The following is a 113,574-nucleotide window of genomic DNA, read 5'->3' as shown; positions in this document are numbered from 1 at the left end:
TCAACTGCACCACGGTGACCGTGCTGTTGTCCGGACCGCCCTTGGTGAGGACGAAGAACTGGTCGAAGGCGAGCAGCGATCCGGTCACGCACAGCAGCAGCGACAGGGCGAGGGACGGCCGAAGCAGCGGCAGGGTGATGGAGCGGAAGATCTGGCCGCGGCTCGCTCCGTCCATGCGTGCGGCCTCGTACAGCTCGGGCGGGATGCGCTGGAGGCCCACGAGCAGGATGAGCATGTAGAAGCCGGCGAACTTCCAGACGACGAGGAACACCGTCGACAACAGGGCGGAGTTCGGGGTGCCGAGGAAGGACACCGGGTCGTCGACGAGGCCGAGTTTCTCCAGGGTGTGGCTGAAGGGGCCGGTGGTGGGGCTGTACATGCCCCAGAACAGCAGCGACGCGGAGGCGAGGCCCAGGGCGCCGGGCAGGAAGTACACCGTACGGAAGAAGCCGGTGCCGGGACGGGACTCCTGCACAAGCAGCGCGAGGAGGAGGGCCAGTCCGAGGAGGACGACCGTGACGATCCCTGTGTAGAGGAGCGTGAAGCGCACGGCGGGCCAGAACAGGGTGCTGTCGGTGACGTCGGTGTAGTTCTCGGGGGCGTTGCCGCCCCGGTCGCCGGAGAGCAACGGCCAGTCGTGCAACGACATCTGGCCGACGAGGAGCAGCGGCAGGACGAAGAGGACGGCGACGAACACGGCTGTGGGGGCGGCGTAGGCGAGGCCCTGGAGTGTGCGGGAGTGCCACAGCGGGCGGCGGGCGGGCCAGGGTTCCGTCCGGACCGGGGGTTCGACTGTCGCCCGGTCCGGTGTCTTGACCTGCATGTCCCTCCTGAGCCGTAGGCCGTGGGGCACGGTCAGTCGCCCAGTGAGGCGGTGACGGCCTCGTTGTCCTTCTCGACCTTCGCCGCGTCACCGAAGACGGCGTCGCGCATCAGGGTCAGCCAGGGCCCGTTGGGGTCGTTGAAGGTCTGGCCGAACTTGAGCGCGTAGGGGGTACGGCCGTCCGCAACCAGCTGGTTGATGGCGACCAGGCGCGGGTCGGCCTTGGAGTACTTGTTGGACGCGAGGTCGGTGCGCGCCACCACGTCCTTGTGGGCGGCGACCACGTCGACCTGCGCCTCATCACCCACGGACCAGGCCAGGAAGTTCCAGGCCTGGTCGGTCTTCCTGCTGGTGGCGGAGATACCGATGGCGTCGCCGCCGACGAAGGTGGACTTGCCGCCGTCGGGCCCGGGGATGGGGGCGACACCGAGGTCGAGGTCCTTGGGCATCAGGCCCAGGGTCGTCGACGGCATCGGCATCACGCCGACCTTGCCCTTGGGGAAGACGCCGGTCCAGGTCACGCCGGTCTCGTCGCGGGCGCCCGGTGCGACGATGTCGTCCTGGACCCAGCCGCGGTAGGTGTCGTAGACCTTCTTGGCGGTGTCGGAGGCGAGGGTGGCCTCGGTGCCGTCCTTGTTCAGTACGTCGTCGCCGGCGGCCCAGATGGACGGCCACCAGGTGAAGACGCCGCAGCCGCCGCAGTTGCCGCCGAAGAAGGTGCCGTTGACGCCGCCGCCCAACTTGTCGACGGCCCGGGCCTGTCGGTCCCATTCGGCGAGCGTGGTCGGCGGCTTGTCCGGGTCGAGCTTCGCCTTACGGTAGAGGTCCTTGTTGTAGAAGAGCACCGACAGGTCGAGGGTGTGCGGGACGACGTACTTCTTGCCGTCGTAGGTGCCCGCCTTGATGTGCGACTGCGCGAGGTCGTCGGCGAAGGGCAGGGCGTCGATGCGGCTGGTGAGGTCGGCGAACAGCCCGCTGGAGGTGTAGTTCGGGACGAACACCACGTCGGAGGCGAAGAGGTCGGGGAGGTCCTTGGAACCGGCGGCCGCGCCGACCTTGGCCTGGTAGTCGTCGGTGGGGACGACGGTCAGCTCGACCCTGTTCTTGTGGTGCGCGTTGTACGCCTTGACCAGGGCCTCGCTCTGCGGGCGGGTCGCCGCGCGGGTCCACATCGTCAGCGTGGCGCCGTCGTCGACGCCCTTGGCGTCCGCGGTGCCCCCTCCCTCGCCGGCCCCGTCGTCGTCCCCCGATCCGCAGGCCGTGGCCAGGCCGACGGTGGCGACCAGCGCGACCGCGGCGGTGACGAGTCGGCGGACGGGTCCCAGTGATCCGGTCGGGCTCCCCATGGCGATCCCCCTTCGTGACGAGCACCCGGAAGAAACAATCCGAAAAGGCTTTCGCAAAGCTAGGACCGAGCTGACGTCCCGTCAATCCCCTGTGCAGAACAAGGGGTTCAGGTGGGCTACCGAAACTTCTCGCGTACCGTTCAGGCACGCGATGCGAGACAGGAGACACGCATGACATCCGCCCCCGGCCCCTCTCGTGCGCACACCGCCACCCTCACCGACGTCGCCCGGCTGGCGGGCGTCTCCGTGGCGACCGCGTCCAAGGCCCTCAACGGCCGCAGCCAGGTGCGCGCCGAGACCCGGCAGCGGGTGATCGAGGCGGCCGAGCGGCTGTCGTTCCGGCCCAACCAGGTCGCCCGCGGTCTGCTCGCCGGACGGACGGGCACCGTCGGACTGCTCACCAGCGACCTGGAGGGCAGATTCAGCATCCCCATCCTCATGGGCGCCGAGGACGCCTTCGGCGCGGGCGAGGTCGCGGTGTTCCTGTGCGACGCCAGGGGGGACGCGATCCGCGAGCAGCATCATGTGCGGGCCCTGCTCGGGCGCCGGGTGGACGGCCTGATCGTGGTGGGCAGCCGGACCGATCCGCGCCCGTCCCTGGGCCGTGACCTGCCCGTTCCCGTCGTGTACGCCTATGCCCCCTCGGCCGATCCGGCGGATCTGTCGATCGTGCCGGACAACGTGGACGCGGGCCGGATCGCGGTGGAGCACCTGCTGGCCTGCGGCCGCACCCGGATCGCGCACATCACCGGCGACCCGGGGTATGTCGCGGCGCGGGACCGGGCGGACGGGGCCCGGGCGGCGCTCGCCGAGGAGGGGCTGGCCTTCGTCGGGGAACCGCGGTTCGCCGAGTGGACGGAGGGCTGGGGGCGGGCGGCCACCGCGATGCTGCTGGAGCGGCACCCCGACGTGGACGCGGTGCTGTGCGGCAGCGACCAGATCGCGCGCGGCGTCATCGAGATCCTGCGGGAGCGCGGGCACCGAGTGCCGGAGGACGTGGCGGTCATGGGCTTCGACAACTGGCAGGTCCTGACCTCCGCCTGCCGGCCACAGCTGACGAGTGTCGACATGAACCTGGAGCAGGTCGGGCGGGCGGCCGCGCAGGCGCTGTTCGGCGCGATCGCCGGCGCCCCGAGCACCGGGGTCGAGACGCTGCCCTGCCGAGTGGTGATCCGGGGCTCGACGGCCTCCCTGTCCTGAACCGGACCCTCGTTTCAACTCGACTGTCATACACCTCCCTTGACACTCCCTCAGCTCGCTTCTACGTTGCGAAAACCTTTTAGGTCGTTTCAGCCAAAGGTCGTTTCGGCAACCGGGAGCATCGATGCGAAGACGAACAGAGCCCGTCCTCCAGCGCTTCCTCGTGGTCCTGGCGCTCCTCCTGTGTTCCGTCTGCGTCGCGACGCCCGCCCGCGCCGCGCAGACCATCGGCTTCCCCACCTTCGGCGGACCCGCGATCCCGGCCCCGCCCGTCGCCCAGACCACGGGCGACATGATGCGGGCCATCTACGACGCGGAAAGCTCGGGCACCGACTTCTGGATGGACCGCCTGCTGGCCCGTACCGGCGACGATCCGTCCGGTCCCTGGCTGATGAGCCGTGGACGTGCGCTCTTCATGAAGGAGCACGATCCGGCCCGGCTCGGGTTCGCCGGCAAGGTCGCCTACTGGGAGAGCATCAGCGACAACAGCGCCTACACGGTCGCGATCACCCCGGGCACCTTCACCGAACAGGTCTCCCAGCGCCGCCAGACGCCCAGCAACTGGAAGAGCGTGCACACCAGCGGCTCGGTCACGGTCGAGCAGACCAAGTTCATCACCGACAACAACGTCGCCGTCACGAACCTGTCGATCCGGAACAACGGCAGCGGCTCGACCACCCTGCAACTGCGGGCGACTTCGCCGTACGCCACCACGGGCACCGGCAGCGAGCTGACCGGGCAGGTGGGCGCCTACAACAACCTCACCACCATCCGGCCCCGGCTCACCGGCGACGGCTTCAGCGTTTCGAGCGGCGGCCTCAACCGGTCGGTGACGGTCGCGGCGGGGGCCACGGTGACCGCCAAGCTGGTGATGGGCTTCGTCACCGACGAGATCCCCGAGTCGCTCAGCGAGTACAACGCCTACGCGGGCTACTCCAACGCGACCGCCTTCGCGACCCACGTCCGGGCGTACAACCTGTGGTGGGCCCAGAACGTGCCCTACATCGACGTACCCGAACCGGCGATCAAGAAGAACATCTACTACCGCTGGTGGCTGATGCGCTTCAACAACCTCGACGCCGACATCCCCGGGCAGACCTTCCAGTTCCCGACCTCCACCGAGGGCGTCCTCGGCTACAACAACGCGATCGCGCTGACCCAGCCGATGCACATCGACGACCTCAAGTACCTGCGCAATCCCGCCTATTCGTACGGCGACTGGCTCAGCGTCGGCCAGGTGTCGAAGGGCGGCCGGTTCCTCGACAACCCAGGCGATCCGGAGAACTGGTCCAACAGCTACACCCAGTACATCGCCGAGGCGGCCTGGAAGAGCTACCAGATCCACGGCGGCCAGCCGGCGATCGCCGCCCAGCTCGCGCACTACGCCGAGGGCGACGTGAAGGGCCAGCTCGCCTACTACGACCACGACAACAACAAGCTGATCGAGTACGACTGGGGCGCCCTGACCGGCAACGACGCCGACGCGGTCTCCTTCCACTGGAAGCCCGGCAACATGGACCGCGCCGAGTCCGCGTACCAGTACAGCGGCGCCCTCGCCGCCGCGCAGGCCTACGAGGCGACCGGCAACACCGCCAAGGCCACCGAGATGCGCACCCTGGCGACACAGATCAAGGACGCCATCGTCACCGTGCTGTGGAACCCCAACAGGCAGCTGTTCGAGCACCGGTTGAAGTCGACGAACGAGTGGGTGCCCTGGAAGGAGATCAACAACTACTACCCGTTCTCGGTCGGAGCCGTCCCCAACACGGCAACGTACAAGCAGGCGTTGCGCCTTTTCGACGACCCGGCACAGTACCCGGTCTTCCCCTTCTACACGGCCAACCAGGTCGACAAGCAGGCGGCCGCGGCAGCCGGGAACCCGGGCTCCAACAACTTCTCGACCATCAACTCCACGGTCCAGTTCCGCCTCTACTCCTCGGTGTTGCGCAACTACCCCAACTCCTGGATGAACGCGACGGACTACAAGAAGCTCCTCTACTGGAACACCTGGGCGCAGTACGTCGGCGGCAACACCCAGTGGCCGGACGCCAACGAGTTCTGGGCCGACTGGAACGGAAGCGGCATCGACTACCGCTCCTGGATCCACCACAACATCCTCGGCAGCAGCAACTGGACCGTCATCGAGGACGTGGCGGGCCTGCGGCCGCGCAGCGACGCCAAGGTCGAGCTCTCCCCCATCGACATCGGCTGGGACCACTTCACGGTCAACAACCTGCGTTACCGGGGCGCCGACCTGTCGGTCGTCTGGGACGATCCGGCCGACGGCGTGGTGCGCTACCCGGGCATCCCGGAGGGCTACTCGATCTACGTGAACGGCAGCCGGGTGGCCACGGTCGGCTCGCTGGTGCCCTTCACCTGGGACCCGGCCACCGGTGACGTCACCACGAGCGGCACCGTCACCCACCACACGGCCGTGCCCGGACTCAAGGCGCCGAACCAGGTCGTGCAGGACAGCCCGCGCATGGTCGACATGCTCGCCAAGGCGGGCGTCGACCTCACCGCCGACCTGACCAACCTCGCCGCCGGGGCCACGGTGTCCGCCTCCTCCACCGGTTCCGGCAGCAGCACGGCCGGCGCGGTCGACGGCTACCCCACCAACGAGCCGTTCTGGGGCGCCGGCGGGTCGGCCGCCCAGGACTGGTACGAGCTCAACTTCGGCACCGCCCGCACGCTCAACGAGGTGCGCCTGTACTTCAAGGACAGCCGCCCGGCGTCGACCACCTATCGAGCTCCGTCGGCGTACACCGTCCAGTACTACAACGGCAGTTCATGGGTGGACGCCCCAGGACAGACGAAGAGTCCGACAGCTCCGCGCGCCAACTACGACCTGGTGCGGTTCCCCGCGATCAGCGCCCAGCGCGTGCGCATCCTGGCCACCAACGCGTCCGGGGCCAGGACGGGCCTGACCGAGGTCAAGGTGTTCAACCGGGGCGGGGTCCAGCCACCGGCCAACCAGGCGACATCGGCGACGGCTTCGGCGTCGTACACCTCCTCCTGGGAGAGTGTCGCGGCGGTCAACGACGGCATCGATCCGCCCTCGTCCAACGACACCGTCAACCCGCGCTGGGGCACCTGGCCGCAGACGGGCCAGCAGTGGGCCGAACTGACCTGGCCGTCGGCGAAGACCCTGAACAAGGCCGACGTGTACTTCTTCGACGACGACCAGGGCATCGACATGCCCGCCTCCTGGAAGCTCCAGTACTGGAACGGCAGCGCCTACGTCGACGTGCCCGGGGCGAGCGGCTATCCCCTGGCCAAGAACCAGTACAACAGCGTCACTTTCACCGCCACCGACACCACCCGGCTACGAGTGCTGCTCACGAGCAACGGCAGCAACTCCGTCGGCCTCCTCGAAGCAAAGGTGTACGGCCCGTGACCAGAACCAGAATCCTCCTGGCCCTGCTCGTCCTGGCGACGGCTTTCCTCGTCGCACCACCCGCCTCCGCCGCCGTCACCTTCACGTCGACAGCCGTGAACCAGAGCGGAGGCAACTGCCTCGACCTGCCCGGCAGTTCGACGACGGCCGGTGCTCAACTCCGGACGTTCACCTGCTCATCGGGCGCCAACCAGAACACCGTCTACACACCCGTCTCCGGTACGAGCGACACCTACACGATCACCACCCAGTCCGGTCAGTGCGTCGACGTCTACGGTGCCTCCACGGCGGACAACGCGGCAATCATCCAGTGGCCGTGCCACGGCGGCACCAACCAGCAATGGCGACTCGTCCCCGTGACGGTCTCCGGCACCGACAGGACCTTCAACCTCGTGTCGGTCGGCTCGGGCAAGTGCGTGGCGCCGAGCGGCGGTTCGTCGGCGTCGAACACCACCCTGGTCCAACTGCCGTGCTCCACCAGCGGCGGCAGGGTGTGGCGGCTGCCCGCCTTCACCGGCGGCACCACCACACCGGGCACCTTCACCAACCCGCTCTCCCAGCACGGGCCCGACCCCTGGCTGACGTACTACGACGGCTCCTACTACCTCGCCACCACGACCTGGAACTCCACGGTCACCATGCGCAGGGCGAGCACACTGGCAGGGCTCGCCACCGCCTCCGACCAGGTGATCTTCAATCTGACCCGGCCCAACGGGGCGGGCACGATGTGGGCACCGGAGTTCCATCTGCTCGACGGTCCGAACGGCAAACGGTGGTACTTCTACTACACGGCCGGGCGGGAGCCGTACGACCTCGGCACCCAGCGGATCCATGTGCTGGAGAGCGCCGGACTGGACCCGATGGGGCCCTACACCTTCAAGGCCGACCTGCTCGACCCGACCCAGGACAACACCTGGGAGCTGGATCCGGGCATCCTCCAACTGGGCGGTCAGCTCTATCTGTTGGGGACCTTCTACAACGGTTCGCAACCCATGTTCATCCGGCCGCTCGCCAACCCGTGGACCGCGAGCGGTGCCCGCCGGGTGCTGTCCACCCCGACCTACAGCTGGGAGACCGTGGGCGGCGCGGTCAACGAGGGCGCCGAGGTGCTCCAGCGGAACGGCAGGACGTTCATCGTGTACTCGGCGAGCCACTGCTCCACGCCCGACTACAAGCTGGGCATGCTCACCTACAACGGCGGCGACCCGCTCAGCGCCTCCTCCTGGGTCAAGTCACCGAACCCGGTCTTTCAGCGGTCCAACGCCAACGGGGTGTACGGCCCCGGCCACAACGGCTTCTTCAAGTCGCCCGACGGGACCGAGGACTGGATCGTCTACCACGCCAACAATTCCGCGAGCGGTGGCTGCGACATGAACCGCACCACCAGGGCACAGAAGTTCACCTGGAACGCCGACGGCACCCCGAACTTCGGCACCCCGGTGGCTCTGGGCGTCCCGCTGACGTCACCGTCGGGCGAATAGGAGGGCCCGCGACCACACGGCCGACTCACGGGCCCGGCGTCGGCGCCGATCCACGACACGGCCGGCGCCGGGTCCGACCCCATGGCACGCGAAAAAGGGCCCCGCAGGCTCTCGCCTGCGAAGACCCTTCGCACCGTCGGGACGACAGGATTTGAACCTGCGACCCCTTGACCCCCAGTCAAGTGCGCTACCAAGCTGCGCCACGTCCCGGTGCCTGTCTGACCTGGGGTTTCCCCTGGCCGAACGTGCAAAGAAACCATACCGCACTCGGGTCGATGGTCGCGCACTCCTTTACCCGCCGGACGTCGGGGTCGATCGAGCTCGCACAGCTGGTGCGGGTGACGTGCGGGCCGTCAGCCGGAGTCCGGCCGCCCCAGTCCCGGGTACACGTCGAGCAGCTGGGGCGGGGCCGCCTGGCGCCACGAGTCGGCGAGGATGTCCCGCAGCTCCCCCTCGTCCTCGACCGCGGCGAGGCGGGCGCGCACCCAGGCGAACTGCGCCTCGTGGTCGGCGATCCAGAACTTCCCCGGCTCGGCGAGCACCAGCTCGTCCCGCTCCTCCTTCGGGCAGCGCACGGCGATGGAGGTCTCGTCCTCGGGCAGGGTGGCGAACATCTTCCCCGCGACCCGGAACGTGGGCATGTTCCAGGCGATCTTCTCCGTCGTGTCCGGCAGGGAGAGGGCGACACGGCGTACGTCTTCGGCGTCCGGCATGACAGGCACCGTATCCTTCCGTACCGACAATCACCTGGTGGGAGCGGCCGCACCCGACCGCTGGCAGTACAGCGTCGTCGGCCGCGGCACTCCGGCGGGAGCGGCAGCGCAGTCGGGGATGGCCCCGGCCCGGATCCAGCCGCCCGAGCCGTAGAGGCGTTCGGCGAGGCTGTCGATCCCGGTGTCGATCAGCAGGTCAGCAGACTCCTCGGTGCGGACCGTACGTTGAGCCTCGTTCAGGCTGGTGACGATCACGGCGGCCTACGCCCCCGCCGCCTCCCCCAACGCCTCCAGCACCGGCCGGATCAGCGGATGTCCCTCCGCTCCTCGCCGTACCGCCGCGAACACCCGCCGCGTGGGCGCCGGCCCGTCCACCGGGCGTACGACCACTCCCGCGAGGTCCATCCCCCGCAGCGCCGAACGCGGCACCAACGCCACTCCCGCTCCCGCCGACGCCAGTGCCACCACCGCGCGGAAGTCGTCCGAGGAGTGCTCCAGACGCGGCTGGAATCCGGCGTTCTCGCAGGCCAGGACCACGACGTCATGGCAGGGGTTGCCCGGGTAGGGGCCGATCCACGGGTCCTTGGCGAGCTCCGCCAGCGGTACCTCGCCCGCGTCGGCCAGCCGATGGCTCACCGGCACGACCGCGTCGAAGGGCTCGGCGTACAGCGGCACGTGCGCCAGGCGAGGGTCGTCGGCAGGCGGAGCGCCGCGGTATTCGACCGCGACCGCGACGTCGACCTGCCGGTCCAGGACCATCGGCAGACTGGCGTCGCCCTCGGCGTCCTGGACGCGGATCCGGATACCGGGTGCCGTCGAGGCCAGACGGGCCACCGCGGGCGCCACGACCAGGACGATTCCGGTCGCGAAGGAGGCGACGGTGACCGTGCCGGCGGCGCCCGAGCTGTACGCGGCGAGTTCGGCCTCCGCCCGCTCCAGCTGGGCGAGGACCGCGTTGGTGTGGCTCAGCAGGATCTCACCGGCCGGAGTCAGCCGTACGCCCTTGGCGCCGCGCTCGACGAGGCGGTGGCCCGTCTCCTGTTCCAGAGCCGTCAGCTGCTGCGAGACCGCCGAGGGTGTGAGGTAGAGCGCGGCGGCAGCCGCCGTCACCGTGCGGTGGTCGGCCACCGCACGCAGGATGTGGAGCCGCCGCGCTTCGATCATGGATCGATTATCGCAATATGTCCGAGACCGCCGTCGGCTCAGGCCGCCAGCTCGGCCCGGGCCGCCACGAAGGCGTCGACCGCGCGGTTCACGTCGTCCGTGGAGTGCGCGGCCGACAGCTGCACGCGGATTCGCGCCTGACCGTGCGGCACCACCGGATACGAGAAACCGATCACGTACACCCCGCGCTCAAGCAGCAGCTCCGCCAGCCGGCCCGCCTCGGAGGCATCTCCGATCATGACGGGCGCGATGGCGTGATCGCCGGGCAGGACGTCGAAGCCCTCCTCGGCCATACGGCGACGGAAAAGGCCGGTGTTCTCGCGCAACCGGATACGCAGATCGTCCGCGGACTCCAGGATGTCGAGCACCTTGAGGGAGGCCGCGGCGATCACCGGGGCGAGCGTGTTCGAGAAGAGGTACGGCCGTGAGCGCTGGCGCAGCAGCGCGACGATCTCGGCGCGGGCGGCGACGTAGCCCCCGGAGGCACCGCCGAGCGCCTTGCCGAGGGTGCCGGTGATGATGTCGACGCGGTCCATGACGTGGTGCAGCTCGGGGGTTCCGCGGCCGCCGGGTCCGACGAAGCCGACGGCGTGGGAGTCGTCGACCATGACCATGGCGTCGTAGCGGTCGGCCAGGTCGCAGATCTCGCCGAGGGGGGGCCACATAGCCGTCCATCGAGAAGACGCCGTCGGTGACGATCAGACGTCGCCGGGCGTCCGAGGCGTCCTTCAACTGCCGTTCCAGGTCGGCCAGATCACGGTTGGCGTACCGGAAGCGGCGAGCCTTGGACAGCCGGATGCCGTCGATGATCGACGCGTGGTTGAGCGCGTCGGAGATCACCGCGTCCTCGGGGCCGAGGAGGGTTTCGAAGACACCGCCGTTGGCGTCGAAGCAGGAGGAGTACAGGATCGTGTCCTCCTGGCCGAGGAAGGCGGCGAGTCGCGCCTCCAGCTCCTTGTGCACCTCCTGGGTGCCGCAGATGAAGCGGACCGAGGCCATGCCGTAGCCCCAGCGGTCCAGGGCCTCGTGTGCGGCGGCGATCACCTCGGGGTGGTCGGCGAGGCCGAGGTAGTTGTTGGCACAGAAGTTGAGCACCTCGCCGGGGCGGCCGCCCGCGGAGACGTGCACGGCCCTGGACTGCGGGGTGTCGATGACCCGCTCGGGCTTGTGCAGGCCGGCAGCGCGGATCTCGTCGAGGGTGGCACACAGGTCGTCGCGCACGGAGTCGAACATCATCAGTCCCTAGTGAGATTCAGTGGGTCCAGAGGAGATTCAGCGGGTCCAGTCGAGAATGACCTTGCCGCCGCGGCCACTGGCGGCATCCGCGAACGCCGCCTCGAAGTCGCGGTGGTCATAGCGTCCCGTGATCACGGGGGCGAGGTCGAGGCCGCCCTCCAGGAGGACCGACATGGCGTACCAGGTCTCGAACATCTCCCGGCCGTAGATGCCCTTGACGGTGATCATCGAGGTGACGATCCGGGCCCAGTCGACCGGGAACTCCTCGGCCGGCAGACCGAGCATCGCGATCCGGCCGCCGTGTGTCATGTTGGCGATCATGTCGCGCAGGGCCTCGGGCCGCCCGGACATCTCCAGGCCGATGTCGAAGCCCTCACGCAACGCCAACTGCCGCTGCCCGTCCGCGATCTGACTGTCCGACACGTTCAGCGCGAGACTCACACCGACCTTGCGGGCCAGCTCCAGGCGCTCCTCGCTGACATCGGTGATCACGACGTTGCGAGCACCCGCGTGCCGTGCGACGGCCGCCGCCATCAGGCCGATCGGCCCCGCGCCGGTGATCAGCACGTCCTCCCCGACCAGCGGGAAGGACAGCGCGGTGTGCACGGCGTTGCCGAACGGGTCGAAGATCGCGGCCACGTCGAGCTCCACGGGAACCCGGTGCACCCACACATTGACGGCGGGCAGGGCGACGTACTCCGCGAAGGCCCCGTCCCGGCCGACGCCCAGCCCGACCGTGGCCCGGCACAGGTGCCGTCGCCCAGCGAGACAGTTGCGGCACTTTCCGCAGACGAGATGCCCCTCGCCGCTCACCCGGTCGCCGATCCCGATCTCCGTGACATCGCGCCCGGTCTCGACGACCTCGCCGACGAACTCGTGTCCGAGGACGAGCGGGGCGCTGATCGTCCGCCGCGCCCAGCCGTCCCACGACCGGATGTGCAGATCGGTGCCGCAGATGCCGGTGCGCAGCACCCTGATCAGCACGTCACCGGGCCCGACGGACGGCTCCGGCACGTCCGTGAGCCACAGCCCGGGCTCCGCCTTCTCCTTGACCAGCGCCTTCACGCGACGGCTCCTGTGGGTGCGATCCCGCGCCCCGGGCATGCCTGAAGCAGCCCGCGGCCGGGTGAGGGGTGGAATCGCTCAGCAATCTGCCCTACGAAACCGTCCGGGTCCATCGAGGATTTCTTAAGCGCCGCCACAGCTTGGCTTCACACGGGCCGGGCGGCGAGGTGTCGGTACGTCCCGAGCGGGATGCGGTGAGGTGAGGTGGAAGTCGGCGAGGCACACTGTCCTCATCCGGGGGCACCGAGGCGCAGACCGGTCCTGGTGAACCTCTCTGCGGGCGACGCGCGGCCGGGCGGCGTCAGGCCGACCGGGCGTGCGGGTCGTCCTCGGGCAGCCAGGCGTCCGGGGCGTGGATCCCCAGGTCGCCCACCCCCTCGCGGAGGGCGTCGACGACCGCGAGCACACCGGCGCGGTCCTCGCTCTCACGGCGGACCAGGGACCAGGTCCAGTAGATCCTCGGCGCGACGACCTCGCGGCGGACCAGGTCAGGAGGGAGCGAAGCGGTCTGTCCTTTGGGGCAGTTGAGAACCGGCCGGCGGCTGCGGCGGACGTGGTCGAAGAAGGCGGGCCCGGTGACACCACCGTCGGAGATCGGCACGGCGCGGGATCCGGTGGCCCGCGCCGATTCCTCGGCGTACTCGTTCCAGGACGCCCAGGCGGTGACGTCGTCGTCGATCAGGACGTCGGTGTCGCGGGCCAGAACGTCACCGGTGTCGACGCCCTTGGCGACGGCGAAGAGCCGGTCCGCGCCGATGAGTTCGGCCCGCAGACCGAGCCGCTTCAGGTCCCCGGTCCGCACCCAGCACACGGCCAGGTCGAGACTCCCGTCGGCGACCCGGGCAGCCTGGGTGTGCGAGGGCGCGACCCAGGCGTCGACATGCACCTGCGCCACCGCCTCCGTTCGCGACGTCAGGTTCGGCGGCAGCCAGTTGACGTATCCGACGCGTACCGCCTGCGACCCCGACAGCCGGCCCGCCCGCAGTCGCAGGTCGTCGGCGCGCTCCAACAGGGCCCGGGTGTGCGGGAGCAGGGCGGCGCCGGCCGAGGTGAGGGAGACCGAACGCCGGTCCCGGTCGAACAGCCGCACACCCAGGTCGCGTTCGAGCGCCTTGATCTGCTGGGAGAGCGAGGGGCCCGCGATGAGCAGCCGCTCGGCGGCCCGGCCGAAGTTCAGCTCCTCGGCGACCGCGACGAAGTACCGCAACTGGCGCAGCTCCACGCCCGCCATGCTACGCGGGCTGCGAGCCTGCGCCTCTCAGCAGCGAGGCAACCGGTCGTGGCATCGGTGCTGGTGACGGGTCCAGGATGAGGGCATCAGCGGATGCGCTGTCCGAGTGGAGGACATCATGCGGGAGTTCCTGGTCGAGATCACCACCACCGTCCCCGAGGGCACCGGACAGGACGAGGTCGACCGCCGACGTGCCGCCGAATCCGTCCGGGCCGCGGAGCTGGCCGCCGAGGGGCACCTGGCCCGTCTGTGGCGTCCGGTCGGCGAGCTGCGCAGCATCGGCCTGTGGCGGGCCACGGACGAGGAGGAACTTCACGAGAAGGTGCTCGGCACCCTGCCACTGCGTCCCTGGATGACCCTCACGGTCACCCCGCTGGAGTCGCACCCCAACGATCCCGCCCGATGAGCATTGCCTCGCCGTGGGTCCACGTGGCCCGGACCGCCGCCGCGCTGGCCGCCGGCATGGGCGTCGGCCGCTTCGTCTACACCCCGATCCTGCCCCTGATGCAGACCCGCGCCGGGCTGTCCGCCGCGGCCGGGGCGGATCTGGCCACCGCCAACTACGCCGGCTACCTTCTCGGAGCGCTCGCGGGCATCCTCGTCCCGGCCCTGGTCCGCTCGCGCGCCGTGCTGCGCGGCTCGCTGATCGTGCTCACCGCGACCCTCGCGGCGATGCCCCTCACCCACAGCACGACGGTGTGGGCGGTTCTGCGGCTGGTGGCCGGCGTGGCCAGCGCCCTGGTCTTCGTCGTGGCGGCCGGCTCGCTCCTGCAGCATCTGCGAGCCCACCCGCCGCATCTGTCCGGTTGGGCCTTCGGCGGCGTGGGGGCCGGGATCGCGCTGTCCGGTCTGCTGGTCCTCGCTCCGGGCACGGCGTCCGACTGGCGAGCCGCGTGGTGGGCGTCGGCCGCACTGGCCGCGGTGCTCACAGCCGGCGCGTGGACGCTACGGCCCCAGGAGTCGGCCTCCGGTCCAGCCGCTGGGACCGGCCGGCGTACGCACCGCTGGTTCTGGACACTGCTGGTCGCCTACACCCTGGAGGGCGCCGGATACATCGTCGCCGGGACCTTCCTGGTGGCCGCGATCGGGCAGAACTCCCCCGGCCGGGTCGGCAGCGCCGCGTGGGTGCTCGTGGGCCTGGCCGCCGTACCGTCGACGGCGTTGTGGGCCCGTCTGGCGCGCCGCTGGTCACGTCCCGGTCTGCTGTCGGCCGCCCTGCTGGTCCAGGCGGTGGGCATCGCTCTGCCCGCCCTGGTCGGCGGCGTGGCGGCCGCACTGGTCTCCGCGGTGCTGTTCGGCGCCACCTTCCTCGGGATCTGCACCCTCGCCCTCGCCACCGGCACCCAGCTGGGCTTCCCGCGCTCCGTCGCGCTGCTGACCGCCGGGTACTCCGTCGGACAGATCCTCGGCCCGCCGGCCGTGGCCCCGCTGCTCCACGACGGCTACCGCGCGGCGCTGTTCCTGGCCACCCTCGTGGTGCTCGCCTCGGCCGCGGCCACCGTCGTCCTCCGGATCGGATTCCCCCGTCCCATGGTCGCGGCGGGCGGATCCCGGAGAGAATCGACCAAGGACGCCCGGCCCACGCACCTCGGTCCCGACGCCCTCGCCCCGCACTCGGCCGACTGACGTGGAGCCGCTCATGACCACCGCACGGGACCTCGCGATCGTCGCTCTGGACATGCCGCCCGAACGCTCCGTGGAACAGGGCGACCTGTCTCTCGCGCTCGCGGGGGCCGAGGTCATCGACCTCGTCGAGGCCGAGGCACTCGCCCTGGACGGCGACCGCATCGTGCCGGGCTCGAAGACGGCGACGGGAGACCGGCTCCTGGACGACGCCGCCGCCTCGCTGGTCCGGCGGGAGCCCTACGAGACGGTCGAGGACTGGCTGTGGCGCCGGGGCCGCGAGCTCTCCGCCGCCTACGTCGACGACCTGGAGAAGATCGGACTGGTCACCCGCGAGCGCGGCCGCCGGTTCCCGCTCAGGACGGGACGGACGGTACCGGTCGACTCACCCGCCCGCAGCGGCGCCGCGGAACGCCGGACTTCGGGCGAGCCCGTCCTCGCCGCCCTGGCCGCGGCCGCCGGCGTCGACGACAAGGGGCCGGAGTTCGGCGAAGGCCTCATCGGCGAGGCGATCACGACCGTCCTGGCCGCCGTCGGAGACGCGGTGATGGAACTGGAGGCGGTGCGCCAACGGCGGGCGATCGAGAGCGCCGCGTTCGACAACATCTGGCGGGGAGGCGTGTGACGGTCGGGTAGGCCGGGTGCGGCCTGCGACGCGCGAACACGGGCGCGGGACGGGTCGCACGGCCCCGGGTGTGGTGGGCGGCGCGGGTACGCAGACGTGGCGGGCGGCACGGGTCCCGGCCTCGCCGGCGGCACACCGACTCGGGCGTAGCCGAGGGCACTTGGGCGCAGGTGTGGTCGGCGGCACGCGGACGGAGGCGCGGCAGGCGGCGCATCGACGCGGGTGGGCCGTAGGGCGTGGCGGGCCGTAGGACGTACGGGACGCTCACAGCGGGAGCCCGTCGGCCTCCCCCCGCTCCAGTCGTGCCACGAGTTCCGCCGCCGACGACTTGATGGTCTCCAGACCGGGCCTCCCCCAGGTCCGCGGCTCCACGTCCGCCACGCACACCGTGCCGAGGACCATCCCGGTGGAGTCGATGAGCGGTGCGCCCAGATAGGAACGGATCCCGAACTCGTCGACGACCGGGTTGCCCGCGAACCGCGGGTAATCACGGACGTCCTCCAGAGCCAGCGCCTTGCGGCGAACGACCACATGGGGGCAGAACCCATGGTCGCGCTCCATATAGCGGCCCACTTCCGGCTTGGGCTTTTCGCTGTCCGCCGGGGGCCTCGCCGCGGGGACCCGCAGACCGGCGAAGAACTGGCGTTTCTCACCGATGAAGTTGACCATCGCGTACGGCGCGCTCGCGTGTTCGGCGAGCCGCTCGGCGAAGGCGTCGAGCGCGGGCTCCGGATGCTCCCCCAGGCCCAGCAGGCGGAGCCGTCGCGCCCGGTCCGGGGCCTCCTTGTCCTCCGGGGTGAGCAGCAGACGACCGGCCGGGCGCGGTGGGTCATAGCTCATGGGCGGATTCCGTCGTTGTGGGCGTCGGTCATATGCGGCTCCGTGGCGGTGTGTGCGGCGGTCACATGTGGGCGCCATGGCTCGGCGCGGGCGCCGGGCTGTGCGCGATGAGATGTCGTACGAGGGTGAGCAGGGTCTGCACGCCGGAACTCGAGATCCGGGCGTCACAGCGCACGACGGGGATCTCCGGCGACAGGTCGATCGCGGCGCGAACCTCCTCCGGGTCGTAGCGGTACCCCCCGTCGAACTCGTTGATCGCGACGATGAACCCGAGGCCGCGTTGCTCGAAGAAGTCCACCGCCGCGAAACAGTCCTCCAGTCTGCGGGTGTCGGCGAGGATGACCGCGCCGAGTGCGCCCTCGGAGAGCTCGTCCCACATGAACCAGAACCGCTCCTGTCCGGGCGTGCCGAACAGGTACAGGACGTGTTCCGGGTCGAGGGTGATGCGCCCGAAGTCCATGGCCACCGTCGTCTCGACCTTGTTCTCGATACCGTCGAGGCTGTCGGTCGCGGCGCTGACCGTGGTGAGCAGTTCCTCCGTGCTGAGGGGGGCGATCTCACTGACCGCTCCCACGAAGGTCGTCTTGCCGACTCCGAACCCGCCCGCCACAAGGATCTTGAGTGCGGTGGGGAACGGGTCAGAGTTGTCGTCGTAGTCCATCGAGCACTGCCTCCAGAAGAGCCCGGTCAGTCGGGTTGTGGGTGAACTCGGGGGGCTTGGTGGTCAGCGCCCCGCAATCCACCAGGTCGGACAGCAGCACCTTGGTGACCACCGCCGGCAGCTTCAGATGGGCGGCGAGCTCGGCGACCGATACGGGCGCGCGACACATGTCGAGTGCCTGCGCGTGCTCGGGGCCGAGGTAGCCGAGGGGGGTGGCACCGGTGGCCATCACGTGCGACAGCAGGTCGAGCGCGATGGTGGGCCGGGTGCGGCCGTTGCTGACCGTGAAGGGCCGCACCAGTCGCCCTGCCGCATCGTCGAGCCAGGGCCCGTCGCCGGCCGCCGCCACGCTCAAGGCCTCATCGCCGGGGATTCGACGGCGTGCTGCCGGGGCGCGGTCACCAGGTAGGGGCGGACGCTCTTGACGAGCATCGCCATCTCGTAGCCGAGCACTGCCGCGTCGGCCTCACGGCCGGCGAGCACGGCAAGGCAGGTGCCGGACCCCGCGGTGGTCACGAACAGCAGCGTCGAGTCGAGTTCGACGACGACCTGGCGTACGTCTCCGCCGTCGCCGAAGCGGACGCCCGCGCTGCGGCCGAGGGAGTAGAGGCCGGCGGCCAGGGCCGCCATGTGGTCGGCGCTGTCCGCATCGAGGCCGTGGACCGACTTCACGAGCCCGTCGCAGGACAGGAGGACCGCGCTGCTGGTGTGCGGGACGCGCTGCACGAGACCGCTCATCAGCCAGTCGAGATCGGATACATGGCCGGTCGGCGCTTCGCTCGCCATGGTGGATCGACTCCTTGAGGTACGAAGGTCTGCGGGAGCGCTGGGGGGTGGGGTGTACGCGGGGGTGGTCATCCGGCGGGTGCGCTCCCGTCGTGCCGGGGGGTGGTGTGGTCGAGATCGAGACCGTGCGCCTCGGATATGCGGGACCGCTCCATGGGGGTCGCTTCTATGGCGCCGGACTCGGTCGTGGGGGCGGACTCCGTGTGGCCCGCGTCGAGGTCGAAGTCGAAGGAGGCGGAGGGTTTCGGCGCCGGGGCGGGGCGGGACTCCAAGGGCCCGAATGACAGGGAGCCTGTGTCCGTACGGCCAGTGTCTGTATGACCGACATCCCCGCGGCCGGTGTGCGTACTGCCTGTACCCGCGGTCGCTCCTGTGGTGCCGCTGCCCATGAAGGCCGTATCCGTGTGCGTCGGACCGGGGGTCGCGGGGTCTGGGTGGGTGGACCCCATGTGCGCGGAGTCCGGGCGGGTCGGGTCCATGCGCGTTGGGTCCGTGTGGATGGGGTCCATGTGTCCGGACGCCATATGGGCCGAGCCCAGAGACGGGGAGTCCGAGGCCATGTACCCGGACGCCATGGGTGACGGGCCCGTGTGGTCGGCGTCTGTAAGGGGCGGCACCCTCCGTGGCGGCACCATGGGCATGGCCGGTTCGCCGGAGGTCGGGTCCAGGTGTTGCTGTGTCTCGGCGAGGCTGATGCCGCGTTGGAAGGCCGCCATCAACCCCGGGTCGTGGTCGGCCAGGTACTCGGTTTCCTGCCGGGGCGCAGGCCCCCCACGCAGCTGGGGCGCGATGTGCTCCTGGGCGCGGCGCCGGGGCAGTTGGGGCTTGCCCATGGTGCCGCGCACGGTCCCGGTGCGCGGGGTGGGCGGCGTGGTCCCGTGCTCCGTGACCAGCTGCCGGTCGTCGGGCCTGATCCCGGGCATGGCCTCGGCAGGATTGGGCCGCTCCGCACGGGCCCCGCGTACGGGCAGCGGCAAGGGACGTCCGGGACGCGCGCCACTGTCGTTCGGCGCGCCCCCGCCACCACTCGCCGCCCCCGAACCACCGTTCATGAAGGGCCCGCTGCCGCTCTGCAGAGGATCACTGCCGTCAGCCTCCCGCCCACCGCCATGCGACGCAGCCGACCCACCGTCCAGCTGGGCCCCGGTGCCGTTCGCCGACACACCGATGCCATCAGGCCCACGCCCGCCCTCGACCGGGGCACGACCACTCCCGTTCCGTGGGGGCGCGGTGCCGTTGGACACCGTCCCCAGCCCGTTCGCCGGGGTCCGGGCGCCCTGCGGCAGCGCTCCGGCGCCCTTCGCCGTCGGCGCCGCGCTGCCGTTGAGGGTCGATCCGGCGCCCCGGGACTCGCGCCGGTTCAGGTCCGCCCCGGGACGCGGCTCCGCGGGTGCCCCCCGGTGCCGTGCCGCATGGCCGGCTCCTGATGGCCCTGGTAGAACCGGACGGGTGGCGGGTACGGCCGCCCCCGCCACCCCGTGCGTCCCGGCAGCGTCCGGCAGTTGCGCCCCGACCGCCCCCGGTGCCGTTCCCAGCAACGCCTGCGGCACGACGAGCACCGCCTGTACCCCGCCGTAGATGTTGGTCTGGAGCCGGACATGGATGCCGTGCCGCTTGGCGAGCTGGGAGACCACGAACAGTCCGATACGGCCGTCCGCGAGCAGGCTGGCGACGTTGACCTGGTCCGGGTCCGTCAGCAGCGCATTCATCCGGTGCTGTTCGCCGACGGGCATGCCGAGTCCGCGGTCCTCGACCTCGACGGCGAGCCCGGAGGTCACGAGGTTGGCGCGCAGCAGTACCTGGGTGTGCGGCGCCGAGAACACCGTGGCGTTCTCGACGAGTTCGGCCAGCAGATGAATGACGTCGGCAACGGCGTGCCCGCGCAGGGTGCCGTCGATCGGCGGCACGAGTTTGACCCGCGAGTACTGCTCTACCTCGGCGATGGCGGAGCGCAGTACCTCCGTCATCGAAACGGGGTTGCTCCACTGCCGACGTGAGACGGCTCCGCCGAGGACGGCGAGGTTCTCGGCGTGGCGGCGGATCCGGGTGGCGAGATGGTCGACGTGGAAGAGCCCCTTGAGCAGGTCGGGGTCCTCGATCTCGTTCTCCAGCTCGTCGAGGATGGAGATCTCCCGGTGCACCAGCGACTGAAGCCGCCGCGCGAGGTTGACGAAGACCTCCAGCTTCTGTTCACTGCCGGCCTGGCTGGAGAGCTGGGCGGCCTGAACGACGGCGGTCACTGCCCCGTCGTGGGCGCGGGCCAGGTCGGCGGAGAGCAGGTCGAAGTCGTCGGCGTCGTCGGGCGGACCGCTGCGTGGGCTGCGCCCCGGCGGGACCTCCCCACGGCGCAGCCCCTCGACGAGCGCCCGCAGATCCACCTCGCGGCGCGCGCTGCTGCGGCGCAGTGCGCCGACGCGGTCGCTCACCATCTTGGCGGCGCGGTCGGCGGCCACGGCGGCGATCAGGATGCCCGCGAGCGCCACCGAGACCGCTCCGGCCAGGACACCCCACAGGATGAGGCCGGGCTGTGCCCCGGTGGAGCGGACGGTGAACAGGACGGCCGCGCAGCCGCTGAGGGCGACCGCGATCGGTGGGAGCACGGCCAGGCGCAGCAGTTGGGGCCGTATGTGCGTCTCCGGCAGCGAGGTGGCGGGGCGGGCGACCGGCCGCCCGTGCCGCCCGCCCTCACGGCGGTCTGCGCGTGCGGCCGGTGCACGGAGGTGAGACATCGGTGTCCTTGTACTCGTCCGTCGGTCCTGATGGCCGGAGGGGCCCGGGCTGACCTGCCCGACCCGGCGGGCTCCGGCGTGCGCTCCCGCGGGCTGTCGGCTGCGTCCCTGCCGGGCGGGCTCCGCCGCGGCGTGGTCGTCGGTCACCGGCGCCCCCGGGTTCCCGGCCGCGGTCGGGCGGGAGAAAGCCTCATCGCGTCGACTCCCTCCTCCGGTTCGCGGCTCCGCGCCGTGGGCATGGGCGTGCGTCATTGCGGTGCCGGTCCGGAGAACCGAAATCTTCGGCCCTCTGTTGCCCGGCGGACACTCACAGTAGTCGCCAACGCATCATGTGCGGTGGGCAGTTGACAAAGTCCCTCGCGGCGCTTCCCACTCTGGTATGAGGCTTCGCACGACAGACCGACAAGTCGACAGGACAGGAACCCTCGAACGAGTGAATACCGATCAGGCCTGGTCAGAAGCAGTCATGAACAGGCGACGAGGGTCCCGGACGTCCACGCGCCACGCTCGTCGGCCGGCCACTTCCACACAGGCGGCAAGCCCTTCGACGGCCCCTCGAAGCATTGGCCCGAGCCTTCCCGATTGTCACTGAGCGTGTCGAGGTTCGTCGTCACCCAGCCACGGCACGAGCTCCCGCCCCGCCGCAGCCGGCCGAAGACCGTTGGCACGTCCGTCCACGCGCCATCGCGCAGCCGGGGAGACCACCTGACGAAGTCGCTCACCGGTGTCGGAGCTGACGTCCCGCGCCATGGACGGACCGGCAGAGCACCGTCTTCCCGTCCGAGACTGCCGCGGGAGGGCGCGCGCTCAAACCACCTGCGGCACCGACGACCCGGACCCGCACCCGCCCGCCCCGACTCACCACCCCCAGCCGACGCCGAGCGGTGACCTCCGCCACCCCTACGACCCGCACTACACACAAGCGCGCCTCGGAGCCGAAGAATTCACGCACCGCCTGCCAGGGCCGGCAGCTCAGTCGCCCCGACCGCCTCAGCGCCCCGCCCAAGCAGACCGCCGAGGCGAACCCACCCCGGCCACGGACGCGGTAGCACCTCCCGCCCGTACACAGCCACCTCCGACGGACCGTCCGCCACCGAACCCGTCACCACAGCATCCACGGCACCCACCACGCCGACCGCAGCCGCAGCCGCAGCCGCAGTCACAGCCCCGCACGGTCAGACACCCACGGGCGGGCAGGGGCGGCAAACCAGAACCCGCCCCACCCGCCCGCGCTCGCGTCCGCACCACCCGCGGAACAGATCAGTGCTCGACCCCAGCCTCCGACTCCTCCGCCACCGTCGGCAGGGCGGCCCACCCACCGGCCGGCACCTTCGCCACTCCCCGCCACCACGGATCGACCACTGGCACCGCCCCCGGCTCGAACGGCTCCCCCGGCCGAGGCGTCGCCATGGCCGCTCCGGCCTTGTGGGCCAGCAACATCGTCTGCTCCGCGGGCTCCGCCCAGGGATGCGTGGCGAGATTGAACGTCCCCCAGTGGATCGGCAACAGCACCCCCTGCGCCGCATCCCCGCCCTGAAGATCCAGATGGGCCCGGAGAGCCTCTTCAGGCGTCATGTGAATGTCCGGCCAGAGCTCGGAGTAGGCGCCGAGCTGGATCATCGTGGCGTCGAAGGGCCCGAAGGAGGCGCCGATGTCCTTGAATCCGTCGAAATACCCGGTGTCACCGCTGTGATACACCCGGTGCTCCCCGCTGGAGACGACCCAGGACGCCCACAGCGTGTGCTGGGTGTTCCGCAGGCCCCGGCCGCAGAAGTGCCGGGCCGGTGTGGCGGTGAGCGTGAGTCCGGCGACCTGGGTCGACTCGTGCCAGTCCAGCTCACGCAGCCGGTCCGCGGAGACGCCCCAGTGCTCGAGATGTGACCCCACCCCGAGGGGCACGGCGAAGACGGTGTCCGTCCCGGCCAGTTCCTTGATCGAGGGCATGTCCAGATGGTCGTAGTGATCGTGGGAGATGACGACCACGTCGACCGGCCCGAGCGCCGCGAGCGGCAGCGGCACGGGGTGCAGCCGCTTGGGTCCGGCGAAGGGCATCGGGGAGCACCGCTCACCCCACACCGGATCGAACAGCACCCGACGGCCGTCGATCTCGGCGAGCACGCTGGAGTGTCCCATCCAGGTCAGCCGGAGTCCGGTGGCGGGCGGCTTCGCGAGGTCGGCGAGCGTGGTGGCGTGCACCGGGATACGGCCTTCGGGAGCCCGGTGGGGCCGGGTGTCGCTGTCGAAGAAGACCTTGGCGAAATCGAGCGCCGACCCGTCGGGCCGGATCCGCGCGGAGGTTCCGCCGGGGTTCTGGAAGACACCGTTCTTGAAGTGGGGGGATCTGCGGATACGCGCCATGCGCTCACCGCTCGGGTCCGCACCGAAGGCCGCAGGCTGCAGCGCGCGGAGCCCGGAGCTCAGGGAACGGAAGCCGGTCACGGTACCTCCAGGTGGAATTGCTGAGGCATCCATTATGGTCCGCCCCTCCGACAGTGCCGGGGTCTGTCCGGTCACACGGGTTCACACGGGTAAGGACGCCGCCGGAGCGGATCACGTTGACAGGGCGCACGCCGATGCCAATACTGACCCCCCGTTCAGTAGCTGCTCGTCCACCCCCGGAGCCCGCGTGACCACCCCCTTGCTGTCGCTCACCTGGACCGACCATGTCTCCGGGCGCCGGGGCTTCCTGGTGGTCGACCGGCTGGTGCGGGGCGTCGCCAGCGGCGGTCTGCGGATGCGCCAGGGCTGCACGTTGGAGGAGGTCGCCGGGCTCGCCCGTGGCATGACCATGAAAGAGGCGCTGCACTACGACCCGCAGGCCCGGTACGTCCCGCTGGGCGGCGCCAAGGGCGGCATCGACTGCGACCCCCGGGACCCTGAGGCGTACGGCGTCCTCGTGCGCTACCTGCGCGCCGTGCGGCCGTACATCGAGACCTTCTGGACGACGGGCGAGGACCTCGGTCTCAGCCAGGACCTGGTGGACCGCGCGGCCACGGAGGCCGGACTCGTCTCCTCGATCCAGGCGGTCTACCCGCTGCTCGACGACGAGGCCGCGGCCCGGCAGCGGCTCGCGGACGCCTTCGCCGTCGAGGTGGACGGCATCGGGCTGGACGAGCTGGCGGGCGGCTGTGGGGTGGCCGAGTCGCTGCTCGCGGCCCTGGACCGGGCCGGAGTGCCGTACGCGGGCACACGTGTGGCCGTGCAGGGCCTCGGCACCATGGGCGGGGCCACGGCGCGCTTCCTCACGCGCGCGGGGCTGACCGTGGTGGCTGTCGCCGACATCAAGGGCACGGTCTTCAACCCCTCGGGTCTCGACGTCGAGACGCTGCTCGCCGCCAGGGACGCCTACGGCACCGTGGACCGCGCCGCCCTGCGTGCCGCCGACCGCGAACTGCCCGGCGACGCCTGGCTGTCACTGGACGTGGAGGTACTGGTCCCCGCGGCGGTCTCGTACGCGATCGACTCCGCCAACCAGGCGCGGATCCGGGCGCGCTGGATCGTCGAGGCGGCCAACATGCCGGTCCTGCCCGCCGCGGAGACACTGCTGGCCGCGCGCGGGATCACCGTACTGCCGGACGTCGTCGTCAACTCCGCGACGAACGCCTGGTGGTGGTGGACCCTGTTCGGCGACATCGGCGCCGACGCGGACGAGGCGTTCGCGCATGTACGGCGTTCCATGCGTGCCCTGGTCGAGCAGTTGCTGGCCCGCGCGGAGGCGGACGGCACCTCGCCACGCGCCGCCGCCCATGCGCTGGTCGCGGACCGGTTGCCGGTGATCGCGGAACGGTTCGGCCGGTACCGCTGACCTCGTCCGCCGCCGAGCGGTAACACCCGCGGTGACGGAATAGGGTGGTCTCGTGGCAAGAGTGCGGTTGACGGTGGCCGAGCGGCGCGAGGAGCTGCTGCGGGCCGCCATGGAGCAGATCGAGGCGCGGGGCGTGGCGGCCGTCAGGATCGCCGACGTGGCCTCGGCGCTCGGCGTGAGCAGCGCCCTGGTGCTGTACCACTTCTCGACCAAGGAGAAGCTGGTCGCCGCCGCGTTCACCTACGCCGCCGAGGAGGACCTGGCCCACCTCCGGAAGCTTCTGAGCCGCCGCACCAGCGCCCTGCGAAGGCTGAGGGCGGCCGTACGGTGGTACGCCCCGACCGGCCAGGCCAAGGGCTGGCGCCTGTGGATCGAGGGCTGGGCGGTGGCCCTGCGCGAACCGGCGCTCCAGGAGGTCACCCGCAACCTCGACAGGCGCTGGAAAGCGGCGCTCGCAGAGGTGATCGCCGAGGGCGTCGCCGAGGGCGAGTTCCACTGCCCCGACCCGGAGGCCACGGCCCTGCGCCTCACCGCTCTTCTGGACGGGCTGGCGGTCCAACTGACGTCCTACGCGGGCGCGGTGCCCCGCAGCCGGGCCCAGAAGTGGGTGGACGAGGCACTGGCCCGGGAACTGTGCCTGGAGGCGGCGCCGACGCCGTAGCCGCGCCCGGCCGCAGTCCCCGCGTGCCTTCAGGCCACCGAAGCGATCCGCGTCTTGATGTCGTCCGGCGACAGCACACCCTTGGCCGTCACATGGTCCCCGGAGGACTCCCCCCGAAGCCTGCGTCCGATCCACGGCACCAGGTAGTCACGCGCCCAGTGCACATCGTCACGCCGGACATCCAGCGGTCCCCGCGGCGGCAACGGCGGCCACGCCTGATCCGGGTCCGCGGGCACCTCGACCCCCAGCACCTGCCCTGCGCGAAGCGCCACACGCGTGTGGCCCTCCGGAGAGAGATGCAGCCGGTCGCCGTCCCAGGCGCGTCGGTCCTGGACGGTCTTCAGGGACCACAGGTCGAGGACCGGGCAGCCGTAGCGATCGGCGACGGCCCGCACATGCCCGTTGTACGTGGCGATCTTGCCGCGCAGATGCTTGAGCACGGGCACATTACGGGTGTCGAAGCCGGTCGTCACCATGACGGTGCCGCACACCTCGGTGAGCCGGGCGATGGCCCGCTCGAAGCGCTCGGCGACCTCGTCGGGGTCGGTACCGGGCCGGATGATGTCGTTGCCGCCCGCACAGAACGACACCAGGTCGGGTGCCAGTTCCACGGCCTGCGGAAGCTGGTCCTCGACGATCTGGTCGAGCAGCTTCCCGCGCACGGCGAGATTGCTGTACCTGAAGTCGCCCTCGGGCCGCCGGTCCGCGAGAAGTACCGCGAACCGGTCGGCCCAGCCGACGAACGCCCCGTCGGGGCCGGGATCGCCGACGCCCTCGGTGAAGCTGTCCCCCACCGCCACGTACGACCCGATCACTGATCTTCTGTCATTCTTCGAATCGTCTGCCACAGCAGTTCATGATTCACCTTCGAATGTGACTTACGCGACCGTAGGAAGGACTTGACGGGCGGTGAGATAAGCCACTCCTAAAGTGTTCGCCAAACGTGGAATAGGTGTGTCGTCATGGATGTTGACGCTGCGACCGCCACACGCGGAAGCCGCTGATCCGGAAGTGGCTCCAGGTGGTCCGGAACGCGAAGTGGCCGCTCGTGTAGGGCTGCGGATCGGTGTAGTCGAAGACGAGCCGGCCGTTGTTCCACCACTGCACCGTGGTGCCATCGGAGACGATCCGCACCCGGTTCGGCTCGTTCGCGACGAGCAGCGGCTCGGTGTAGTCGTAGATCAGCGGCCGCACCCCCGCCTCGCCCACGTAACGGCGCAGCCTGGTCGTGGTGTTGTAGTTGGCTCCGTAGCCGGAGTAGTACGTCCTCAGGTAGTCGTACTCCGCGAGCGCCCCGCCCCTGTGGGTGGCGAAGATGTCGTCGGGGGACCGGACGTCGACGGCGTTCCAGAAGTTGTTCAGGTCGGAGACCCGGTCGTTGACCCCGCCCGCGGAGACGGGGGTGGCGGTGTATTCGATGACGTACGGGCCTTCGAGCCGCTTCCTGAACCAGACGGTCGCTCCCGCGGGCACGTCGACCTCCAGGTTTCCTCGCTCGGCGGTGACGCTGCCGCCCTGCTCCAGTTCGACGGCCCATCGGCCGAGGCCGTGACGGAAGTCGTCGTGGGCGATGAGACGGCGGTGGCGGGCCGAGGCGCTCGCGGTGGCCGCGGGGGCGAGGGCGGCCAGGGCGGCGCCGGCAGCGAGGGCTCCGAAGGCTCTACGCGTGGTGGTCACTGGAGGGCGTTCCTTCCGGGGTGGTGGTCGCGGGCTTCTTCGAGATGAGGTCGATCAGTCGGTCGGCCACCTTCCGGTGACCCTGGGCGCTGGGGTGGACGGCGCCGTTGAAGTCGCCCTGCGCCGCGTCGAGCCAGCCGGTCGTGTCGACGAACTGGATGCGCGGATCGGCGAGTTCGGCGACGACGGCCGCGATGTCCGCGGCATGGGTGCCGTCGAAGGGGCGGAGGGCGAGGATGCGGGCGTGTGGTGCGGCGGCCCGGAGCCGTGACAGACAGGCGCGGTAGGCGGCCGTGAACTCGGCCGAGCCGGACGCGGCGTCGTTGGTGCCCTGGTTCAGCACGATCGCGTCGGCCCGGCGGTCCGAATCCGCCCTGGAACCTGCATAGTTCCACCCGTAGGCGTCAGTTGCCGCGGGCACTCCCCCGTTGCCGGTCCGGATCACACCCTGCCGCCCGAACCCGACCTGGGTGAGCGAGGCGTGCAGGGCGTCGGCGATCAGAGTGGGGTAGGCGGCCGTACCGTCCGCGCAGTCGGAGGTGTTCACGTCGCACAGGGCCATGACGCCCTGGGTGATCGAGTCACCGTAGAACGCCAACTGAAGCTTCTTCACAGGATGTTGAGAAAGCAGATGTCCCCTGATCCCGGTCAGCACCACCCCGGTCTCCAGTGGCGGGACCCACCGGTTCGCCCGCGAGAAGACATCCTTGACGGAGATCTCGACGGAGTGGCGCCCACGGCCGACCGCCCTGATCTCCAGGTCGGGTCGGTCGACGGCGTACGCCTCCTTGGGGCCGCCGTCGACCGACACGTAGATCTGCGCGGGCACGGTGATGGACGAGACGTCGAAGAGCGCGTGGACGGCCGGGCCGGTGAAGCGGAAGCGCAGCCGGGAACCGGAGTTGACGGTGACGGCCGCCGCAGCGGTCCGGCCCCAGCGGCCCTCATAGGCGATACGGCGATCATCGGGGCGCACGACGTCCGAGCCGCCGGAGGCGACGGCGGGCGGCACCGCGCCGACGAGCAGGCCCGCCAGGGTCGCCGCTGTCAGGAGCGTGCGTCTCATGACGGGATCCGGTCTCCGATCAGAGCCAGGTTCTGGATCGCGGCGAGGGCCCATTGGGCGGAGGAGTTGGTGGAGATCCAGGGGATCTCCTTCGTGGTCCGCAGGACCGCCGGGGTCTTGATCGTGACGGGGTTCCAGTCGTTGGACGGGAAGTAGGTGTCGTTGCCGGTCAGGAACTCGTTCCACGCGCGTGTGGCGAGAGCCGGATCGTTCTTGCGCTGAGCGGCGTAGGCGGTGATGCGCGAGTGCGCGGCGGGCAGTGCCGACTTCCAGGTGGAGCCGGTGAGTTGCTTCTTCTGGGCGTCGGAGGCGTTGTAGTACTGCGCGTAGTTCAGCCAGGCCGTGCGAAACTCCGGCTCCTCGTCGCCCAGCAGCGACACGATCTCGCTGTTGGTCTCGACGAGTCCGAAGACAGCGCTGAGATGGGAGACGTTGACGGCCGTGTCGGTCGTCACGGCGAACTTGCCGGTGTCGGCGTCGAGGAGACCCGTTCCCGTGAAGAAGCCGTTGGGCTGCGCGGCGATCGTCCGCAGGGAGTTGACGAGTTTCGCCTTCGCCTCGGCCGCGCGCGGGCCGCCCCGCTCCCATTCGGTGAGCCAGGCCGCCGACACCCCACCCCAGTCGGTGCCGAAGCCCACCGACAGGGCGTGCCGGTCGCCGGGCTCGTAACCGTCGGTGCGGACCTTGCGTTGCGGGTCGACCTCCAGGAACGTCAGCTCCACGTCGACGAGTTCGCTCAGCAGGTCGCCGGTGCGTTCGTCGCCGGTGAGGAAGTAGTGGAAGCGACGGTTGGCGGCCGTGGAGATACGGACCTGTTTGGCGCTGTCCGCCCAGTGCTGCACGCCGTGGCGGGTGCCGAGGCCCGCCCACTTGCCGAGGTGGTAGACGTCGACCTCACCGGTGTGCCGGGTCATCGCCTCCACGAACCGGAACGCCTCGGCGGAGCCGGTGCGCAGGAAGTGGTACCAGAGCCAGAGGTCGGTGCCCAACTCGGAGTTGTCCCAGGCGAATCCGCCGATGTCGTAGCGCCAGACGTGCCGGTCGTTGTCGTAGGTGTGCTGGACGTCGCCGTAGTCGAGGAAGCCGTACCAGCGGCGCTCCTCGCGCTGGTCGCGGTAGTAGGCGAACAGGTCGTCGAGGTGGTCCTCGATCGCCGCGCGGGCCTTCGAGGAGCGGTCCACGGGCGCCCAGTCGCCGAACACGCCCGCGGAGCGCAGCCGTTGGGGCGAGGCCACCAGCAGTGGAGGAGCGGCCACCGCCTTCGCCTGAGCCGCCAGAGCGGCGGCGGACGGAGTCTTCTCCAGTGCCCAGAAGGTCAGTTCACTGGTCCGGGCGATGCCGTACGGGGTGCCGAAGCCGGGCTCGTAGTCCTCGTACGTGATCTCCAGACCGCCGTCGGACTGCTCCTCGTAGGTGTCCTGACCGAGGCCGTCGTGGTAGAAGCGCAGGTCGAGGGGCTGGGCCTCGGGCGAGTAGAGCCAGAGGGTGACCTCGGCGGCGTCGGAGGCCGCGCCGCGGACGTCCAGCTGGGTGGGGTGGCGCTGCCAGAAGTCCCTGAGACCGAAGGAGAGTCCGCCGCTCGCGCCGCCGACGTATCCGAAGCCGGTGGCGCGCTGTCCGGCCGCGGCCGTGATCCAGCCGTACCCGGCCTTGGTCCGCTTGCGCACGAGGTAGCCGTCGGCGGTCGGCTGGGTCAGGGTGTAGTCGCCCCACCGCGGGATGTACGCCAGCCGGCTCGACACCCGGGTGTCCCAGGTGACGGTGTCCGGAAGCCTCTCGCCCGCGATCTGCGCGGCCCGCACTGCGGCTCCCGGGTCGCGGCGCAGCCCGGTGACGCCCTGGACGGCCTCGCTGAACAGGCCGCCGCCCGAGTCCGCGAACCGCACATGGCGGTCGTACGGCTGGTCGCTCAGCGGCACGGTGAAGCGGACACCGAGCCCGCGCAGGAAGTCCCCCCGGTCGGAACCGGGCTGCTGTTCGCCGTCCCAGACGAAGGTGTGCACCAGACGGAAGGATTCCGCACCGGCGGAGAACGCGAACCGCAGCACGAAGGGCAGCCAGGCCCTGCCGCCGTGCCGGTGCCGGCCCTCGACCCGGATCACGGCACGGACGGATCCCTCCTGCTCGACCGCGATCTTCTCGATCCGGCCGGCGAAACCGTCGAGGTCCGCGCCCTCACGCACGGACTCCTGCCGCAGGGCGACCAGCCGCCCGTCCCGGGCGATCTCGGTCGTACCGCGCCGGATGCTGCGTATGACGGTGTCGGAGCCCCTGGCCTCGAAGACGGCGGTGATCACGCCGGTCGACACCTCGATGCGGCCGCTCCTCCGGCCGACCTCGACCCGGTGAACGGGAGCGGCCGGGCTGCCGGCGCTGAGTACGTAACGGTCGGCCTTGGGCGCGTCGGGCGCTATCGCGTGTGCGGTCCACTTCACCGAGCCGTCGGGCCAGTAGCCGGTGACCCAGCTCTGGACCGGGACCTCGTCGCCGCCGGAGGTCGCGAGCCGGAACGGCTGCTCCGGGCGATGGGTGCCACGAGCCCAGGGGACTCCCCAGGTGGCACCGGCGTGGACGTCGGGGGCCGAACCGTCCAGCCAGTGGAGTTCGGTGGCGTCGCCGTCCGCCGCTGTGGCGGCGTGGGACACGGCCCAGGAGAACTGGGTGAGGGCGGCCGCGGCTGCGGCGCCCTTGAAGACGGTGCGTCGGTCGACGCCGGACACAGTGACCTCCGAAGGCCGCAGAAAGCGCTTGCACAACTATGGAGTTCACTGTGTCCCCACCCTCCCCCGCCTGTCGACGCTACGAGCATGTCTGCCACAAGACCGCAATGAAGTGATCATGAAGGCGCAAGGACACTCAGCAGGGAACACCGAAGGCCGGACCCGGGGATCGGGGTCCGGCCTTCGGTGGCACAGGGGCGTCAGCCGACGGCGACGCCCTTCGAGCGGAGGTAGGAGACCGGGTCCACGTCCGAGCCGTAGTCCGGCGTGGTGCGGATCTCGAAGTGCAGGTGCGGGCCGGTGACGTTGCCGGTCGCGCCGGAGAGGCCGATCTGCTGGCCCTCGGTCACGGTCTGGCCGGCCGAGACGGAGAGCTGGGACAGGTGGGCGTACTGCGCGTAGTAGCCGTCGTCCAGCTTGATGACGACCTGGTTGCCGTAGGCGCCGCCCCAGCCCGCGGAGACGACCGTGCCCGCGGCGACGGCCTTCAGCGCGGTGCCGGTCGGGACGACGAAGTCCACGCCGGTGTGATAGCCGCTGGACCACATGCTGCCCGCCACGCGGTAACCGGTGCCGATGGTGGCACCGGAGACCGGAAGGGTGTAGCCGCTGGAGCTGGTGGTGTCGGAGCTCCGGGTGGCGGCAGTCGAGTTCGACGACGACTTCGCCTCGGCCTTCTCGGTCTTCGAGGAGGCCGACGAAGAGGAAGCGGAGGACTCGGTCCTCGCGGTGCTCGTCGTGGCCCTCTTGCCGATCGAGAGCTTCAGACCGGGGTGGATGAGCGAGGGGTCCTCGCCGACGGCCTGGCGATTGTCGGCGTAGAGCTTCTCCCAGCCGCCGGTGACGTTCTGCTCGTCGGCGATCTTCGAGAGATAGTCACCGGTCCGCACCGAATAGGTGCGCACGGTCGCGGCCTTCTTCTTCGTGGCTGTCTTTTCGGCGGTCTTCTCAGCGACCTTCTGCGTCACCGGAAGCGACTGAACGGCCTTTTCCGACACCGACTGCGAGGTGGCGGCGTGAGCACCGGTGGCCCCCATGAGCGGGAGGGCGAGTGCGGCACCCCCGGTTCCGGCGACGGCGATCGAGCGGGTGAAGCGCTGGGGCTTCGGACGGCGGTGCTTACCCTTCGCGGGCATGGCGAATTCCTCTCCGGCGCCTGCGAGGTGAGCTGTCGGGTGCGGACTGGAGATGTCCGGCCGCGCCGAGGCGCGACTTGACCCCAAGCCTGTTCCGGAGACCGGAACAGGCGGTACTGCCTGTGGGTCCCCCGCTCCTGCCGTGTACGGGTGAGTGTGGGCGGAATCCGTTCGGCGGCAGGATTAGGCGTCCGACCGGATCGGTGGTGAACGTAAGCGAGCAAGACGCAAAGGGACAAGTGGGAGGTTCCCTGTGAATGCGTTTCTGTTGATCGCCTACGGGAATTGACAGTCACCCTGAGTGCATCGGATGCCCGATTACCGACCCGAATCCCCTTGAAAACCACAAGAATTACGTGAACATGACCAGCGACACACCGTCACGGATATGACGCTCCTCACGTCACGAATTCACAGGAACCCATATCCCGGAAGGAGTTGGAAGGAAACCAGCAATTCGGACAGAGGCCCTAGATGCGACGGAGTCGGATAACCGTCGCATCAAGGTCACCCCGCAAGCCGGTGGAAAGTCCGTGATGCAGCAATACAGCCCCTCGGTGAACTTCGCCCGTTTCGAGGCATTCATACGACGCCGTCGGGTCGAGTCCACGCAGCCGCAACGCCTGGACGGGCTCGCCGTACTGCTGCGCCTGGAGCCAGGCGAGGACGACGGCCTCGTCCCCGAGGACGTACTGCACCGCACTGAGCCCGCCCCGCGGAGGCCGCAGCCGGTAGAGGTCGCCGCGCTGCACCACGGGCCGGATCTCCTTGTAGAGGTCCACCCACTGACGGGCCTCGGCGAGCTCCTCCTCGGTCCACTCCTCGAGGTCCCCGCCGACGCCGAGAACCCCGGCCATCGCACTCACGAACCGGAACCGAAGAGAGCTCACCCGGCCGTTGAGCTGGGTGTTGGGGCTGTCGGTGACCCAGGCGGCCATCACCCGCGCGGGATGGACCTGACTGAATCCGTACTGGATGGCGAGGCGGTCGAGCGGGTCGGTGTTGTCGGAGGTCCACACCTGGTCGGTGCGGCTCAGCACCCCGAGGTCGATCCGGCCGCCGCCACCCGAGCAGGACTCGAAGGCAACGCCGGGGTGAGCCTCGCGCAGGCGGTCCAACAGGGCGTAGAAGCCGCGCACATGGTCGACCCACAGGCGCTGCGGGTACGGGTCGCCGGGCCAGCCCGCGTCGGTGAAGCAGCGGTTGAAGTCCCACTTCACATAGTCGATCGGGGCCGAGGAGAGCAGCGTGTCCAGCTGCTCCCACAGGTATTCCTGGACGTCCTCACGCGCGAGGTTCAGTACGAGCTGATTACGGAACTCCGTCCGCTTTCGTCCCGTCTGGTACTGCACCCAGTCCGGATGGGCGCGGTAGAGCTCGCTGTCCGGGTTGACCATCTCCGGCTCGACCCAGATGCCGAACTGCATGCCGAGCGAGCGCACGCGGTCGGCGAGTGGCTTCAGGCCGGCCGGGAAGCGGTCGGGGTTGGGCTCCCAGTCGCCGAGCCCGGCCCGGTCACTGGTACGGGTGCCGAACCAGCCGTCGTCGACGACGAACAGTTCGACGCCGATCGCCGCGGCCCGCCTGGCGAGGGTGCCCTGCTGCTCCTCGGAGATGTCGAAGGTCGTGGCCTCCCAGGAGTTGAACAGCACGGGCCGGTCCTGGTCCGCGTCCGGGATGACGTACGCCCGTTGCCAGGCGTGCCAGGCCCGGCTCGCGCCGCCGAAGCCACCGTCGCTCCAGAGGCCGGCGAAGACGGGCGTCGTGAACGACTCCCCGGCCGCCAGGCACAGCAGGCCGGAGTCGTCATAGCCTGCGCCGCCGGTGATCTGCACACGCGCGTCGGGGAGTTGGGCCACGGCGATCCGCCAGGACCCGGACCAGCCGAGGGCGCAGCCGTAGACCTCGCCGTGCTCCTCGGTCGCGTCGGTGTCGAGGGCGACCCACGGCAGGTGCTGGTGCCCGGTGTGGCCGCGGCGGCTGCCGATCACCTTCTCGCCGTAGGTGAGGGGGGCCTGGGTGAGCTGGGACTCGGCAGCCCAGCGGCCGTGGAGCTGGGAGAGCCGCCAGCCGTCCTCGCGGTCGGGCAGGGTCCAGGTGGCCGAGTCGGCGCGCAGCAGCTCGACCGGTGCCGGGCCCTGGTTGTCCAGGGTCACCCAGCGCTCCAGGACGTCGTGGCGCATCCGGTAGTGCAGTGTCACGGTCAGCCCGGCGTCCCGGAACCGCAGCCGAAGTTCGTCGCCCTCGGTGTCATAAGCCTCGAAGCTCCACTCGGTGCCACGCCGCTCGTCCGTGCGCACGGACAGGGCGGGACGGCTGAAGCGGGGGCCGCCTTCGACCGGGTACTCCTCGTGCCCGTCGAGCGGGGCCTCGAAGGGCCGGTACTCGGGCAGCGGGCGGGCGGCGAGGGCCTCGGCGTCGGCGAGGGCGATCCTCGGGCCCCAGTGCAGGTGCAGCAGCTCGTCCTCGGCAGTGAGGTGCAGGGCGTAACTACTGGCCGACCCGGACAGAATCCACGTACGGCCGTTCTCGGCGATCTCCAGCATCGTGCCCCTCACAGATTCGAACAGGTGCCATCAGGTGTGCTCAGGCACCAACATCATCAACGGCCACGAGCCCGGCTGCAACGCCTGTGGACGACTGATTGCCAGGGCTGTGGACAACTCATTGCCCCAGGAACACGTGTCGTATCGTCGAGAGCGTGCCCGTCGACGAGCAGCGTCGGCGGTGACCGGCTGGGAGGAACCCCGTGACGCAGCAGATCCCGTCGACCGAACCCGAACTGGCCGCTGTCCGCAACTTCCGTGATGTGGGCGGAATGCCGACGGTGGACGGACGTCGGGTGCGGTACGGAGTGCTGTTCCGCAGCGGTCACCTCGCGCACGCGACGGAGGACGACGCCGCGTTCCTGTCCTCTCTCGGCCTGCACACGGTCTTCGACTTCCGTAACGAGGCGGACCAGAAGCTGGAGGGCATGGACGTCGAGCTGGCAGGGGTGCGCAATGTGAACCTCCCGCTGAGCGACCCGGCCGACGGCGTGGAGTTCTGGAAGATGGTCCGGGACGGCGAGCTCGACCAGCTGCGCGAGATCCTCAGCGACGGCAAGGGCGCGAACCGGATGATCAGCTCCTACCGCAGGATCATCAAGGAGCGCACCGCGGAGCACTCCCAGGTGCTGCGCTCCCTCGCCGAGGACAGCGTGCCCGCCCTGATGCACTGCGCGGCCGGCAAGGACCGTGCGGGCCTGTCCATAGCCGTGACCCTGCTCGCCGTGGGCGCCGAGCGCGAGGCGATCGTCGCCGACTATCTGGAGTCGAACGCCAAGCACCGGCGGTACAAGGTGCGCCGCAGTGGTGACGACGTCGCCACCGCCTACTCCCCCGAGGTCATGGAGCTGCTCAGCCCCCTCTTCGACGCACGCGTCGAGTATCTGACGGCGGCCTTCGAGACCATCGAGGAGACGTGGGGCAGCGTGGACGCGTACCTGGAGCAGGGCCTCGGCCTCACCCCGGAGATCCGCGAGCGCCTGCGGGAGCGGCTCCTCGACTGAGCTGTGCGGCCGCCCCTGCCGCCCTGCCTCTGTCCGGGAGCCGGAGCAGCGGCTACTGCCCTGCCCCCACCGCGAAGAGGAAGTAGATGAAGGCCGCGAAGACGTGGCCGGCCGCGAGGTAGATGATCAGGCGCACCCACAGGGCGCGGGGAAACTTCTCCTCCATGTCGGTCATGGTGTCTCTCCAAGGTTCGGGCCCAGGCACAGCGTGGCCGTGGGACTCTGCAAGAGGGTGTGGACGAACAGGAGCTCGACGCCGTCGGGGTCGTGGGCGGCGATGCGGTGCGGGGTCAGCGAGTCGAAGTGGGCACTGTCGCCCGGGTCGAGCCGGTGTGTGCTGTCGCCGAGGCGCAGCCGGAGCCGCCCCTTGAGGACGTAGAGCCATTCCTCGCCCGGGTGCACCCGCACGATGTCGCCCTGGGAGCCGTGCGGCACATGGACCCGCAGGGCCTGCATGCCACGGCCGGGCGCGCCCGCCTGGAAATAGGTCCAGCCGCCCGCCGCGGTCGGTTCCATGTCGCCGGAGCGCATGACGGCGTCCCGTTCGGCGACCGTCTCGCCGAGCAGTTCCGAGACCGTCGTACCGTAGATACGGGCGAGGGCCAGCAGCATCGGCAGCGAAGGCTGGCGCTGCCCGGTCTCTAGCCGGGAGAGGTGGGCGGGCGACAAGCCCGCGGCACCGGCCGCGGCCTCCAGGGTGAGGGAGGCGCGGCGGCGCAGTGCGCGGAGCTGAGGAGCCACCGAAGGCAGCTCCGTGAAGGCTTCCGAGGAGCTCATGCCTCCATTGAGCCGGAGGTTTGCCTCTGCGGCAAATTTCTTGCCTCAGAGGCAAAATACTCCCGGATTCGCTAGCGGTTGGCCACCGCCTGCTTCACCAACGTCTTGCTGAAGTCCCACATCAGCCCGCCGCCGCTGTGCGCGTCGTCCATGACGGCGGTGAAGGCGTCGACGAACCGGTCCACGTCCGCCTCCCCGACGACGAGCGGCGGGATGAGCTTGATGACCTCCAGGTGGTCCCCGGAGACCTGGGTGAGGATCCGGTGCCGCTGGAGCAGCGGGACGACGACCATCTGCGCGAACAGGCCCTTGCGTGCGGCCTGGAGCATGGTCCAGCGGCTGCGCAGCTTCAGCGACCTGGGCCGGCCGAACTCGATGCCGATCATCAGGCCCCGGCCGCGGACGTCGGCGAGCAGTTCGTACGTGTCGGTCAGCGCCGCGAGCCTGGACCTGAGCAGGTCGCCGGTGGCGCGGGCGTTCGCGACGATCTGCTCGTTCTCCATGACCGACAGGACCGCGAGGCCGGCCGCCATCGCCTGGGCGTTGGATCCGAAGCTCGCCGAGTGCACCAGCACCCGGTCCATCGAGGAGTAGACCTTCTTGAAGATCCAGTCCTTGCCGAGGGTGGCGCCGACCGGGACATAGCCGCCGGAGAGCGCTTTGGCCACGCACACCAGGTCGGGTTCGACGCCGTCCTCGTGCTGGTAGGCGTAGAAGTCCCCGGTCCGGCCGAGCCCGGTCTGCACCTCGTCGGCGATGAGCAGCGCCTTGTGCCCCCGCAGCAGCTCCTGCGCGGCCCGCAGATAGCCGGGCGGGGCCTCGAGCACGCCCTTGCCCTGGATCGGCTCGACCACCAGGGCGGCCACGTCGCCCTTCTTCAACTCCCTTGCCAGGGCGTCGAGATCGCCGAGGGGGACGGCGGTGTCGGGCAGCAGGGGTGCGAAGCCGTCCCGGAAACCGGACTCGCCGTTGACCGACAGCGCCCCAGTGGTCAGTCCGTGGAAGGCGTGGTCGCAGTACAGGACCCGCGGCTTCCCGGTGGCGTACCGGGCGAACTTCAGCGCGGTCTCCACCGCCTCCGTGCCGCTGTTGCCGAAGAACACCCGGTCCAGGTGCGGGCTGTGGGCGAGGAGCTTCTCGGCGAGCAGTCCGGGCAGTGGCTGACAGTCGAAGCGGGTGAGGTCGGCGAGGCCGGCGTCGAGGACGTCGTGCAGTGCCTTGCGGACGACGGGGTGGTGGCGGCCCAGGCCCATCACCCCGAACCCGGCGAGCATGTCCAGGTAGTCGTTGCCGTCCGCGTCCCAGAAGTGGGCGCCCTCGGCGCGCTCGTAGACCTTGTCGAAGCCGATGGTGTGCAGCATGCGCGGGAGCTGGTGGTTGAGGTACTTGCCGTGCAGCTCGTAGCGCTCGGCTCCGCGCTCGGCCAGCAGTGCGCCGAGGTCGAACTCCTTGGTCATTCAGGTTTCTCCTTGCCGGCCAGGGCCGTTTCGGCCAGGGTCTCCTTCACGGCCAGGCTCGCGCTGATCCGTCCGGCGACCTCCACGGGCGTCAGCCCGATGTCGGCGAGCACCTCGCCCCGCTTGGCGTGCGCGAGGAACTGTTCCGGGATCCCGAACCGCCGTACGGGCACGTCGACATCGGCGTCGCCCAGCGCGAGCGCGACCGCGGCGCCCACCCCGGCGGCCCGGCTGTTGTCCTCGACGACGGCCACCAACCGGTGTTCCGCGGCGAGTCCCGGCAATGCGGGATCGACGGGCTTGACCCAACGGGGGTCCACCACCGTGCAGTTGATGCCGCGGGCCTCAAGCAGCTCGGCGGCCTGGAGGCAGACGGGGGCCATGACGCCGACGGCGACCAGGAGGACGTCGGGCGCCTCCGCGGACCGGTGCAGGACGTCCAGCCCGCCCACCCGGTCGACGGCCGGCACCGAAGGGCCCACCGACTCCTTCGGGAACCGCACCAGCGTCGGCGCGTCGTCCACGGCGACCGCCTCCCGCAGCTGCGCCCGCAGTTGGTCGGCGTCCCGCGGCGCGGCGATCCTCAGTCCTGGTACCACCTGAAGGATCGACATGTCCCACATGCCGTTGTGGGACGCCCCGTCGACCCCGGTGACACCCGCCCGGTCCAGCACGAACGTGACCCCGCAGCGATGCAGGGCGACGTCCATGAGGAGCTGGTCGAAGGCCCGGTTGAGGAAGGTCGCGTAGACGGCGACGACAGGGTGCAGGCCACCGGTCGCAAGACCGGCCGCGGACACCGCCGCGTGCTGCTCGGCGATCCCGACGTCCCACACCCGGTCCGGGAACCGGGCGGCGAACTTGCCGAGGCCGACCGGGTGCAGCATGGCCGCCGTGATCGCCACGACGTCCTCGCGCTCCGCCCCGATCGCGGCGATCTCGTCGCCGAACACCGAGGTCCAGGAAGGCCCGTTGGACGGCGCCAGCGGCTCGCAGGTGAGGGGGTCCATCACACCGACGGTGTGGAAGTGGTCCTCCTCGTGGGCGAGGGCGGGTTCGTAGCCGCGCCCCTTCTCCGTCAGACAGTGGACGAGCACCGGTCCGTGGAAGCGTTTCGCGCGCCTCAGCGCGGACTCGACGGCACCGATGTCGTGCCCGTCGATCGGGCCGACGTACTTCAGCCCGAGGTCCTCGAACATGCCCTGCGGAGCGAAGGCGTCCTTGAAGCCCTTCTTCGCGCCGTGCAGCGACTCGTAGACGGTGTTGCCGACCAGGGGAGTCCTGAGGAGTACGTCCTTCCCCCAGGCCAGCACCTTCTCGTAGCCGTCTGTCGTGCGCAGGGTGGCCAGGTGGTTGGCGAGGCCGCCGATGGTCGGCGAGTACGACCGCTCGTTGTCGTTGACGACGATGATCAGTGGCCGGTCCTTGGCGGCCGCGATGTTGTTCAGTGCCTCCCAGGCCATCCCGCCGGTGAGGGCGCCGTCGCCGATGACCGCGACGACATGACCCTTCTCCCCCTGTACCTGGCGCGCCTTGGCGAGTCCGTCGGCCCAGCCGAGCGCGGTGGAGGCGTGGCTGTTCTCGACGATGTCGTGCTCGGACTCCTCGCGCGAGGGGTAGCCGGAGAGGCCTCCCTTGCCGCGCAGCTTCGAGAAGTCCTGACGCCCCGTCAGGATCTTGTGCACATAGCTCTGATGGCCGGTGTCCCACACGATGCGGTCGACCGGCGACTCGAAGACCCGGTGGAGCGCGATGGACAGTTCCACCACCCCCAGGTTGGGTCCGAGGTGTCCTCCGGTCCTGGCGACCGCGTGTACCAGGAACTCTCTGATCTCCTCGGCCAGTTCACCGAGATCCGACTCGGACAGCGCCTTCAGGTCACGTGGTCCCCGGATGTTCTCCAGCATCGTCACGCTCGGGCCCCCTTCGGTCCGTGCTGTTCAACTCACGGTGACGGCCGGCTCCCCCGCCGAGACGCCGTCCTGTTCCATCTGTTCGGCGATCTTCATCGCTTCCTCGATGAGGGTCTCCACGATCTTCGATTCCGGGACGGTCTTGATGACCTCGCCCTTGACGAAGATCTGCCCCTTGCCGTTGCCGGAGGCGACACCCAGGTCCGCCTCCCGTGCCTCGCCGGGACCGTTGACCACACACCCCATCACCGCTACCCGCAGGGGCACTTCCATGCCCTCGAGGCCCGCGGTGACCTCGTCGGCCAGCTTGTAGACGTCGACCTGCGCGCGCCCGCAGGACGGGCACGAGACGATCTCCAGCCGCCGTTGCCGAAGGTTCAGCGACTCCAGGATCTGGATGCCGACCTTGACCTCCTCGGCGGGCGGGGCGGACAGGGACACCCGGATGGTGTCGCCGATCCCCCTGCTGAGCAGCGCCCCGAAGGCCACCGCCGACTTGATCGTCCCCTGGAAGGCGGGGCCGGCCTCCGTGACCCCCAGGTGCAGCGGGTAGTCGCACTGCTCGGCGAGCAGTGTGTAGGCGGCCACCATGACGACCGGGTCGTTGTGCTTGACGGAGATCTTGATGTCCCGGAAGCCGTGCTCCTCGAACAACGACGCCTCCCACAACGCCGATTCGACGAGTGCCTCCGGAGTTGCCTTCCCGTACTTCTTGAGCAGCCGCTGGTCCAGCGACCCGGCGTTGACGCCGATCCGGATCGGCGTGCCGTGGTCCTTCGCGGCCCGCGCGATCTCCTTGACCTTGTCGTCGAACTGCTTGATGTTCCCGGGGTTCACACGCACCGCGGCACAGCCCGCCTCGATCGCCGCGAACACGTACTTCGGCTGGAAGTGGATGTCCGCGATCACCGGGATCTGCGACTTGCGCGCGATCGTCGCGAGGGCGTCCGCGTCGTCCTGCGTCGGACAGGCCACCCGCACGATCTGGCAACCGGACGCCGTGAGCTCCGCGATCTGCTGGAGCGTGGCACCGATGTCCGACGTACGGGTCGTCGTCATCGACTGCACCGACACCGGCGCCCCGCCCCCGACCGCCACCGGTCCGACGTGGATCTGCCGCGACTGGCGCCGCTCGGCGATCGGCCGGACCGGTACCTCGGGGATACCCAAGGAGATGGCGGTCATGGCGCTACTCGCGGTTTCCGCTGACGGTCTCGCGCATGGCCCGCAGGGACTCCTTCAGGGAGCCCATGGTGGCGAGGACGGCGGTCGGTTCGTAGCCGCAGTGCGCCATGCAGTTGGCGCAGCGCGGGTCCTTGCCGCGGCCGTACTTGTCCCAGTCGGTCTCCTCGATGAGTTCGCGGTACGTCGGCACGTACCCGTCGCTCATCAGGTAGCAGGGGCGCTGCCAGCCGAACAGGGAGTAGTTGGGGATCGCCCAGGCCGTGCACGGGAAGTCGACCTTGCCCTCCAGGAAGTCCAGGAAGAGCGGGGAGTGGTTGAGCCGCCACTTCTTGCGGTTGCCGCCGGCGAAGGCCTTCTTGAACAGCTCCCTGGTCTGTTCCACGCCCAGGAAGTGCTCCTGGTCGGGCGCCTTCTCGTAGGCGTAGGCGGGGGAGATCATCATCTCGTCGACCTTGAGGTCGTCGTTGAGGTAGTTGAGCACCTCGATGATGGTCTGCGGGGTGTCGGTGTTGAAGAAGGTCGAGTTGGTGGTGACCCGGAAGCCGCGTTGCTTGGCCTCCTTGATCGCCGCCACGGCCTCGTCGAAGACGCCCTCCTTCGCCACGGACTCGTCGTGCCGCTCACGCAGCCCGTCGATGTGCACGGCGAAGGCGAAGTACGGGGAGGGCTTGAACTTGTCCATCTTCTTGCGCAGCAGCATGGCGTTGGTGCAGAGGAAGACGTACTTCTTCTTCGCCACCAACTGCCGCACGATCTCGTCGATCTGAGGGTGCATCAGCGGCTCACCGCCGGCGATGGACACCATCGGCGCACCGGACTCAAGGACCGCCCCGACGGCCTGGGCCACCGGCATGCGCTGTTTGAGCACCCCGGCGGGGTGCTGGATCTTGCCGCAGCCCTCGCATGCGAGGTTGCACGCGAAGAGGGGTTCCAGTTCCACGATGAGCGGGAACTTCTCCCGCTTGCGGAGCTTTTGTTCGGCCAAGTATGTAGCGACCTTGATGGTCTGGCGCAGCGGCATGGCCATCTGGCTCACCTCCTGGGGAGCAGCAAGGAACGGTGCCATTCATGGAAAGCGGGAAGGACGGAACGAAGAACACGGAAGGCCGATATTCCACCGCGTACCGTGCCGATCCGGACGAGTTCATGTTGTGGAGCGTCCACGACCACCCGGACGGCCGCAACGGGGCGCTCGCCCGCGCGCACCGCGCTCAGCAGCGTGGCAGCGGACTCCATGTCGACCGCGATCGCGCCGGTCGCAAGCAGATCCGACCGCTCGTGACCACGGACGACGTGATCGGAGCCGGCGAGCGGACCGGTATGCACGGTGCGTCCCGGTACGGCCCGTACGAGCTCTTTGACGAGTAGGTCGGTCTCCACACACGGAACGGTTCCGTCCGGATGCCGGGTTTCCTCGGCGACCACCAGATCGCCGGGGTGCATCCCGGGAGCGAGCCCCGCGCAGAAGCCGGTGGCCAGTACGGCGGCCCCGTCGAGCAGGGGGTCGGCCAGCCGGCGGGTGACGGACCGTTCCGCCGCCTTGGGCCCCATGCCCGTGCGGAGCACGATGACCGGCCCGTCGGCACCGCCGCGCTCGCCCGTGCGCAGGGCGAGCTGTTCGATGCCGAGGGCGCAGGCGATCAGCAGCGGGGCGGTGGCGGGCTCGGTGCTCATCAGGCCGCCTCGGGCCGGGAGAACGGTTCTCCGTGGACGTAGCGGCCCAGTGCGGTGAGCGGGAAGACCTGCCGGTAGAGGTGGTAGTTGATGGAGAAGTCCCAGGGGAAGCCGGTGCCCGTGAAGTAGGGCTCGTCCCAGGAGCCGTCCTCGCGCTGGGTGCTCGCGAGCCACTCGATGCCCCGCTCGACGGCCTTGGAGTCCCTCTCCGCCGCGGCCAGCAGCGCCATCAGCGCCCAGGCGGTCTGCGAGGCCGTCGAGGCACCGCGGCCGCTCCACTCCTTGGCGTGTTTGTAGGAGCGCAGGTCCTCGCCCCAGCCCCCGTCGTCGTTCTGCACCTTCTCCAGCCAGTCCACGGCCCGCCGGATCGCCGGGTGCGAGGCGGGCAGACCGGCGGCCGTCAGCGCGGGCACCACCGAGCCGGTGCCGTAGACGTAGTTGACGCCCCAGCGCCCGAACCACGAGCCGTCCGGCTCCTGTTCGGCGAGCAGCCAGTCGATGCCCCGCCGGGTGCGCGGGTCGTGCGAAAGCCCCTCGACGGCCAGCATCTCCACCACATGTGCGGTGACGTCGGCGGACGGCGGATCGATGACCTCGCCGAAGTCGCAGAACGGCAGCCGGTTGGGGAACGGGCTGGTGTTGTCCACGTCGAACGCGCCCCACGCGCCGTTCTTCGACTGCATCCCGAGGTTCCAGCGCACTCCGCGCCCGATGGCCTTCTCGATCCGATCGGGGTCGTGGTGCCTGACCCGGCGCAGGGCGAGGGCGACCTCGGCGGTGTCGTCGATGTCGGGGTAGTTGTCGTTGTGGAACTCGAACGCCCAGCCGCCCGGCTGCAGTTGAGGTCGCTTCACCGACCAGTCGCCGGGCCGCACGATCTCCTCGCCGAGCATCCAGTCCGCCGCCTTGACGAGCTGCGGATGGTCGGCGGGCACTCCCGCGTCGGCGAGCGCGATGGTGGCGAGGCAGGTGTCCCACACCGGCGACTGGCAGGCCTCGATCATCCGGGACCCGTCCTCACGCCAGATGGCGAAGCGGTCCAGGGACTCCAGCCCGGCCCGCATGACCGGGTGTTCGAGGTCGTAGCCCACCAGGTGCAGCGCGATCACCGAGTACACGGCCGGCGGCTGGATGCCACCCCAGCAGCCGTCGTTCTCCTGCCGCTCGATGATCCAGCGGGCCGCACTGTTCATCGCGGCTCTGCGGAGTCTGCGCGGAGCGACCTTGCGCAGCTGGTGCAGCGCCTTGTCCAGACGCTGGAATGCGCCGTCCCAACTCGCCACCGGCGCAAGGGGCTTGGCAGGGTTCGGGTCGGCCGCGTCGATGTGCAGCTCATCGAGCGCGAAGGGCGCGGGCCGGACCGGCCGCTTCGCGGAGACGATCGTCAGCGGGACGATGGTCTGGCGCGCCCAGCACCCGAAGTCGTAGATGTTGAGGGGGGCCCACTTGGGGAAGTAGATGAGCTCCGGCGGGAGTTCGGGCAGGTCCTCCCACTTCCACCACCCGAACAGGGCGAGCCAGATCCGGGTGAACACCCGGGCGGCGGCGATACCGCCCTGCGCGCGGATCCAGGCGGAGGCGGTCGCCATGTGCGGGTCGTCCGGCGCGTCACCGTCCAGGCGGAGGGCGACGTACGCCTCGATGGTGGTGGAGAGTTCGCCGGGACCGCCGAAGAAGGAGGCCCAGGTGCCGTCCTCGCGCTGCTCACCGCGGATGAACCTGGCGGCGGCCCGCGTGGTGGACTCGTCGCGGATGCCCAGGAACTGACGGAGCAGCAGATCCTCGGCGTCCATCGTGACGTTGGTCTCGAGGTCGCCCTTCCACCAGCCCTGGGCGTCCTGTCTTGCGAGCAGGTGATCGGTGGCACGTTGAACTGCGCGTACGGCGGCTTCTTGTACCCCGGTCGCCACGGGGATCTCGATGTCGGTTTCGCTGGCCGCGGCAACACGGGGCGGCAGGGCCCCGGTGCTTCCGTCGGTCGTCGCTGTCATGGCTTCCCCTTCGTGCAGTGTGCAATGTGGTGCTCTGCTGTGGGTCCGCCGTCGGCCGGTGCCTTTCCTTTCCTCGCAGCACCGGCCGGCGACTACGCGAGGGCTATTCGACCGATAGTGATCATCTCTTTCGTACGACGACGAAGTCGGCGAGCGCCGTGAACTGCGCCCGTACCCGGTCGGGCATGTCGATGGCGTCGAGGACCTCGATGGCGATGGTGTGCTGACGGCGTGCCTCTTCGGCGGTCCACTCGCGGCCGCCGGCCTCCTCGATGAGGGCGGCGCGGGCTGCGAACTCCGCCTCGGAGAAGTTCTCGAAGTCGCTGCTCTTGGCGTCGGCGGCGAGGATCTCGCCGAGCTGCTCGGAGGCGGGTCCGCCCGCCGCGAGCGCCGCCACCACGGGCAGGGACTTCTTGCGCTGGCGCAGGTCGCTCCAGGTCTGCTTGCCGGTGGCGACCGGGTCGCCCCAGATGCCGAGCAGGTCGTCGACGGCCTGGAAGGCGAGGCCGAGGTGGTAGCCGTACTTCTCCAGGATGTCGGCGGTGCGGTCGTCCGCGCCGCCCAGCACCGCGCCGATGGAGCTGGCGCAGGCGAGCAGGGCGCCGGTCTTGTTGCCCTCCATCTCCAGGCACTCCTCGACACTGACGCGGTCGCGGTGCTCGTAGGAGATGTCCTGCGCCTGGCCGTCGATGAGGGCGCGGGTGGCGGTGGTCAGGCGGCGGGTGGCACGACCGGCCTCGACGGTGCCGAGCTCAAGCAGGACCTCGTTGGCCAGCGCGAACAGGGCGTCGCCGACCAGGATGGCCTGGGCGGGACCATGCACCTTCCAGACGGTGTCGCGGTGGCGGCGCTGCTCGTCGCCGTCCATCAGGTCGTCGTGCAGGAGCGAGAAGTTGTGGACCAGCTCGACGGCGACCGCGCCGGGGATGCCGGTCTCGGGCGCGGCGCCGGTGACCTCCGCCGAGAGGACGGCCAGGGCGGGGCGCACGGCCTTGCCGCCGTCCCCGTCGGCCGGGTTGCCCGCCGCGTCGATCCAACCGAAGTGATAGGCGGAAACGGTGTCCATCGGGGACGCCAGACGGTCCACGGCCGCCTTCAGCACCGGGGTGGCCAGGGTCCGGCCGCGCTCGAGGAGCGCGGTCACGTCCACCGCGGTCCTCCGAGCGGCCGTCTCGGCCGGGGGCACAGTGGGCACAGTCTCTCCTCTTGTTCCGGTACCAGGGGTGCGGGGGCCTGACGCGCCGTGCTGATCGAGCATCATGCGACCTCCTCGAACTCGAAGAGGCGGGCGGGGCGGGGCCGGCCCAGGACGCTCAGCGCGGCGTCCGCCGCACTCACGCCACTGCGGACCGCACTTTCCATGGTCGCGGGCCACCCTGTGGCGGTCCACGCGCCGGCCAGGTAGAGGCCGGGGGCTTTCGTACGGGCGCCGGGCCGCAGCCGTCCGACGCCGGGGGCCGGAGCGAACGTCGCCGTGCGCTCCCGGGTCACGAAGAAGTCCTGCACCTGCGCGCCGCGCGCGAGGGGCAGCAGCCGCTCCAGCTCGGGCAGATAGCGCTCGCGCAGCTCCGCCACGGGTTTGTCGATGTCGTCGTGCGCGGCCGACTGGGACAGGGCGAGGTACTGGCCCTCGCGCAGTCCGGAGGCGTCGGTGCGGTCGAAGACCCACTGCACCGGGGTGCCCAGGGCCGCGAAGAACGGCTTGTCGAGGACCTTGCGGTCGTAGACGACATGGATGTTGAGAATCGGGGCGGTGCCGATCTCCCGGAGATTTTCCGGGGAGTCGAGCGCGCCCTCCGGCAGCAGGTCAGCGGCCTCGTTCGGGGCGACGGCGAGGACCACGGCGTCGGCGCGGAGCGTCTGTCCGGGAACCTGAACGCTCCAACTGCCGTTCTCGTCAGTAGAGATGGAGGTGACGCGTGTACGGACCTCGGTACGCACGCCCGCGGAGTCGAGCGCCTTGCGAGCGAGCCGGTCGTGCAGTTCACCCAGCGGGACATGCGCCCAGCCGATGTCGGCCGCGCCCGGGTCGGACAGCAGACCGGTCTTGAACACCATCGCGGCGAGCCCCAGCGAGGCGTCGCCCGCGACCGCGTTGAGGGTGGCGACCCCGACCAGGTCCCACAGGGCCTCGACGGCACGCGCCGACTGACCGTGCGCGGTCAGCCAGCTGCCGAAGTCCTGTGCGTCCAGGCTCGGATCGGCGAGGTCGAGCCCCTTGAGAGCGAGCGCGGCACGCCCCACCCTGGCCCGCTCGGCGAGCGAGAGATGCGGATAGGTCGCGAGGCTGCGCCCCAGATGCAGGGGCACCGGCAGCGCGTCGCGCCGTAGTCTGCCGAGCCGTCGGCCCTCGGGCCGGGCCACGTCGAGTACGGGTACGTCGAGACGATTCTGCAGCGGCGCCAGCGCCGTCCCCTCGATGCGATCGAGGAACCAGCGGTAGGCGGTGCAGCAACGCAGATAGACGTGCTGTCCGTTGTCGACGGTCAGTTCTCCGCGCTGGAAGGAGAAGGCGAGGCCGCCCAGGCGTGGCCTGCCTTCGAGCAGGGTGACGCGCACTCCGGCATCGGCGAGCGCGAGCGCGGCGGTGATGCCGGCGAGCCCGCCCCCGATCACGACGGCGTACCGCGCGGACTGATGCCCGTCGGTCATCGCACACCCTCCCCTGCGCGGCCGCCGCGGTGTTCGAGATGTACGCGGCCGACCGTTGCAGTCAGGGACGCCGTCCCGGAGCGGAGGGTTGCGTGCCACTTTTCTCCGGTGGCATCACCTTGGACCGAATTGTCCACACTGCCCATCAGGCACGCCTCCTGACGGTCCGCCGGGTCACATGCCGTGCGTCCAGCCCGGACAGGCCGCGGACGGCGACATACGCCTTCTCACGCCCGGGCAGCGCGACGCGGCCGCGCAGCACCGCCTCGGGGTCGCGCTCGATGCGGTCGAGCAGCCGGCGGTAGATGCCGGCCATGGCGGCGACACAGGCACCGCTGCGCCGGTCGAGCATGGGGAGCAGCCGGTAGCCCTCGGCGAAAAGAGCGCGGGCCCGTCGCACTTCGAAGTGCACGAGGCCCGCGAAGTCGGCGCCCTCGGGTGGTTGTGACCCCTTGAAGCCGGCCGAGCAGCCGAACTTCGCGAGGTCGTCGGCGGGCAGGTAGATGCGCCCGCCCTCGGCGTCCTCACGGACGTCCCGGAGGATGTTGGTCAACTGGAGCGCGAGCCCGAGCGTGTCGGCGTACTCCGGCGCGCGTTCGGCAGCGCGCGCCCCGGGTTCCGGGCCGAACACGCCGAGCGAGAGCCGCCCGATGGCGCCCGCCACACAGCGGCAGTACACCTTCAGGTCGTCCCAGGTCTCGTAGGTCTCGCCGCGTACGTCCATGAGGACGCCGTCGATCAGTTCGTCCAGGCCGCCGAGCGGGATCGGGAAGGTCTCGGCGGCGTGGGCGAGGGCGACGGCCACCGGATCGGTGTCGTCCTCGTCGACCGAGCCGTCGCGCACCCGGGCCAGCATCGCCCGGGTGTCCTCGAGTCTCGCGGTCTTGACCTCGTCCGCCAGCGCACCGTCGCCGATGTCGTCGACGCGCCGTGAGAACGCGTAGAGCGCGGACATCGCGCGCCGCTTGGATGTCGGCAGCAGCCTGATGCCGTACGCGAAGTTCCGGGCCTGCTGCCCGGTGACTGCCTCGCAGTAGCTGTAGGCGGCGAGTACCGGTGCGGACGCGGGTGGTGATGACTCCACGGTCCGGATCACCCCTTTCCTCGCAGAGTGACGCCCACTTCGCGCAGCAGCTGGATCCTGCCGGGCTTGGGCGGGCCGGGAAGTACGTCGTATTCGGCGGCGGCGATCGCGCGGATCGCCGCCCTTCCCCCCGCCACGAACCCTGCGAGCAGCAGCTTCAACCTGCCGTGGACGCTACCCACCAGAGGGGCGCCTTCATTCAGGAGTTCGCGAGCGCGTTGTGCTTCGTATGCAACCAGTGCGCGCACCGATGCGCCCGCGGTTTTCGTGGCGAGATCCGCCTCCTGGACGTGAAAGCGTTTCATGTCCTCGGCGGGCAGATAGATCCGGTCGCGGCCGAGGTCCTCGGCGACGTCCTGGAGGTGTTCGACGATCTGGAGGGCGGTGCAGATCGCGTCGGAGAGCCGGATCCGCTCGGGGGTCGAGGTGCCGGTGACGGCGAGCACGAGACGGCCGACGGGATTGGCGGACAGCTCGCAGTAGGCGAGCAGGTCGTCGTAGGTCTCGTAGCGCGTGACCAACTGGTCCTGACGGTTGGCGGCGATCAGGCCGAGGAAAGGCTCAGGAGTGAGGGCGCGACGGCGGACGGTCGGCCGGAGGCGGCGCAGCAGGGGGTGGCGGGGCTCTCCGGAGAAGACCCGGTTCAGGTCGGCCTCGAAGGCGTCGAGGAGGATCAGCCGGTCCTCGGCCTCCTCGGGCGACACGCCGAGCAGCTCCGCGTCGGCACCGCCGGGGGCCAGGTCGCCGTCGCCGATGTCGTCGACAAGGCGGGCGAACCCGTAGACGGCCATGAGGTCGGTGCGCCAGTCCTTGGGCAGGAAGAACGGAGCCACGGGGAAGTTCTCCCCCGCGGCCTTGTCGAGCGTGCCACGCTCCGGATCACCGGCGCGGGCCGTACCAGTTTCCGTCACCGCTCACTTCCCGGGATGGGGACGGCATGAGCCGGGTGGAGCTGGGGATCTTCGGTCGCCATTGCCGTCACATCTCCCGTTCTACACCGCCGACCCAAGACGCACTATTTCGGACACGCCGCCCGGCCGTCCGTGCGGCGTCAGGGTAGCGGGTGTCGCGCGTTATCGCCCCACTTGACGCGATTGAGCACCGGTACAGCTTACGTTGTACAACGCGTTAAGGATCGTCGGGGTGTCCTGCACATCACAACAACACACCGATTGGCCCCAAGATTCCTAAGGGGGGCCGAAGTTGACGTTTCCTTTGCAGACGCAGGGCCCCGCCGGAGCAGTTCCGGCGAGGCCCTGGGAAGCGGAGCGGTCTCTTTCGTCCGGGCGGGGTGGACTACTTGCCCGTGAACTTCTCGTACTCCTGGATGACCTCGTCGGTCGGGCCGTCCATGCGCAGTTCGCCGCGCTCCAGCCACAGCACCCGGTCGCAGGTGTCACGGATCGACTTGTTGTTGTGACTGACGAGAAACACCGTGCCCGCGTGCTTGCGCAGTTCGCGGATGCGCTCCTCCGAACGCCTCTGGAAGGAGCGGTCGCCGGTGGCCAGGGCCTCGTCGATCATGAGGACGTCGTGGTCCTTGGCGGCGGCGATGGAGAAGCGCAGCCGGGCCGCCATGCCGGAGGAGTACGTCCGCATCGGAAGGGTGATGAAGTCGCCCTTCTCGTTGATCCCGGAGAAGTCGACGATCTCCTGGTAGCGCTCCTTGACCTGCTCCCGGGACATGCCCATGGCGAGGCCGCCCAGGATGACGTTCCGCTCGCCGGTGAGGTCGTTCATCAGCGCCGCGTTCACGCCGAGGAGGGAAGGCTGACCGTGGGTGTAGACACAGCCGCTCTCGGCGGGCAGAAGGCCCGCGATCGCGCGCAGCAGCGTCGACTTGCCGGAACCGTTGGAACCGATCAGGCCGATCGCCTCGCCCTTGTAGGCGACGAAGGAGACACCCCGGACGGCGTGCACCTTGCGCACACCGCGCTCCTCGCCGCGCTTGAGGATGCGGCTCAGGGCGGAGGTGGCACTGCCCTTGCCGGTCTTGGCGCCGTTGACGCGGTAGACGATGTGCAGTTCGTCCGCGATGACCGTGGGGACCTGCTCGTCGGTGATCTGCTCAGCCACGGCCGTACCTCTCCTCAGCCTTCCAGAAGTACACGAAGCCACCGAGCGCGAAGAGCGCCGCCCAGCCGACCGCGGCCGCCCAGACGTGGTCGGGCAGGTTCTCGGCGCCGTACTCGTCGATGAGCGCGAAGCGCATCAGGTCCATGTAGAGGGCCGCCGGGTTCCACTGGAGAACCGTGGCGACCCACTGCGGCTTGTCGGCCAGCATGATCGGGATCGAGAACATCACGCCGGAGGCGTACATCCAGGTACGCATCACGAACGGCATGAGCTGTGCCAGGTCGGGCGTCTTGGCACCCGCGCGGGCCATGATCAGCGCCAGGCCGGTGTTGAAGAGGAACTGCAGGGCCAGCACCGGGACGATGAGCGCCCAGGACAGGTCGGGGTAGTGGCCGAAGCCGATGGCCACGGCGAACAGCACGACCATCGAGAACAGCAGCTGCTGGAGCTGCTGGAGCGCGAAGGAGATCGGCAGCGAGGCGCGCGGGAAGTGCAGCGCGCGGACGAGGCCGAGGTTGCCGGAGATGGCGCGCACGCCCGCCATGACCGAGCTCTGCGTGAAGGTGAACACGAAGACACCCGTCACGAGGAACGGGATGTACACGTCCTTCGACATGCCCCGGCTGGCGTTCAGGATGACGCCGAAGATGAAGAAGTACACGGCGGCGTTCAGCAGCGGGGTCGCCACCTGCCACAGCTGGCCGAGCTTGGCCTGGCTGTACTGGGCGGTCAGCTTCGCCCGCGAGAACGCGAGGATGAAGTGACGCCGGGCCCAGAGCTGGCGTACGTATGCGACGAGCGAGGGCCGGGCGCCGCTCACGGACAGTCCGTGCCGCTCGGCGAGCTGCGCGGCCGTCGGGCCCTGGGCGGGCGACGCGGACACGCTGGTCGCGACCTTGCCGTCGTGCGTTGTCTCACTCAATGGTGGGTGTCTTTCGTCTTCGAGATGCGCGGCCTGTGCAGGCAGGGCACGGGTGTGGGGCCGCGGTGCGGCCCGGGTGCTCTCAGGGACGAGCTTGTCAGATCACAGGAGGCCGGCCCAGTCGGGTGAGCCGCCACACCGTACGCCACTTCATGGGCCGGCGCGGGCCGCACGGTGTGCTCCAGCCTTCCCGGAACCCTCCGAACCAGGCCTTGAGGGCCGGCCGGGAGGGGCGGCGCACAAGCGTGAGCAGCAGCCAGACGCCGAGGTAGACCGGGACGAGCGGCGCGGGGAGGTTGCGGCGGGCGAGCCAGACGCGGTTGCGGGCGACCATGCGGTGATAGACCGCGTGCCGCGAGGGCGCGGTCGTGGGGTGGTACAGCACCATGTCGGACCGGTAGTCGATCATCCAGCCCGCGTCGAGAGCCCGCCATGCCAGGTCGGTTTCCTCGTGGGCGTAGAAGAACTCGTCCGGGAGGCCGCCCACTTCGGCGAAGACCTGCGTGCGTACGGCGTTGGCGCCGCCGAGGAAGGTGGTGACCCGGGAGGAGCGCATCGGGTCGGCGGCACGCAGCCTCGGGACGTGCCGACGCTGAGTGATGCCGGTCTCCGGGTCCGCGATGCGGAAGCTGACGATGCCGAGCTTCGGGTCCTCGGTGAACGTCCGGCGGCACAGCTCGGCGGTGTCGTGGGTGGCCAGGAGGCCGTCGTCGTCGAGGAAGAGCAGTATGTCGACGTCACGGCCGCTGGGACCGAAGGCCTCGATGCCGACGTTGCGGCCGCCGGGGATGCCGAGGTTCTCGGGCAGCTCGATCGTCCGGACACCGTCGGGGACGTCCGGGACGGGCGAGCCGTTGCCGACGACGACCACCTCGACCGGGTCGCCGTCCTGCTTGGCGACCGAGTCGATCAGGGCGCGCAGTTCCTCGGGGCGGTTGCCCATGGTGATGATCACCGCGCCGACCTTCATGCCGGTGCTCACTTCAGCCTGCTGGAGGCGAGGATGGAGACGAGGTGCAGAAGGGTCTGCAGGAGCGCGATGCCGGCCATCACGGCGACGCCGAGCCGGGAGAAGAAGAGGTCGTCGCGAACGTTGTCCACGATCGCCAGCACCAGGATCACCAGGGACGCCTCGATGCCGAGGATCAGCCGGTGGAACTTCAGCATGGCGGCGGCCTTGCGGGCCAGAGCCATGCCGGAGGAGCGCATCTCGGCGGCGGCCTCCTGCACGGGGGGCTTGCCGGTCTGGTGGCGGGCGACGCCGACGAGGTCGGTCTCGGCCTTGATGAGGATCGCGCCGAGGGCGGCCAGGGTGCCGAGGAAGGCCCACAGCCAGTCGATACGGCCGCTGCCGAACAGGTCGGCGGCGCGCAGTCCGAAGCCGACGAGCACGGCCGCGTCGGTCAGGTAGGCGCCGACCCGGTCGAGGTAGATGCCGTTCAGCGAGTACTGCTTCTTCCAGCGCGCGATCTCGCCGTCGACGCAGTCCAGCAGCAGGTACATCTGGACGCACACCACGCCGAGCACGGCGCCCGGGATCCCCGGTACCAGGAGCGCCGGGGCCGCGAGGACGCCGAAGACGGTCATCAGGTACGTGAGCTGGTTGGGCGTGACCCTGGTGTTCACCAGGTAGCGGTCCACCCGCAGGGACACCTCACGCATGTAGAGGCGTCCCATCCAGTGCTCACCGCTGCGCCGGTCCTTGACCCCTGCGGGGTGGACGACCGGACGGAGTTCAGCTACCGATGGCCTTGACATAGTCGGTGTAGATGTCCTTGATCTGGTCGGTCGTGAGGTCGAGGTGTTCGAGGATGGTGTAGCGGCCGGGGCGGGTCTCCGGAGCGAACTCCACGACACGGACGAACTCCGCGGGCGTGAAGCCGATCTCCTCCGGCAGCACCGGCAGTCCGTGCCGGCGCAGCACCTCGGCCATGTAGGCCGACTCCTCGTGGGCTCCGCGCAGGTACATCGCGAAGGCCGCGCCCAGCCCGCACTGTTCGCCGTGGGCGGCAGCGCGCTTGGGATAGAGCACGTCGAAGGCGTGGTTGATCTCGTGGCAGGCGCCGGAGGACGGGCGTGAGTCGCCCGACACCGACATGGCGATCCCGCTGAGCACGAGCGCCTCTGCGAGCACCTGGAGGAAGGCGTTGTCGCCGACCCCGCCGGGATGCCGTAGGACGGCCTCGCCCGCCTGTCGGGCCATGGCCGCGGCCAGACCGTCGATCTTCTCGCCCTTGACGCGGTTCGCGAGCTCCCAGTCCGCGATCGCGGAGATGTTGGAGATCGCGTCCCCGATGCCCGCCCGCACGAAGCGGACCGGTGCCTCGCGGATCACGTCGAGGTCGATGACGACCGCGATCGGGTTCGGCACGCCGTAGGAGCCGCGCCCCGCGTCGTTGTCGAGGGTGGCGACCGGCGAACACAGGCCGTCGTGCGCGAGGTTCGTCGGTACGGCGACCAGCGGCAGGCCGATGCGCGCAGCGGCGAACTTGGCACAGTCGATGATCTTGCCGCCGCCGAGACCCACGACCGCGTCGTAGTGACCGGCCTTCATGTCACCCGCCAGTTGGATCGCGTCGTCGAGTGTGCCGCCGCCGACCTCGTACCAGGTGGCGCCGGGCAGGCTCGGTTCGAGGCGCGCGCGCAGCCGGGCGCCGGAGCCGCCGCTGACGGCGACCGCGAGCCGGCCGGAGTGCGAGATGCGCTGGTCGGCGAGCACACCGGCCAGGTCGTCGAGGGCACCCGGGCGGATGTCCACGACGACCGGCGAGGGAATCAGCCGGGTCAGTACAGGCATGCGATCTCCCGCCCCTTGGCCAGATCCTCGTGGTTGTCGATCTCGACCCACTTGACGTCGCCGATCGGGGCCACGTCGATCCGGAAGCCGCGGTTCACGAGCTCCTGGTAGCCGTGCTCGTAGAACTGCTGCGGGTCGGTCTCCCACACCGTCTTGAGCGCGTCGGCCAGCTCGGCGGTGGCGTCGCCCTCGATGAGGGTGACCCCGATGTACTCACCGGTCGCCTCGGCCGGGTCCATCAGCTTGGTGATCTTCGTCATGCCCTTCTCGGCGTCGACGACGACCTTCATCTCCTCGTCGGCCAGCGACTTCACGGTGTCCAGGGCGAGGATGATCCGCCTGCCCTCACCGCGCGCGGCGAGCAGCGTCCGCTCGACGGAGACCGGGTGCACGGTGTCGCCGTTGGCGAGGATCACGCCGTCCTTGAGGGCGTCACGGCCGCACCACAGGGAGTAGGCGTTGTTCCACTCCTCGGCCTTGTCGTTGTCGATGAGGGTGAGCTTGAGGCCGTACTTCTCCTCGAGGGCCGCCTTGCGGTCGTACACGGCCTCCTTGCGGTAGCCGACGATGATCGCGACCTCGGTCAGCCCGATCTCCGCGAAGTTGGCGAGGGTGAGGTCGAGAACCGTCGGTTCGCCCTCTATGCCCGCGGGGCCCACCGGCACCAGAGCCTTGGGCAGGCTGTCGGTGTAGGGGCGCAGACGGCGTCCGGCGCCGGCCGCCAGCACAAGGCCGATCATGCGGGTTCTCCTTCATCGTGTACGGCGGGCGCCCCGGAGGACACCCAGAAGCGGATGCTCTCGACGAGCACCAGCAGGGCGACGGCCACGGCGAGGACCGTGAGCGCGACCGTGAACTGCGAAGCGGTGAGGAGGACGGCCAGGACGGTGACGAGCAGCGTCCGTCCTTCGTGCCCTCCGATGGCGCGCACCAGCCAGGCCGGGGGCGCTCCGGCGTTGCCGCGGATGCGGTACACCGTGTCGTAGTGATGGTAGGCGACCGCGGCCACCAGCCCGAAAGCCGCAGGAAGGGCTCCGTTCACGTCCGCTCGGGCCGCGAGGATCAGCACGGTGCCGTATTCGGCGGCGCGGAAGAGCGGGGGGACGAGCCAGTCGAGGGCGCCCTTGAGGGGGCGGTACAGGGCCTGACCGGCGGCGTCCGCGTAGACGACGGCACCCGCGACGGGCGCCCAGGTGACGCCGGAGAAGAGGGCGACGGCCAGGATCACCGTGCCGCCCAGCGCCGCCACGAGCGGGCCTCCGAGAGGGGCCCGCGAGACACGTGCCAGCAGTCCGGCCAGCGGTCCGTTGTCCGCCAGATCCGCCAGCGCCTGCGCCTGCGCCGCCCGGTCCGTGCGCTGTGCCTTGCGGGTCAGCGACCGCAGCACCCGGCCCGCCGTGGTGTACGTCGCCGCGAAGGCGCACCCGACGAGAAGGGCGTAGAAGGTGATCCGGGGCGTCGTGACCGCCGTGAGCACGGCGATCATCGCCCAGCGCTCTCCGATCGGCAGGACGATCATCCGCCGGACCCACACCGTCCAGCCGACGCTGTCGAGCTTGCCCGAAAGGGCGGCCGTGGGGCTGGTGTTGGCGGTGGCGTCGTGGTTGGCCTCGTTGAAGGCGAAGTCGACGACGTGGCGGCAGGTCTGGAGGACCATCGCACCGAGGGCGAGGGCCCAGACGTCATCGCCGCCGCGGGCCGCTCCGAGGGCGAGGCCCGCGTAGTAGGCGTACTCCTTGGCCCGGTCGAAGGTGGCGTCGAGCCAGGCACCGAGCGTGGAGTACTGCAGGGCGTAGCGGGCGATCTGGCCGTCCACGCAGTCCAGCACGAAGGACGCGATGAGCAGGAGGCCGGCGGCGATGAAGCCGGGCCTGGTGCCGGTGGCGGCGCAGGTCGCCGCGACCAGCGCGGTGATCAGGGAGGCGGTGGTGACCTGGTTCGGGGTCAGACCGCGGCGGGCGCACCAGCGGGCGATGTAGCGGGAGTACGGGCTGATGAAGTGGGTGGTGAAGAAGCCGTCACGGGACTTCACGGCCGACTTCAGGCGTACGGCCTCGTCGTCGACGTCCGCGACGGCCTGCCGTGCCTCGTTGCGGGCCTGCGGGTCGGCGGGGACGGCGGCGACCAGGCTGCCGAGTTCGGGGCGGTACACGTCGGCGCCGTCGTCGGCCAGCGCGGTGACGACACGGTCGGGCACGCTGTTCACGGCCACCGCCGTGCCGCCGCCCGCGGAGTTCTCGCGGGCCAGCGCCCGGGTGAGGGGCACGCGGCCGTCGGGCTGCGCGGTGACGGCGCCGGGCAGTGCGGCGAGCGGGAAGCGGGGGTCGGTGAGGCCCAGGCGCAGGGAGTGCACGTGGCCGACGAAGCGGGCGTCGACGAGGCTGACGCGCTGGTCGCAGGGCGCCTCGGCGACCATGCGCTCGGCGTCGGCGGCGTCCACGGCGACCTTCACGTCGAAGCCGAGGGACCGCAGATCACCCTCGATCGACGATCCGGGGACCGGCTGACCGGTGAGGATGGCGGTCGACAACCGAACTCACTCCCTGGGTGCCGACGCGCGGGCGCCGGTCATGTGCATGATGGGGGCGCCCCTTGGGAACACCAGGCGGGCGGCATGTCGGCAGAGGCTATCGGATGCCAAGAAGGCTGCGTTCACCGCCCGTTCACGGGCCGATCAACACCGTCTCCCCCGGCCTTTGCCGCGATCATCATCGGTGATCCGGGCCCCCGCCCACAAACCGTGCCCCGCAGAGCGGACATCCGGGACACCGTGAGGCGCCTCGGAGCGTCGGCATAGGGTGGGCGACCATGACGTGGCTGATCACCGGCGGTGCCGGGTACATAGGGGCGCATGTGGCGCGGGCCATGACGGGGGCCGGGGAGCGAGTGCTCGTCCTGGACGACCTGTCGGCGGGCGTGCCCGCCCGGCTCCCCGCAGACGTGCCGCTGGTCCGCGGCTCCTCGCTCGACGGCGGCCTGCTGAAGCGGGTGCTGGCCGAACACGCGGTGACGGGTGTGGTGCATCTCGCGGCGCGCAAGCAGGTAGCCGAGTCGGTGGCGCAGCCGGCCCGCTACTACCAGGAGAACGTCGGCGGTCTCGCGACCCTCCTGGAGGCCGTCGCGGAGGCGGGCGTCTCCCGCTTCCTCTTCTCCTCGTCGGCGGCCGTCTACGGCAACCCGGATGCGGAACTGATCACGGAGGAGACGCCGTGCGCGCCGGTGAACCCCTACGGCGAGACGAAGCTCGCCGGGGAGTGGCTGGTGCGGGCGGCCGGGCAGGCGCACGGAATCTCCACCGTCTGCCTGCGCTATTTCAACGTCGCCGGGGCCGCCGCGCCGGAACTCGCGGACACCGGGGTCTTCAACATCGTCCCGATGGTCTTCGACCGGCTCACCCGCGACCAGGCCCCGCGGATCTTCGGCGACGACTACCCGACGCCGGACGGCACCTGCATCCGTGACTACATCCATGTGTCCGACCTGGCCGAGGCCCACCTCGCGGCGGCCCGGCGGCTGTCCGAAGGCGACCTGAGCGGCGACCTGACGGTCAACATCGGTCGAGGGGAGGGCGTCTCCGTGCGCGAGATGGTCACGGTCATCGCGGACGTGACCGGAGACAGGCGCCCGCCCGTCGTCGAGCCGAGGCGTCCCGGGGACGCGCCCGTGTCGGTGGCCTCGGCGGTCCGGGCCGCCGAGGCGCTCGGCTGGAGCGCGCGGCGAGGGGTGCGCGAGATGATCGACTCCGCCTGGCGGGGCTGGCTGCTGCACCACAACTGAGGCTCCCCTGACCTGCGATTCGTTTCCCCAGGTCAGAGCACATGACAACGGTGTTCAGTGCCGCGTTGCCCGGTACCCCCCGCCCGTAGTTCACTGTGATCCCGGGCGGGCCGTTCCGGGTCGACGCGTAGGAGGCGGCTTCCATGGGGGCAGGGCACGATCACGGGCACTCACACGCCCCGGCCGGCGGTACGGCGACCGCGGCGTACGTCGGCAGGCTGCGGGTGGCGCTGTCGATCACGCTCACCGTCATGGTGGTGGAGATCGTCGGCGGGGTCGTCGCGGACTCCCTCGCCCTGGTCGCCGACGCCGCGCACATGGCGACGGACGCGCTGGGCCTCGGCATGGCACTCCTGGCGATCCACTTCGCGAACCGCCCGGCGACCGGCAACCGCACCTTCGGTTTCGCCCGCGCCGAGATCCTGGCGGCCCTGGCGAACTGTCTGCTGCTGCTCGGTGTCGGCGGCTACGTCCTGTACGAGGCGATCCAGCGGTTCATCACGCCGACCGCCACCGAGGGCGGACTGACCATCGTGTTCGGCGCGATCGGCCTGGTCGCGAACATGATCTCCCTGACCCTGCTGATGCGCGGCCAGAAGGAGAGCCTGAACGTGCGCGGGGCGTTCCTGGAGGTCGCGGCGGACGCGCTGGGCTCGGTCGCCGTACTGATCTCGGCGACGGTGATCCTGACCACGGGCTGGCAGGCCGCCGACCCGATCGCCTCACTGGTGATCGGCCTGATGATCGTGCCGCGCACCTTCAAGCTGCTGCGCGAGACCCTCGACGTCCTGCTGGAGGCGGCGCCCAGGGACGTGGACATGACCGAGGTACGGACCCACATCCTCGCCCTGGACGGCGTGGAGGACGTCCACGACCTGCACGCCTGGACGATCACCTCGGGCATGCCGGTGCTGTCCGCGCACGTGGTGGTGCGCTCCGACGTCCTGAGTGGGATCGGTCACGAGAAGATGCTGCACGAGCTCCAGGGCTGCCTCGGCGACCACTTCGACGTGGAGCACTGCACCTTCCAGCTGGAGCCCGTCGGGCACGCGGAGCACGAGGCGCGACTGTGCCACTGACACGCGTGTACGGCGCATGAAACGCCCGTTCTGACGGAATGCAGCGATCCGGCTCACCTTTGCGTCCTCCACCCCACAGCCCCGCCCCGGGCGGTTCCCCGGCCGCCGCGCCGGGCACGATCACTGGCCGGGGGTGCCCGATTCTTGCGGCACACTTGGGGCGCGAAAACCGATGTGAAGGATGGGTATGCCGACCACACCTGCCACCACGACGCACACTCCGTCGAACGGCACCGCGAACGCGATCCTGCTGGAACTGGTCGACGAGCACGGTGTGACGATCGGCACCGCGGAGAAGCTCGCCGCCCACCAGCCGCCGGGGCAGCTGCACCGCGCCTTCTCGGTGTTCCTCTTCGACGAGCGGGGCCGGTTGCTGCTCCAGCAGCGGGCGCTGGGCAAGTACCACTCCCCCGGTGTGTGGTCCAACACCTGCTGCGGCCACCCTTACCCGGGCGAGGCGCCCTTCGCGGCGGCGGCCCGGCGCACCCACGAGGAGCTGGGCGTCTCCCCCTCCCTGCTCGCCGAGGCGGGCACGGTCCGCTACAACCACCCGGACCCGGACTCGGGCCTGGTCGAACAGGAGTACAACCACCTGTTCGTCGGCCTGGTGCAGTCCCCGCTCGCTCCGGACCCGGAGGAGGTCGACACGACCGTCTTCGTGACCCCGGCCGAGCTGGCGGAGCGGCACGCGAAGGACATCTTCTCGTCGTGGTTCATGACGGTGCTGGACGCGGCCCGTCCCGCGGTCAGGGAGCTGACGGGCCCGTCCGCCGGCTGGTGAGCGCCCTCAGGACAGGCGCACGGTACTGAGCGGCAGGGCGGCCCAGATCACCTTTCCGCCACCGGCCGTGTGCTCGACGTCGCAGGCACCGCCCGCCTCACGGGTGACCTCGCGCACCAGCAGCAGGCCCCGGCCGCCGGTCTCGCTGTGCGCCGCTTCCAGGGCGGTCGGACGGTAGGGGTGGTTGTCCTCGACGGACACCCGCACCCACTCCGCGCCCACGGCCACCTCCACGGCGAGCATCGGCGAGAGCAGGGCCGCATGCCGGACGGCGTTGGTGACCAGCTCCGACACGATCAGCAGGAGCCCCTGTACGAGATCCTCCGAAGCAGGCACTCCCTGGCGGTACAGCAGGTCCCGTACGGCGTGTCGCGCCTGCGGGACCGACTCGTCGACAGCGGGAGCGGTGAACCGCCATACGCCCTCGTACTCGTACGGCGGCGGTGGTGGCGGCAGTGGCTGTGGCGGATCCGGTGTGCCGACGTCGAGAAGGGCCGGTCCCAGAGATGCCGCACCCAGAGGGTCAGGTCCGAGAAGGTCTTGTCCGAGAGGGTCCGGTTCTGGAGGTTCTTCTTCCGCGCCGCCTGGTGGGCGGGGGCCGTACCCGCGCCCGTGGTCGTCCATTCTCCGGTCGCCGTCCTCGCGCTCGATTGTCACCACACGTCGAGTGTTGGCAACGCAGCGTTCCGACCTACGGGACTGAACAGAAGTCAGCAGATATCGAGCACTTCCGACCGTTCCGGCATGACGCGATCACATGTGGGACCGCTTATGACCGGGTCGCACCAACTCTGTGAACTATTCGGGTTGGGTCGGTTTGGCGGCGGCCTCTTGTTGTCCGGCGACGATATCGACGATCTTGCGGCCGCCGAATCCGGTCGCCATGAGGCCGAGGCCGTCGAAGAGCAGTCCGAGCGAGAAGAAGCAGCCGATCACGTACTTGCTGTTGCTCGGCCAGGAGGCCAGCACCAGGACGCCGAGCAGCAGGCCGAAGGCGCCCTGCACCAGCGTCCAGCCGAACTGCGGTCCGCGCACCACCAGGCTGCCCGCCAGCCGGAACACCCCGCCGGTCAGGAAGAGCAGCGCGGCGAACATGGTCAGGGCCGCGGCCGCCGCCTCCGGGCGTCCGATGACGACGACGCCGGCCGCGATGTTCAGGGCTGCGACCACCACACCGAGCCAGAAGAAGTTGGAGCCCCGGGCCTGGATCGCGTGGAGCAGTCCGACCGTGCCGCCGATCAGCAGGAGCCAGCCGAACAGAAGCATCGAGGTGAGGGTGGCCAGCCCGGTGTAGATCAGCCCGACGAGTCCGGCGATCACCAGGATCACGCCGAGCGCCGCGAGCCGGCCGAAGTCGCGGCTCAGCTTTGCCGTCTCGTCGTTCTCCGGCTTGTTCGCTGCCATACAGGGCCTCCTCGCGCTGCGACCCCCTTCTTGATCGTACGGTCGGGGGATACGGCTAGCATCCGACGCATGGAGCTCCCGGAGCCGCAGCTGTTGCATACCGTCACCGACTCGGTCGCTACCGTCGTAGTCCACCATCCGGCCAAGCGCAATGCCATGACAGCGGCGATGTGGCGGGCGCTGCCGCCGCTCCTGGACACCCTGGCCGCCGATCCGGACGTACGGGCGCTGGTGCTGACGGGTGCGGGCGGGACGTTCTGCGCGGGCGCCGACATCTCCACGCTGCGTCAGACGCCCGCGGAGGCGCAGGGGCTCGCGGTGGCCGCCGAGGAGGCGCTGGCCGCGTTTCCGAAGCCGACACTCGCGGCGATCCGGGGGCACTGTGTGGGCGGCGGATCGCAGCTCGCGGCGGCCTGCGATCTGCGCTTCGCCGAGGAGGGCGCGCTGTTCGGGGTGACACCGGCGAAGCTCGGCATCGTGTATGCGGCATCCTCCACACGGCGGTTGGTGTCGCTGGTCGGTCCGGCGGCGGCCAAGTATCTGTTGTTCTCGGGTGAGTTGATCGACGCGGAGCGGGCGCTGCGTACAGGCCTGGTCGATGAGGTGCTGCCTGGAGACGAACTCGCCGAGCGGGTCGGGGAGTTCACCCGGATCCTGGTCTCCCGGTCACAACTGACGCAGGCCGCGGCGAAGGAGTTCGCGAACGGGCGCACCGACCGGGACGCCCACTGGGCCGGGCAGGCGCAGGGCAGCAGCGACACCGCGGAGGGCGTCGCCGCGTTCCTGGAGCGCCGTCAGCCGCGGTTCACGTGGTCGGTTCCTGGCCGAGGATGAACCGGCTCCTCGACCGGAGCAGCTCGACGACGTCCGCGGGCGCCTTCTGCGGGGCTCCGGCGTCGTAGGGCGGCTGGGGGTCGTACTCGATGCCGAGTTGTACGGCCTGCGCGACGAATTCGCCCGCGATCCGGCCGATCAGCGCGAGGCCCATGTCGATGCCGGAGGAAACGCCGGCCGCGGTGACGTACTTGCCGTCCGTCACGACCCGCTCCCCCGTCGGCTCGGTCCCGAACTTCCGCAGTTCGTCGAGCGCCAGCCAGTGCGAGGTGGCGCGGCGCCCTTGAAGGAGGCCCGCGGCGGCCAGCAGCAGGGAGCCGGTGCACACGGACGTCGTCCAGGTGCTGGTGGCGTCCGCGGCGCGGATCCAGTCGAGGAGGGCCTCGTTCTCCATCTGCGGGGTCTGCCCCGGGCCGCCCGGGACGACCACCACATCCGGGTTCGGCACCTCGGCCAGGGTCCTGTCGGCGATCAGCGCGAGGCGCCCGCTGTCGGTGCGGACGGGGCCGGTCTCCTCGGCGACGAAGACGACCTCGGAGTCGGGGAGACGACCGAGGGTCTCGTACGGTCCTACGGCGTCCAGAGCGGTGAACCGGTCGTAGAGAACGATGGCGATCTGCACGGGAGTCCTTTCAGTGGGCCGGGGTCGGGCGGAAGCGGCGGCGGTACTCGTACGGGGCCGTGCCGAGGGCTTTGACGAAGGCGCGGCGCATCCCCTCGGGGGTGCCGTAGCCGCTGGCGCGGGAGATCTCCTCGATGCCGTCGGAGGTGTCCTCCAGGAGGCGGCGGGCGTGCTCCAGCCGGACCCGGTCGACGTACCGGCCCGGCGTCATGCCGGTCTCGGCCTGGAAGGCGCGGGCGAAGTGCCGGGGCGAGAGACGGGCCCGGGCGGCGAGGGTCTCGACACTCAGGTCGCCGGCGGGGTGCTCGGTGATCCAGTGCTGGACCTCCCGCAGCGGCTCGCGCTGCGCGGTCTGGGCGGCGAGCTGGGCACTGAACTGGGCCTGGTTGCCAGGCCTGCGCAGGAAGACGACCAGGTGGCGGGCGATGGTGAGGGCGGTGTCCCGGCCCAGGTCCTCCTCGACCAGGGCGAGCGCGAGGTCGATGCCCGAGGTGACGCCGGCGGATGTCGACACCTGTCCGTCCCGGATGTAGATCGGTTCAGGGTCCACCTCGACGGCCGGATGGTCGCGGGCGAGCTTGTCGCTGTAAGCCCAATGCGTCGTGACGCGGCGCCCGTCCAGCAGCCCCGCCTCGGCGAGCCGGATGGCACCGGTGCACACCGAGACCAGCCGCTCCGCCCGGGGGCCGTGTTCGCGCAGCCAGTCGGTGAGGCGCGCGTCGGGGCGCCGGGTGCCCTGGCCGCCGGGGACCACGAGGGTGTGCGGGGCATCGGCCTGCGCGAGGGTTTCGTCCGGTACGAGGGTCAGGCCGCTGGAGGTGCGTACGGCGGCGCCGTCCAGCGAGGCCGTACGGATGCGGTAGGTGCCCGGGGTGTGCTGCTCGGCCCCGGCGAAGACCTCCAGCGGGCCGGTGACGTCGAGGCTCTGCATGCCGTCGAAGAGGACGAAGAGAACGGTTCGCGGGGCCATGCCCTCGATTCTTGGGGGTGCCGACGATGGCGGCAATGACGAGTTCCCCACCTTTTCTGCCATCGAGAGCTCCCCCGTAGAGGGGATACCAAGCGGTCGGTAACCTGCACGCCATGACTACTGCCGTCCTGGAACCGCGCGCCGGCCGCCGCTGTCACAACCCGCTGAACTCCCTGCACGCCGCGCACTACTTCTCCGCCGACCTGGCCGAAGAGCTGGCCGCGATCGGCGTCACCAGTCCCCGGGCCGTCAACTTCGCGGTGCGGTCGGCCGCGCTGGGGCCGGTCGGCGCGGGGGCGGTGGCGGCGGCGTTCTACAACTACAAGTACGAACTGGTGGCCGAGCATGTGCCCGCGGTGTGGCGGACCGCCGCACCGGAGCAGGTCCTAGCCGCACGTCTGCGTGTCGTCGACGCGACTCTGCGCCGACTGCTGGGGGACGAGGCCGTGGCGTCCGACGACATGGCCGAGGCCGCGCGGCTCGCGCTCCGCGCCACGGAGGCCTGTACGCGCGGCGGGCGCCCGCTGTACTCCGCGCATGCCGACCTGCCGGTTCCCGAGGAGCCGCACCTGGCGTTGTGGCATGCCGCGACGCTGCTGCGTGAGCACCGGGGCGACGGGCATCTGGCCGCCCTGATGTCCGCGGAGCTCGACGGTCTGGAGGCCCTGGTGACCCACACCGCGACGGGCCGGGGCATGACGCCGTCGTGGGTGTTCACCACGCGCGGCTGGACCCGGCAGGAGTGGGACGCGGCCGCCGGACGGCTCCGGGAGCGCGGGCTGCTGGACGCCGACGGTGAGCTGACGGAGCGTGGTGGCGCCCTGCGGGAGCGGACCGAGGCGGAGACGGACCGGCTGGACCGGGCCCCGTACGAGCATCTGGGCGCCGCGGGTGTACTGCGGCTGACGGAACTCGCGACGGGGTTCGCGCGGGCGGCGATGACCGCGGGGGCCTTCCCGGCGGACCTGATCGGCAAGCGCTGAACCGCGGCGATCCGTCGGCCGGAGTCTCGTGCCGAGGATTGCCCGACCGTCATGGAGGTACCCGTTCCGCTTCCGGTCGCAGTGGCCGGGAGACGAAAGGGGAGAACATGTTCCGCGCGATCGCAGACGTACTGCGCCAGATCGGTGGCGCCGTGGCCACCGTGGTGACGCTCCCGTTCCGGGCGGTGGCCCGGCTCTTCGGCGGTGCGTCCGACTCCACGAGGAGCCGCCGGGCCTGACGGCCACGGCCGGATGACCGCGCCCTGATCCCCGACTGTCGGTGCCGCCTGCCACAATTGCCGCGCAACCCCAGTGAGAAGGCGGTACGGGATCGTGACGACACCCGGGTCCAGCGGGTCCACCAACGTAGGGTCCATCGAAGGCAGGATCGCCGAGGAACTCGGCGTGCGGGAGCGGCAGGTGAAGGCTGCCGTGGAACTGCTCGACGGCGGTTCCACGGTTCCCTTCGTCGCCCGCTACCGCAAGGAAGCGACCGAGATGCTCGACGACGCGCAACTGCGCACGATCGAGGAGCGGCTGCGCTATCTGCGGGAGCTGGAGGAGCGCCGGTCGGCGATCCTCGACTCGGTGCGCGAGCAGGGCAAGCTCAGCGCGGAGCTGGAGGCGCAGATCCGGGGCGCGGAGACCAAGGCCCGCCTGGAGGACATCTACCTGCCGTTCAAGCCGAAGCGCCGGACGAAGGCCCAGATCGCGCGCGAGGCGGGTCTCGAACCGCTCGCCGAGGGCCTGCTGCGCGACGCGACAGTGGACCCCGTCGCGGCGGCTGCCGCGTTCGTCGACGCGGACAAGGGCGTCGCCGATCCGCAGGCCGCCCTCGACGGCGCGCGGGCGATCCTGACCGAGCGGTTCTCGGAGGACGCCGACCTGATCGGCGAGCTGCGCGAGCGCATGTGGGTGCGCGGACGCCTGGTCGCGAAGGTGCGGGACGGCAAGGAGGAGGCGGGCGCCAAGTTCGCCGACTACTTCGACTTCTCCCAGCCCTTCACCGAGATGCCCTCGCACCGGATCCTGGCGATGCTGCGCGGCGAGAAGGAGGACGTCCTCGACCTCGTCCTGGAGCCGGAGGAGGCCACGGAGGGGCCCTCGTCCTACGAGGGGATCGTCGCCGGGAGGTTCCGGATCGCCAACCACGGTCGCCCCGGTGACAAGTGGCTGACGGACACGGTCCGTTGGGCCTGGCGGACCCGGATCCTCGTCCACCTCGGCATCGACCTGCGGCTGCGGCTGCGGACGGCCGCCGAGGACGAGGCGGTCAACGTCTTCGCGGCGAATCTCCGCGACCTGCTGCTCGCCGCCCCGGCCGGCACCCGCGCGACGCTGGGCCTGGACCCCGGCTTCCGTACGGGTGTGAAGGTCGCCGTGGTCGACGCGACCGGCAAGGTGGTCGCCACCGACGTCATCCACCCGCACGTCCCGGCCAACAAGTGGGACGAGGCGATCGCCAAACTGGCCCGGCTGGCCAAGGAGCACGCCGTCGACCTGGTCTCTATCGGCAACGGCACGGCGTCCCGCGAGACCGACAAGCTCGCCGGTGAACTCATCACCAAGCACCCGGAGTTGAAGCTCACCAAGGTGATGGTGTCCGAGGCGGGCGCCTCCGTGTACTCGGCCTCCGCGTTCGCCTCGCAGGAACTGCCCGACATGGACGTGACACTGCGCGGCGCGGTCTCCATCGCTCGCCGCCTCCAGGACCCGCTGGCCGAGCTGGTGAAGATCGACCCGAAGTCGATCGGCGTCGGCCAGTACCAGCACGACCTGTCCGAGGTGAAGCTGTCGCGTTCACTGGACGCGGTGGTGGAGGACTGTGTGAACGGCGTGGGGGTGGACGTGAACACCGCGTCCGCTCCGCTGCTCTCCAGGGTCTCCGGGATCACCTCGGGGCTCGCCGAGAACATCGTGTCGCACCGCGACGCGAACGGTCCTTTCACCTCGCGCACCGAGCTGAAGAAGGTGGCCCGGCTGGGCCCCAAGGCGTACGAGCAGTGCGCCGGCTTCCTGCGGATCCGTGGCGGCAGTGACCCGCTGGACTCCTCCAGCGTGCACCCCGAGGCGTACCCGGTGGTGCGGCGCATGGTGAAGACCGTGGGGCAGGAGGTGGCGTCCCTCATCGGCAACAGCGGTGTGCTGCGCTCGCTCCGGCCGCAGGACTTCGTGGACGAGACGTTCGGTCTGCCCACGGTGAGCGACATCCTCAAGGAGCTGGAGAAGCCGGGGCGCGACCCCCGGCCGGCCTTCAAGACGGCCACCTTCAAGGAGGGTGTCGAGAAGATCTCCGACCTGTCCTCCGGGATGGTGCTGGAGGGGGTCGTGACGAACGTGGCGGCGTTCGGGGCGTTCATCGACATCGGCGTCCACCAGGACGGGCTGGCGCATGTGTCCGCGCTGTCGAAGACGTTCGTCAAGGATCCGCGGGACGTGGTGAAGCCCGGCGACATCGTCAAGGTCAAGGTGCTGGACGTCGACATTCCGCGCAAGCGGATCTCGTTGACCCTGCGGCTCGACGACGAAGCGCAGGCCTCCGGCGGTGAGCGGCGCCAGCAGCAGCGGGGCGGGCGGCCCCCTCAGCAGCAGCGGCAGCAGCCGCAACCGAGGCAACAGCAGCGGCAGGCGCCCGCTCCGGCCAACAACGCGATGGCCGATGCACTGCGCAAGGCCGGGTTGCTCAACCCGAAGAACAAGGGGCGATAGAGGCGCTGGGGAACTGCGGGCCGGTGGTAGCCGGTCGCGCGGTTCCCCGCGCGCCCTAAGGGGTCTCCGTCACCTTGCCGGCCGCGACCTCCAGGCGGCGGGTCACGCTCACCGCGTCCAGCATGCGGCGGTCGTGGGTGACCAGCAGGAGCGTGCCCTCGTAGGCGTTCAGAGCCGATTCGAGCTGCTCGATGGCCGGCAGGTCGAGGTGGTTGGTCGGCTCGTCGAGGACCAGGAGGTTGACGCCCCGGCCCTGGAGGAGGGCGAGGGCCGCCCTCGTACGCTCACCCGGGGACAAGGTCGCCGCCGGGCGCAGCACGTGGTCCGCCTTCAGGCCGAACTTGGCCAGCAGGGTGCGGACTTCGGCGGGCTCGGTGTCGGGGACGGCCGCGCCGAACGCGTCCATCAGTGCCTCCGAGCCGTGGAACAGCTTGCGGGCCTGGTCGACCTCACCGATCAGGACGCCGGAACCGAGGGAGGCAGCTCCCGCGGTCAGCGCCACCCGGCCCAGCAGGGCGCCCAGCAGGGTCGACTTGCCCGCGCCGTTCGCGCCCGTGACCGCGACCCGGTCCGCCCAGTCGATCTGCAGGGAGACCGGACCGAGCACGAAATCGCCCTGGCGTACCTCGGCGTCCCGCAGGGTCGCGACGACCGCCCCGGAGCGCGGGGCCGACGCGATCTCCATCCGCAGGTCCCACTCCTTGCGGGGTTCCTCGACGGTGTCGAGGCGTTCGATCATGCGCTGGGTCTGGCGGGCCTTGGCGGCCTGCTTCTCGCTGGCCTCGCTGCGGAACTTGCGGCCGATCTTGTCGTTGTCGTTGTTCGCCTTGCGCCGGGCGTTCTTGACGCCCTTGTCCATCCACGAGCGCTGCATCTGCGCCCGGTCCTGGAGTGCGGACCGTTTGTCGGCGTACTCCTCGAAGTCGTCGCGGGCGTGACGGCGGGCCACCGCCCGCTCCTCCAGGTAGGCCTCGTAACCGCCGCCGTAGAGGTTGATCTGCTGCTGGGCCAGGTCGAGTTCGAGGACCTTGGTGACGGTGCGGGTGAGGAACTCGCGGTCATGGCTGACGACCACGGTGCCGGTACGGAGGCCCTTCACGAACCGCTCAAGGCGCTCCAGGCCGTCCAGGTCCAGGTCGTTGGTCGGCTCGTCGAGGAGGAAGACGTCGTAGCGGGAGAGCAGAAGAGAGGCGAGGCCCGCCCTGGCCGCCTGGCCGCCCGACAGGGAGGTCATCGGCTGGTCCAGGTCCACCGCAAGACCCAGCGAGTCGGCGATCTCCTCGGCCCGTTCGTCGAGGTCGGCGCCGCCCAGGTCCAGCCAGCGCTCCAGGCTCGTGGCGTACGCGTCGTCCGCGCCCGGTGTCCCGTCGACCAGGCCCTGTGTCGCCTCGTCCATCGTGCGCTGGGCCTCGGCGACTCCGGTGCGGCGGGCGAGGAACGCGCGGACGGTCTCCCCGGGGCGCCGCTCCGGCTCCTGCGGAAGGTGGCCGACGGTCGCCGAGGGCGGAGAGAGCCTGAGCTCCCCCTCCTCCGGTGCCAGCAGCCCGGCGAGCATCCTGAGCAGGGTGGACTTGCCCGCGCCGTTGGCCCCGACCAGGCCGATCACGTCTCCGGGCGCGACGACGAGGTCGAGCCCGCTGAACAGGGAGCGGTCGCCGTGGCCGGCGGCGAGGTTCTTGGCGACAAGGGTGGCAGTCATCAGACCGTCGATCCTAACGGCCCAAGCGGATGCCCGGCGCTCCGCACTTCAGCGTGCCATCGCCTCCACCAGGACACTTCCCGAGGTCCGGGCCACCACGAACGACTGCCCCCTGACCGCTCTGGCGTCCAGCGGGATCCGGTGCCGGCCCGCCGCCAGGTGACCGTCGAAGACCTCGTGGGCGTGGGTGCGGTAGAGCCGGTCGAGGCGGTACGCGGTCAGGCGCACCCGGCACGGTGAGGTGACCTCGACGCCCGCCTCGCCGTCGGCGGCCACCAGGTGGGTCAGACGGCGCTGTTCGACCGGGCTGCGGTCCAGGGCGTGCTCTATCTGGGCCACGAGGAGCGGAATGATCGGGGCGAGGCCGTCGACGTAGGCCACGTCGACGCCCGCGTGGTGGAAGGAGCGGCGTACGGCGGCACGTTCCTCCTCGGGGACCGCGCGGCCGAAGGCGACGGCACCGTAGCCGCGCAGTTCGTCGGCGGGGACGTCGACCACCCCGTGGGTGATGTCGGCGCCGATGCCGATGGTGCGCAGCGCGGCGGCCAGTTTGGCGAGGACGGCGACGCGGGCGCCGATCAGCAGGACGCGTCGGCGGGCTCCCGGGGACGCGCCGCCCTCGTCCGGGAGGAGGGAGTCCAGGGCGGCCCGGTACTCGTCGCCCCGGAAGCGGAAGGGCCCGATGCCGTGGTAGCCGTTGAGCTGGAGGTCCGCGGCCTCCTCCGTCTGCCAGGCGAACTCCCGCCAGATGAAGTCGTCGCCCTCCCGCTCGATGACGGCGGTGACGGCACCGCAGGCCAGGTCCTCGCACTCGGGGCAGCCGTAGATGACGTAACGGCCGCCCGGAAGCGGGGCGTCCGTCTCGCCCAGGAGGCTGCGGACCTGGGCGGTGAAGATCGCGGGTGGGACGTCGGAGGCCAGGGGGGAGACGGCGTCGAGATCGGAGAGCTGGAAGAGGAGCGGGCGGCCGTCGACGATGAAGTCCACGAAGTCCCGGTGAATCTGGAAGTCACCGTTGGCGAGGACTTCACCGGCACGCATCGCCGGTGCCAGGCCGAAGGTGGCGTAGGCGGCAGACATGCTGTGAGTATTCCCGGCTCCGGGGCGGTCCGATCACGGCATGAGTCATTCCGTTAAGGGCCCCGCGCGAACGGTGTGCCGGGCGGCGGGCTCGTGGTGGTCCGGGGCCCGGCCGTCCGCGCGTGTGGGCGCCCCGGCCGCTCATCGAAAGCCGGGAGGAGCGGCCGCGTGGGGCGGTGCCACCGGCGTACGCACGGTCGAAGGGGTACGGGGCACGGCGGGCCTGGACGAGGCGACCGGGCCCACCGCGCCCCCGCCCATGCGCCCAGGTCAGGCGTGGTCGTGGCCCAGCGGGTCGCCCTCGGTGTCCGTGCCGGCGCCCGGGCCGACCTTGATCTCGAAGTCGCCGTCGTACTTCTTGTGGCCCTCGATCACGGCGAGTTCGACGGCCTCGGAGCCCATCGCGCCGCGCACGATGACCGGGTCCCGGCGCAGGTCGCGCATGAGGGCGACGCACATGCCGATCATCACGAGGACGAAGGGCGCGGCGGCCAGGATCGTGAGGTTCTGCAGGCCGGTGAGCGCGTCGCCCTGGCCGCTGCCGACGAGCAGCATGATGGCGGCGACGGCTCCGGTGACCACACCCCAGAACACGACGACGAAACGGCCGGGTTCCAGTGCGCCCCGCTGGGACAGCGTGCCCATCACGATGGACGCGGCGTCGGCGCCGGACACGAAGAAGATGCCGACCAGGATCATGACGAGCAGGCTGGTGGCGGTGGCGAAGGGGAACTCCTGGAGCACGCCGAAGAGTTGACCCTCAGGGGTGTTCTCGCCGCCGAGCGCACCGCCCTCCTTCAGCTTCATGGCCGTACCGCCGAAGATCGCGAACCAGACGAGGCTGACCGTGCTGGGCACGAGGATGACGCCGCCGACGAACTGCCGGATCGTGCGGCCGCGGCTGATGCGGGCGATGAACATGCCGACGAAGGGCGTCCAGGAGATCCACCAGGCCCAGTAGAAGACGGTCCAGCTGCCGAGCCAGTCCGCGACGCCCTTGCCGCCGCTGGCTTCCGTGCGGCCGGCGAGCTGGGGCAGGTCGCCGAGGTAGGAGAAGACGGAGGTGGGCAGCAGGTCCAGGACGATGATCGTGGGGCCCGCGATGAACACGAAGACGGCGAGGATCAGGGCCAGCACCATGTTGGTGTTGGACAGCCACTGGATGCCCCGCTCGATGCCGGAGACCGCCGAGAGCACGAAGGCCAGGGTCAGCACGGCGATGATCGTGACGAGCAGCCCGGTGCTGACGTCGTCCATCCAGTCCAGTTCCCGGAAGCCGGAGCCGATCTGGAGGGCGCCGAGGCCCAGGGAGGCGGCGGAGCCGAAGACGGTGGCGATGATCGCGAGGATGTCGATGACCCGTCCGGCGGTGCCGTTCGCGTGCTTCTCCCCGATGAGCGGGGTGAAGACGGCACTGATGGTCTGACGCCGGCGCTTGCGGAAGGTGCTGTAGGCGATGGCGAGGCCGACCACCGCGTAGATCGCCCAGGGGTGCAGCGCCCAGTGGAAGAGGGTGGTGGCCATCGCCGTCTCCATGCGATCGCCGGAGCTGGGCGGGTTCGTACCCGGGGGCGGGGTGGTGTAGTGCGCGAGCGGCTCGCTGACGCCGTAGAACATCAGGCCGATGCCCATGCCGGCGCTGAACATCATGGCGACCCAGGACACCGTCTTGAACTCGGGTTCCTCGCCCTCGGCACCGAGGTGGATGCGGCCGTAGCGGCTCATCGCGAGCCACAGGGCGAAGACCACGAAACTCGAGGCGGCCAGGATGAAGGCCCAGCCGCCGTTGTGGATCAGTCCGCCGAGCATGGTGGTGGAGACGTCCTCCAGGGAGTCCGTCCCCGCCCACCCCCAGATCACGAAGGCCACGGTGATGGCGGCGGTGACGCCGAACACCACCTGGTCGGTCTGGTGGCCGAGAAGGCCCGCGGGCCCTGCTCGGCCACCTCTCTTCTTCAGGTCTTCAGTCATCTGCGGCACCTTCCCCTGGAGCGGTGGATACGCCGGGTTTCACACATTTCCCCAGGACCTACCACAGGTACCGCAGATCTCCACCGATTCAGCAGCCGGTGTCGGCCTTCCCGACCGGTTTCCCGGCCGTGAGGTGGTAATGGACGCGTTCGTCGAGGAGCAGGGCGCTCACGGTGACGGTTCGGATCGTCATCGGCCCTCCGGGACGCGGTGGGCGGGGCGCGGGGCGCGGACGCCGTCGAGGGCCGTGGCCGCGTCCGGTACGACGGTCCTGGCGCCCTTCGTGGCGTGCGCGAAGGCGGCCGCGCCGCCGACCAGCGGGACCCGTGCCGAGGTGTGGGACAGGTCGATCGTGAGGGTGGGCCTGGTGGACGGCGGGTCGATGAGGTCCTTGTCGGTGCCCGCGACGATCAGGGCGAGGCGGTGGCCCGCCGGGACGACGTGGTCCGTGGCGCCCAGGTCGAGGGTGATCGTGTAGGCCTTGCCGGGTGTGAGCGGGACGCCCTTCCCGGGGTCGGCGTAGGTGCCGAGGTCGGCCCAGCCGCGGCTGACGACGGTGTAGTCGACGGCGGTGGTCTTCGCCCGGGTCGCCTTGAAGCAGGCACTGTCACCCGTCGTGCCGGCGCCCCAGCAGGTGCGGTCGGCGAGCGTCGTGATGCCTTCGCCCGCGGCCGCGTAGTCGCGGATCGTGTCGGGGCCGAGGTCCACGAGGACGGCGGAGAGATGGGCCGTGGTGGTGGTCGGTGTCGCCCTCACGGTGACCTTGGAGGAGCCGGACAGACGCAGGTCCCTGGTGAGGGTGCCGGTGGTGAAGCCCGCCTTGTCGGGTGTCCCTGTGTCGATCCGGGCGGCCCAATCGGTCTCGCTGAGCGCCGGGTCGTCGGTGAAGGTCTCGGCGCCCGCGGCCTTGATGAGGCCGAGGGTTCCGACGCCGGGCTGTGCGCCCTTCGCGGGGCGGAGCGTCGTCGTGGAGGTTCCGCGCGGGGGCCAGCTCTTCGAGGTGACCCACTGGTCGGGGTGGCGCTCGATGTCGGCCATCGGCTCGCGGTCGACGCCGTTGTCGTAGCCGAGGAGTTCGTGGTCGAACCAGCGGTGCAGGGTGTCGACCCATTGCGCGCGGCGGAAGTCGAAGGGGTCGACGTGGCCGGTCTGGGAGAGCCAGATCTTGCGCTCGACGCCGTTCTTCGCGAGGGCGTCCCACCACGGGCCGAGGTGCTGGAGACGGACGTTGAGGTCCTGCATGCCGTGGACCAGGAAGACGCTGGCTCTGACCTTGTGCGCGTCCTTCACGTAGTCGCGTTCGGCCCACAGCGGGGTCCGGTCACCGGTGCGGGGCGCCTGGTCGACGAGCTTCTGCTGGACGGCGGCACACTTGGTGCGGGCGTCGGGGCTGTCGACGTAGTCGGAGAGCCAGTCGGGGCCGGAGTCGTAGAGCGGGGCGCCCCGGGAGAAGAAGTAGTCGTACCAGGTGGAGATGGCGCTGATCGGGACGATGGTCTTCAGGCCCTCGACTCCGGTGGCGGCGACGCCGTTGGCGATGGTGCCGTCCCAGCTCTTGCCGATCATGCCGGTTCTGCCGTTGGTCCAGGTGGCTTTGGTCTTCGCGGTGCCCGTTCGGGTCGTGTAGGCGGTGGCTCGGCCGTTCAGCCAGTCGACCACTGCTTTGGCGGACTGGATGTCGGAGCGGCCGCCGACGTCCACGCAGCCGTCGGAGCGGTTGGTGCCGGCGAGGTCGACGCCGACGAAGGCGTAGCCGCGGGGCACGAAGTAGTTGTCGTAGAACAGCGGCATCTGGACGACTTTGCCGTTGGCGTCGTACGTCTTCAGCTGGCTCTCGTTGCCGCGTCCGCAGCAGGAGTAGTACGGGCTGGCGTCCATGATGACCGGGACCTTGCGGCCCTGCTGGGCGGGTTCGCGGGGCCGGACGATGTCGACGGCCACGCGGTCGGTCTTTCCGTCACCGTCGCCGTCGAGCCGGGTGTCCACCCAGACGGCCTCGCGGACGGCGTTCTCGTACGAGTAGACGGGTTGGCTCTCCCGCGTGTGCCGCGGGGCCGCCTGTTCCTGCGCCTGTGCGGTCGCGGGTGCGAGGAACGTGACCAGCAGGGCGGCGGTGGCCGCGGCTGCTGTCGCGAGCGGTCTCCAGGTCGTGAAGCGCGTGCGTATCGACATGCGCGGACGGTACTGCGGTCAACTCCCGCGCAAAAGAGGGCCCCTTGCGACCGGAACGGCTGAATGGCGATCGTGTGACAGGAGTGGCCGTGGACACACCCAGCTCACAGGTGGTGAATAGGCTGCGAACAGACTTCGTCCCCCCACGACTTGGAGTTTTCGTGCACCGCAGACTCATCGCGCCGGGCGCACTCGCGGCGGCCTCCCTGATGCTGGCGATCCCGGCGTCGGCGGCGAGCTTCTCCCCCGGCGCTCCAGGGATCGGCGACCCCTACTACCCGGACTACGGCAACGGCGGATACGACGTCTCCCACTACGACCTGCGGCTGAAGTACCAGCCCGCGACGGACGAACTGGAGGGCACGGCCACCCTCCTGGCCCGCACCACGCAGGATCTGTCCCGCTTCGATCTGGACTTTCTCCTCGACGTGAGCGAGGTGCGGGTCAACGGGTCGAAGGCGTCCTTCACCACCTCGGGCGAGCATGAACTGGAGATCACACCGAAGACCCCGCTGGCGAAGGGCACCGACGTCAGTGTCGTCGTGCGCTACAGCGGGGTCCCGTCGTCGAAGCAGGCGTACGGTTTCACCAGTTGGCACCGCACCCCCGACGGCGGGGTCGGGGCGAACGAGCCCGAGTCGGCCTGGTGGTGGTTCCCGAGCAACGACCACCCGCTCGACAAGGCCACCTACGACGTGTCGGTCCTGGTTCCGGACGGCAGCCAGGCCCTGTCCAACGGCACGCTGCAGTCGACGAGTTCACGGCTCGGCTGGACCCGCTGGAACTGGCGTTCCGCCAAGCCGCAGGCCACCTACCTGGCGACCCTCGCCGTCGGCCGCTTCGACCTCACCACCGGTACGACCGACAGCGGGATTCCCGTCGTCAACGCGTACAGCAAGGACCTCGGCGCCAACTACGGGGCGGCGCGGGCCAGCGTGGAGCGGACCGGGGAGATCGCCGACTGGCTGAGCGGGTACTTCGGGCCGTATCCCTTCGACGCGCTCGGCGGGTATGTGCCGAATACGAACACCGGGTACGCGCTGGAGACCCAGACCCGGCCCTTCTACAGCCCGCGCCAGTTCGCGAACGGGTCGAACACCTCCCTGATCGTGCACGAGCTGGCCCACCAGTGGTACGGCGACCTCGTGTCCGTGCAGGGCTGGAAGGACATCTGGGTCAACGAGGGCTTCGCCCGGTACGCGCAGTGGCTGTGGTCCGAGCACGAGGGCGAGGGCACGGCACAGGAACTCGCCGACTACGTGTACGCCTCCCATCCGGCCGACGACACGTTCTGGACCGTGAAGCCGGGTGACCCCGGGCCGGAGAACCAGTTCGACATCGCCGTCTACGACCGGGGCGCGCTGGCCCTGCAGGCGCTGCGGAACGAGATCGGCGACGAGGCGTTCTTCGCGGTCCTGAAGGGCTGGCCGCAGAAACACGCGTACGGCAACGCCTCCGTCGGCGACTTCCGGACATACGCCGAGGAGGTGTCCGGGCAGTCGCTGGGCGCGCTGTTCGACACGTGGCTCTTCCAGCCGTCGAAGCCGGCGGCGCCGGCGGCGCGGGGCGCGTCGATCGCCAGAGCCACGGGGGCTCTTGTGCAGCCGAAGTCGTGGAAGAGGATCGCCGCGACGGACGGCGTGCACGCCGAGTAGGGCCTGTTTCGAAGGTGGCGTCGCCCGGCCGTAGGGCTGGGCCGGCGGCGGCTGTCGGGTGCGGTCGCAGGGCGGAGGGCCGCCCCTGGGTCGGGTGTGTCGGGGCGAGCCCGGCGCCGCCCGGCAAGCGGGGCTTTCGCGGCACGCCCCGGCTTCCGGGACCTGGGGCGGTCCTGTCCTTCGACACCCGTCGAGGTGTGGGCCGCCCCGACCGGCTTGGACTCCGGTGAGCCGCGCTGTCTGAGGTACACGGAGAGAACGGCCATGGAGGCCACGGCGAGGAGTTCGGACTGCCGGTTCTGCAGGGTCCGGCCCCAGAAGTCCGCGGAACCGACGTAGCTTCCCCAGCTCATGGGCGCCTGGAGCCGGCGGAGTTGCTCCTCGTTGTACGCGGCGACGCCGCTGATCGACTGTGCCGGCCAGGAGAAGGCGAACAGGGTGCCCATGGCCAGTCCGAGGGAGTGGGAGCAGAGCGCCTGGCGCAGTCCACCGGCACCGGCCCATCGTGGGGAGTCCCGGTGGGCGTACCGTCCCACCCGCTGATCCCTGTCGGACCACGTCGCCCGGCACGAGCGCGTCGAGGCCCTCGGTCAGCTCCCGCTTCCCCCGTGGTCGTAGACCGTGACCGAGAGGCCACGCTTCAGCAGCCGCTCGACGATCAGGGGCTCCACACGGGACCACTTTCCCCCGGCGAGCCCGCACCCTATCCGGGGCATGTGCACGGACGCGCCGAGCTCCAGGGCCTTGTCTGCCAGCCGCCCCAGTGCCTCGTCGATCGCCTCGTATCGCACCGGGACGCCTTTGCTGCCCGTCCTCATGCCCCGCTGGCCGACCATGTTGGCCACCCATACGTGGGGCTCGACCTGCACGAACTGAACCGCTCCCAGCCCGAAGTCACTGGACGCGCGCCCCCGGTGCCAGGAACGGTAGGCGGCCTCCGGCTCGGGCCAGCGGCGGGACAGCGCGACGACGAAGCCCTTCCCCCACCCCCCGAGGTCGTTGCAGACATGCGCGATCAGCTTGACGCCCTTCACGGACGGGGTGGTGGCGTCTCCTCGGATGTACGCGATCTCCCCCATGACGCCACCGTAGACGCCACCACTGACAACAGCTCCAGCTCAGTGCGTCCGGCCGGTCGGGCCGCGGTCCGTCGTGCTCTGGACCCTGTGGCGGACGGCGAACCAGCCCGCGACCAGAAGCGCCGCGATCACCGGGATCAGGAGCAGGGTCCTGCGGCCGACCTCCGCGTCGTTCCACATCATGCCGAGGCAGGCCAGGAGGAAGACGATCGTGGTGATCTCCGTGGCCGGGCTGAAGGGCAGGCGGAAGGAGGGGCGGGCCACCAGGCCCTCTCGGGCGCGGCGGACGAAGACCAGGTGGCAGACCATGATGATCACCCAGGTGCTGATGACCCCGAGGGAGGCGATGTTCAGCACGATCTCGAAGGCCTGGCTCGGCATGAGGTAGTTCAGACCGACACCCAGGACGCAGACCGCGCAGGTCAGCAGGATGCCGCCGTAGGGAACCTGACTGCGGTTCATGCGCGCGGTGAACCTCGGTGCCGAGCCGGCGGTCGCCATGGAGCGCAGGATGCGGCCGGTGGAGTAGAGACCCGAGTTCAGGGACGACATCGCCGCCGTCAGGACCACCAGGTTCATCACGTCGCCCGCCGCAGGGATGCCGATCTTCGACAGGACGGTGACGAAGGGGCTCTCGTCGGCCGAGTAGGCCGAGCCGGGGAGCAGCAGGGCCAGCAGGACGACCGACCCGACGTAGAACAGGGCCACGCGCCACATGATCGAGTTCACCGCGCGCGGGACGACCTTTTCCGGTTCCGCGGTCTCGCCCGCCGCGACACCGACGAGCTCCAGTGCGGCGTACGCGAAGATCACGCCCTGCATGACGAGGACCACGGGCATCGCGCCGTGCGGCAGGACGCCACCGTTGTCGGTGATCACGCTGGGGCCGGGTGTGCCCCCGCCCACTTCGTGCTGTGTGGCCAGCAGGAAGATGCCGATCAGCATGAAGCCGACGAGTGTGGCGACCTTGATGATCGCGAACCAGAACTCCATCTCGCCGAAGATCTTCACCGAGATCAGGTTCACGGCGAGGACGACGGCCAGCGCGACCAGGGCCAGCGTCCACTGGGGGATGTCCGTGAACAGACTCCAGTAGTGCGTGTAGAGCGCGATCGCGGTGATGTCGGCGATACCGGTCGTCGACCAGTTCAGGAAGTACATCCAGCCGGCGACGTAGGCGCCCTTCTCCCCGAGGAACTCGCGCGCGTACGACACGAAGGAGCCCGAGGAGGGGCGGTAGAGGACCAGCTCACCGAGGGCCCGCACCACGAAGAAGGCGAAGATCCCGCAGACCAGGTAGGCGAGCGCGAGCGCCGGACCGGCGGTGTGCAGGCGTCCGCCGGCGCCCAGGAAGAGGCCGGTGCCGATGGCCCCGCCGATGGCGATCATGTTGACGTGGCGGGGCTTGAGGTCCTTGCTGTAGCCGGCGTCGCCCGCGTCCGCGGGCACCTGGGCCACGTCGGTGCGGGAGGCGGTCTGTACCGATGAGACGGCGTCCTTGCTCACGGATGATCCACTCTCTGGTGCGCCCCGGGGGGTCTCGCTCGGGTGTCCGGACGTGCGGCGGCCCGTACCTCCTGGCGGAGGGCACAGGCCGAGGGCTCGCCTGCCCCGCACGTCACTCCCCACACGGTGGCGGCCGTCACAGTGGGCGGGTTTCACAGCGTTGGTGAGACAGCGATACTGCTGCACATGACGACCGACGCCTCTCCCGATGGCCGCGATGCCGATCACGACGCCGAGGCCGATGCCGGGGGACCCACGTTCACCGTCGACGAGCTGGCCGCGCGGGCGGGCGTCACGGTCCGTACCGTGCGCTTCTACGGCACGCGAGGGCTGCTGCCGCCGCCGGTGATCGGTCCCCGCCGGGTAGGGCACTACGGCCGTGAGCACCTCGCACGTCTGGCACTGATCGAGGAGCTCCAGCAGCAGGGCATGACGCTGGCGGCGATCGAGCGGTACATGCAGCAGTTGCCGGCCGATCTGAGCGCCCACGACCTGGCGATCCACCGGGCCGTGGTGGCCTCGTGGGCCCCCGACGTCGTGGAGCGGGTGACCCCGGAGGAACTGCGGCGGCGGGCGGGGCGGGCGCTGAGCGACGACGACGTGGAGCGGCTCACCGCGATGGACGTGGTACGGCGGGACGGCGACGCCTACCGGGTCGATCTGGGGCTGCTCCGCCTGGGTGTCGGGCTGCTCGACGTCCCGCTGTCGCAGGAGGCGATCCTGGCTTCGCGGAAGGTGCTCATCGAGCACTCCCGGGCCGCCGCGCACGAGTTGTCGCAGCTGTTCCGGGGCGAGGTGGCCCAACGCGACGCCCAGGACGTGAAGTCGCTGTCCGCGCACATGGAACCCGTGGTCGTACAGGCCCTGTTGACGGCCTTCCAGCGATCCCTGAAGGAGGAGCTGCGGGGGTGGGCGTCAGAGGTAGGCGGAGCCTCCTGAGGGGGACGACGTGCCGCGCAGCGGTATGGGCCGGCGGGGAGGGTTCTCCCGCCCCCGCCGGCCCTGCCCGTCCCATCCTCAGGGCGCTGCCCCTTCGACCCCGCGTGCCGCGCGCCCATACCCCCGTCGGCCGCGCGGCGTTTCGAGGAGCCTCGTCACACGTCGCCGAACCGCTCCCCCTTTGCCGCCTTCTCCACCAGCAGCGCGGGCGGTGTGAAGCGCTCGCCGTACCGCTCCGCCAGTTCGCGGGCGCGGGCCACGAAGCCCGGCAGGCCGCCCTCGTAGCCGTTGACGTACTGGAGGACGCCGCCCGTCCAGCCCGGGAAGCCGATGCCGAAGATGGAGCCGATGTTGGCGTCGGCGACCGAGGTCAGGACGCCTTCCTCCAGGAGCTTCACCGTGTCCAGGGCCTCGGAGAAGAGCATGCGTTCCTGCATGTCCCTGAAAGGCACGGTCTCGGCGGGGATCTCGGAGGCCGGGCGGGTGAAGTGTTCGCGCAGACCCGGCCACAGGGACGTGCGCCTGCCGTCGTCGCCGTAGTCGTAGAAGCCGCCGCCCCCGCTGCGGCCGGTGCGGCCGAACTCGTCGACCATGCGGTCGATGACCGCCTCGGCGGGGTGGGGCGTCCACGTGCCGCCCGACTCCTCCACCGCCTGCCGGGTCTCCTTGCGGATCTTGCGCGGAAGCGTGAGCGTCAGCTCGTCCATCAACGACAGGACCTTCGCCGGATAACCCGCCTGTGCCGCCGCCTGTTCGACCGACGCGGGCTCGATGCCCTCGCCGACCATCGCGACGCCCTCGTTGAGGAAGTGCCCGATGACGCGGGAGGTGAAGAAGCCGCGCGAGTCGTTGACGACGATCGGGGTCTTCTTGATCTGCCGCACCAGGTCGAAGGCCCTCGCCAGCGCCTCCTGACCCGTGCGCTCGCCCTTGATGATCTCGACGAGGGGCATCTTGTCGACCGGTGAGAAGAAGTGCAGGCCGACGAAGTCGACCTGCCGCTCCACGCCCTCGGCCAACGCCGTGATCGGCAGCGTCGAGGTGTTCGAGCACAGCAGCGCGTCCGGCTCCACGATGTGCTGGATCTCCTGGAACACCTTGTGCTTCAGCGCCGTGTCCTCGAACACCGCCTCGATGACGGCGTCGCAGCCGGCCAGGTCCTGGGGATCCGCGGTCGGCGTGATGCGGGCCAGGAGCGCGTCAGCCTTCTCCTGTGTCGTACGGCCTCGGGAGACCGCCTTTGCGCAGAGCTTCTCGGAGTAGGCCTTGCCCTTGGCCGCCGCCTGTGGCGACACGTCCTTGAGGACGACGTCGATGCCCGCGCGGGCGCACGAGTAGGCGATGCCGGCGCCCATCATCCCCGCGCCGAGCACGGCCACCTTGTGGACCTGGCGGGGCTCGACGCCCTGGGGACGGTTCGCGCCGGAGTTCACCGCCTGGAGGTCGAAGAAGAACGCCTGGATCATGTTCTTCGACGTCTGGCCGGCCGCCAGCTCCACGAAGTAGCGCGCCTCGATGACCTGTGCGGTCTCGAAGTCGACCTGGGCGCCCTCCACCGCGGCCGCCAGGATGCTGCGCGGGGCCGGGTAGGGGGCGCCGTTGGTCTGCTTGCGGAGGCTCGATGGGAAGGCGGGGAGGTTCGCCGCGAACTTCGGGTTGGCGGGGGTGCCGCCGGGGATGCGGTAGCCCGGCTTGTCCCAGGGCTGCTGGGATTCGGGGTTGGCGTCGATGAACGCGCGGGCCTTGGCGAGGAGTTCGTCCTGCGTGCCGGCCACGTCGTCGACCAGGCCGTTCTGCAGGGCGCGCTGCGGCGCGTACTGCGTGCCCTGCAGCAGCACCTTCAGGAGGGCGTCCGCGATGCCCAGCAGACGGACGGTGCGAACCACGCCGCCGCCGCCCGGCAGCAGGCCGAGGGTGACCTCGGGGCAGCCGATCTTGGAGCCGGGCGCGTCGAGGGCGATGCGGTGGTGGCAGGCCAGGGCGATCTCGTAGCCGCCGCCCAGGGCCGCGCCGTTGATCGCGGCGACGACCGGTTTGCCCAGGGTCTCGATGCGGCGCAGGTTGCGCTTGATCGCGAGGCCGCCGTCGAAGAGGTCCTGCGCGGTCGCGGGGGTGACCCGGATGAGGTCGCGCAGGTCGCCGCCGGCGAAGAAGGTCTTCTTGGCGGAGGTGATGATGACACCGCGAACGGTGTCCTTCTCGGCCTCCAGGCGGTCGGTGATCACTGCGAGGGAGTCGCGGAACGCCTGGTTCATGGTGTTCGCGGACTGGTTCGGGTCGTCGATGACGAGGGTGACGACGCCGGTGCGGTCCTGTTCCCAGCGGATGGTCGTGGACTGAGTGCTCATGTGGAAGTGCTCCGTGTGATCCGTCGTATCCGTGGGAGGGGGTCAGATGCGCTCGACGATGGTGGCGATTCCCATGCCGCCGCCCACACAGAGCGTCGCGAGGCCGTACTGCTTGTCCTGGCGCTCCAGTTCGTCGATGAGGCTGCCCAGGATCATGGCGCCGGTGGCGCCGAGCGGGTGGCCGAGCGCGATCGCGCCGCCGTTGACGTTGACCTTGTCCAGCGACAGTCCCATGTCCTGCACGAAGCGCAGGACGACGGCCGCGAAGGCCTCGTTGATCTCGACGAGGTCGATGTCGTCGATGGTCAGCCCGGCCTTGGCGAGGGCCTTGCGGGTGGCGGGGGCGGGGCCGGTGAGCATGATGGTGGGCTCGGAACCGGAGACGGCCGCGGAGACGATCCGCGCGCGCGGGGTGAGGCCGTAGCGCTCGCCGATCTCCCGGGAGCCGATCGCGACCAGTGAGGCGCCGTCCACGATGCCGGAGGAGTTGCCCGCGTGGTGGACGTGGTCGATCTTCTCGACCCAGTGGTACTTCTGCAGGGCCACGGCGTCGAAGCCGCCGAGGTCTCCGATGTCCGCGAAGGACGGCTTGAGCCTGCCGAGGGAGTCGGCGGTGGTGCCCGGGCGCAGGTGCTCGTCGTGGTCGAGAACGACCAGGCCTGCACGGTCCCGCACCGGGACGACGGAGCGGTCGAAGCGGCCCTCCTTCCAGGCCGTGGCCGCGCGCTCCTGCGAGAGGGCCGCGTACTCGTCGACGTCCCGGCGGGAGAATCCCCCGATCGTGGCGATCAGGTCGGCGCCGATGCCCTGCGGCACGAAGTTGACGGCCAGGTTGGTCATCGGGTCGTTGAACCAGGCGCCGCCGTCGGAGGCCATCGGCACCCGGGACATCGACTCGACGCCGCCCGCGAGGACCAGGTCCTCCCAGCCCGAACGCACCTTGGCGGCGGCCAGGTTGACCGCTTCCAGGCCGGACGCACAGAAGCGGTTCTCCTGGACGCCGGCGACGGTGTCGGGCAGTCCGGCGGCGATGGCCGCGGTGCGGGCGATGTCGGAACCCTGGTCGCCGACGGGGCTGACGACGCCGAGCACGATGTCGTCGACCGCGGCCGGGTCCAGGTCCGGGAAGCGGGCGCGGATCTCGTGGATGAGTCCCACGACCAGGTCGATGGGCTTGGTGCCGTGCAGGGCGCCGTTCGCCTTGCCGCGGCCGCGCGGGGTGCGGATCGCGTCGTACACGTACGCTTCGGTGCTCACGGGGAGGCCTTTCGGGGAGGGTCAGCTCAGGAGGGAACGGCCGATGATCTCCTTCATGATCTCGGTCGTCCCCCCGTAGATGGTCTGGATGCGGCCGTCGGTGAAGGCGCGGGCGACGGGGTACTCGCTCATGTAGCCGTAGCCGCCGTGCAGTTGGAGGCAGCGGTCGGCGACGCGCTTTTGGAGTTCGGTCGCCCACCACTTGGCCATCGACGCGTGGACGGCGTCCAGCTCACCGTCCGAGTGGTCCTCGATACAACGGTCGAGGAACGTCCGCGTGACGGCGCACTCGGTGGCCATCTCGGCGATCTCGAACCGGATGTGCTGCTTGGTGGCGAGCGGGCGGCCGAAGGCCTCGCGCTCCTTGACGTACGCGGTGGTGATCTCCAGGAGGTGTTCGGCCGCGGCGATCGCGGAGACGGCGATGCTCAGGCGTTCCTGGGCGAGGTTGGTCATCAGGTGCCCGAAGGCGCCGTCGCGTTCCCCGAGGAGGTTCGCCTTGGGCACGCGCGCGTCGTGGAAGAACAACTCGGCCGTGTCCTGGGCCTTCTGGCCGATCTTGTCGAGGTTGCGGCCGCGTTCGAAGCCCTCCGTGCCGCGCTCGACGGCCAGCAGCGACAGTCCGCGGGCGCCGCCCTCCGGGGTCGTCCTCGCGACCACGATCACCAGGTCGGCCAGGATCCCGTTGGAGATGAACGTCTTGGAGCCGTTCAGCAGCCAGTGGTCGCCCCGGTCCTCGGCGTGGGTGCGGATGCCCTGGAGGTCGGAGCCGGCGCCGGGCTCGGTCATGGCGATGGCGGTGACGAGGGAGCCGTCGCAGAAGCCGGGCAGCCAGCGGCGCTTCTGCTCCTCGGTGGCCAGCGTGGTGAGGTAGGGGCCGATGACGTCGTTGTGCAGTCCGAGGGCCAGGCCGGGAGTGCCCGCGCGCGTGAACTCCTCTGCCAGGACGGTGGCGTAGCGGAAGTCGGTGGTGCCGCCGCCTCCGAACTCCTCGGGCACGGCGAGCCCGAGCAGGCCCTGCTTGCCGGCCGCCCGCCAGGCCTCGCGGGAGACGATGCCGTCCTTCTCCCACTGCTCGTAGTACGGCAGGACCTCCCTGGCCAGGAAGGCGCGCACGGTCTCGCGGAAGGCGTCGTGCTCGGGCGCGAAGATCCGCCTTTTCATTCGGGGCCTTTCAGGAGATCGGGTACGTCCCAGTCACGTGCCACGCCGACGGTGTCGGCGCCGGGCCGGGCGGGCCCGGTGCGTACGGCCGTGGGGGTCGCGGAGAAGCGGGGCGCGGGCGCGGGCTGGGTGATGCCGGCGTGGTCGGTGAAGGTGCCACGGGCGGCGAGGTGCGGGTGGGCCGGGGCCTCGCGCAGCGACAGGACGGGCGCCACGCACGCGTCGGTGCCGTCGAAGACGGCCGTCCACTCGTCGCGGGTGCGGGACCTGAAACGGGCCGTGACCGCCTCGCGCAGCTCGCCCCAGCGGGTCCAGTCCTTGCGGGCGTCGGAGAAGTCCGGCAGGCCGAGCAGGTCCAGGAACCGGTCGTAGAACTGCGGTTCCAGCGCGCCCACCGCCATGTACGTGCCGTCGGCGGTCTCGTAGGTGCCGTAGTACGGGCAGCCGCCGTCGAGGAGGTTGGCGCCGCGCCGGTCCTGCCAGCCGCCTGCGGCGGTCATGCCGTGGAGCATCGCGGTGAGATGGGAGGTGCCGTCGACGATGGCGGCGTCGACGACCTGGCCGGTGCCCGTCGCGCGCGCGTGGTGCAGGGCGGCCAGGACTCCGACGACGAGGTAGAGGGAGCCGCCCGCGTAGTCGCCGAGGAGGTTGGCGGGGACGGTGGGAGGGCGGCCCGGTTCGCCGATCAGGCCGAGGGCGCCGGTGACGGCGATGTACGCGATGTCGTGCCCGGCGCGCCGGGCCAGCGGCCCGTCCTGGCCCCAGCCGGTCATCCGGCCGTAGACGAGGGCGGGGTTGCGCGCGTGGCACTCCTCGGGACCGATCCCGAGGCGCTCGGCGACACCGGGGCGGTTGCCCTCGATCAGGATGTCGGCGCGGGCGGCCAGGTCGAGCACGCGCGCGGGGCCGTCGGGGGCCTTGAGGTCGACGACCACCGAGCGCTTGTTGCGGTTGGTGATGTCGTGGCCGGGGTCGATCGCGAGGGCGGTGCCGCCGGGACGGGACACCTGGACGACGTCGGCTCCCAGGTCGGCGAGGAGCATGCCTGCGAACGGACCCGGCCCGATGCCGGCCAGCTCGACCACGCGTACGCCGGTGAGCGGGCCGTGCCCGGGCGTCGTTGCCGTTGTCATCCAGCCCCCATTGGCGTGACACAACTGATGTAACACCAGTGATGCTATGAACCCGTTCCCGTGGGCACAAGACCCGAACGAGCAAGCGCTTAGCCCATTATCGGCCGGTCACCGCCGATCGGGCCACACGACGGAGCCGCACATCGATCCAGCCTGGCGCGGGGCCGTCACCGAGGCGGCGAGAAGGCGTCCGTCTTCCCCGACGTGCGGGTGAACGCGGGCGCTTCCTCCCGCTTCCTCCGGGAATTCCGGGCACGGCCACCGCTGCACCTCCGGCCTCGTCGTCGGGCTCCGTACTCCTCACGCTAGCCTCGGCCACCGACAGCGGCGCGAGCGGCGGGATCCAGGAGTGTCATGAGCAGGATGAAAAAGTCGGAGCGTCCCTACGACATCGTGCTCTTCGGGGCCACGAGTTTCGCCGGAACCCTCACCGCGGAGTACCTCGCCGCGCACGGACCGGAGGATCTGCGATGGGCGATCGCCGGCCGCAGCGAGGACAAGCTCCGGGCACTGCGCGAACGGCTGCCGGAGGGCACGAACGTGGAGGTCCTCAGGGCCGACGTGTCGGATCCGGACTCCCTGCGCGCGCTCGCCGAGCACGCGCGCGTGGTGGCCACCACCGTGGGCCCCTATCTGACGTACGGCGAGGAACTCGTCGCCGCCTGCGCGGACGCCGGGACGGACTACCTCGACCTTTCCGGGGAGCCGGAGTTCGTGGACCTGATGTACGTCCGGCACGACGCACGCGCGCGTGAGACGGGTGCACGGCTGGTGCACGCGTGCGGGTTCGACTCCGTCCCGCACGACCTGGGGGCGTATTTCACGGTCCGGCAGCTGCCTGAGGGCGTGCCACTGACCGTCGACGGCTTCGTGACCGCGGACGCCACGTTCTCGGGCGGAACCTTCGCCTCGGCGCTGAACCAGTTCGCGCGCGGCCGGCAGATGATCGCCGCCGCCCGGGATCGCGGACGGCACGAGCCGCGCCTGGTGGGCCGCCGGGCCACCGCGCCGACCGGAACCCCGCGTTACGCCCAGGAGGTCGGCGCCTGGGCGCTGCCGCTGCCGACCATCGACGCGCAGATCGTCCGGCGCTCCGCGAAGGCCCTCGAACGCTACGGGCCCGACTTCCGCTACCGCCACTACGCGGCCGTACGGCGGCTGCCCATGGCGGTGGGCGGGGTCGCGGCCGTGGGCGCGCTGTTCGCGGCGGCCCAACTGCCGCCCGCCCGGCGCTGGTTGTCCGACCGGGTCAAGCCGGGTGACGGGCCGGGTCCCGAGAAGCGGGCGAAGAGCTGGTTCTCCGTGCGTTTCGTCGGCGAGGGCGGCGGTCGACGGGTGTTCACCGAGGTCGCGGGCGGCGACCCGGGCTACGACGAGACGGCGAAGATGTTCGCCGAGTCTGCGCTGTCGCTCGCCTTCGACGACCTGCCGCCGACCTCCGGTCAGGTCACGACGGCCGTGGCGATGGGGGACGCGCTGATCGAGCGGCTGCGACGGGCGGGGATCGCCTTCCGTGTGGCGGCGAGCCGGTGAGCCCGTCTCAGAGGGACCAGCCCGCCACCGTGTAGATCATCCCGGCGATCCAGCCGAGCCCAGCGAGCACGCCGAGGACCAGCGTGGCGGTCACCGCGCGCTCCACGGGCCGGTTCGGGTCGGCGAGGGGCTTGGCGGCACGGGGGGTTATGCGGTGCGTCGTCATGCGGGACAGCCTGCCGAGCGCGCCGGGGCCCGCACATCCGTACAAGTACTCAGACGACGTACTCAGTACACCGCGCCTGCTCCCGTCAGGACGTCGCCTGCCGCAGCGCCCGCCGGCACAGCGCGTCCGCCGCGCGGGTCGTCTCCGGCAGCCGGTAGGCCGGGGTGAGCGCGAGCGTGTGGGCGCAGGCGTTGTCGAGGCTCACGCGGTGGCCGACGGAGACGAACACCGGCTTCACCGCCTCGCGCGTGCGCAGAGCGCGGCCCACCTCCTGCGAGCCGGCGAGCAGCGGCGCCCACTCGCCGCGCCGGGTGCCGGGGTCGACGTAGGAGAAGGTGAACGGGTTCTTGGCGACGCCGATCGTGGGCAGCCCTGTGAGTACGCCGAGGTGGCTCGCGAGGCCGAAGCGGCGGGGGTGCGCGAGGCCGTACCCGTCGCACACGACCAGGCCGGGGGGACACGGCAGGGCGTCGAGGGCGGCGAGGACCGTCGGGATCTCACGGAAGGCGAGCAGGCCGGGGACGTACGGGAAGGAGATCCGCCCGACGGCGGTGGCCTCGGCGACGACGTCCAGGGACGACGCGTCCAGCACGACGGCCGCCGCCGCGACGACGTCCCGTTCGTCGTCGTAGGCCACGTCGACCCCGGTGACGTGCCCGGTGCCGGACGGCGGACCCGGTTCGTCGAGGACCGTCCTCGCCCTCAACTCGTCCTGGACCGCGCGGGCCTGCTCCTCGGTCGCGGGCCAGCCCGCGGGGATGTCCACTGTCGTCATGGTGGGGACGAGCGTACGGCGGCGCGTCGTAGGCTCGCGATCATGTTCGTACTGGAGCTGACCTACACCGCCCCGCTCGATGCCGTGGACGCCGTACTGCCGGCGCATGTCGCCTGGCTGGACGAGCAGTACGGGCGGGGAGTCTTCCTGGCGTCCGGGCGCAAGAACCCCCGCGACGGCGGGGTGATCATCGCCGTCGCGGGGGACCGCGCACGCATCGAGGAGATCGCCGCGGGGGACCCCTTCGTCACGGCCGGGGTGTGCGCGTACCGCGTCACCGAGTTCGCCGCGACGAAGACGGCCCCGGCGCTGGAGGCATACCGGGAGACCTCGGGCTGAGCCGAGCGTCAGCTCTTGCCGCCCAGGGCGCGTCGGAGCCGGCTCTTGTTCATGTCCGAACGACCCTTGACGCCCTTGCGCTTGGCCTCCTCGTAGAGCTGGTCGTAGGTCGGACCCTGGGAGCCCTTGCCGGACCGCTGCCCGCCCCGCCTGCCCGAGGACATGTCCTCGGTCGAGGTACGGCCGGCGGTCCGGGACTCGCCGGACCGGGCGCGTTCCTTGTTGACGGTCCGCGCCGCGATCTCTTCGGCCCGCCCGGTGCTCTCGCCACGGTCCTGGGCGCTCTTCTTGATGTGCTCGTACTGGCGTTCGCGCTTGGAGTTCGAACCGGTCGGCATGGGGATCACTCCTTTCGCCGTCGGCGGCCGGGTACCCCGCATTCCGCCGCTCAGTTCTCCAGACGGGCCACCCGTCCCTTCTCCCCCGCGGCCCAGCAGCCGCCGTCGACCGTGCAGTCCACCGTGTCGTAGGAGCCGGTGTCCACGGTCCGCCATGTGCGGCCGCCGTCCGTGGTGAGGTCCGTGCCGGTGGGGCCGACCGCGAGGGCGGCGGCGCGGCTGTGCGGAAGCCAGGCCACGCCGGAGCGGTAGGCGGGCGGGGCGGAGGCGGCGGGCCGCCAGGTGCGGCCGTCCGTGGTGCGGGCACCCGCCTGCGGGGATGCCTGGTCGGCGTTGTAGTCACCGCCGACGGCGAGACCGTGCGCGCGGTCGCGGAAGCCGAGCGCGAAGACACCCTTGGCCGGGTCTCCCGCCGGGATCGGCGTGTCGGACGCCGTCCAGGTCAGGCCGCGGTCGGCGGAGTGCAGCACACGCGCGCGTGCGCCGCCGCCAGTGGCCAGCCAGACGTCCCGGGGCCCGGAGCTGACCAGGCACTGGCCGCTCGCCGCGAAGCCCGCCTCGCCGTCGAGCGCGGCCGGCATCCCGGTATTCGGCAGCACCTTCCAGGAGCGGCCGCCGTCGGAGGTCGACAGGATGCGGAACTTTCCGTCCACCGGGTCGCTCATGGCCAGGCCGTGGCGGTGGTCGAAGAAGGTGAGGCAGTCGTAGAAGGCCTTGCTGTCGGTGTTGCGGAAGGACTCGGTCCAGGTCGCGCCGCCGTCGTCGGTGCGGTAGACCCGGGACGCCTCGCCCTCCCCGATGGCCAGCACGACGGCCCGCCGCGCATCGAAGGCCTCTACGTCCCTGAACTGGAGTTCGGCGGCACCGGGTGGCGAGACGTTCCGCCAGCTCGCGCCGCCGTCCGTGGTACGCAGCACGGTGCCCTGGGTGCCCGCCAGCCAGGCGGTGTCCCGGCTGACGGCCGACAGCCCCCGGAAACGTGCCGTGGGGGCGCCGCTGTCCTTGGGTGCCCAGTGCGGTGTACGGCTGTCCGGGCCGTGCGCCTCGGCCGGTACGGCGGTCAGGGCCGCCAGCGCCGCCGCACAAGCTGCCCCCACGGCGATCCTCCGGCTCATCAGGCCCGTTCGTCTCTTGTCTCGCGTGTTCCCCAAACGCCTCATGGCGGGCGAAGCTAGTGCACGCTCCCGGTGCCGTCCAGATGCCCTCGGCCGGCCGCCGGGTGGTGCGCAGGACGCCACACGTGTCTCTTGGGGCGCGGGAGGACCTCTGGGCACACCGGGGCATGAAGACGGTGACACAGGTCACTCGACTTTCGTGTACACGGATTGGCCCATTCCGTCGTCTCTTCCAGTGCCCGTCCCACCGGGAAGTCCCACCAGCCGTCACAAGGGAGCAAGGCGTTGTCCACCGTCATCGAGCAGCCAGTCGAGGCCCGTCTCGTCGCCGCGGCACCGCGGATGCCGAGTATTCCCGCCACACTGCACTACGACCGTTGCGATCCGTTCGCCGTCCGTATGACCTTCCCCGCCCCGGCCACCCTGGAGGGCGTCGAGGTCTGCTGGACCTTCAGTCGCGATCTGCTCAGCACCGGTCTGCACGAGCCCGAGGGCCACGGCGACGTCCGCGTGCGGCCGTACGGCTACGACCGCACCGTTCTCGAGTTCCACGCTCCCGAGGGCACGGCCGTGGTGCATGTCCGCACGGGCGAACTGCGCCGCTTCCTGGAGGCGACGAACGACCTCGTTCCGACCGGCCTGGAGCACCTCCAGCTCGACCTCGACCACGACCTCGCGGAGCTGATGCGCGACGCCCTCTGAGGTGTCCACACAGCTTGTCGAGGAGCCCGGCGGGTTCTCCGACGCGCCCCGCTTCTCCCTGCGCTCACGCCGGGGACGGAACTCGGCGACAGCCGGGGCACCGGGTCCTGCCCGGACGCCCATGAGTCGGCAGACGCCGTCGCCGTCGCTGTCGCTGTCGGCAAGGGGTTTGACGGCCCCCGGACCGACGGCCCAGGACGATGACCCCTAGGCGGACGGGGCTCCCCTCCCCCACCTGACCGATCCTCCGCCCGACCGAGCCGCGCTCAGGCGCCCGCAGGGACCGGCACCCCGCATACCTCGCGCAGCACGGGAGCCGCCGCTTTCGATCGAGCCGCCCTCAGGCCCCCGCCGTGACCGAGGCCGTGGCCAGCGCCCCGCACACCTCGTGCAGGACCATGCGCAGCACCGGCGCGGCCTGTCCGCCGCTTTCGATCAGTTCCTCGACGCGTGCCTCGTGATGTTCCCCGCGGGGTTGCAGGGTGCGCAGTCCGGCGGCGGCCGCGAGGGCGACGAGGACCGCGTCCCGGTCCGGCAGTTGTCCGGCCGGTACCGGCCCGCGCAGGATCTGCCGCGCCTCCTCCTGCAGTGCCTCCACCGCGGCCGGCCGCCCCAGGTCGTGATCCACCGTGGGGAACAGCCCGAGGGCCCGCTTCTTGCGTGCCCGCAGGTATCCCTCCGCGGTGAGCTGTTCCCGCACGGCGTCCAGGGTGGTCCGGGACCTGAGCGTCACCCAGGTCCGCCACCGGTGCGGCCGGGATTCACGGACCAGTTCGAGGAGCCCGTCCAGGACGGCGTCGTCGGTGTGCGCGTCCATGTCGACCGGGGTGGCGATGCCGTCGTCGTCGAGGAGCAGACCGCGCCGGACAAGTTCGGTCAGGGCACCGGCCCGGACCAGCTGGGGCACCTGGACGGCACCGGTGGCCTCGGACTTCGAGGTGTCCCAGGCCAGGAGGTACAGACGGGCCGGCAGGGAGAGCGAGCCGTCGGGCACGGGGGCTCCTTCGGGTGGTGGGGGCGGCGCGAGCGGGACCCACGGCCGGGCTCCCGTTAATCCGTTGACACCCCTGCGGACGCCTCGTACGTTGTAGAACGGTTCTGTTGTCGTCGATCGGAGAAGGACGTTGCTCGTCTGAGGTCCTGAGACACCGTGTCACACACCTGAGGTGTGTGCGCTGCGTGTGACCTCGGCATCCGAGCCGTCCCCGACGAGCAGGGCCATGTCCGTGCTCCTCCGGCGTTCCCTCGTCTCCCGTCGGTCGCAGGTGTCTCGATACGCGTTTGCCCCTTCTCGCTTCGAGCAACCGCGGAGACTCGTATGTCTGCATCCATCACCTGCACCTCTCTCGCCTTCTCCTGGCCCGACGGCACCTCCGTCTTCGAGGGCCTCGACGTCGCCTTCGGCTCCGGCCGGACCGGTCTCGTCGGCATCAACGGCTCTGGAAAATCCACCCTGTTGAAGCTCATCGCCGGTGAACTCACCGCCGCCGACGGCGCCGTGCGCGTCGCGGGCGAGGTCGGCTACCTCCCGCAGAACGTCACCCTGGACACCTCTCTGAAGGTCGACGAGACGCTCGGCATCGCCGCGCGGCGCGCCGCCCTGCACGCCATCGAGGCGGGTGATGTGGCAGAGGAGCACTTCGAGACGGTCGGCGACGACTGGGACGTGGAGGAGCGGGCCCTCGCCACCCTCGGTGAACTCGGCCTCGGACACATCGGGTTGGACCGCACGATCGGCGAGGTCTCGGGCGGTGAGTCGGTGCTGCTGCGGCTGGCCGCACTGCTGCTGCGCCGCCCGGACGTCCTGCTGTTGGACGAGCCCACCAACAACCTCGATCTGTACGCCCGCAAGCGGCTGTACACGGCCGTCGCCTCCTGGCCGGGGATCATGGTCGTGGTCAGCCACGACCGTGAACTCCTCGACCTGGTGGACCAGATCGCCGATCTGCGCTCCGGCGAGGTCACCTGGTACGGCGGCAACTTCTCCGCCTACGAGGATGCTCTGGCCGTCGAACAGGACGCGGCGGAGCGGATGGTGCGCGTCGCCGAGTCCGACTTCCGCAAACAGAAACGCGAACTGTCGGACGCTCAGGTCAAGTTGGCCCGCCGCAAGCGGTACGGCCAGAAGATGTTCGAGCAGAAGCGCGAGCCGAAGATCGTCATGGGGGCACGCAAGCGGGCGGCACAGGAGTCCGCCGGCAAGCACCGCATCATGCACGAGGAGAGGCTCGCCGAGGCGAAGGACCGGCTCGACGAGGCGGTGGAGGCGGTAAGGGACGACGACGAGATCCGCGTCGACCTGCCGTACACGGCCGTACCGCCGGGCCGTACGGTCCTCACCCTCATGGACCTGGAACTCGCCTACGGGGCACGAGTGGCGGGCGGCCTCGACCTGCGGGGCCCGGAGCGGGTCGCGCTGATCGGGCGCAACGGCGCCGGCAAGACGACGTTGCTGCGGACGATCGCCGGAGAGCTGGAGCCGGTTTCGGGCGAGGCGACCTCCCATGTCCCGCTCCGCTTCCTGCCCCAGCGCCTGGACGTCCTCGACGGCGAGCTGTCGGTCGCGCAGAACGTGGCCCGGTTCGCGCCGGGCGCCACCAACAACCGGATCCGGGCCCGTCTCGCCCGCTTTCTGTTCCGGGGTGCCCGGGCCGACCAGCAGGCGTCGACGCTGTCCGGCGGCGAACGTTTCCGGGCGACACTGGCCGCGCTGATGCTGGCCGAGCCGGCACCTCAACTGCTCATGCTCGACGAGCCGACGAACAACCTCGACATGGCGAGCGTGCGGCAGCTGACCACGGCCCTGGAGTCCTACGAGGGCGCCCTGGTCGTGGCCAGTCACGACCTGCCGTTCCTGGAGTCGATCGGCATCACGCGCTGGCTGATGCTGGACGGTGAGCTGCGGGAGGTCACGCCGGAGGACCTGGAGGCGCCCGCGTAGCGTCCACGACGGCCACCGGATCGGTCCCCGCCCGGAGCAGCGCCACGCTCCGGGCGGCGATCCGGTCCAGCCGCTCCCGCAGGATCCGCCGGGTCACGTCCGGACCGTCACGGCTGTCCAGGGAGCGCATGATCTCGCGCACGGCCGGGACCGCCGGCGGGTCACCGTCCACGTCGGTCGTACGGCGTCCGCGGACCTCGTGGAGCAGGAACACGGCCTCGCGGCGGCCGACGTGGTGCTGCCGCACCCGGTCCACGGCACGCTCGGCTGGATCTGTGTCGTGAACCCCGGCGAGCGGACGGCCGGGACGGTCATGCGGCTGCTGCGCACGGCCCATGAGGCGGCACACGCGCAGGCACTCGTGAACCGGCGCCGCGTCTCAGGAGGGCCACAGCCTGACAAGGGGGGTTTTGTCGACACGGACCGGCGCTGCATGATGGCTGACCGGCGCCCGTCACGGGGGCCACCCCTGTCCCGCCGATACGGAGTCCCCTCGTGCCCAGCAAGAAGGCCCTCGTCCGCCGCCCCGGTCCGCGCCTCGCCGAAGGCCTGGTGACGCATGTCGAACGGGAGAAGGTCGACGTCGATCTCGCGCTCGAACAGTGGGAGGGGTACGTCGAGGCCCTGCGCACGCACGGCTGGGAGACCGTCGAGGTGGACCCGGAGGACGACTGCCCGGACTCGGTGTTCGTCGAGGACACCGTGGTCATGTACAAGAACGTCGCCCTGATCGCCCGTTCCGGCGCCGAGTCCCGGCGTGGGGAGACCATCGGTGTCGAGGAGGCCGTGGCACGGCTCGGCTGCTCGGTGAACTGGATCTGGGAGCCGGGCACCCTGGACGGCGGTGACGTCCTGAAGATCGGTGACACGATCTACGTCGGCCGGGGCGGGCGCACCAACGCGGCCGGCGTCCAGCAGCTGCGGGCCGCCTTCGAGCCGCTCGGGGCCCAGGTCGTCGCCGTACCGGTGAGCAAGGTGCTGCACCTGAAGTCGGCGGTCACGGCGCTGCCCGACGGGACCGTCATCGGGCACATCCCCAAGGTGGACCGGCCCTCGCTCTTCCCGCGCTTCCTGTCCGTACCGGAGCAGGCGGGCTCCCACGTCGTCCTTCTCGGCGGCGCCCAGCTGCTCATCGCCGCCAGCGCGCCGAGGACGGCGGAGCTGCTCACCGACCTCGGTTTCGAACCGGCCGTGGTGGACATCAGCGAGTTCGAGAAGCTCGAAGGCTGTGTGACTTGCCTCTCAGTACGACTGCGGGAGCTGTACGCCTGAACGGGTGAGTGCATCATCCCGACAGGCCCGACCTGCGGTTCCTGGGACTCTTGTCATGCCCTCGGAACGCCGCTGATCAGCGATATTTACACCCCCCTTAACTTACGGTGGCGTAACCTACGGTTTCGTAGCCTACGATTCCGTAAGTTACTGGCACCGCTCGCCGCCCGGCCCCCGTACATGTATGCCGCGTCCCCCCTGGAGTACCTGTGACGATCACTTCCCCTCACCTCAGCAGCCCGTCCTCCGCCTGGACCGACGCCAGACTGCTGCACGCGCTGGAGGAAGTGGTCGAGCAGGAGCTCAACCGGCACCTGAAGGTCACCAAGGACTGGATGCCGCACGAGTACGTCCCGTGGAGCGACGGCCGCAACTTCCCCGGCCTCTTCGAGGACGGCGAGGCCTGGGAGAAGGGGCAGTCCAAGGTCACCGAGATCGGCCGGATCGCCCTGGTCGTGAACCTGCTGACCGAGGACAACCTCCCCAGCTACCACCACGAGATCGCCTCGCTCTTCGGCCGCGACGGCGCCTGGGGCACGTGGGTGCACCGCTGGACGGCCGAGGAGGGCCGCCACGGCATCGTGATGCGTGACTACCTGCTCGCCTCGCGCGCGGTGGACCCGGACAAACTGGAGCAGTTCCGGATGGCTCACATGGGCGAGGGCTTCGAGTCGGACAACCGGCACTCGATGCTCCACTCGGTGGCCTACGTCTCCTTCCAGGAGCTCGCGACCCGTGTCTCGCACCGCAACACCGGCCACCAGTCCGGCGACCCGGTCTGTGACCGCATGCTGGCGCGCATCGCGACCGACGAGAACCTGCACATGGTCTTCTACCGCAACCTGCTGAAGGCGGCGTTCGAGCTCGCGCCCGACCTGACGATGCAGGCGGTGCGCGACGTGGTCGTGAACTTCCGGATGCCCGGCCACGGCATGCCCGGCTTCGAGCGGGCCGCCGCACAGATGGCGATCGGCGAGATCTACAACATGCGCATCCACCACGACGACGTCATCCAGCCCGTCCTGCGCTTCCTGAAGGTCATGGAGATCGGTGGCCTGAGTCCCGAGGGTCTCCAGGCCCAGGAGGAACTCGGCCTGTACATGAGCGGCCTGGACGCGGAGGCGTCGAAGTTCGACGCGAAGCTGGCGGCGCGCAAGGCGCGGATGGCGGCTCGCGCGGGAGCCTGACGCCGACCGGTCCGCCCACCCGATATCCGGTGCGGGCCGCCGCTCGTCTGCGTCATCATGCGGCCATGCATGACAACACCACGGCACAGCGAGCGGTCGGTTTCCTGCTGCGCCTCACCGACGCCGACGACGCCGCACGGATACGGCGGCGGATCGGAGCGCCGTCGCCGGGCGCGGGCGAACGCCGGACCGCCCACGCCGTCCTGAAGCTGACCCCGGTCCCCTCCTCCGTCCTGCTGTGGATCCTGGAGGAGAACGACCCGAAGCTGAACGCGGTCGTGTACGGGCACGCTTCGGCCGACCCCTGGCTGCGGCGGGCGGTGTTGCGCGGCGTGCCGTTCGGTCCGGGCCGCACGGACACCCTGCCCGTGGACCGGGTGCTGCTCAAACACGCGGACGAGCCGCCCGTGCCGCACCAGTTGGTGGCTCAGGGACTCGTCGAGGCGCTGCGGGCCGCGACCGCCATGGCCCCCGCCCGGGACGCTGCGTCCATGGTGCTGGGACACCGCGACTGGCAGACGGTCGCCGCCGCCGACCGGGAGCGGCCGCTGCCCGGTTACGCCCGCTGGGCCCTGTCCGTGCGCCCGGACTGCCCGCCCGCGCTGCGCGACCAGTTCGGCAGCCACGCCAAGTTCACCCACCGCCTGCGCCAGGCGGGGGTCCTGGCGGGCCCCGGTGCCTACGCGACCGGCCACGGACCCGCCGCGCATGTGCTGAGGGTGCTGTCCCTGGGCCATGTGATGTTCCCCGCGCGCGTACGCGACGCCGAGGAGGCACTGCGGCCTTTGGTGCGCGACCACCTGGGCGGCCACGAGGAGGCCTGGGCGGTGCTGGCACAACTCCTCGACACGTTCCACGGAACGGCGCCGGAACTGATCATGACGGCTGGTGCGATCGCCTGAACCGCTGGGGGGGCGAGGCGGCTGGATTCGAACCAGCGTGTTCTGGTTTTGGAGACCGGTGCGCCTGCCTCTGCGCTACGACCTCGCCCTTGGTCCCCGAGCGTAATGCGTTGGCCCCTTGTCAGTGGCCACTGCTACCAATGAGGCACGGGGGAGATTCGGCACGGGGGGCCCGGCATGGCGTACGGAGAGCGGGGGCGGCGCATCCCGGTGGTCGACCTGGCCGACCGCAGGGCGCTGGAGCGGTACCGTCCGGCGGACTCGGAGGTGGTCGAGGAGGCGCGCCGGCTGAAAGAGGCCGCGCTGCTGGACTTCGGGCTGACCGAGTCGGCGGTGGCGTCCTGGCTGTATGCCAAGTGCCGTCACCAGATCCCGACGACAGCGATCGACACGGCAGCCGTGGTGGCCTCCGGCGACGGCACCTGTCTACTGCTCTACAACCCGGACTTCTTCGCCGCCCTCGGCCTGGACGGCGTGAAGTTCGTGCTGTTCCACGAGGCGCGGCATCTTGTGCAGCGGCATCTGTTCGCCGACCCCGAGCAGCGCGCGGACCCGGTGTTCACGCTGGCCTGCGAGGTGTCCATCAATCACGTGGCGCTGGTCCGGCTCGGCCGGCCGCAGCTGCCCCTGTTCGACGGCCGCCCCACCGGCGTCGACCCGCGACGGGTCCACGACGCCTACGTCCTCGACCTGACGGAGCACGGTCTGGAGCCGGTGCCCTACGAGACGTTCACGGAGACGGACCTGCGGGTGTACGGCGAGCTGAAGCGCATGCACGACCCGCCCGTCCCCGAGCGGCGGCTGTGCGTGCACCTGCGCGAGGGGGGCGTCCCCGCCGACCAGGAGACGATCGACGCCATCGCGTCCTCGGCGCTGCTGAACTCCCTGCTGGCAGCCCGGCGCGGGCACACGGGCGCGGAGCGGGAGCTGCTCGACCTGATGGGCCGCACCGAGGACGGCGACACGCGGACCGCACGGATCTGGGGCAGCCTCGGTGCGGGCGTGCTGCGCGGCGAGACCACGCGCACGCGTGCGGTCGACTGGTGGCAGCGCTGGCTGGTCGACGTGCTCGGCTCCAGACTGCGCGACGGCGAGCGACTGGTGTACCCGAAGAAGCGGGGCGCGCTGCTCGCCGCCCTCGGCCAGGATCCGATGCTCTCGCGGCGCGGCCAGGTGCGGGAGAAGGTGCTCGTCGTCGCCTACGACACCTCGGGTTCCATGCCGGACCACGTCGTCGAGTGGCTCACCCGGCTCGTCGGACGGATCGACGGGGTCGAGGCGCACTGGCTCTCCTTCGACGCCGAGGTGATGCCGTTCAAGCCCGGCGAGCGGGTCTACGGCGGAGGCGGCACGAGCTTCCAGGCGGTCGCCGACTACGTGGAGGGACGCACGGAGGTCGCCGGGCGCAGGTTCGACGTCACCCCGGACGCCGTGGTGATACTCACCGACGGATACGCCCCGCCCGTCACGCCCGCCGAGCCGGACAAATGGATCTGGCTGATCACTCAGGGCGGCAACGACTGGCCGGACACGCACACCCCTGCGATGGACTGCCATCGCGTCACCACAGGATCACGGTAGATGACGACGGAAACAGAGCGGTCGCCCACTTCTCGCCTGGAGACCTTCATCGACGCGATGATCGACATGGGGCAGACGGGGCAGATCTTCGGCGAGCACGGCATCGGCAAGACGGCGACGTTCTTCTCGCACGTCGCCCGGGGGGACCCGGACGCCACGCTGGTGTACGTCCCCGCGGCGAACCTCACGCCGGACGACCTGCTCGTCAACGCCCCGGTGCGCGACCCGCACACCGGGGAACTGGTCCTGCGCCAGCTGGTGATGAGCCAGCTGAAGCCGGGGCGGCCGTTCGTGCTGCTCATCGACGACTCCCTGCAGGCGGGCGCCACGATCCAGTCGCAGCTGATGCAGATCGCCTGCAACTGGACGCTCGGTGAGCACGATCTGCGCGTCCTGGGCTGCATCGGCGTCTTCCTCACGGACAACGAGTCGCTGGCGGAGACGTCGGCCAGGCGCAGCGACCTCGCGCTGCTCGACCGCATGGTGACGCTGCGGATCACGGCGAACGACACCTCGTGGCGGCGGCATCTGGCGGCCAAGTACCGCCCGTGGGACCTGCGTCCGGTGTTCTCACTGTGGGCGTCGCTCTCCCCCGCCCTGCGCGAGCTGCTGTCCCCGCGCACCCTGGACCACGTCCTGGCGAACGCGCGGGAGGGGTTCCCGCTGCGCTGGGGCCTGCCACTGGTCGACGGGGAGCGGCTGCGGCTGACCGAGCCGGCGCCGGACGGCAGGCCCGGACTGGACCGTACGGCCGAGATCCTGGACCACGTCGCCGAGTCGCTCGGCGTGCCCAACCCCTCGACGATCCCCGACCCGGTACGGCAGGTGGTGCGGGCCGCCCTGCGGGGCCGCTGGACGGTGCTGCTGCAGGGCCCGCCGGGCTGCGGCAAGACGGAGCTGGTGCGGGAGACGGTCCGGGCGGGGCTGGGCCGGGAACCGCTGTACTTCTCGCTGCCGGTGACGAACGTCGAGGACCTGTGTGCGCCGATCCCGTCGGCGGACGGCACCCTCGACAACCTGCTGGCCGCGAAGTTCACCGGGCCGGAGCCCAAGGCGATCATGTGGGACGAGTACAACCGGCCCAGGGACAAGGCCGCGTTCGCCAAGCTCATGGAGATCACCCAGGAGTGGTCACTGGCCGGCCGGCGGATCGAGAACCTGCGGGCGCAGATCGCGGTGCAGAACCCGCCGTACCACCTGGGCCGCAAGATGCTGGTGGCGCGGAACAACATCGCGCAGGCGACCCGGTTCACGGCCTCGCTCCAGGTGGAGCCCGAGGACATACCGGCCAACGAGTGGCTGCTGGCCCGGTACGGCTCGGACGCCGAGACGGTCCTGGAGTGGTGGAAGCACGACATCGACGACGACGGGCGCGCCTGGATCACCAAGCGCACCCTGGAGCGGTTGATCAAGCTGCAGCGGCGCGGACTGCCGCTGGAGATGGGCACGATCTATCTCGGCGACGGCGAGTACGCGCCCGTGCCGCTCACCGCGCTGCTCGACCGCTTCCGGGGCCGCCCGGTCACCGGTCTGCGCGAGCTCGCGCGCGATGTCGGCGCCTGGGAGGCCCGGCTGCGCCGCGCCGCCTCTCACTCCTCGGAGGGCGGCGACGACAGCGACGTCGTCCACCAGATCCTCGCCAACGCGGAACTGTCCCAGCTCCGCAAGCACCGCGCGGCCGTGACCCGCCTGGTGGCCCTGCTGCCGGCGAAGCTCCGGGCGACCTATCTGGTGGGCGCCTCGGAGCAGCAACAGCGGTTCTGGACGGAGGTGTTCATGGCGATGCGCCGGTGACGCGAACGGCGGCGCCACGGGCGGGCGTGGGGCCCCCGGCGGGTCGAAGGTGGCCGCCTGGCCGACGACCGGACAGGCCGCGCCCCCGGTGATGCCCTCCGCGGTCGAGACAGCGGGACCCCGGCACAGACGTCCACCGCAGCCCCCCACGACCCGGCCCGTCGACCCCGGGCGGCAGCGGCGGTAGCCGCGATGACAGACGCGGTGTCGGAGAGGGGCCCCGGAACAGCGCCTCCGCGATCAGCCCGGCGGCTGCTTACGGGGACCGTGCCGGCCCGGGCCGCAACCAGCCCGGCAGCTGGGCGAGTTCGGTGGCCGGCCGTTGCACCCCCGCGAAGCCGCCCCGCCGTTCACCCGCCGTCCCCGCTCACCACTCCGCCTGCCGGTAGTCCTTCAGGAAGACCCCGGAGACGGGGGCGCCCGCCTCACCGCGCACGATCGGGTCGTACACCCTGGCGGCCCCGTCCACGATGTCCAGCGGCGTGCGGAACCCGGCGCGAGCCATGCGCTCCTTCTTCGGTGCCGGGTTCTCGTCGGTGATCCAGCCGGTGTCGACGGCGCACATGTGCACGCCCTGCTCGGCGAGTTCGGCAGCGCTCGTGCGGGTGAGCATGTTGAGGGCGGCCTTGGCCATGTTGGTGTGCGGGTGCCCGGCCGTCTTGTTGCGGACGGCGAAACGGCCCTCGACGGCCGTCACGTTGACGACGTACCTGCGCGGGTGCGGGGAGGCGAGCAACAGGGGCAGCAGACGATCGCAGAGCAACGCCGGGGCGAGCGCGTTGACGAGCTGAGTCTCCAGGACCTCGGCCGGGTCGAGCGCGCCGAGCCGGGCCGACCAGGAGTTCTCCGGGGACGGATCGGGCAGCAGACCGGCCTCGTCGGCCTCGCGCAGTGCGACGGGCAGCGACGCGGCGCCGCTCTCCAGCATCCGCGTCGGGGCGAAGCCCGGTGCTGCCCGCACTCCCTTGGGCAGCGCGTCCCGCTCACCGGAGGCGAGCAGGGCGTACGACTCGGGCGGCCGGCGTACCGTCTGCGCCGCGTTGTTGACGAGGATGTCCAACGGGCCGCCCTCCTGGCGCAGTTCCTCGCACAGACCGAGCACCTGGCGCGGGTCACGCAGGTCGACCGCGACGACGGTCAGCCGGTCGAGCCACTTCCCGCTGCCCGGCTCCGTCTCGAAACGGCGCACGGTGTCGTGCGGGAAACGGCTGGTCACCAGCAGCTCCGCCCCGTCCCGGAGCATCATGAGAGCCAGTTGGAAGCCGATCTTCACCCGGCCGCCGGTGAGCAGCACACGGCGCCCCGAGAGGTCGGTGGAGAGGCCCCGGCGAGCCGTGTTGTCGGCGGCGCACCGCGGACAGAGCCGGTGGTAGAAGGCGTCGACCTGTCGGTAGGGCGACTTGCAGACATAGCAACTGCGCGGCTTGCGGTAGACGCCGGCGTCGCCTGATTCGGCCAGCGGCGCGTCCTCGCGGCGGTCGTGGGCGCCGGTCGCGGTGCCGGCCATCACCCCGGCGTCGGCGGCGGTCGTCTCGGCGCCCCGCGCCTTGCGCCGCCTCAGCCGTCCGTCGCGGGCGAAGGACGCGGCGACCTGTTCGGCCCGCAGTCGCACGGGGTCGTCGACGGGCAGCTCGCGCAGCTTCCCGACCGTACGGTGGAAGGCGGCGAGCTCGTCCTCGCCGATCAGGTCACCCATGCGTCCCCGCCCCGTTCGTACCGTGCCGTGGACCGGGCCGGATTCGAACCGACGTTCCCTTCATGCCATGAAGGTGCGCCTGCCTCTGCGCTACCGACCCCTGTGCCATGGGCCCCGGCCGGATTCGAACCGGCGTATCCGCCCTGACAAGGCGGCGAGTCTGCCTCTGCTCCACAGGGCCCGCGTGACGCAGCCCGGGGACCGGATTCGAACCGATGTGTCTCGCCTGAGCAAGGCGGTGCGCCTGCCTCTGCGCTACGCCCGGGTGCGCTCCCGGATCCTAACCGCACCCAAGGGCCGAAGGCTCACCGGTTTCCCGGCCGCCGGAGTTCCAGCCGCTCCTTCTCCGACAACCCGCCCCAGACGCCGAAGCGTTCGTCGTTGGACAGGGCGTACTCGAGACAGGCCGGACGCATCTCGCACATGCCGCAGATGCGTTTCGCCTCCCGTACCGAACTGCCCGGCTCGGGAAAGAAGAAGTCCGCCCCGGTCTCCGCGCACAGTGCCTGTGTCTGCCAGGCCAGGTCGGCCGGGGTGATCGTGTCGGTGTGCATGGCCGAGATCGTGCCGGGCGGCGAAAAACGTTCGATCAACGCCGGATCAACGCCCACGTTCACAGCGGCCGACCACCTTGATGGTCCTCCGCCCGGCGCGGAGACGCACGGCGGCGCGCGGAGTCCGTTCCGGCGGGTATCCGCGTCCCGGCGGCGATTGTCAGTGGGCGGTGCAAGACTCTGCAGTGCAGGCAACGGGACCCTTCGAAGGAGGGCAGAAATGCTCACCACCCGTTATGTCACCGGCGCTCCGAACTGGCTCGACATCGGCACCCCCGACATCGACGGCGCCGCTTCCTTCTACGGCGGACTGTTCGGCTGGGAGTTCCAGCCGGGCCCGCCCGAAGCCGGCGGTTACGGCTTCTTCCAGCTGGCCGGCAAGACCGCCGCCGGCGGCATGCAGACCACCCCGGACCAGGGCCCACCGTCATGGACCGTGTATTTCCTGACCTCGGACGCGGACGCCACCGCGAAGGCCGCCGAGCAGGCGCACGGCTCCGTGCTGATGCAGCCCATGGATGTGCTGGACGCGGGCCGCATGGCGATCCTCGCCGACAAGGCGGGAGTGCCCTTCGGCATCTGGCAGCCAGGGCGCACCAAGGGGCTCGACGTCACCCAGGAGCCGGGCTCGCTGTGCTGGGTCGAGCTGTACACGGCCGACCTGCCGATGGCCGCCTTCTTCTATCACGCGGCGCTGGGCATGGAGACCTACGGCGTGGACTTCCCCGGCGGCTCCTATACGACCGTGCTGCCGGGCGGACAGAGCGAGGACGCCATGTTCGGCGGGATCGTCCCGCTGGCCGACGACCCGCTGGAGGCGGAGAGCGGGCCGCACTGGCTGCCGTACTTCGAGGTCACCGACACGGACACCGCGGTAGCGAAGGCGCAGGAGCTGGGCGGCACGGTCCGGATGCCGGCCGTGGACGTACCGGGCGTCGGCCGTGTCGCCAAGCTGACCGACCCGTACGGCGCCCGTTTCGCCGTGATCAAGAGCGCGCCGCAGCAGACCTGAGCAGGACGGGGGCGGGGGTCACGCCGAGGCGCGCCGCACCAGCGTGGTCGGCAGCACCACCGCGGCCGGTGCGGCCCCCGCGCCCCTCGGGTCGAGACCCCGCAGCAGCAGGCGGGCCATCAACCGGCCCATCTCCTCGATGTCCTGACGGACGGTCGTCAGGGGCGGATCGGTCTGCTCGGCGACCGGCAGCATGTCGTCGAAGCCGATCACCGCCACGTCCTCGGGCACCCGGCGCCCCCGCTCGCGCAGCACACGCAGACCGCCGGACGCGGTGAGGTCGTTGGCGGCGAACACCGCGTCCACGTCCGGTCGGCGGTCGAGCAGTTCCCGCATCGCACGCTCACCGCCGGCCGGGGTGAAGTCGCCCTGTACGACGAGGTCCGGGTCGCCGTCGCCCATCACGTCCTTGTAGCCGTCGAGCCGGTCCACCGCGGAGGTCTGGTCGAGGGCGCCGGTGATGTGGGCGACGCGGGTGCGCCCGAGGCCGACGAGGTGGCGTACGGCCTCGCGGGCACCGCCGCGGTTGTCGCTGTCGACGTACACGACGTCCGTGGTCCCGTCGCTCCAGCCGGGGCGCCCGCCGAACACCGTGGGGACACCCGCCCGTTGGATCAGGCCGGGCAGCAGGTCGTCGAAGTGCAGTGAGAAGACGAGCGCGCCGTCGACATGTCCTCCGGCGAGGTAGCGTCCGACGCGGGCGTGGTCGTCCCGGCCCTCGGTGAGCAGCAGCACGAGTTGGTTGTCGTGGGCGGTCAACTCCTTGCTGATCCCGCGGAGTTGCAGCCCGAAGAAGGGGTCGGCGAAGACCCGGGTCTCCGGCTCGGCGACGACCACCGCGATGGCGTCGTGGCGCCGGGTGACAAGACTGCGGGCGGCCTGGTTGGGGACGTATCCGAGTTCCTCGACGGCCCTGCGCACCCGCTCGACGAGCGGCTCCCTGACCCCGTCCCCGCCGTTCACCACGCGGGACACGGTGGCCCGGGACACCCCGGCCCGTGCGGCCACGGCCTCCAGAGTGGGACGCGGCGCTGTGTCGGTCACTTCGGGGCTCCTCGTCGGCGGGGTGCGGATCAGGATAGCTCCGGCGCGCAGCCTGATGAGAGCGCTCTCGTCGTCGGCGGAGGAAGCGACGGAGCGTGAGAAGCGTGGGGCGGGCCTCCCTGACCTGGAGCCCCTGGCGGGCGGGGGTTCCGCGGTCGCGGACTGACGCACACGCGGGCAGGCAGGGCTCGGGCAGATGTGCAGGCGGGCAGGCGAGCAGCACGTCGGCTCTTCGATGTCCTCGGGCGGTGCGCCGCGGCCCTTCCCGACCGAGACGGCCTCGGCATCGCGGGTGCGCCGCTCCGACGGGAGGGTCCACGGCGACGCCCCGTCGAGCCGGCCGGGCCTGCCCCGCCCAGGCTCAGGCCAGCAGATCCACCCGCCGCCCGATCCCCTCCCGCTCGGCAAGCCCGTACGCCGTCCAGGCGAGCGCGAGGTCCTGCCAGGGCAGACCGACGGGGGCGTAGACGGTACGGTCCTCCGCTCCCGTCCGCCCGGGGTGCTCACCCCGGACCACCTCGCCCAGGGTCGCGCCGACAGTTCCCCCGGCCGCCGGCGCGCCCATGCTCAGGGCGAGCGAGCGGTCGTCGACCACGACCAGGGCCGCCTCCAGCAGATCAGCCGCGAGTTCCGCCTTGCCCGGTTCGTCCACCCCTAGGCTCGTGAAGTGCTGCCCCTGCCTGGTGTCCGCCAGGTGCAGCAACGGCTCCCTCGACCAGGTCGCCGACAGGACGAGGTCGGCGACGGCGGCGACCTCCGGCGCGGAGGCCAGCACGGTCCCGCCGTGCCGTGCGGCGAACTCCGCGGCGCGGTCGGCCGACGTGTCGTGGACGACCAGGGCACCGCGGGGCCGCAGCGACGCCAGCCCTCGCACCATCAACTCGGCCTGCGCGCCCGCCCCGATCACGCCGACGACCTCGCCCGCACCCGCGAGCAGATGGGTGCCCAGCGCCGCCGCCAGTCCCGTCCGCCACGCCGTGACCGTCGCCGAGTCCAGCAGCGCGAGGAGTTCGCCGTCGGCCCCGCTGTGCAGGCAGATGACCCCGCGCAGGGCGGGCCGGGCACCGGGGAACTTGGCGTTCACCTTGACCGTGTAGGCCGGGACGCCGGGCAGCAGGCCCGGGATCAGGGCGGTTGCCGTACCGGGGAACGGGAGGTCCGTGCGCACCCGTTGCCCCGCGATCGGCACCGTCTCCGCGTCCCGGAAGCCGTCCCGCAGAACGTCGACACAGGCCTCCGGCTCCAGCAGTTTTTCCAGATCACCGCGCGTGAGGAGAAGAGTCACCGCCCAATGATCCGTCAGCCGGTGCGTCAGTGCTCGTGCCCGGCCGATGTGCTTCCGTGCTCGTGCGGCTCGTAGTCGGGAATCGTCCCGTCCGTCTTCTTCACCAGGAACAGTCCCACCATCCCCATGTCGGAGTGGCTCTGCACATGGCAGTGGTACATCCACGCGCCCGCCCCGACCCCCTCCCCCGCGATCACCTGGAAGCCGAAGGAGTCCGCCGGGCCCACGATCTTGTTGTCGATGACCTGGCTCGGGTCGTCGGGACCGGTGAGCATGCCCGTACGGTTGTCCGCCCAGCGGTGACCGTGCATGTGGAAGGTGTGGTAGTACTCGCCGTGCGTGATCATCACGAATTCGACGCGATCACCCACCGTGGCCTCGAAGTCGGGCCCCGAGTGCGCCGGCTTGTTGTTGATGAGCATGTCGTTGAAGACGATCGTGTGGGTCGCGTCCGGGAGGACGTCGCCCTTGCGGCGGACGATCACCGGGCCGTAGAGGCCCTTGCGGATGCCGCCGGTGCCGTGCTCCGTGCCGACCACGTGGTCGTGGTAGTGCCAGTAGCCCGCGCTGCCCGCCCGCCAGGTGCCGTCGCTCCGGCGGCCCGGCACATGGGTACGCCAGGTGTAGGTACGGGTGCCGCCCGGCTCCACGTCGCTCTTGTTCAACTTCGTGCCGTCGCTGGAGACTTCGTAGTCCAGGCCGTGGACGTGCAGGCTCGCCCTGACGTCCGTCGTGTTCTCGAACTCGATGTGCAGGGTGTCGCCCTCGTTGAGCTCGATGAGCGGACCGGGGATCGTCGCCCTGCCCTTCTCGAAGCCGTAGCCCATCTGCCCGTCGGCGAGCTTCTCGGCGTACAGCTTGATGTGTCTGACCTCGCCGCCCGGAGCGGCCTGCGCCGGACGGGTGTCGCTCCTGGCCTCCGGCGCCATGGACAACGATGTCGCGACGGCCGCGCCGCCCAGCAGTACCCGTCGGTTGAACCCACGTCTGTCCACTGCGGCCATACAGAACTCCCCATCCTGATACGGGATGTGCGGAGACGCACCTGTGATGAACCTGTGAGACGGTACCGGCCCTGAAAGGGTTTATCCACACTCAGGACAAAGTTCGTGCGATCCCGGTCATAGGTATTGGCGAGAGACGCAAAGGCGTCTAGCTTCCATGGCGCTGTTGCTGTGACCGAGGAGGTGCCCATGCACTTACGAGGGTTGAGCGCTAGAAGCGGAGGAACGACGAGAAGACGGGTCTGGGTGGCCACGGTGACCGCCGGGGTCCTCGCCGCCGGGCTGATGTCCGGACCGGCCGCGGGAGCACTGCCCGCGCCGGAACCGTCACCGACAACGATGTCCGTCAAGTCGCCACCGGGCGGCGCCGATGTACGGGTGCTGGTGTTCTACGGCTCGGCGGCGGACGGCGACGAGTCGCCGGTCGTCAACGCCGGGATCGCCGCCATCGAGAGGATCGGGCTGTCCGGTCCGGCGAACCAGCGGTTCGCGACCGAGGCCACCGACGACGCCCGGGTCTTCACCGACGAGGAGGCGCTGGGCGGTTACAACGCGATCGTCTTCCTGACCGGCGGCGGCGATGTCCTCGACCCCGGCCAGGAGGCCGGTCTGGAGGCCTACATGGAGGCGGGCGGCGGCTTCGTCGGCATCCATGACGCGGCCCGCGCCGAGCCGTACTCCGACTGGTTCACGGGCCTCGTCGGCGCCCGCCCTGCCGCCACCAGCCCAACGGCCGTCCAGCGAGCCACCGTTGAGGTGGGCGACCGGCAGCATCCGGCGACGAGGGATCTGCCGGTGCAGTGGAAGCGTCCCGACCAGTGGTTCAACTGGACGAAGAACCCGTCCGGGGACGTGCACACCGTCGCCAGGGTGCGCGAGTCGACCTACCGGCCGGGGGCGAGCGCCAACGGCTGGGATCACCCGGTGAGTTGGTGCCGTGACTACGACGGCGGCCGGTCCTTCTACACCGGCATGGGCGGCACGGTGTCGTCGTACGACGAGACCGACTTCCGGACCCATCTGCGTGGTGCGCTGCTGTGGACCTCACGGCTCGTGCAGGCCGACTGCAAGGCGACGATCAACGGCAACTACAAGGCGGAACGCCTCACCCGGCCCAACCAGGCAGGGCAGAACGACCAGATCGGAGAGCCGCACGGCCTGGTCACCGCACCGGACGGGCGGGTGCTCTACATCGGCCGCGGCGGCGCCGACTCCTCCCAGCCGGTCGTCACCGACTGGAACAACCCGGACGTCGGCAAGGGCAAGGGGCAGATCCACGTCTACGACCCCGCGACCAAGAAGGTCACCCTGGCGGGCGAGTTGACCGTCTTCGGCAACAAGGGCGGCGGCGACGAGCTGGTCAAGGTCGAGGAGGGGCTGCTCGGGATCGAGCTCGATCCCCGCTTCGAGCAGAACGGCTGGGTGTATCTGCACTACACCCCGCACGCGCAGCTCAACCGCGACACACGGATGGCCGAGCGACGGGTGTCCCGCTTCACCCTCGACCTCGCGACGAACAAACTGGATCTGAGCAGCGAGAAGGTGCTGCTCAAGTGGCCGGTCCAGGTGCACAGTTGCTGCCACTCGGGCGGCGGGATGTCCTGGGACTCGAAGGGCAACCTGTATATCGCGACCGGGGACAACAACTCCAGTGGTTTCAGTGGCGGTTACTCCGGCAACAACCCGCAGCCCACCTTCAAGGGCGTCTCCTTCGCGGACGCGCGCCGCACCGCAGGCAACACCAACAACCTCAACGGGAAGATCCTGCGCGTCCATCCGGAGGCCGACGGGACGTACACGCTCCCCGAGGGGAACCTCTTCACCGGCCGGGAGACCGGCGAGGGCGGCGGCAAGACGCGCGGCGAGATCTATGTGATGGGGGTCAGGAACCCGGCCCGTATCTTCGTCGACAAGAAGACCGACACCCTCTACGCCGGCTGGGTCGGTCCGGACGCGAGCGCGCCCTCGACGACCTGGGGCCCGGCCAAGTACGACACGTTCGCCGTCATCACCAAGGCGAGCAACCGGGGCTGGCCGTACTGCATGGGCAACAAGCAGCCCTACCGCGACCGCAATCTGCCGAACCCCGACCAGCCGCTCGGCTGGTACGACTGTGACCACCCGAAGAACGAGTCGCCCAACAACGACGGCCTGGTCAACCTGCCGCCGGTCACCGGCAACAACATCTGGTACTCGCCGCAGGGCGGCGCCCCGGACTACCCGCGGGACGCGAACGGCATCCCGTCCTACAAGCAGGAGGAGGCCACGTATCTGCTGCCCTGGCTCAAGGGCGGCGGGCAGGCCGCGATGAACGGGCCCGTCTACCGCTACGACACCGCCCCGGCCACCAGCACCGTCAAGTGGCCCGCCTACTGGGACGGCAAGTGGTTCGTCGGTGACTTCTACGACGCCGACCAGCCGCGCAACGCGGTGATCACCGACCCGAGGACGCACGGTGACGGCGGACTGCCCGTGCACAGCGAGTCGTTGAAGAAGATCGTGCCGATCGGCAACGACGGCATCAAGAACCTCATGGACTGGAAGTTCGGTCCGGACGGCGCGCTGTACGTCCTCGACTACGGGCGCGGCTTCTTCACCTCCGACGCCAAGTCGGCGCTGTGGCGGATCACTTACACGGGCGGCGGGCCCACACCGGCCGCCGGCGACCTGGCGAGGGGGTGGTGAAGGTGACACGGCGACGAAGAGTCTGGACAGCACTGCTGGCCGCCGCACTGATGATGCTCGGGCTGCAGAGCGTGCCCAGCAGCGCACAGCCCGCCAGGGCCGCGGCCGGACAGGTCCTCACCTGGACCGCCGGCGACGACATCACCAAGTACACGTCGGCGCCCACGACGGCCGTGGCGGGCACGGCCACGATCGCCTTCGAGAACAGCGCGGTCACCGGCAACACCACCGGCATGCCGCACACGTTGACCTTCGTGACCAGCGACCCCGAGTTCAACGACGACGTCGAACTCAACATCCTCGCCAACCCGAACGACGACATGGGTGGCCGTCACACCGCCGAGGTCACGCTCACCCCGGGCCGCTACTTCTACCACTGCACGATCCCCGGCCACGGCCAGATGCAGGGCATCCTCGTCGTGACCGAGGGCAGCGGCGCGGACACCACCGCGCCATCGGCGGCGGCCCGGGTGACCGGTACGCAGAACGCACAGGGCCAGTACGTCGGTTCGGCGAGCGTGGCGGTCACGGCGACCGACGAGGCCGGCGGCTCCGGCGTCGACCGGATCGAGTACGCGATCGGGGACACGGGCGCCTGGCAGCCGTACACCGCCCCGGTCGTCGTCGACCAGGTCGGCGACCACAGGGTCCGTTACCGGGCCGTCGACAAGGCGGGCAACGTCTCCGCGGAGAAGAGCGCCGACTTCACGGTCGTCGCCCGGCCCTCCGACGACACCGCCCCGCCGGACACCTCGGCGGCGGTGAGCGGCGAGCAGAACCCCGACGGCACGTACATCGACATGGCGACGGTGACCGTGTCGGCGTCCGACACGGGATCCGGGGTCAACACCATCGAGTACGCCGTGAACGACGGGAGTTGGCAGCCGTACGCCATGCCCGTGATGGTGCATCAGGTCGGTACGCACACCGTGCGCTACCGGGCGACCGACAAGGCGGGCAACGCGGCCGCCGAGAAGAGCGTCCGGTTCACGGTCGTCACGGCCGCACCCGAGGACACCACCCCGCCGGTGACCGGGGTGACCGTGGACGGCACCCGGAACTCCGACGGGGCGTACGTGGGCAACGCCAGGGTGACTGTGAGCGCCGCCGACGAGGGCGGTTCGGGGGTCGCGGGCGTCGAGTACTCGATCGACGCCGGACCCTATCTGGCGTACTCCGCCGCGGTGGTCGTCGACCGGGCGGGCACGCACACCCTCGCATACCGTGCGACCGACAAGGCGGGCAACACCTCGGCCGCGCGCACGGTGACCTTCACCGTCGTCTCCAGTCAGGTCCCGGCGCCCAACTGCTCCGAACTGGACGAGCGGTTGACGGTGATCGTCGGCACGATCGACTCAGGGGTACCGAACCGGATCACCAACAGCCGGTGCCGTATCAACGAGTTGATCGAGGACGAGAAGCAGTGGACGTCCCAAGCCCTGTTCCTCAAGCATGTGAAGACCGTCCTGGACAGGCTCTTCAGGGAGGGGGTCGTCGACGAGCGCGAGTACGACGCGATCGACGCGGCGGCCCGTGAGTCCGGGATCGGCAGGCCGGGACAGACCGAGGGCTACCGCACGATCCTCGACGGCAGCGCCGCTTCCTTCGCCAAGTGGCAGCAGGTGGGAGGTGGTTCGTTCGCGCCGAACGGCGACGGGTCCATCACGTCCGGCACCACGAAGGACGGCCTCGGCATGCTCTGGTTCCCGGAGCGCACGTACGGCGACTTCTCGCTCAAGCTCCAGTGGCGGGACGACGCCCCGGGCACCGGGAACGCCAACTCCGGTGTGTTCGTGCGGTTCCCGTGGGTCCACGACCACCCGGAGGAGCCGCGGCCGGAGTGGGCCGCCATCAAGTACGGCCACGAGGTGCAGGTCTTCGACCGGCCCGACGGCGACATGTACAAGACCGGTTCGGTCTACGGCTTCGACCGGGTGGGGCTCGCCGGCGCGGGCGTCACCCAGAAGGGCACGTGGAACGACTACGAGATCCGCGTGGTCGACCAGCACTACTCGGTCTATCGGGGCGGCGTGCTGATCAACGAGTTCGACAACATCGGCGGTCAGGACTTCTATCCGGCCCGCTCGGACGACCCGGGCACGGACGGACGGCGGTTCGCCTCCGGCTACGTCGGGCTCCAGGTGCACAGCACGACCGATGTCGTCTCGTACCGGGACGTCAGGATCAAGGAGCTGTAGAACCGGGCTTCTTGGCCCGGCTCGGCTGTACCCGCTTGGGTTCTCCCGGCATCTTCGGATACTCGGGCGGGTACGGCAGATCACCGAGCCCGTTGTCGTGCTCGTCACGGCGGGCCAGCTCCAGCAGGGCGTCCAGCGAGAACGCGTGATCGTCCATGTCCGCGTGCACGTCGCCGAGTTCGGCGAAGCGCGCGGGCATGGTCGCGATGTCGAAGTCCTGCGGGTGCGCCTCGCCGACCTCCTCCCAGCGCAGGGGTGCGGAGACCGGGGCGTGCGGGCGGGGCCGTACCGAGTAGGCGGAGGCGATGGTGCGGTCTCGGGCCGTCTGGTTGTAGTCGACGAAGATGCGCTCGCCCCGTTCCTCCTTCCACCACTTGATGGTCACCTGGTCCGGCATCCGGCGTTCCATCTCGCGCCCGACCGCGATCGCGGCCCGTCGCACCTGGGTGAAGGTCCAGCGCGGTTCGATGGGGACGAAGACGTGCAGTCCGCGTCCGCCGGAGGTCTTGGGCCAGCCGCGCAGGCCGCCGAACTCGTGGAGCACGTCCCGGAGTTCGAAGGCCGCGCGCACGGCGTCGTCGTAGTCCGTGCCGGGTTGCGGGTCGAGGTCGATGCGGAGTTCGTCGGGGCGGTCGACGTCGTCGCGGCGGACCGGCCAGGGGTGGAAGGTGAGGGTGCCGTACTGGGCGGCCCACAGAACGGCGGCCTCCTCGGTGGGGCACATCTCGTCGGCGCTGCGGCCGCTGGGGAAGGTGATGTGGGCGGTCGGGATCCAGTCGGGCATGTTCTTGGGCGCCCGCTTCTGGAAGAAGTTCTCGCCGGTCACGCCGTCCGGGTAGCGCTCCAGGGTGGTGGGGCGCTCGCGCAGGGCGCGCAGGATGCCGGGGGCGACGGCCTGGTAGTAGCGGGCGAGGTCCAGCTTGGTGAAGCCGCGCTCCGGGAAGAAGACCTTGTCCGGGCTGGACAGCCGTACGGTCCGGCCGCCCGCCTCCAGTTCCACCGCGTCACCCATGCGAGCCACGGTAGGCGAGAGGTGCATATCGGGCATTTCGAAGCGTGCGCGTGCAGAATCGGACCATGGATCTGCCGGTGATGCCCCCCGTGAAGCCCATGCTCGCCAAGTCGGTGGCGAAGATCCCGCCGGACATGCACTACGAGGCGAAGTGGGACGGGTTCCGGGCCGTCGTGTTCAGGGACGGAGCCGAGGTCGAGCTCGGCAGTCGCACCGGCAAGACGCTGACCAGGTACTTTCCCGAGCTGGTGGAGGCACTCGCGGCCCGGCTGCCCGAGCGGTGCGTGCTGGACGGGGAGATCGTCATCGCGCGGAACGGACGGCTGGACTTCGACGCGCTGACCGAGCGGATCCATCCGGCGGCCTCCCGGGTGCGGACGCTGGCCGAACGGACACCCTCCTCCTTCGTCGCCTTCGACCTGCTGGCCCTGCGGGACGAGTCACTGCTGGACGTCCCCCTCACCGACCGCAGACAGCTGCTCACGACGGTCCTGTCCGGGGTCACGGCGCCGGTCCACCTCGCACCGGCGACGACGGACATCGAGGTGGCCCAGCAGTGGTTCGAGCAGTTCGAGGGCGCCGGCCTGGACGGGGTCGTCGCCAAGCCGCCCACCCTGCGCTATCTCCAGGACGAGCGCGCCATGTTCAAGATCAAGCACGAGCGCACGGCGGACGTCGTGGTCGCCGGCTACCGGCTCCACAAGAGCGGCCCGGTCGTCGGCTCCCTGCTGCTCGGCCTCCACGACGAGGGGGGCACACTCCAGCACGTCGGCGTGTCCGCGGCCTTCCCGATGAAGCGGCGCGCCGAGCTGATCGACGAGCTGGAGCCGCTGCGGATGCGGGACCCGGCGGGGCACCCCTGGGCGGCCTGGGCGGAGGAGGCCGCGCACGAGAGCGCCCGGCTGCCCGGAGCGCCGAGCCGCTGGTCGGGCAAGAAGGACCTGTCCTGGGTGCCGCTCAGGCCGGAGCGGGTGGCGGAGGTGGCGTACGACCACATGGAGAACGGCGTACGGTTCCGCCACACCGCCCGCTTCCGCCGCTGGCGCCCCGACCGGACGCCGGAGAGCTGCACGTACGCGCAGCTGGAGGAGCCGGTGCGCTACGACCTCGACGAGATCCTGCGCTGAGTAGGGGCCCTACGGCCGCATCAGCACCTTCACCGTGCCGTCCTGCTTCTTCTGGAACGTCTCGTACGCGCGCGGGGCGTCCGACAG

97 protein-coding genes, 5 tRNA genes, 3 pseudogenes and 1 riboswitch (2 of these 106 only partly in view) are annotated in these 113,574 nt (G+C 70.5%); of the genes and pseudogenes, 32 read left to right on the top strand and 73 right to left on the bottom strand.

From position 1 onward, the window contains the following. Together OHT57_RS41265 and OHT57_RS41260 are read right to left on the bottom strand one after the other, a co-directional pair. Positions 1-823: the 5' portion of a carbohydrate ABC transporter permease gene (locus tag OHT57_RS41265; RefSeq protein WP_328752046.1), read on the bottom strand. It extends 128 nt beyond the left edge of the window; 823 of the gene's 951 nt are visible here — the first part of the coding sequence; it begins with the start codon at positions 821-823; the stop codon falls past the left edge of the window. A 32-nt stretch (positions 824-855) separates the two neighbouring features. After that, positions 856-2,169, bottom strand: a complete 1,314-nt coding sequence (locus OHT57_RS41260) for an ABC transporter substrate-binding protein (RefSeq protein WP_328752044.1) — start codon at positions 2,167-2,169, stop codon at positions 856-858. A gap of 171 nt (positions 2,170-2,340) precedes the next feature. On the opposite strand from OHT57_RS41260, the gene OHT57_RS41255 reads away from it, so the two are divergent. From OHT57_RS41255 to OHT57_RS41245, 3 genes are all read left to right on the top strand, one after another. After that, positions 2,341-3,369 (top strand): LacI family DNA-binding transcriptional regulator, encoded by a 1,029-nt coding sequence (locus tag OHT57_RS41255; RefSeq protein WP_328752042.1) that lies wholly within the window; start codon positions 2,341-2,343, stop codon positions 3,367-3,369. A 124-nt stretch (positions 3,370-3,493) separates the two neighbouring features. Then, positions 3,494-6,766, top strand: a complete 3,273-nt coding sequence (locus tag OHT57_RS41250) for a discoidin domain-containing protein (protein WP_328752040.1) — start codon at positions 3,494-3,496, stop codon at positions 6,764-6,766. After that, on the top strand, positions 6,763-8,247 hold the full coding sequence (locus OHT57_RS41245) for a family 43 glycosylhydrolase (RefSeq protein WP_328752038.1): 1,485 nt from the start codon (positions 6,763-6,765) through the stop codon (positions 8,245-8,247). Before OHT57_RS41250 ends, OHT57_RS41245 begins: the two co-directional genes overlap by 4 nt. Positions 8,248-8,383: 136 nt before the next feature. Here the strand turns inward: OHT57_RS41245 and OHT57_RS41240 are convergent. The 7 genes and pseudogenes from OHT57_RS41240 to OHT57_RS41210 form a co-directional block, all read right to left on the bottom strand. Continuing rightward, positions 8,384-8,457 (bottom strand) — tRNA-Pro (locus tag OHT57_RS41240). 143 nt (positions 8,458-8,600) lie between these two features. Continuing rightward, on the bottom strand, positions 8,601-8,960 hold the full coding sequence (locus OHT57_RS41235) for an MmcQ/YjbR family DNA-binding protein (protein WP_328752036.1): 360 nt from the start codon (positions 8,958-8,960) through the stop codon (positions 8,601-8,603). Between the two features lie 30 nt (positions 8,961-8,990). Then, a complete protein-coding gene (locus OHT57_RS41230; RefSeq protein ID WP_328752034.1) occupies positions 8,991-9,215 on the bottom strand; it encodes a hypothetical protein in 225 nt (74 codons plus the stop codon). A gap of 6 nt (positions 9,216-9,221) precedes the next feature. Then, entirely contained in the window at positions 9,222-10,124 is a 903-nt protein-coding gene (locus OHT57_RS41225) for a LysR family transcriptional regulator (RefSeq protein WP_328752032.1), read from the bottom strand. Between the two features lie 38 nt (positions 10,125-10,162). After that, positions 10,163-11,357: pseudogene (locus OHT57_RS41220) on the bottom strand (glycine C-acetyltransferase). Positions 11,358-11,396: 39 nt separating this feature from the next. Next, positions 11,397-12,425, bottom strand: a complete 1,029-nt coding sequence (gene tdh / locus OHT57_RS41215; RefSeq protein WP_328752030.1) for an L-threonine 3-dehydrogenase — start codon at positions 12,423-12,425, stop codon at positions 11,397-11,399. A gap of 301 nt (positions 12,426-12,726) precedes the next feature. After that, positions 12,727-13,656, bottom strand: a complete 930-nt coding sequence (locus tag OHT57_RS41210; protein WP_328752028.1) for a LysR family transcriptional regulator — start codon at positions 13,654-13,656, stop codon at positions 12,727-12,729. Between the two features lie 118 nt (positions 13,657-13,774). Here OHT57_RS41210 and OHT57_RS41205 point away from each other — a divergent pair, with 118 nt between their 5' ends. The 3 genes from OHT57_RS41205 to OHT57_RS41195 are packed head-to-tail and all read left to right on the top strand — an operon-like array spanning position 13,775 to position 15,904. After that, positions 13,775-14,062 carry a muconolactone Delta-isomerase family protein gene (locus tag OHT57_RS41205; protein ID WP_328752026.1) on the top strand — a complete coding sequence of 96 codons (288 nt, stop codon included), beginning with the start codon at positions 13,775-13,777 and terminating at the stop codon, positions 14,060-14,062. Then, positions 14,059-15,282, top strand: coding sequence for a YbfB/YjiJ family MFS transporter (locus OHT57_RS41200; RefSeq protein ID WP_328752025.1), 1,224 nt, complete (start codon positions 14,059-14,061; stop codon positions 15,280-15,282). The genes OHT57_RS41205 and OHT57_RS41200 overlap by 4 nt, the downstream gene beginning before the upstream one ends. 13 nt (positions 15,283-15,295) lie before the next feature. Beyond that, positions 15,296-15,904 carry a GOLPH3/VPS74 family protein gene (locus tag OHT57_RS41195; protein WP_328752024.1) on the top strand — a complete coding sequence of 203 codons (609 nt, stop codon included), beginning with the start codon at positions 15,296-15,298 and terminating at the stop codon, positions 15,902-15,904. Positions 15,905-16,168: 264 nt separating this feature from the next. Here the strand turns inward: OHT57_RS41195 and OHT57_RS41190 are convergent, their stop codons facing one another. The 6 genes from OHT57_RS41190 to OHT57_RS41165 all read right to left on the bottom strand — a co-directional run bounded on the left by OHT57_RS41190 (position 16,169) and on the right by OHT57_RS41165 (position 23,359). After that, on the bottom strand, positions 16,169-16,744 hold the full coding sequence (locus tag OHT57_RS41190) for a GAF domain-containing protein (protein ID WP_328752022.1): 576 nt from the start codon (positions 16,742-16,744) through the stop codon (positions 16,169-16,171). Between the two features lie 61 nt (positions 16,745-16,805). After that, on the bottom strand, positions 16,806-17,405 hold the full coding sequence (locus OHT57_RS41185; RefSeq protein WP_328752020.1) for a GTP-binding protein: 600 nt from the start codon (positions 17,403-17,405) through the stop codon (positions 16,806-16,808). Continuing rightward, positions 17,383-17,754 (bottom strand): DUF742 domain-containing protein, encoded by a 372-nt coding sequence (locus tag OHT57_RS41180; protein ID WP_328753474.1) that lies wholly within the window; start codon positions 17,752-17,754, stop codon positions 17,383-17,385. Before OHT57_RS41180 ends, OHT57_RS41185 begins: the two co-directional genes overlap by 23 nt. Positions 17,755-17,756: 2 nt before the next feature. Continuing rightward, positions 17,757-18,191 carry a roadblock/LC7 domain-containing protein gene (locus OHT57_RS41175; protein WP_328642166.1) on the bottom strand — a complete coding sequence of 145 codons (435 nt, stop codon included), beginning with the start codon at positions 18,189-18,191 and terminating at the stop codon, positions 17,757-17,759. A gap of 68 nt (positions 18,192-18,259) precedes the next feature. Beyond that, positions 18,260-20,920, bottom strand: coding sequence for an ATP-binding protein (locus OHT57_RS41170; protein ID WP_328752016.1), 2,661 nt, complete (start codon positions 20,918-20,920; stop codon positions 18,260-18,262). Positions 20,921-22,180: 1,260 nt separating this feature from the next. Further along, a complete protein-coding gene (locus OHT57_RS41165) occupies positions 22,181-23,359 on the bottom strand; it encodes an MBL fold metallo-hydrolase (protein ID WP_328752014.1) in 1,179 nt (392 codons plus the stop codon). Between the two features lie 187 nt (positions 23,360-23,546). Here OHT57_RS41165 and OHT57_RS41160 point away from each other — a divergent pair, with 187 nt between their 5' ends. Together OHT57_RS41160 and OHT57_RS41155 are read left to right on the top strand one after the other, a co-directional pair. Next, entirely contained in the window at positions 23,547-24,725 is a 1,179-nt protein-coding gene (locus tag OHT57_RS41160; protein WP_328752012.1) for a glutamate dehydrogenase, read from the top strand. Between the two features lie 52 nt (positions 24,726-24,777). Continuing rightward, positions 24,778-25,386 carry a TetR/AcrR family transcriptional regulator gene (locus OHT57_RS41155; protein ID WP_328752010.1) on the top strand — a complete coding sequence of 203 codons (609 nt, stop codon included), beginning with the start codon at positions 24,778-24,780 and terminating at the stop codon, positions 25,384-25,386. A gap of 29 nt (positions 25,387-25,415) precedes the next feature. Here OHT57_RS41155 and OHT57_RS41150 read toward each other — a convergent pair whose 3' ends face one another. The 6 genes from OHT57_RS41150 to OHT57_RS41125 all read right to left on the bottom strand — a co-directional run bounded on the left by OHT57_RS41150 (position 25,416) and on the right by OHT57_RS41125 (position 34,531). Further along, positions 25,416-26,201, bottom strand: a complete 786-nt coding sequence (locus tag OHT57_RS41150; protein ID WP_328752008.1) for an SGNH/GDSL hydrolase family protein — start codon at positions 26,199-26,201, stop codon at positions 25,416-25,418. A gap of 145 nt (positions 26,202-26,346) precedes the next feature. Further along, a complete protein-coding gene (locus OHT57_RS41145; RefSeq protein WP_328752007.1) occupies positions 26,347-27,063 on the bottom strand; it encodes a DUF6250 domain-containing protein in 717 nt (238 codons plus the stop codon). Beyond that, positions 27,047-28,129, bottom strand: a complete 1,083-nt coding sequence (locus OHT57_RS41140) for a GDSL-type esterase/lipase family protein (RefSeq protein ID WP_328752006.1) — start codon at positions 28,127-28,129, stop codon at positions 27,047-27,049. The genes OHT57_RS41145 and OHT57_RS41140 overlap by 17 nt, the downstream gene beginning before the upstream one ends. Further along, positions 28,126-30,849: an exo-rhamnogalacturonan lyase family protein gene (locus OHT57_RS41135; protein ID WP_328752004.1), complete on the bottom strand. Its 2,724-nt coding sequence runs from the start codon at positions 30,847-30,849 to the stop codon at positions 28,126-28,128. Before OHT57_RS41135 ends, OHT57_RS41140 begins: the two co-directional genes overlap by 4 nt. A gap of 200 nt (positions 30,850-31,049) precedes the next feature. Continuing rightward, complete coding sequence (locus OHT57_RS41130) at positions 31,050-31,985, bottom strand: LysM peptidoglycan-binding domain-containing M23 family metallopeptidase (RefSeq protein ID WP_328752002.1); 936 nt, start codon at positions 31,983-31,985, stop codon at positions 31,050-31,052. A 4-nt stretch (positions 31,986-31,989) separates the two neighbouring features. Then, positions 31,990-32,158: riboswitch (cyclic di-AMP (ydaO/yuaA leader) on the bottom strand. A 297-nt stretch (positions 32,159-32,455) separates the two neighbouring features. Beyond that, complete coding sequence (locus OHT57_RS41125) at positions 32,456-34,531, bottom strand: alpha-galactosidase (protein ID WP_328752000.1); 2,076 nt, start codon at positions 34,529-34,531, stop codon at positions 32,456-32,458. Positions 34,532-34,734: 203 nt separating this feature from the next. Between OHT57_RS41125 and OHT57_RS41120 the strand changes: the two genes are divergently transcribed. After that, positions 34,735-35,535, top strand: coding sequence for a tyrosine-protein phosphatase (locus OHT57_RS41120; protein ID WP_328751998.1), 801 nt, complete (start codon positions 34,735-34,737; stop codon positions 35,533-35,535). Positions 35,536-35,587: 52 nt separating this feature from the next. On the opposite strand, the gene OHT57_RS41115 is transcribed toward OHT57_RS41120, so the two are convergent. The 20 genes from OHT57_RS41115 to OHT57_RS41025 all read right to left on the bottom strand — a co-directional run bounded on the left by OHT57_RS41115 (position 35,588) and on the right by OHT57_RS41025 (position 56,593). Next, positions 35,588-35,710 (bottom strand): DUF6126 family protein, encoded by a 123-nt coding sequence (locus OHT57_RS41115; protein ID WP_328751996.1) that lies wholly within the window; start codon positions 35,708-35,710, stop codon positions 35,588-35,590. Continuing rightward, positions 35,707-36,312 (bottom strand): helix-turn-helix domain-containing protein, encoded by a 606-nt coding sequence (locus OHT57_RS41110; RefSeq protein WP_328751995.1) that lies wholly within the window; start codon positions 36,310-36,312, stop codon positions 35,707-35,709. Before OHT57_RS41110 ends, OHT57_RS41115 begins: the two co-directional genes overlap by 4 nt. A 71-nt stretch (positions 36,313-36,383) precedes the next feature. Next, on the bottom strand, positions 36,384-37,769 hold the full coding sequence (locus OHT57_RS41105) for an aspartate aminotransferase family protein (protein WP_328751993.1): 1,386 nt from the start codon (positions 37,767-37,769) through the stop codon (positions 36,384-36,386). Then, positions 37,766-39,682, bottom strand: a complete 1,917-nt coding sequence (gene dxs, locus OHT57_RS41100; protein ID WP_328751991.1) for a 1-deoxy-D-xylulose-5-phosphate synthase — start codon at positions 39,680-39,682, stop codon at positions 37,766-37,768. The genes OHT57_RS41105 and dxs overlap by 4 nt, the downstream gene beginning before the upstream one ends. A 27-nt stretch (positions 39,683-39,709) precedes the next feature. Then, the gene (ispG, locus tag OHT57_RS41095; protein WP_328751989.1) at positions 39,710-40,867 is read right to left on the bottom strand and encodes a flavodoxin-dependent (E)-4-hydroxy-3-methylbut-2-enyl-diphosphate synthase; all 1,158 of its coding nucleotides are present in this window, start codon (positions 40,865-40,867) and stop codon (positions 39,710-39,712) included. A 4-nt stretch (positions 40,868-40,871) separates the two neighbouring features. Next, complete coding sequence (gene hpnH, locus OHT57_RS41090; RefSeq protein ID WP_328751987.1) at positions 40,872-41,894, bottom strand: adenosyl-hopene transferase HpnH; 1,023 nt, start codon at positions 41,892-41,894, stop codon at positions 40,872-40,874. 5 nt (positions 41,895-41,899) lie between these two features. Next, complete coding sequence (locus OHT57_RS41085; RefSeq protein WP_328751985.1) at positions 41,900-42,541, bottom strand: phosphorylase family protein; 642 nt, start codon at positions 42,539-42,541, stop codon at positions 41,900-41,902. After that, complete coding sequence (shc, locus tag OHT57_RS41080; protein ID WP_328751983.1) at positions 42,541-44,532, bottom strand: squalene--hopene cyclase; 1,992 nt, start codon at positions 44,530-44,532, stop codon at positions 42,541-42,543. The genes OHT57_RS41085 and shc overlap by 1 nt, the downstream gene beginning before the upstream one ends. A gap of 121 nt (positions 44,533-44,653) precedes the next feature. Continuing rightward, positions 44,654-45,790, bottom strand: a complete 1,137-nt coding sequence (locus tag OHT57_RS41075; RefSeq protein WP_328753473.1) for a polyprenyl synthetase family protein — start codon at positions 45,788-45,790, stop codon at positions 44,654-44,656. Then, positions 45,790-47,184 carry a hydroxysqualene dehydroxylase HpnE gene (gene hpnE / locus OHT57_RS41070; protein WP_328751982.1) on the bottom strand — a complete coding sequence of 465 codons (1,395 nt, stop codon included), beginning with the start codon at positions 47,182-47,184 and terminating at the stop codon, positions 45,790-45,792. The genes OHT57_RS41075 and hpnE overlap by 1 nt, the downstream gene beginning before the upstream one ends. After that, positions 47,181-47,330 (bottom strand): DUF6380 family protein, encoded by a 150-nt coding sequence (locus OHT57_RS47555; RefSeq protein WP_443053544.1) that lies wholly within the window; start codon positions 47,328-47,330, stop codon positions 47,181-47,183. Before OHT57_RS47555 ends, hpnE begins: the two co-directional genes overlap by 4 nt. Beyond that, positions 47,330-48,280 carry a presqualene diphosphate synthase HpnD gene (hpnD, locus tag OHT57_RS41065; RefSeq protein WP_328751980.1) on the bottom strand — a complete coding sequence of 317 codons (951 nt, stop codon included), beginning with the start codon at positions 48,278-48,280 and terminating at the stop codon, positions 47,330-47,332. The genes OHT57_RS47555 and hpnD overlap by 1 nt, the downstream gene beginning before the upstream one ends. Further along, positions 48,277-49,179, bottom strand: coding sequence for a squalene synthase HpnC (gene hpnC / locus OHT57_RS41060; protein ID WP_328751978.1), 903 nt, complete (start codon positions 49,177-49,179; stop codon positions 48,277-48,279). The genes hpnD and hpnC overlap by 4 nt, the downstream gene beginning before the upstream one ends. Before the next feature lie 385 nt (positions 49,180-49,564). Next, entirely contained in the window at positions 49,565-50,344 is a 780-nt protein-coding gene (locus tag OHT57_RS41055; RefSeq protein ID WP_328751976.1) for an ABC transporter ATP-binding protein, read from the bottom strand. After that, a complete protein-coding gene (locus OHT57_RS41050; RefSeq protein WP_328751974.1) occupies positions 50,337-51,266 on the bottom strand; it encodes an ABC transporter permease in 930 nt (309 codons plus the stop codon). Before OHT57_RS41050 ends, OHT57_RS41055 begins: the two co-directional genes overlap by 8 nt. Before the next feature lie 97 nt (positions 51,267-51,363). Next, positions 51,364-52,236 (bottom strand): glycosyltransferase family 2 protein, encoded by an 873-nt coding sequence (locus OHT57_RS41045; RefSeq protein WP_443053646.1) that lies wholly within the window; start codon positions 52,234-52,236, stop codon positions 51,364-51,366. Between the two features lie 8 nt (positions 52,237-52,244). Further along, on the bottom strand, positions 52,245-53,024 hold the full coding sequence (locus OHT57_RS41040; protein ID WP_328751970.1) for a CDP-alcohol phosphatidyltransferase family protein: 780 nt from the start codon (positions 53,022-53,024) through the stop codon (positions 52,245-52,247). Then, on the bottom strand, positions 53,002-54,063 hold the full coding sequence (locus OHT57_RS41035; RefSeq protein ID WP_328751968.1) for an iron-containing alcohol dehydrogenase family protein: 1,062 nt from the start codon (positions 54,061-54,063) through the stop codon (positions 53,002-53,004). The genes OHT57_RS41040 and OHT57_RS41035 overlap by 23 nt, the downstream gene beginning before the upstream one ends. Continuing rightward, entirely contained in the window at positions 54,051-54,803 is a 753-nt protein-coding gene (locus tag OHT57_RS41030) for a phosphocholine cytidylyltransferase family protein (protein ID WP_328751966.1), read from the bottom strand. The genes OHT57_RS41035 and OHT57_RS41030 overlap by 13 nt, the downstream gene beginning before the upstream one ends. After that, a complete protein-coding gene (locus tag OHT57_RS41025; protein ID WP_328751964.1) occupies positions 54,800-56,593 on the bottom strand; it encodes a DUF5941 domain-containing protein in 1,794 nt (597 codons plus the stop codon). Before OHT57_RS41025 ends, OHT57_RS41030 begins: the two co-directional genes overlap by 4 nt. A 278-nt stretch (positions 56,594-56,871) precedes the next feature. On the opposite strand from OHT57_RS41025, the gene galE reads away from it, so the two are divergent. The 3 genes from galE to idi all read left to right on the top strand — a co-directional run bounded on the left by galE (position 56,872) and on the right by idi (position 59,700). Continuing rightward, positions 56,872-57,840, top strand: coding sequence for a UDP-glucose 4-epimerase GalE (galE, locus tag OHT57_RS41020; RefSeq protein ID WP_328751962.1), 969 nt, complete (start codon positions 56,872-56,874; stop codon positions 57,838-57,840). A gap of 143 nt (positions 57,841-57,983) precedes the next feature. Next, on the top strand, positions 57,984-58,919 hold the full coding sequence (locus OHT57_RS41015; RefSeq protein WP_328751960.1) for a cation diffusion facilitator family transporter: 936 nt from the start codon (positions 57,984-57,986) through the stop codon (positions 58,917-58,919). Positions 58,920-59,106: 187 nt separating this feature from the next. Then, complete coding sequence (gene idi, locus OHT57_RS41010) at positions 59,107-59,700, top strand: isopentenyl-diphosphate Delta-isomerase (RefSeq protein ID WP_328751958.1); 594 nt, start codon at positions 59,107-59,109, stop codon at positions 59,698-59,700. A gap of 6 nt (positions 59,701-59,706) precedes the next feature. Here the strand turns inward: idi and OHT57_RS41005 are convergent, their stop codons facing one another. Together OHT57_RS41005 and OHT57_RS41000 are read right to left on the bottom strand one after the other, a co-directional pair. Next, positions 59,707-60,324: an ATP-binding protein gene (locus OHT57_RS41005; RefSeq protein ID WP_443053645.1), complete on the bottom strand. Its 618-nt coding sequence runs from the start codon at positions 60,322-60,324 to the stop codon at positions 59,707-59,709. Between the two features lie 174 nt (positions 60,325-60,498). Continuing rightward, positions 60,499-61,104, bottom strand: coding sequence for an HdeD family acid-resistance protein (locus OHT57_RS41000; protein ID WP_328751955.1), 606 nt, complete (start codon positions 61,102-61,104; stop codon positions 60,499-60,501). Between the two features lie 69 nt (positions 61,105-61,173). Here OHT57_RS41000 and OHT57_RS40995 point away from each other — a divergent pair, with 69 nt between their 5' ends. Continuing rightward, the gene (locus tag OHT57_RS40995; protein WP_328751954.1) at positions 61,174-61,938 is read left to right on the top strand and encodes an enoyl-CoA hydratase/isomerase family protein; all 765 of its coding nucleotides are present in this window, start codon (positions 61,174-61,176) and stop codon (positions 61,936-61,938) included. On the opposite strand, the gene OHT57_RS40990 is transcribed toward OHT57_RS40995, so the two are convergent. Together OHT57_RS40990 and OHT57_RS40985 are read right to left on the bottom strand one after the other, a co-directional pair. After that, the gene (locus tag OHT57_RS40990; RefSeq protein WP_328751952.1) at positions 61,910-62,560 is read right to left on the bottom strand and encodes a DJ-1/PfpI family protein; all 651 of its coding nucleotides are present in this window, start codon (positions 62,558-62,560) and stop codon (positions 61,910-61,912) included. The genes OHT57_RS40995 and OHT57_RS40990 overlap by 29 nt on opposite strands. A 10-nt stretch (positions 62,561-62,570) precedes the next feature. Next, complete coding sequence (locus OHT57_RS40985; protein WP_328751950.1) at positions 62,571-63,530, bottom strand: GlxA family transcriptional regulator; 960 nt, start codon at positions 63,528-63,530, stop codon at positions 62,571-62,573. Positions 63,531-63,643: 113 nt separating this feature from the next. Between OHT57_RS40985 and OHT57_RS40980 the strand changes: the two genes are divergently transcribed. From OHT57_RS40980 to OHT57_RS40970, 3 genes are all read left to right on the top strand, one after another. Next, a complete protein-coding gene (locus OHT57_RS40980; RefSeq protein ID WP_328751948.1) occupies positions 63,644-64,513 on the top strand; it encodes an SCO6745 family protein in 870 nt (289 codons plus the stop codon). A gap of 107 nt (positions 64,514-64,620) precedes the next feature. After that, positions 64,621-64,752, top strand: coding sequence for an LPFR motif small protein (locus OHT57_RS40975; RefSeq protein WP_328751946.1), 132 nt, complete (start codon positions 64,621-64,623; stop codon positions 64,750-64,752). 94 nt (positions 64,753-64,846) lie between these two features. Beyond that, complete coding sequence (locus OHT57_RS40970) at positions 64,847-67,222, top strand: Tex family protein (RefSeq protein ID WP_328751944.1); 2,376 nt, start codon at positions 64,847-64,849, stop codon at positions 67,220-67,222. Between the two features lie 55 nt (positions 67,223-67,277). Here OHT57_RS40970 and OHT57_RS40965 read toward each other — a convergent pair whose 3' ends face one another. The 4 genes from OHT57_RS40965 to OHT57_RS40950 form a co-directional block, all read right to left on the bottom strand. Then, positions 67,278-68,921 (bottom strand): ABC-F family ATP-binding cassette domain-containing protein, encoded by a 1,644-nt coding sequence (locus OHT57_RS40965; RefSeq protein WP_328751942.1) that lies wholly within the window; start codon positions 68,919-68,921, stop codon positions 67,278-67,280. A 48-nt stretch (positions 68,922-68,969) separates the two neighbouring features. Further along, positions 68,970-70,001, bottom strand: coding sequence for an oxidoreductase (locus OHT57_RS40960; RefSeq protein WP_328751940.1), 1,032 nt, complete (start codon positions 69,999-70,001; stop codon positions 68,970-68,972). Positions 70,002-70,271: 270 nt separating this feature from the next. Further along, the gene (locus OHT57_RS40955; protein ID WP_328751938.1) at positions 70,272-71,972 is read right to left on the bottom strand and encodes a BCCT family transporter; all 1,701 of its coding nucleotides are present in this window, start codon (positions 71,970-71,972) and stop codon (positions 70,272-70,274) included. 189 nt (positions 71,973-72,161) lie between these two features. Further along, a complete protein-coding gene (locus tag OHT57_RS40950; RefSeq protein WP_328751937.1) occupies positions 72,162-74,144 on the bottom strand; it encodes a Xaa-Pro dipeptidyl-peptidase in 1,983 nt (660 codons plus the stop codon). 161 nt (positions 74,145-74,305) lie between these two features. Between OHT57_RS40950 and OHT57_RS40945 the strand changes: the two genes are divergently transcribed. After that, on the top strand, positions 74,306-75,799 hold the full coding sequence (locus OHT57_RS40945; protein ID WP_328751935.1) for a M1 family metallopeptidase: 1,494 nt from the start codon (positions 74,306-74,308) through the stop codon (positions 75,797-75,799). A 176-nt stretch (positions 75,800-75,975) separates the two neighbouring features. Here OHT57_RS40945 and OHT57_RS40940 read toward each other — a convergent pair. From OHT57_RS40940 to OHT57_RS40930, 3 genes and pseudogenes are all read right to left on the bottom strand, one after another. Next, a pseudogene (locus OHT57_RS40940) lies at positions 75,976-76,353 on the bottom strand (DUF6766 family protein); the annotation flags it as partial. A 36-nt stretch (positions 76,354-76,389) separates the two neighbouring features. After that, on the bottom strand, positions 76,390-76,878 hold the full coding sequence (locus OHT57_RS40935) for a macro domain-containing protein (RefSeq protein ID WP_328751932.1): 489 nt from the start codon (positions 76,876-76,878) through the stop codon (positions 76,390-76,392). A 39-nt stretch (positions 76,879-76,917) separates the two neighbouring features. Next, on the bottom strand, positions 76,918-78,384 hold the full coding sequence (locus OHT57_RS40930; protein WP_328751931.1) for an amino acid permease: 1,467 nt from the start codon (positions 78,382-78,384) through the stop codon (positions 76,918-76,920). A 186-nt stretch (positions 78,385-78,570) separates the two neighbouring features. Between OHT57_RS40930 and OHT57_RS40925 the strand changes: the two genes are divergently transcribed. Then, a complete protein-coding gene (locus OHT57_RS40925) occupies positions 78,571-79,323 on the top strand; it encodes a MerR family transcriptional regulator (RefSeq protein WP_328751929.1) in 753 nt (250 codons plus the stop codon). 155 nt (positions 79,324-79,478) lie between these two features. Here the strand turns inward: OHT57_RS40925 and OHT57_RS40920 are convergent, their stop codons facing one another. Genes OHT57_RS40920 through OHT57_RS40905 form a run of 4 tightly spaced genes read right to left on the bottom strand, consistent with a single transcriptional unit; the run spans position 79,479 to position 85,225 of the window. After that, a complete protein-coding gene (locus OHT57_RS40920; protein WP_328751927.1) occupies positions 79,479-81,671 on the bottom strand; it encodes a 3-hydroxyacyl-CoA dehydrogenase NAD-binding domain-containing protein in 2,193 nt (730 codons plus the stop codon). A 42-nt stretch (positions 81,672-81,713) separates the two neighbouring features. Then, positions 81,714-82,928 (bottom strand): acetyl-CoA C-acetyltransferase, encoded by a 1,215-nt coding sequence (locus tag OHT57_RS40915; protein WP_328751926.1) that lies wholly within the window; start codon positions 82,926-82,928, stop codon positions 81,714-81,716. A 21-nt stretch (positions 82,929-82,949) separates the two neighbouring features. Next, positions 82,950-84,092, bottom strand: a complete 1,143-nt coding sequence (locus OHT57_RS40910) for an acyl-CoA dehydrogenase family protein (protein ID WP_328751924.1) — start codon at positions 84,090-84,092, stop codon at positions 82,950-82,952. Continuing rightward, positions 84,089-85,225 carry a CaiB/BaiF CoA transferase family protein gene (locus OHT57_RS40905; RefSeq protein WP_328751921.1) on the bottom strand — a complete coding sequence of 379 codons (1,137 nt, stop codon included), beginning with the start codon at positions 85,223-85,225 and terminating at the stop codon, positions 84,089-84,091. The genes OHT57_RS40910 and OHT57_RS40905 overlap by 4 nt, the downstream gene beginning before the upstream one ends. A 354-nt stretch (positions 85,226-85,579) precedes the next feature. Between OHT57_RS40905 and OHT57_RS40900 the strand changes: the two genes are divergently transcribed. Further along, positions 85,580-86,758 carry a saccharopine dehydrogenase family protein gene (locus OHT57_RS40900; RefSeq protein ID WP_328751919.1) on the top strand — a complete coding sequence of 393 codons (1,179 nt, stop codon included), beginning with the start codon at positions 85,580-85,582 and terminating at the stop codon, positions 86,756-86,758. 7 nt (positions 86,759-86,765) lie between these two features. Here OHT57_RS40900 and mmpA read toward each other — a convergent pair whose 3' ends face one another. Continuing rightward, positions 86,766-86,924: a morphogenic membrane protein MmpA gene (gene mmpA / locus OHT57_RS40895; protein WP_328751917.1), complete on the bottom strand. Its 159-nt coding sequence runs from the start codon at positions 86,922-86,924 to the stop codon at positions 86,766-86,768. Positions 86,925-87,009: 85 nt separating this feature from the next. After that, positions 87,010-87,699, bottom strand: coding sequence for an endonuclease V (locus OHT57_RS40890; RefSeq protein WP_328751915.1), 690 nt, complete (start codon positions 87,697-87,699; stop codon positions 87,010-87,012). Between the two features lie 42 nt (positions 87,700-87,741). Here OHT57_RS40890 and OHT57_RS40885 point away from each other — a divergent pair, with 42 nt between their 5' ends. Further along, on the top strand, positions 87,742-88,038 hold the full coding sequence (locus OHT57_RS40885) for a YciI family protein (RefSeq protein WP_328751913.1): 297 nt from the start codon (positions 87,742-87,744) through the stop codon (positions 88,036-88,038). Positions 88,039-88,046: 8 nt separating this feature from the next. Here OHT57_RS40885 and OHT57_RS40880 read toward each other — a convergent pair whose 3' ends face one another. Together OHT57_RS40880 and OHT57_RS40875 are read right to left on the bottom strand one after the other, a co-directional pair. Next, a complete protein-coding gene (locus OHT57_RS40880) occupies positions 88,047-88,376 on the bottom strand; it encodes a plasmid stabilization protein (RefSeq protein WP_328751911.1) in 330 nt (109 codons plus the stop codon). A 50-nt stretch (positions 88,377-88,426) separates the two neighbouring features. Beyond that, entirely contained in the window at positions 88,427-89,491 is a 1,065-nt protein-coding gene (locus tag OHT57_RS40875) for a WD40/YVTN/BNR-like repeat-containing protein (RefSeq protein ID WP_328751909.1), read from the bottom strand. Between the two features lie 285 nt (positions 89,492-89,776). On the opposite strand from OHT57_RS40875, the gene OHT57_RS40870 reads away from it, so the two are divergent. Then, positions 89,777-90,193, top strand: coding sequence for an SsgA family sporulation/cell division regulator (locus OHT57_RS40870; protein WP_328751907.1), 417 nt, complete (start codon positions 89,777-89,779; stop codon positions 90,191-90,193). A 340-nt stretch (positions 90,194-90,533) separates the two neighbouring features. On the opposite strand, the gene OHT57_RS40865 is transcribed toward OHT57_RS40870, so the two are convergent. Next, positions 90,534-91,187: a GOLPH3/VPS74 family protein gene (locus OHT57_RS40865; protein WP_328751905.1), complete on the bottom strand. Its 654-nt coding sequence runs from the start codon at positions 91,185-91,187 to the stop codon at positions 90,534-90,536. A 324-nt stretch (positions 91,188-91,511) separates the two neighbouring features. On the opposite strand from OHT57_RS40865, the gene OHT57_RS40860 reads away from it, so the two are divergent. After that, positions 91,512-93,134, top strand: coding sequence for an ABC-F family ATP-binding cassette domain-containing protein (locus OHT57_RS40860; RefSeq protein WP_328751903.1), 1,623 nt, complete (start codon positions 91,512-91,514; stop codon positions 93,132-93,134). Here OHT57_RS40860 and OHT57_RS40855 read toward each other — a convergent pair. Then, on the bottom strand, positions 93,103-93,381 hold the full coding sequence (locus OHT57_RS40855; protein ID WP_328753547.1) for a hypothetical protein: 279 nt from the start codon (positions 93,379-93,381) through the stop codon (positions 93,103-93,105). The genes OHT57_RS40860 and OHT57_RS40855 overlap by 32 nt on opposite strands. Here OHT57_RS40855 and OHT57_RS40850 point away from each other — a divergent pair. From OHT57_RS40850 to OHT57_RS40835, 4 genes are all read left to right on the top strand, one after another. Continuing rightward, positions 93,334-93,690 carry a DUF6194 family protein gene (locus OHT57_RS40850; protein ID WP_328751901.1) on the top strand — a complete coding sequence of 119 codons (357 nt, stop codon included), beginning with the start codon at positions 93,334-93,336 and terminating at the stop codon, positions 93,688-93,690. The two genes, OHT57_RS40855 and OHT57_RS40850, sit on opposite strands and share 48 nt — an antisense overlap. Continuing rightward, complete coding sequence (ddaH, locus tag OHT57_RS40845) at positions 93,630-94,406, top strand: dimethylargininase (protein WP_328751899.1); 777 nt, start codon at positions 93,630-93,632, stop codon at positions 94,404-94,406. The genes OHT57_RS40850 and ddaH overlap by 61 nt, the downstream gene beginning before the upstream one ends. A 209-nt stretch (positions 94,407-94,615) precedes the next feature. Continuing rightward, on the top strand, positions 94,616-95,593 hold the full coding sequence (locus OHT57_RS40840; RefSeq protein WP_328751897.1) for an acyl-ACP desaturase: 978 nt from the start codon (positions 94,616-94,618) through the stop codon (positions 95,591-95,593). A 65-nt stretch (positions 95,594-95,658) separates the two neighbouring features. After that, on the top strand, positions 95,659-96,495 hold the full coding sequence (locus tag OHT57_RS40835; RefSeq protein ID WP_328751895.1) for a hypothetical protein: 837 nt from the start codon (positions 95,659-95,661) through the stop codon (positions 96,493-96,495). 11 nt (positions 96,496-96,506) lie between these two features. Here OHT57_RS40835 and OHT57_RS40830 read toward each other — a convergent pair. Then, positions 96,507-96,582, bottom strand: a tRNA-Trp gene (locus OHT57_RS40830). Between the two features lie 90 nt (positions 96,583-96,672). Between OHT57_RS40830 and OHT57_RS40825 the strand changes: the two genes are divergently transcribed. Together OHT57_RS40825 and OHT57_RS40820 are read left to right on the top strand one after the other, a co-directional pair. Continuing rightward, on the top strand, positions 96,673-98,076 hold the full coding sequence (locus tag OHT57_RS40825) for a vWA domain-containing protein (RefSeq protein WP_328751893.1): 1,404 nt from the start codon (positions 96,673-96,675) through the stop codon (positions 98,074-98,076). Continuing rightward, on the top strand, positions 98,077-99,870 hold the full coding sequence (locus tag OHT57_RS40820; RefSeq protein WP_328751891.1) for an AAA family ATPase: 1,794 nt from the start codon (positions 98,077-98,079) through the stop codon (positions 99,868-99,870). It abuts the gene before it with no gap. Positions 99,871-100,237: 367 nt separating this feature from the next. Here the strand turns inward: OHT57_RS40820 and OHT57_RS40815 are convergent, their stop codons facing one another. From OHT57_RS40815 to OHT57_RS40795, 5 genes are all read right to left on the bottom strand, one after another. Further along, entirely contained in the window at positions 100,238-101,566 is a 1,329-nt protein-coding gene (locus OHT57_RS40815; protein WP_328751890.1) for an SDR family oxidoreductase, read from the bottom strand. Positions 101,567-101,594: 28 nt separating this feature from the next. Continuing rightward, positions 101,595-101,666, bottom strand: a tRNA-Ala gene (locus OHT57_RS40810). A 9-nt stretch (positions 101,667-101,675) separates the two neighbouring features. Then, positions 101,676-101,747: transfer RNA gene (locus tag OHT57_RS40805), tRNA-Asp, on the bottom strand. Positions 101,748-101,758: 11 nt separating this feature from the next. Beyond that, positions 101,759-101,832: transfer RNA gene (locus tag OHT57_RS40800), tRNA-Ser, on the bottom strand. Between the two features lie 39 nt (positions 101,833-101,871). Then, entirely contained in the window at positions 101,872-102,120 is a 249-nt protein-coding gene (locus tag OHT57_RS40795) for a WhiB family transcriptional regulator (protein WP_328751889.1), read from the bottom strand. A gap of 220 nt (positions 102,121-102,340) precedes the next feature. Here OHT57_RS40795 and OHT57_RS40790 point away from each other — a divergent pair, with 220 nt between their 5' ends. Next, positions 102,341-103,132 (top strand): VOC family protein, encoded by a 792-nt coding sequence (locus tag OHT57_RS40790; RefSeq protein ID WP_328751888.1) that lies wholly within the window; start codon positions 102,341-102,343, stop codon positions 103,130-103,132. Positions 103,133-103,150: 18 nt separating this feature from the next. Here the strand turns inward: OHT57_RS40790 and OHT57_RS40785 are convergent, their stop codons facing one another. The 3 genes from OHT57_RS40785 to OHT57_RS40775 all read right to left on the bottom strand — a co-directional run bounded on the left by OHT57_RS40785 (position 103,151) and on the right by OHT57_RS40775 (position 106,465). Continuing rightward, positions 103,151-104,176: a LacI family DNA-binding transcriptional regulator gene (locus tag OHT57_RS40785; protein ID WP_328751886.1), complete on the bottom strand. Its 1,026-nt coding sequence runs from the start codon at positions 104,174-104,176 to the stop codon at positions 103,151-103,153. A 361-nt stretch (positions 104,177-104,537) separates the two neighbouring features. Beyond that, entirely contained in the window at positions 104,538-105,461 is a 924-nt protein-coding gene (locus OHT57_RS40780; protein ID WP_328751885.1) for an ornithine cyclodeaminase family protein, read from the bottom strand. A gap of 26 nt (positions 105,462-105,487) precedes the next feature. After that, positions 105,488-106,465 carry a multicopper oxidase domain-containing protein gene (locus tag OHT57_RS40775; RefSeq protein WP_328751883.1) on the bottom strand — a complete coding sequence of 326 codons (978 nt, stop codon included), beginning with the start codon at positions 106,463-106,465 and terminating at the stop codon, positions 105,488-105,490. A 189-nt stretch (positions 106,466-106,654) separates the two neighbouring features. On the opposite strand from OHT57_RS40775, the gene OHT57_RS40770 reads away from it, so the two are divergent. Beyond that, positions 106,655-109,150, top strand: coding sequence for a ThuA domain-containing protein (locus OHT57_RS40770; RefSeq protein WP_328751881.1), 2,496 nt, complete (start codon positions 106,655-106,657; stop codon positions 109,148-109,150). Positions 109,151-109,200: 50 nt separating this feature from the next. Then, the gene (locus OHT57_RS40765) at positions 109,201-111,348 is read left to right on the top strand and encodes an OmpL47-type beta-barrel domain-containing protein (RefSeq protein WP_328753471.1); all 2,148 of its coding nucleotides are present in this window, start codon (positions 109,201-109,203) and stop codon (positions 111,346-111,348) included. On the opposite strand, the gene ligD is transcribed toward OHT57_RS40765, so the two are convergent. Further along, positions 111,335-112,360, bottom strand: a complete 1,026-nt coding sequence (gene ligD, locus OHT57_RS40760; RefSeq protein ID WP_328751880.1) for a non-homologous end-joining DNA ligase — start codon at positions 112,358-112,360, stop codon at positions 111,335-111,337. The two genes, OHT57_RS40765 and ligD, sit on opposite strands and share 14 nt — an antisense overlap. Before the next feature lie 65 nt (positions 112,361-112,425). Between ligD and OHT57_RS40755 the strand changes: the two genes are divergently transcribed. Further along, on the top strand, positions 112,426-113,487 hold the full coding sequence (locus tag OHT57_RS40755; protein WP_328751879.1) for an ATP-dependent DNA ligase: 1,062 nt from the start codon (positions 112,426-112,428) through the stop codon (positions 113,485-113,487). A 9-nt stretch (positions 113,488-113,496) separates the two neighbouring features. Here the strand turns inward: OHT57_RS40755 and OHT57_RS40750 are convergent. Then, positions 113,497-113,574 (bottom strand): annotated as a pseudogene (locus OHT57_RS40750) (glutathione-dependent formaldehyde dehydrogenase); its annotated part runs 210 nt beyond the window's last position; the annotation flags it as partial.

It is taken from the genome of Streptomyces sp. NBC_00285, assembly GCF_036174265.1.
GTDB lineage: Bacteria > Actinomycetota > Actinomycetes > Streptomycetales > Streptomycetaceae > Streptomyces.
This window is presented reverse-complemented; position numbering and strand designations above follow the sequence as displayed.

What these genes read in the sequence shown, in the direction of transcription:
- OHT57_RS41260 (WP_328752044.1), bottom strand. Translation starts at nt 2,169, where the DNA reads ATGGGGAGCCCGACCGGATCACTGGGACCCGTCCGCCGACTCGTCACC.
- OHT57_RS41255 (WP_328752042.1), top strand. Translation starts at nt 2,341, where the DNA reads ATGACATCCGCCCCCGGCCCCTCTCGTGCGCACACCGCCACCCTCACC.
- OHT57_RS41250 (WP_328752040.1), top strand. Translation starts at nt 3,494, where the DNA reads ATGCGAAGACGAACAGAGCCCGTCCTCCAGCGCTTCCTCGTGGTCCTG.
- OHT57_RS41235 (WP_328752036.1), bottom strand. Translation starts at nt 8,960, where the DNA reads ATGCCGGACGCCGAAGACGTACGCCGTGTCGCCCTCTCCCTGCCGGAC.
- OHT57_RS41225 (WP_328752032.1), bottom strand. Translation starts at nt 10,124, where the DNA reads ATGATCGAAGCGCGGCGGCTCCACATCCTGCGTGCGGTGGCCGACCAC.
- OHT57_RS41210 (WP_328752028.1), bottom strand. Translation starts at nt 13,656, where the DNA reads ATGGCGGGCGTGGAGCTGCGCCAGTTGCGGTACTTCGTCGCGGTCGCC.
- OHT57_RS41205 (WP_328752026.1), top strand. Translation starts at nt 13,775, where the DNA reads ATGCGGGAGTTCCTGGTCGAGATCACCACCACCGTCCCCGAGGGCACC.
- OHT57_RS41200 (WP_328752025.1), top strand. Translation starts at nt 14,059, where the DNA reads ATGAGCATTGCCTCGCCGTGGGTCCACGTGGCCCGGACCGCCGCCGCG.
- OHT57_RS41195 (WP_328752024.1), top strand. Translation starts at nt 15,296, where the DNA reads ATGACCACCGCACGGGACCTCGCGATCGTCGCTCTGGACATGCCGCCC.
- OHT57_RS41190 (WP_328752022.1), bottom strand. Translation starts at nt 16,744, where the DNA reads ATGAGCTATGACCCACCGCGCCCGGCCGGTCGTCTGCTGCTCACCCCG.
- OHT57_RS41185 (WP_328752020.1), bottom strand. Translation starts at nt 17,405, where the DNA reads ATGGACTACGACGACAACTCTGACCCGTTCCCCACCGCACTCAAGATC.
- OHT57_RS41175 (WP_328642166.1), bottom strand. Translation starts at nt 18,191, where the DNA reads ATGGCGAGCGAAGCGCCGACCGGCCATGTATCCGATCTCGACTGGCTG.
- OHT57_RS41170 (WP_328752016.1), bottom strand. Translation starts at nt 20,920, where the DNA reads ATGTCTCACCTCCGTGCACCGGCCGCACGCGCAGACCGCCGTGAGGGC.
- OHT57_RS41140 (WP_328752006.1), bottom strand. Translation starts at nt 28,129, where the DNA reads ATGAGACGCACGCTCCTGACAGCGGCGACCCTGGCGGGCCTGCTCGTC.
- OHT57_RS41130 (WP_328752002.1), bottom strand. Translation starts at nt 31,985, where the DNA reads ATGCCCGCGAAGGGTAAGCACCGCCGTCCGAAGCCCCAGCGCTTCACC.
- OHT57_RS41125 (WP_328752000.1), bottom strand. Translation starts at nt 34,531, where the DNA reads ATGCTGGAGATCGCCGAGAACGGCCGTACGTGGATTCTGTCCGGGTCG.
- OHT57_RS41115 (WP_328751996.1), bottom strand. Translation starts at nt 35,710, where the DNA reads ATGACCGACATGGAGGAGAAGTTTCCCCGCGCCCTGTGGGTGCGCCTG.
- OHT57_RS41110 (WP_328751995.1), bottom strand. Translation starts at nt 36,312, where the DNA reads ATGAGCTCCTCGGAAGCCTTCACGGAGCTGCCTTCGGTGGCTCCTCAG.
- OHT57_RS41105 (WP_328751993.1), bottom strand. Translation starts at nt 37,769, where the DNA reads ATGACCAAGGAGTTCGACCTCGGCGCACTGCTGGCCGAGCGCGGAGCC.
- ispG (WP_328751989.1), bottom strand. Translation starts at nt 40,867, where the DNA reads ATGACCGCCATCTCCTTGGGTATCCCCGAGGTACCGGTCCGGCCGATC.
- hpnH (WP_328751987.1), bottom strand. Translation starts at nt 41,894, where the DNA reads ATGGCCATGCCGCTGCGCCAGACCATCAAGGTCGCTACATACTTGGCC.
- OHT57_RS41085 (WP_328751985.1), bottom strand. Translation starts at nt 42,541, where the DNA reads ATGAGCACCGAGCCCGCCACCGCCCCGCTGCTGATCGCCTGCGCCCTC.
- shc (WP_328751983.1), bottom strand. Translation starts at nt 44,532, where the DNA reads ATGACAGCGACGACCGACGGAAGCACCGGGGCCCTGCCGCCCCGTGTT.
- OHT57_RS41075 (WP_328753473.1), bottom strand. Translation starts at nt 45,790, where the DNA reads ATGCTCGATCAGCACGGCGCGTCAGGCCCCCGCACCCCTGGTACCGGA.
- hpnE (WP_328751982.1), bottom strand. Translation starts at nt 47,184, where the DNA reads ATGACCGACGGGCATCAGTCCGCGCGGTACGCCGTCGTGATCGGGGGC.
- OHT57_RS47555 (WP_443053544.1), bottom strand. Translation starts at nt 47,330, where the DNA reads ATGGGCAGTGTGGACAATTCGGTCCAAGGTGATGCCACCGGAGAAAAG.
- OHT57_RS41045 (WP_443053646.1), bottom strand. Translation starts at nt 52,236, where the DNA reads ATGAAGGTCGGCGCGGTGATCATCACCATGGGCAACCGCCCCGAGGAA.
- OHT57_RS41040 (WP_328751970.1), bottom strand. Translation starts at nt 53,024, where the DNA reads ATGTCAAGGCCATCGGTAGCTGAACTCCGTCCGGTCGTCCACCCCGCA.
- OHT57_RS41035 (WP_328751968.1), bottom strand. Translation starts at nt 54,063, where the DNA reads ATGCCTGTACTGACCCGGCTGATTCCCTCGCCGGTCGTCGTGGACATC.
- OHT57_RS41030 (WP_328751966.1), bottom strand. Translation starts at nt 54,803, where the DNA reads ATGATCGGCCTTGTGCTGGCGGCCGGCGCCGGACGCCGTCTGCGCCCC.
- galE (WP_328751962.1), top strand. Translation starts at nt 56,872, where the DNA reads ATGACGTGGCTGATCACCGGCGGTGCCGGGTACATAGGGGCGCATGTG.
- OHT57_RS41015 (WP_328751960.1), top strand. Translation starts at nt 57,984, where the DNA reads ATGGGGGCAGGGCACGATCACGGGCACTCACACGCCCCGGCCGGCGGT.
- idi (WP_328751958.1), top strand. Translation starts at nt 59,107, where the DNA reads ATGCCGACCACACCTGCCACCACGACGCACACTCCGTCGAACGGCACC.
- OHT57_RS41005 (WP_443053645.1), bottom strand. Translation starts at nt 60,324, where the DNA reads ATGGACGACCACGGGCGCGGGTACGGCCCCCGCCCACCAGGCGGCGCG.
- OHT57_RS41000 (WP_328751955.1), bottom strand. Translation starts at nt 61,104, where the DNA reads ATGGCAGCGAACAAGCCGGAGAACGACGAGACGGCAAAGCTGAGCCGC.
- OHT57_RS40995 (WP_328751954.1), top strand. Translation starts at nt 61,174, where the DNA reads ATGGAGCTCCCGGAGCCGCAGCTGTTGCATACCGTCACCGACTCGGTC.
- OHT57_RS40985 (WP_328751950.1), bottom strand. Translation starts at nt 63,530, where the DNA reads ATGGCCCCGCGAACCGTTCTCTTCGTCCTCTTCGACGGCATGCAGAGC.
- OHT57_RS40980 (WP_328751948.1), top strand. Translation starts at nt 63,644, where the DNA reads ATGACTACTGCCGTCCTGGAACCGCGCGCCGGCCGCCGCTGTCACAAC.
- OHT57_RS40975 (WP_328751946.1), top strand. Translation starts at nt 64,621, where the DNA reads ATGTTCCGCGCGATCGCAGACGTACTGCGCCAGATCGGTGGCGCCGTG.
- OHT57_RS40965 (WP_328751942.1), bottom strand. Translation starts at nt 68,921, where the DNA reads ATGACTGCCACCCTTGTCGCCAAGAACCTCGCCGCCGGCCACGGCGAC.
- OHT57_RS40960 (WP_328751940.1), bottom strand. Translation starts at nt 70,001, where the DNA reads ATGTCTGCCGCCTACGCCACCTTCGGCCTGGCACCGGCGATGCGTGCC.
- OHT57_RS40955 (WP_328751938.1), bottom strand. Translation starts at nt 71,972, where the DNA reads ATGACTGAAGACCTGAAGAAGAGAGGTGGCCGAGCAGGGCCCGCGGGC.
- OHT57_RS40950 (WP_328751937.1), bottom strand. Translation starts at nt 74,144, where the DNA reads ATGTCGATACGCACGCGCTTCACGACCTGGAGACCGCTCGCGACAGCA.
- OHT57_RS40935 (WP_328751932.1), bottom strand. Translation starts at nt 76,878, where the DNA reads ATGGGGGAGATCGCGTACATCCGAGGAGACGCCACCACCCCGTCCGTG.
- OHT57_RS40925 (WP_328751929.1), top strand. Translation starts at nt 78,571, where the DNA reads ATGACGACCGACGCCTCTCCCGATGGCCGCGATGCCGATCACGACGCC.
- OHT57_RS40920 (WP_328751927.1), bottom strand. Translation starts at nt 81,671, where the DNA reads ATGAGCACTCAGTCCACGACCATCCGCTGGGAACAGGACCGCACCGGC.
- OHT57_RS40910 (WP_328751924.1), bottom strand. Translation starts at nt 84,092, where the DNA reads ATGAAAAGGCGGATCTTCGCGCCCGAGCACGACGCCTTCCGCGAGACC.
- OHT57_RS40905 (WP_328751921.1), bottom strand. Translation starts at nt 85,225, where the DNA reads ATGACAACGGCAACGACGCCCGGGCACGGCCCGCTCACCGGCGTACGC.
- OHT57_RS40900 (WP_328751919.1), top strand. Translation starts at nt 85,580, where the DNA reads ATGAGCAGGATGAAAAAGTCGGAGCGTCCCTACGACATCGTGCTCTTC.
- mmpA (WP_328751917.1), bottom strand. Translation starts at nt 86,924, where the DNA reads ATGACGACGCACCGCATAACCCCCCGTGCCGCCAAGCCCCTCGCCGAC.
- OHT57_RS40890 (WP_328751915.1), bottom strand. Translation starts at nt 87,699, where the DNA reads ATGACGACAGTGGACATCCCCGCGGGCTGGCCCGCGACCGAGGAGCAG.
- OHT57_RS40885 (WP_328751913.1), top strand. Translation starts at nt 87,742, where the DNA reads ATGTTCGTACTGGAGCTGACCTACACCGCCCCGCTCGATGCCGTGGAC.
- OHT57_RS40880 (WP_328751911.1), bottom strand. Translation starts at nt 88,376, where the DNA reads ATGCCGACCGGTTCGAACTCCAAGCGCGAACGCCAGTACGAGCACATC.
- OHT57_RS40875 (WP_328751909.1), bottom strand. Translation starts at nt 89,491, where the DNA reads ATGAGCCGGAGGATCGCCGTGGGGGCAGCTTGTGCGGCGGCGCTGGCG.
- OHT57_RS40860 (WP_328751903.1), top strand. Translation starts at nt 91,512, where the DNA reads ATGTCTGCATCCATCACCTGCACCTCTCTCGCCTTCTCCTGGCCCGAC.
- OHT57_RS40835 (WP_328751895.1), top strand. Translation starts at nt 95,659, where the DNA reads ATGCATGACAACACCACGGCACAGCGAGCGGTCGGTTTCCTGCTGCGC.
- OHT57_RS40825 (WP_328751893.1), top strand. Translation starts at nt 96,673, where the DNA reads ATGGCGTACGGAGAGCGGGGGCGGCGCATCCCGGTGGTCGACCTGGCC.
- OHT57_RS40820 (WP_328751891.1), top strand. Translation starts at nt 98,077, where the DNA reads ATGACGACGGAAACAGAGCGGTCGCCCACTTCTCGCCTGGAGACCTTC.
- OHT57_RS40815 (WP_328751890.1), bottom strand. Translation starts at nt 101,566, where the DNA reads ATGGGTGACCTGATCGGCGAGGACGAGCTCGCCGCCTTCCACCGTACG.
- OHT57_RS40795 (WP_328751889.1), bottom strand. Translation starts at nt 102,120, where the DNA reads ATGCACACCGACACGATCACCCCGGCCGACCTGGCCTGGCAGACACAG.
- OHT57_RS40790 (WP_328751888.1), top strand. Translation starts at nt 102,341, where the DNA reads ATGCTCACCACCCGTTATGTCACCGGCGCTCCGAACTGGCTCGACATC.
- OHT57_RS40775 (WP_328751883.1), bottom strand. Translation starts at nt 106,465, where the DNA reads ATGGCCGCAGTGGACAGACGTGGGTTCAACCGACGGGTACTGCTGGGC.
- OHT57_RS40770 (WP_328751881.1), top strand. Translation starts at nt 106,655, where the DNA reads ATGCACTTACGAGGGTTGAGCGCTAGAAGCGGAGGAACGACGAGAAGA.
- OHT57_RS40765 (WP_328753471.1), top strand. Translation starts at nt 109,201, where the DNA reads ATGATGCTCGGGCTGCAGAGCGTGCCCAGCAGCGCACAGCCCGCCAGG.
- ligD (WP_328751880.1), bottom strand. Translation starts at nt 112,360, where the DNA reads ATGGGTGACGCGGTGGAACTGGAGGCGGGCGGCCGGACCGTACGGCTG.
- OHT57_RS40755 (WP_328751879.1), top strand. Translation starts at nt 112,426, where the DNA reads ATGGATCTGCCGGTGATGCCCCCCGTGAAGCCCATGCTCGCCAAGTCG.